We start from the raw sequence: 110,828 nt of genomic DNA, 5'->3' as shown, positions 1-110,828 counted from the left end.
GCGACGCAGGAGCAGCTTGCCCGCGTGGTGCACTGGACCTTTGGCAGCTTTAACGGTGTCGGCTGGAATGCGGTGGGCATTTCCGCGCTGGTTCTGGTCATTGCGCTGCCGTTCGCACAGCTGCATGCCTGGAAACTCAATGCCCTGACAAGCGCGGGTGATGATGTGGCGCGCTCCTTCGGCATCAATGTTCCGGTGCTGCGCGGGATCGCGATCGTGCTGTCCGTCGTCATGTCGGCCGTGGTCATCAGCTTTGCTGGCGTGATCGGTTTTGTCGGGCTGATCGGACCGCATCTTGCCCGGCTGCTGATCGGATCGGATCATCGCTACCTCATCCCGTTCTCGGCCGTCTGCGGCGCCATCCTGCTGCTTCTGGCCGATACGATCGGACGGCTCGCCTTCAGCCCGACCGTCATTCCCGTCGGCATCGTCGTCGCCTTTGTCGGCGTTCCTGCCTTTCTGCATCTGATCATTTCACGCCGCTCGGAGTATTTCGCATGAGTGCTGCCCCGCATCTCAGCCTCGCGCAGGTCTCGTTCTTTCACGGCGACCGGAAGGTTCTCAGCGATATCTCTGCAGATATCGAGAAAGGTGAAATCCTGGGACTGGTCGGCCCGAATGGCGCCGGAAAATCGACGCTTATCCGGCTTGTCCTCGGGCTATCGGCCTGTGCCAGCGGTCGGATCCTCCTCAATGGTGCCGATATGAGTGGTCTTTCGAGCCGTGCGCGTGCACGCAAACTTGCCTATGTCCCGCAATCGGCCCAGCTCGCCTTTCCCGTCAGCGTTTTCGAAACATGCCTGCTCGGGCGTACCCCGCATATGGGCGCAAAACCGAAGAAGGCCGATCTTGCCATTGTCTCGGAAATGCTGGAGCGACTGAACCTCGGAGACTTCGCCTTCCGCCAGATGTCAGAGCTCAGCGGTGGCGAACGCCAGCGGGTCATGCTGGCACGCGCCCTTGCCCAGGAAACCGGCCTTCTGGTTCTGGATGAACCGACAAGCGCGCTCGATATCGGCAATCAGCTCTTCACATTGCGGGTCGTTGCCGAAATCGCCCGTGAGCGCGGCGTGACTGCGATCATCGCCATCCACGACCTGTCGCTGGCAGCGCGTTTCTGCGATCGTCTGCTGCTCATCGACAAGGGGCGGGTCGAAGCAGAAGGTCGGTGGCAGGAGACGCTCACCCCGGAGGCCATTCGCCGCACCTACGGCGTCGACGTCGACATCGCCCTTCTTCGGGATGTGCCTGTGTTCGCGCCGCATGAGAAATCTGAACGTGGTATGGTCGACTGTTGAGTTAGGACAATTATCCAATGAAAGTGGCATGCTGCCCGGCTTGCAGGGATCTTTCTGGCTTTGGCGTGATCGCATTGGTCGATGCGCTTGAGCGGGAAAAGGCCAAGGGCAGGGCGGGCCATGTTGCCGAGAACCTTGTCCGCCTTGAGCTGGTCATCCTCGACGAACCCGGATATCTGCCAATCGGCGCCTCAGGCGGCGCGCTGCTTTTTCCATGCATAGATCGAATGCTGGCTCAGGCCGAGCCGCTGACGGACTTGCGACACCACTGTCACTTATCGCCCCTGGTACGCGCAAGAGACGGATTCGGATGGTAGTTGGCGAGGCGTTCGAGGATCGAGCCGCCGGCGATGAGCACCGATTCCTCCTCTTCCGTAAGCAGGTCGTGAATGGCGCGGGTGAGCCAATCGTCACGCGCGGCGCGATCCTCGGCAACCAGTCGCTCCCCGGCTGGGGTGAGCGTGATGTTGACGCGGCGCGTGTCCACCTTATCGGCCATCCGCTCCACAAGGCCCCGCTTGGTCAACTCGGAGAGCGCACTGGCCACATTGGATGAGGTCATGACCAGTTCACGGCCGATCTGGGTTGGCTGAATTGCGCTCTCGCTTCGTGCCACCACACCCAACACGCTCACAGCAGACTGCGAGAGCCCTTCGACCGGAGGACGTTCACGGCGCTGCCGGCGTTGCAGGGCGCGCAACTGCCCGAGCAGCCGATGCAAATCTTCTTCCTTCATTTTACCTATTTTACATAACTATGTTGTCGAAGGCAATCGGGGCGCAACGCATTGCTCAGCTATTTCCGCTACTGGCCGGGGCGCCGACCCGGGCCAGCGAGCGGTCGGTCAGGGTGATGAGCAAGGCGAGTGCCGAGACGGCGATCATGAACAATGCGAGTTCATGCATGCCGGCAGAGTCGGCGCGCTGCCCGAAAGCCATGCCGGTTGCCGCCGACGCGATGATCGCGCCGAAATACTGAAAGGTGCGCAACAGGCCTGAAGAGGCGCCGAGGCTGGCGGGATGCGCCTGGTGATAGAGTGCATTCTGGTTGCACAGGCTCAGCAGCCCCTGCGGAATGCCCAAGAGGGCGGTGGCGGCGGCAAGGAACCAGATGGGCGAGCCGGGCGAGGTCAACAGCAAGATGACGCTGACGACGACCTGCAAGATCCCGCCAACGATGAGTTTAGTCTGCACCTGCGGCGTTCGTCCCCACAGGGCGGAAACGAGGATGCCGATGCCGAAGGTCGGCAGCAGCAGAAGCCCGGCATTCGATGCGGAAAGGCCACGACCATCCTCCATCCACTGGCTGAAGCCGTAAATGAAGGCATAGGACGAGGTCGAAGCGGAAAGGGCGCGGGCAAATGTCGCAAGCAGCGGCAGGTTGCCGCGCAAGAGCCTCAGGTCGATGAAAGGGGCCTTCGTGCGGAGTTCACGGAAGGCGAAGGCAGCGCCGGCGGCTGCAGCCACGGCCAGGCCCCACAAGGTAGAGGCGCCGGGTGCCATGAGGAACAGCAGCAGGCCCATTAGCGCGACTGCGAACAATGCGGTACCGGCCCAGTCGAAGCCGCGAAGGGCGTCGCGTTCTTCTTGCCGTGTGCCGCCGCCATAGGATGGAAGCGCCATCCAGCCGAGCACGAGCGCGAACGCGCCGAGAGGAATGTTGATGACCATGGTGAGGCGCCAGCCGCCAAGGTCGATCAGGAGCCCGCCCAGGGTCGGACCGATGGCCGCGATCGTCTGCACGGTGACGGACAGGGCGGTCAGGACGCCAGCAGGGCTGTCGAGATGGTCGTGATCCGCCACTTTGCGGATGAGCGACATGGCTGCGGGATAGCCGGCGCAGGTTCCAAGCCCGAGGATGACACGCGCGAGGACGAGCACCCACAGATTGGGCGCCACGGTGCCAAGGATGCCCGCCACAGCGGTCAGGATGGCGCCCAGCAGGAAGAGGCGCTTGGGACCGAAAACGTCGACGAACCGGCCGACGAGCGGTTGGCCAATCGCGGTGGCCATATAGAGCGCCGAGACGAGCCAGGCGGTTTGGGCCGCGGGTGCGCCGAACGCCACACCGATGGGCACGAGTGCGACCGCGATGATGGAAGAATTGATGGGATTGAGGATCGCCCCCAGCATCAGGGGCATGAGCAACTTGAACGGAAACCGGCCGTGCGCTGCTATTGGGTGCGAGTTCGTGATCATAGATGTGCAGGCTCGTGCGCTCTGTTGCTTCCTGGTGTTGGTGTGCCGTGGTCAGTCGAGGTACTGCAACTCCAGCACGTCTCGCTCGATGACCTTGCGGGCCGTCGCTGCGGTGTCTGCGCTGGCGGTCATCGCCTCGTCGCGCGGGATCGCGCTTCGTCAGGAGCGCGCATCGAGTTTGGCGAGGATTTCACCGGTGGTGGCAGTCTCACCGAGGCGCGGGAAAATCCGGCTGGTGCTGTGTCCGTGGGCAGTGAGATCGACGTCGGTCATGGCGTCCGTGGCGAGAACGACGTGGAAGCCGTGCTCGTGTGCCGAGCGGGCGGTTGATTCGACACCGATGCTTGTGGCGACGCCGGTGATGACGACCTGGGTGACGTGGTGCGCGGACAGTGTCTCGGCAAGGCCGGTGCCGTGGAAGGCGCCCCAGGTGTTCTTGGTAACGAGGATATCGTCGGGCTGCTGGCCGAGTTCTTCCAGCAGCTCGGCCCAATCGACCGGCCGTGCCGACGACGCGTCAGCGGGGCTCGTCTGGTGGACGTCGGCCCGACCGGGAGCGCCGCCAGCCACGTTCACCAGGACGACGGGCAGCCCCCTTTGGCGGAACGCCTCCGCAAGGCGTCGTGAATTGCTGACAACACCGTCGAACGGATGAGCCGTCGAGAGGCCGGCGAGCCCTTTCTGAAGATCGACGATGATGAGGGCTGGCGTTTCGTCGAGGGTGGTCAACGGCATGGGGAACTCCTTTCGCGTCGAGCGATCTGGTTAATTTAATGCTATTTAGCATAACTATGTGAAATAGCAATATAGGCGATTGCGATCGGGCATATGCGGCGTTGGTGGTCTGGCTGGCGCGACTGCGGCCTGGATTTTTCGACAGCCTGAGGTGGCGAATTCGTTTTCACACTCACGGGGGAAGACGTTTCGGGAGCATTGCCGATAGCGCGGCAGAGGCCTTCGACCACTGCACCCGGAATTGCGGGTGTCCCAAATATCCAGCCGCCAAGCCAGGAGGAGATTTGGGCGCGCCTCTTACGGTTCAACGGACACTGGAGCATCTTTGGCTTCGGGCCATTCATTGCCGTCGATAAAGCCACCGATGCAGCGGTGGGTGAAGTGGGGGGGGCACACTTCTATCGTGGTACGGCAGCGAGCACTTCTATGACCGGGATGTTGATCCGTTCCAGACCATTCGTCTCGCCGACGATGCCGCCCATACCGACGAAAAGCGCCATCATCGGACACAGGGCACAGCGTCTGGAGTGGCCATTCAGGCGTGACTCGCTGATGGTCATTTTCTGCCCGACGTTACGGTACGAGGGCGTCGGCAATGCGTCGAACGGATCGGTGAATTTCTGAAATTCGCATTTCGAATCAGATAAATAAGGCCAAAAACGGGCGATCTCACCGGACTATTTCTGGTGGTTTGTATGTTTGTCGTCATTTACATTTATGCCGCAGTTGACTCGTCAGCCTCCCCGGCGTTCATCTCAGCAGCATCATCTCTGGGAGGCGATAGATGCTTGACGCTCGTTTTGACTGCCCGTGCTGCAGCCTTGTTCTTTCCAACCTTTTTTCCATGACGCGCGGTAACGCGCCCGGTTCTGCCGGCGGACTGTTCTGTGCAGCCGAGACGACGGGCACGACCGTGGCCGGCAGCCCGGATCGGATCAGATTATTTCACGGCGGGACGATCCTGACGGTGGATGCCGCGTTCTCGGACGCTGAGGCTATCGCAATCAAGGGCGATCGGATTATTGCGATCGGCGCGCTTGATGATGTTCGCGCGGCCGCTGGCCCGCAGGCAGAGCTCGTTGATCTCGAAGGCCATGTGATGCTGCCGGGCTTCGTCGAGCCGCATACCCACATGATGACGGGATCGCTGATTGCCGACCTCACGACCTATGTCGGTGCCTCGAAATTCGCCAGGACGTCAGAGGTTCTCGATCACCTGAAACAGATTGCAAGCCAGACCGCGCCGGGTGAGTGGATTGTCGCGCGCAATTTCGATCCCTCTCTTCAGGAAGGCCCTGATGCCCTGACCTTTGCCGAGCTTGATGCGGTTTCGACCCGGCACCCGGTCTTCATTCTCAATTCGTCCCTGCATCTGGCCTATGCCAACCGCGCCGCCTTTGCCGCGGCAGGTCTTGACGAGGATGTCCCGAACCCGGAAGGGGCCGAATTTGTCCGCGATGGCAATGGCAGGCTGACCGGCACGATCAAGAATAATGTCGCCTTTCTGAAGATACTGAGCCATTATCCCGCGCTGAGAGCGGCAGACCCTGCCGAAGCCCTGATGCGGCAGACCGATGCCTTTTCGAAGCTGGGGCTGACAACGCTCAGTGATCTCGGCATGGGTGGTCTTGCCGGCATCGAAGACTGGAATGCCTATCTGCGGGCCGCAGCCTCGGGCAAGCTCCATGCCCGCATGCGGGTCTATCCATTCTATACGCAGGACAAGGCCTGGGACGATGCCGGACTGCTTCCGGGCGACGGCAATTCTCATGTCCGTGTTGCCGGTTTCAAGCTGATCGCTGACGGCTCCAACCAGGGCTTCACCGGCCTGCAGCGCGACCCCTATCTGCATACCGAGACCCGGGGTCTTGCCTATATGTCGCCAGAGGAAATGACGGCACTGATGGTCAAGCGCGGCAGCCAGGGCTTCCAGATCTCCATCCACGGCAATGGCGACCGGGCGATCGACAATATTCTCGATTCGCTTGATGCCGCACGCAAGGCTGGCGTCGATGTTGCGGCGCTGCGCCCGCGCATTGAACATTGCTCGATTCTGCATGACGACCAGATTGCCCGGCTGAAGGCGCTGGGCGTCTCCCCGAGCTTTCTCATCGGCCATGTCTATTACTGGGGCGTTGCCATGCGTGACCTTCTGTTCGGGGCGGAAAAGGTTCAGCTTCTCGATCGCTGCAAGAGTGTGGCGGATGCTGGCATCGGCTTCACCATCCATTCCGATTTCCTGGTCACCGACCCTGATCCGCTGCTGATGATTCAGACCGCCGTGACACGCAAGACCTGGAAGGAGCCGGATTTCGTCGTCAATCCTCACGAGCGCGTCAGTGTCGAGACGGCGATCCGGGCAATGACATCGGAGGCCGCCTGGCAGCTGAGTTCCGAACATGAAATCGGCAGTCTGGAAACCGGCAAGTTCGCCGACATGGTCATTCTCGAGCAGGATCCGCGCAAGGTCGACCCAGACAGGATCAAGGACATCAAGGTCCTTGAGACATGGATGGGTGGCCAGAGGGTCTATGCGGCCTGATCGCCGGGGCTGAACAGGCAATGCCGTTACGGGCTTGTCTGTTCTGCCCTTTGTCCTGAAGATTTTCTCATCCGCACTCGGGGGCCTCCATGTCGCTCAAGTCCACTCTGAAATGGCAGGGGCTGATCATCCTGCTGCTGGCGCAGTTTGGCACCATGGCCGATAATGCCGGCGTTTCGGTATCCGCAACGTCGCTGGCGCTGGCGCTTCACGCGCAAATGTCGCAAATTGCCGTGGCGAATGCCATGTATCCGCTGATCGCCGGTTCTTTCATGGTCAGCATCGGCACGCTGGGTCTGTTCCTGGGATGGACGCGCACCTTCCAGATCGGTGTTGCCCTGCTGATCCTGGCCGAACTGATTGCGGCAACCACCCATGAGATCGCAATCTTCAATTTCGGTGCCCGAAGCCTTGCCGGTTTTGGTGCCAGTTTCCTCATCCCGTCAGTGCTCGGCCTTGTCTCGGTGCTTTATTCCGGCCGCGACCGTGTGGTCGCCTTTGGTGCCATTGGCGCTGTTGTCGGTATTGCCAATATCATCGCGCCGATGATCTTCGGTTTCATTATCGATGCATTCAGCTACCGGGTGGCCTTCCTCAGCCTCTGCGGCTTTTTCGTCCTGCTTCTGGCCGCAAGCCTGCTGCTGCCGGCGGAAACCCACAAAGAGGATCTGAAAACCTATGATCGCGGCGGTGCCGTTCTGGTCTCGCTGGGACTGCTGCTCTTTTCCGGCGGGCTGATGCAGACCAGCAGCTGGGGCCTCATCCATCCGATCAATGCCCCGATCACACTGTTCGGCATCAGCCCTTGCCTGCCGCTGATCCTGGCCGGCCTTCTGGTCCTGATTGGCTTCTGGCGGTTTGAAGTCAGCCGTGCGGCAAACGGCCGGGCCTGCCTTGTTCCCGTCTCCTTCTTTGCCACGCCGCAAATCCGGGCCGGCGTATACATGTGTGCCTTCATGTTCTTCGTGCTCGGTGCTTTCACCATTCTCGGAATCCCCTATCTGCAGATGGTCGCTGGCTATTCCGCTTTCGAGACGTCGCTGATCCTGGTGTTTTTCCCGGTCGGCATGGTTCTCTCCTCGCTCGGCACGCCAGTGCTCTTTTCGCATCTGTCATCACAGATGATCTGCCGCCTTGGCATGGTGCTGTCGGCGCTTGCCTGCCTGATCGGTGCCTTCGGCATTACCCGCGACGGCATTGGCCTGCTCTATTTTCCGTCGACCTTCCTGATCGGCCTCGGGACCGGTCTGATCGCCTCACAGGCATCGATCATCGTCACGGAAGCGGTGGATCAGAAGCTGGCGAGCCAGTCCGGTGCGGTTCAGGCCGCCGCGCGCAATATCGGCCAGGCCATCGGCGTTGCCCTGATCGCCTGGCTGTTGATGTTCTCTCTCACCGACGATTTCAAAAGCGATGCGCGGCTGAACCAGAACATCAGTGCTTCGGTCCTGAATGATGTTTCGGAAGTCGCCGCCATTCCGTTGATGTCGAATGAGGATTTCGGCAATGCCATGACCCGCCTGAAGGTTCCGGACAATGACCGGCAGACCTTCTTCTCCATCAATCGCGACGCCCGTTATGACGCTGCCCATATGTCCTGGCTGGTTCTCGCGCTGTTGATACTGATCTCAATTCCGCTGCTGACCCGCTCTGTTCCGAAGCATTCCCTGATGCAGGATAAGCAGACGTCAGAGGGCGGGACCTCCGCCATATGAAGCCCACGATCGATCCAAACACCGGGAGATAAGAATGTCAGACAAGAAAATCATCGTCACCGTAATCGGTTCGGGGACCATCGGCATGTCTTGGGCAGCGCTGTTTGCCACAAACGGCTATCATGTCCGGCTCAATGATGTTCGCCCGGATTTTGCCACGGCCATTGCCGGCCGGCTGAAGGAGATGATTGCCCAGATCAGTGATGACCCGGACACGGCTTTCGGACGGATCAGCTTCCATACCGATCTGGCCGAAGCGCTCGAAGGCACCATGCTGGTTCAGGAAAACGGGCCGGAAAATCCCGCCTTCAAGCAGAAGATGTTCGCGGATCTCGAGGCGATGACCGGTGCCGATACGATGCTGGTTTCGTCATCATCGGGCATCACGCCTGATGTCATCGGTGCGCAGATGAAAGATCCGGCCCGGGTGATGATCGGCCATCCGCTGAACCCGCCGCATATGGTGCGGCTGGTGGAGATTTGTGGTGCGACCGGCGCCGACGATGCGGTTGTCGAGCGGCTGATGGCCTTTTACGAAGATTGCGGCCGTGTTTCGGTCCGTCTCAACAAGCCAATTCCCGGTTTTGTCGTCAATCGCCTGCAGGTGGCGCTGGTCCGCGAAGCGATCCACATCATTTCCGAAGGTGTGGTCGATGTTGAGGGGCTGGACAAGATCGTCGTCAATTCGCTCGGCGTCCGCTATGCCTCGATCGGACCAATGCTGACAGCGCAGCTTGGCGGTGGCCAGGGCGGGCTCAGGGAAATGGTCGAGAAGATCCTCGCCGGACTGGTGGCCGCGCTCAATCTGCCGCCGGTTGATGCCGAAACCGTTGCGCTGCTTGATGCGCAGGCGAGTGCGACCTATCCGCTCGATCGGATTGCTGAATTCGGCGCAGTGCGCGACGTCCGCCAGTCAAAGGTCATTGCCATGCAGGACGAAACGCCCCTGCCTAAGGCCGGTTGAGGGGAGAGACTGATGCCCATGCAAGATCAGAAGGCCCCAAGCCGGCTGTTCCAGTTGTGCTCCTGTGCCAGAGAGCCGGCGGCAGGTTTTGTCGAGGTTTTCGATGAACCCCGGCATTATCATCGGTTTCAGAACGACTATGTTCGTGTTTATGACGTTCGTTTCGGTCCCGGTGAGACGTCGCTCTATCACCGCCACAACATTGATACGATGTATGTGACCGTGAATGATGCCGAAGTCTATGATCACACATTCCAGTCGGATGCTTCGACGGGCAAGACCCATCACCTGACGGCCGGTCTGTCCATGTGCCGCCCGCACGGCGGTGATCCGCTGATCCACAAGGTGCGCAATGATGGCGACGGGCTGATGCACATGATCGGTGCCGAAGTGCTGAAACTGCCGGAGCTTGTCTCCGACAAACCGCTTTCAGCACCCTGCCACACCCAGCTCGACAACCTCTCCGGTGCCGAGCGGCTGCGGTTCTACCGGATCGCGCTGGAGCCGGGCGAAACAACCGGTGAAATCACCTACGGCTTTTCCGGGCTCACGGTCTCGATTTCTGATGCCAATATCGCCGTGGCAGAGCCTGGCGGCACCAGCCGCGTTGTGTCCTTTTCTCCCGGAAGTCATATCTGGCACGATGGCCCGGTGACGCAGATGCTGACCAATGTCGGGGAAACCGCCTTCGTCGCCATCCTTGGCGAATGGTGCTGAGCCTGATGCTGCTGCGATCGCTTGAGCGGTCGCAGCAGCATCAGATCAAGTGGCCCTCAAAACAGGCGTCAGGAAGAAGCGCTCATAGCTGATGAAAGGGGGATCGCCCGAAAAGCGGGCGTTCGCCGCTATGCCATCCGGATCCGTCGCAACCCGCTCACGATACCGTTGATAGGTGTTCTCGTCTGGAAAGGTGAACAGGGCGATCGCGATATTATCAGCGCCGTCCTTGCCTATGCCGGAGAAGCTTAGCCCGGCCGTTTCGGGCCTGTCGCGCGGTAGGAAGTAACCGTGATGGGTTCCGCCATGACGCTCTATCAGCTCGATCCAGATTTGCGCGTAGGCCTCGAACTCGGCGATCCGGCCTAAATCGACATGGTAGCGAACTTCGCATGTAACGGGTTTATCGGGCATGGCGGCCATCATGATTGAGCACGGACAGCCCTGCGAAACCTGAATTTCCGGGGCCGGGATCTGTTATCGCATGGCAGATCGTTCTGGAACAGAGCCTGTGCTGATCCGTCCCGGAGCGGAAGCAGCCGACGATGAAGCGGGCTGGTTTGCCGCGCCCATCATCGGCCGCCTGTCAGGGACGGGCTGCCATGGCATGGCCGGGTCAGGCAGCCGTGATGTTTAGCTTGGGATGTTTGGCTTGGAATGGCCGGCGTCTTCGCCGGGCAGGCAGCCTTTAGTGCTGCTGGTCCGGTGGCGCCATGCGTGAGCGGATCTGGTCCTCACGGCGGGCGATGTTCATGTAGCCACGAACACCGGAATAGACGACGGTTCCTGCAACGATAGACAAAACGAAGGTCATTTTCTGCTCCTTTTCGCTTGCTGTCATTTCACTGACGTAATGCTGATGGGTCGGCCGAAACTTAACTTCTGAACGCCGTGGTAATTTTCAAATGTGGCGAAAATTAAACCTGCATTTTCCAGCTAATTAATTGAAATTATTGGCTATAAATACGTTCATACCAGTGCGGAATTAAATTCCGATCACGCCGTCCGTTTTGAAATTTTTGAGACGAATTCGCACAAGATGGCGATAAACCGGCATGACAGCCGAATTCAGGGAAATGGCTTTGCGCTTTCCCGCCAGCTTGTGCGAGGGGTGCGTTCTTGACGCGGGTTTCCCCGTTTCCTGTATCCAGATCCCACGATATGAGACCATATTCGCGCGCGCTCAGAGACGTCATTGACAGCCACTGCGCCGCATCGCAAGACCGGGCGAGGCGTGCTGTTCGGCGGGAGGTCGACGTGGCGGTAAATGATGCGAGTGGGGAGCGCCTGCATGCGCTCGAAACACCGGTGGTGCCCGGGTGCGAGATGCCGGGGCCTCTGCCCGGGAGCCTGCGCATTGCCGAGGTTCGCACGCATCTGCTCGAGCACCGGCTCGGGGTCGCCTTCGAGAGTGCGACCATGCGGTTTGACCGGCGTCAGCATCTGCTTGTCGAGATCGTCTGTGAGGATGGCACCACGGGCTGGGGAGAGTGCCTCGGTCCGGTTCTGCCGAACAGGGCAATGGTGCTGAGCTATGCCGGCTGCCTCAAGGGCATGAATGCGCTCGAGACCGAGAAGATCTGGGCGATCCTCTACAATCTTCTGCGCGATCAGGGGCAGCGCGGCATCGCCGTGACGGCGCTTTCCGGTCTTGATGTTGCGCTTTGGGACATCAAGGGTCGGCATTTCGGTGTTCCTGTCTCGACACTGCTCGGCGGGCGGTTCCGCGACAGCGTGCGCGCCTATGCGACGGGAAGCTTCAGGCGTGATGGTGTTGACCGGGTTGCCGACAATGCCGCCGAAATGGCTGCCCATGCGGCTGCCGGCTTTCATGCGGTCAAGATCAAGATCGGGTTTGATCCGCAAGAGGATCTGCAGGTGATTGCGGCGGTGCGTGCGGCAATCGGCACGGACACCCGGCTGATGATCGACGGCAATCACGGTTACAGCCCGGGCGAGGCGGTGGCGGTTGGCCGGGCGGCGGCGGAATACCGGATCGACTGGTTTGAGGAGCCGGTGGTGCCGGAGCAGATCTCTGCCTATCGCGCCGTCAGGGAGGGCCAGCCCATTCCAGTCGCTGGCGGTGAAACCTGGCACACGCGCTTCGGCATGCATGAACCGATCGCCAGCCGTGCCGTCGATATCATACAGCCGGACCTTTGCGGCTGTGGCGGCTTCACCGAGGCCAAGCGGATCGCCGACCTTGCTTCGCTTCACGGCGTGCGCGTCGTGCCGCATGTCTGGGGCACGGCGGTGCAGATCGCGGCCGCTCTGCAGTTCATGGCGGCGCAGGTGCCTGATCCTGTCCGAAATCGTCCGCTCGAGCCGATCCTCGAATTCGACCGTACCGATAATCCATTCCGTCAGGCAGTGGTGACAAGGCCACTGGAGCACAGGAACGGCATTGTCACCATTCCCGACGGCCCGGGGCTTGGCATCGAGATCGATCGGGCAGCGCTTGAAGAATTCAAAATGAGGGCTGACTGAGATGATCGAGAGAAAGCTTTCCGGTGCGTCGCCAAAAACGGCGCTGCCGCCCGGTACGATCGATACCCAGATGCATATGTATCTGCCCGGATTTGCCGCGGTGCCCGGCGGTCCCGGCCTGCCGCAGGAGCCGCTGCCGGATGCCGAGGCCTATCGCAGCGTCATGCGCTGGCTTGGAATTGACCGGGTGGTGATCACTCAGGGGAATGCCCATCAGCACGACAACGGCAATCTCATCGCCGCGCTCGCCGTCATGGGAGATCTCGCCCGCGGTGTTGCGGTGGTGAGCGACAGGACAAGCCGGGGTGAGCTGAAGGCGCTGGCCGATGCCGGTGTGACCGGCGCGCGGATCATGGATCTGCCGGGCGGCGCCATCGGGCTGGAAGGGCTTGCTACCGTCGATGCCATCGCCAACGACATGGGCTGGACGACAGCCGTGCAGTTTGACGGCAGCGATATCCTTGATCACGAGGCGGCGCTGATGAAGATCCGTTCGCGCTGGGTCCTTGATCATCATGGCAAGTTTTTCCGCGGGATTTCGCCTGAGGGGCCGGAGCTTTCTCTGGTGAAGCGGCTCATCGATCGCGGCAATTGCTATTTCAAATTCGCCGGCTGTTACGAATCATCGCGTTCCGGCGGGCCGGACTATGAGGATATCGCCTGCATTGCCCGCGCCATTGCCGCCTACGCGCCCGAACGCATCATCTGGGGCACCAACTGGCCGCACAATTACGCCAAGACCAGCATTGACTATCCCGATGATGCCGCGCTTGCCGACACCGTCCTGTCCTGGTTTCCGGACGCCGATAGCCGGCACCTGGCGCTTGTTGAAAATCCCGGTTCGCTCTTTGGCTTCAATCCCTGGCCGGTCTCCTGACGATGTTCTCAAGGTCCGGTCTTACCCGGTGAGGCGGCACGCGAGACGGGTCCCGGCCGGGAAAGCCCTGTCTCTTGCGGTGATCGGCTCTTCTCTCTCGGGGGGGGCTCCCTCAACGCCCATCCATGATGATCTCGACAGACTGGCCGCCGGACACCGTGACCGCTTCGCGGATGGCACCGCCTTCGGCGTTGTGCTTGCCCCATTTTATCTTGGTGACGATATAGTAGGAGCCATCCGCGACATGGTCGAATTCAAAGCGGCCCCTGCCATTTGCCTTCGTCTGTCTCATCGCCGCTTCATAGTCGGGCGGCGGCGGCGATGCCGATATGATGGTATTGATCTTGCCGCCACGATAGAGCGCATCGAGCCTTTCGGCCGCATAGGCGGTTTTCGGGATCAGTCTGACGCTCGATCCGGCAGCATAGACGACACCGCCGCTTTCCTTTCTGAGAAAGGCTTCACCGCGGATGGTGTTTTCACCGTCCTCATGAATGAATGCAGCCTCTTGCGGATCAAATGGCGAAGCGGGCTCCGGCGCCATGATGCAACTGCTCAGTAATCCCAGTGACATGGCCGAAAAAAGCAGTTTGGCTCTCATGGAAATCCCCCGATTTGCATCTATAGGTTGCCATGAATTGAGGGTTTCGCCAAGACGCTTTTGTCCGGCTTTCGGGGGAGGGGCTGTCCCGGGGCATTCATCGGATGGCCGGGGGGCAGATCGGTGTGCGTCAGCGCTTGAATGTGCAGGACGCTAAAAAAAGGCCCTGCATTGCTGCAGGGCCGCAAAGGACCGGAAGGCGGCACCCGTCCGGCAAAGCTGGTGTTTTTGGCCAGAGCGCCATCTGTCGATACGGGCGCTCTCGCTTATTGCTGCGACGCATTGTGGTTTCCGAAAATCGGCAACGACTTTCGGGCCTTGGCGTCAGTTGAACGGCACTTCCGATGCGGCCCAGATCTCGTCGAAAAGCTGGGCATTTTCAGCTGAGGACAGCGAGATCAGCGGGTCGATGGCGAAGCCTTCGTAGATCTTGGCCTTGTCCTTCGACATGATGCCGTCGAGGACGATCTTCTGGATCGTGAGGTTGCGGTCTTCCAGCGACTGGACGGCCGCGGGCAGAACGCCGCAGGCGATCGGCTCGATCTTGTTGTAGGAGACACGGCCATAGCTTTCGACGATGGCGCCGATGGCGGCATCGCGGTTCTGGCCCATGTTGGGCAGGTTGCACTGGGTGCGGCATACGGCACCTTCGGCTCCGGCCAGCGCTTCGATCATCAGAACGCCTTCTTCACCGGAAGGCTTGAGGTCGGCTTCGAGGAATGCCTGACGTGCCTTGTCCTGCTCCTTGGTGCGGCGGACGCGCCATTCATAAGGCGTCATGGCAACGCCCCAGCTGTTCAGCTCTTCCTTGGAGGTCAGGTAGAAGGGCACGAATTCGGCGAGATGCCGGTCGCCGGCCGCGCCAAGAACGCCAAATCGGTTGAGGAAGTCGGTGGCGATGCGGAAGTCGCAATCGAACCAGTTTTCCTCAGCTTCGCGGGTCAGCGCGTTCTTCAGCAGCTGCTCGCGGTCATTTTCGGGCTGCGAGGCCTTGAATTCGGCCAGAATGCTCTTGCCGTTCCACATCGCTTCGGTGGCGAAGGTGAAGTGGTTGACGCCGGAAATATCAAGCACGATGTCGTGGCGCTTCGGCATGTCGACCTTATAGGTGTCGCGAACCCAGCGGCCCAGCATTTCCTGGGTGTGGAACACTTCGTGGCAGCAGCCGACGGCCTTGATGTCGGGTTCTGCGGCAAACAATGCGCCGGTGCACCATGCCATCGGATTGGTGTAGTTGATCACCCAGGCATCGGGGCAGACAGCCATGATGTGATGGGCGAAATCGGCCGTTACGGGAACCGAACGGAGGGCGCGGGCAATGCCGCCGGGGCCGGTCGTGTCACCAACGCTCTGATAGATGCCGTATTTTTCCGGGATCTTGAGGTCGATGAAGCGCTTTTCGATGGCGCCGGGCTCGATGGAGATGACGACGAAGTCTGAGCCCTTCAGAGCGGTATCGAGATCGGCCTCGACTTCGACGGTGAACTTACCGGTGGCTTCGGGGCGGCCGAAGATATTCTTGCTGATTTCCTGGTTCTTCAGGGCGGCGGCATTGTCGATGTCATAGAGCGTCAGAACACCCGACAGCGACTTCGAAAGCGCGAGATCGGCCATCAGATGCAGGGCCCATTGCTGGCTTCCGCCGCCGATATACGTGATCTTGATGTCCTTCATCAGATCAATTCCTTTGTTTTTCTTGCCAGAATTTACGGATGGCCGGGGTGAGTAGGCCCGGCCATCCGTGCCTTGCGGTCGCAGGTTGGGAGATCCCGTATGGAGAAAGACGGGAACACTGCGGCCTTTTTCTCGGCCCCGGGAGGGCGGGGCCGAGCGAATTTCATCTCAAAGCCCGAACAGGCGCGGCAGGAACAGGCTGACTGCGGGGATATAGGTGACCAGCATCAGCACGCCGACCAGCGCGAAGAAGACGGGAACCAGGTAGGGAACGACCTTTTCGATCTTGACCTCGCCAACGGCAGCGCCAACGAAGAGCACGCAACCGACCGGCGGGGTGATGTTGCCGATACCGAGGTTGAAGATCATCATGACGCCGAACTGAATCGGGTCCATGCCGAACATCTGGGTGCAGATCGGCATCAGGATCGGGGTGAAGATCAGGATTGCCGGTGTCGCATCCATGAAGGTGCCGAGGATCAGCAGCGCGACATTGATGATCAGCAGCAGAACGATCTTGTTGTCGGTCACGTTCAGCAGGAAATCGCCGACCATCTGCGGGATCTGGGCATAGGCCATGATCCAGCTCATCAGGCTCGAGACTGCAACCAGGAACAGGATGACACCGGTGGTGACAGCCGTATCCATCAGCGTCGAGATCAGCATCTTGCGGTTGATGTTGCCGTAGTAGAACGACAGGCCGAGGCTGTAGACAACGGCGACGGCCGCGCCTTCCGTTGCGGTGAACACACCGCCGACAATGCCGCCCATGACGATGACGATCAGCATCAGTGCCGGGATCGAGTCGAGGACCAGACGGAACTTCTGACCAGCCGTCAGCGTCGATCTTTCGGTCGGAAGATTGTACTTCTTGGCCATGACATAGGCGACAGCCATGACAGCCAGGCCCCACAGGATGCCGGGGATCCAGCCGCCCATGAACAGGCCGGCAACCGAAACACCGCCCGAGACGATCGAGAACAGGATCAGAAGGCCGCTCGGCGGGATCAGCATGCCGACCGGGCCGGATGCGACATTGATGGCAGCCGAGAAGGCGGGGTCATAGCCCTTTTCGCGCTGGATCGGTGCCATGGTGCCGCCGATGGCAGCCGCACAGGCCATGCCCGAACCGGACAGCGTGCCGAACAGCATGTTGCCCATGACATTGGCGTGCGCCAGTGCACCCGGCATGCGTCCGCCGACCATCAGCGCGAGGTTGATGAGCTTTCGGGCGATGCCGCCATGGTTCATGATATTGCCGGCGAGCATGAAGAATGGCACAGCCAGCATGGAGAAGCTGTCGATGCCGCCGAACATCTTCTGCGCACCCTGGAAGAAGATCTGGTCGACCGGCAGGATGACCGCGATCGCGGCAAGGGAGGAAAGGCCGATGCCAATGGCGATCGGCATGCCGCAGAGCAGGAAGATCAGGAACAGGGGTATGAGAATGGCGGCGACGATTTCAGTATCCATTTTCTTCGCTCCTGATTTCCCTCACGACGTCGCGGAAATTGAGCGTCTTGAAGAAGAGGGACAGAAAACCCGCAATCGGAATGATCGAGTAGACGAGGTTCATTGGCAGATCGAGGCTGTCGGAATGCTGGCCGACGCCCATCGATACGAGATTGAAGCCGCCCTTGATCAGCACCAGCACGATGAACAGCATCACGGCGATGTAATTGAAGGCCTCAAGCACAAGGCGCTTCTTGCCCTTGAACATTTCCTTGATCAGACCGAGCGACATGTGGCGGTCCGTCAGGCCAAAGGCATAGGAGGCGCCGAGATAGACGGACCAGATCATGGTGTAGCGCAGGGCTTCATCGGTGAATTGCGAGGGTGAGTTGAGCAGGTAGCGGGCAATAACCTGCCATGTCGCCATGATCACCAGCAGGGCCAGAAAGACGGTGATGAGAGTGAGGACCGTCCTTTCCAGTATGGTTCTTATATTATTCATGAGGAAACCTCAGTGATAGTGGAAGGCTGGAGAAGGCCTGGCTTCTCAACACCGCCCCGTTGCCGGGGCGATGTCGCTTGTCTGCGCCATCGGGCGGGAGCCTTTTACTGCTGGGCCGCGATGATCTTGTCGACGATCGCTGCAGCTTCCGGGTTGGAGGCGGCGATTTCGTCATAGAGCGGCTGAACGCGTGCCTTGAACGGGGTCATGTCGACTTCCGTGAAGATCACGCCGGCATCTTCGCATTCCTTGAGCGACTTTGCGTTCTTGGCGGCTTCCAGCTCGTCAACACGCTTGGTGTAGATCGCGGCTTCATCTTCGAAGATGGCCTTCTGCTCATCCGTCAGCTTGTCCCAGCTCTTGGTCGAGATGATCATCACATCCGGGATCAGGAAGTGGCGGTCGTAGCTGAAATATTTGACGATCTCGACCTGTTTGGAATCGATCAGGGCAGCGGGGCTGCCTTCCGCGCCATCGACAATACCCTGCTGCAGGGCGGTATAGACGTCACCGAACGGAATCGGCGTCGGGGTTGCGCCCAGAAGCTGCACGGCATCGGCCATGGAACGGCTGTTGGGAACGCGGATCTTCAGGCCAGCGAGATCTTCGGGTGTGTTGATCTGCTTGTTGACCGTGTAGAAGCTGCGCGACGGTGCAATATTCCAGGCAATGCCCATGAAGCCGGTGTCGAGGTGGGTCTGGAAGACCTCGTCCTTGACTGCATTCATAGCGACGGTTGCGCTTGCATCGTCGTTAAACAGGTAGGGAAGCAGGAAGGCGCTATAGACCGGATTGAACTTTTCCAGGTCGGCCGGGTTGGTGCGCACGATGTCGAGAATGCCGGTGCGCAGCTGATTGATCATTTCCGCTTCGGTGCCGAGAACGCCGTTCGGGAACACCTTGAACTTGACTTCACCATTGGTGCGTTCATCGAGATGCTGGCCCATTTCCTCAAGGGCAATCACGGTCGAGTGGTCGGCATTGTGCGAGTCCGAAACGCGCAGGGTGAGGGCCGAAGCCGAGCTGGCGAGTGCGCCAAATGCGAGGGCCGTTGCGATGCCAAGGCCGAACTTGCTGTATCTGTACATAAAACCTCCCAGAGAACTGGTTGCCGGTGTTTCAATCGAAACCGGGATATTTCGTCGGGCACCAGCGGTGCCCTTGGCTGTGTGCACTTGCGAAGAAACTGTGATTTCAGCGTGTGATCGATGATTCGTAATGTGCGCGATCCGACGTGAAATTGTTTCAGCGCAGCGCTCTCCCCAGACCGAAATGCCCCCCGATTTTCTACCGAGCCCAATGCGAGGTCCGTTTGATTTACGTACCTCACTAGCTCGTGGCCTATGGATACGCTGATCGGGAAAAAGCCGCAACAAATGTATGCTAGCATATTAGTTTGGAAGGCTTGCCCAGGGTTGCTGCTTTAGGAGTGGGACATTTGCTGAACGAGGTTGATAGGGTAAGTTACTGAAATGTATTTATTTTATAAAGGATATCCGCGGTTATGCTGCTGCCGTGGATTGTAGACTTGAATAGTCAGTACTTTTTAATTGCGATCTTATGGTTGCAGAAATGATGAGTGTCAATTTTAGCGAAAGTTGTGTGCTAACACGTCACAGCAACACATTTTCACGTTTCCGTGAAAATGTTCACTGATGCCGGAATGTGGTGGGTCAATTCTGCAACGGTTCAGGTTTGTGGAAGAGATAGCTCTGTCCGAAACCGACTCCGAGATCGGCCAGCCTTATCGCCGTTTTCGTGTCTGGGATGAATTTTGCAATGCACCTCAAACTGAGAATCGCGGTGACTTCGACGAAGGAGCGGATCGTTGCGGCATTGAGGGGATCTTCCTCCAGCCCCTGCGCGAATCGCCCCTCGAATTTGAGGAAGTCGACCGGCAGCCGCTTGAGATAGCCGAAGGACGAGCCACCGGCGCCAAAATCATCGAGCGCGATCGCGACGCCCAATGCCCGTGCCGCTTCTGCAAAGGCTGCGACGTCCGTCATGTTCGAAATCGCTGCCTGTTCGGTGATTTCGAAGCAGAGCCGTTCCCGCACGGTTTGGTCCGTGTGTTCGAGCCGCTCGATGACAAAGCGGTGAAACGAGCGATCGCCGATCGCGCGGGCTGAAATATTGACGAAATAGCGCTCAATTGCCGCGTTTTCAGCAGAACCATGCTGCTCAAGATAGCTGATGACATGGGCGACGACCCAGTGATCGATGCGGGTGATCAGGTTGAAGCGCTCGGCCGATGACAGGAAGGCATTGGGGCGGATGATTTCGCCATTTTCGCCTTTCAGCCGCAGCAGAACCTCGGCATATTTCGGCGTGTTGTCTTCTGGCAGGCCGAAGATATTCTGCACATGCAGTTCGAAGCCCTCCTGTTCGAGGGCCTGTTCAAGCCGGGCAGACCAGCGGGTCTCACCCCGTTCGCTATCCTTGCTGGCATTATCCGGGCTCCAGATCTGGACCCGGTTGCGCCCAGCTTCCTTGGCGGCGTAACACGCGGTATCGGCGGCCTGCAGGATGGCCGGTACGCTCAGGGAGGCCGAGGTGATCGGAACAAGTCCGATACTGGTGCCGACCCGGAAAGCCCTGCCGTCATGGACAAAGCGAAAGTCGTTCATCTTGTCACAGATGGCCTGGGCAATCGCCGTGGCGACGTCGGGCGTGCAATATTCGAGCAGAATGGCAAATTCGTCGCCGCCAAGCCGCGCCACCGTATCTTCCGCGCGAACGGTTTCGACCATCAGGGCGCTGACCTTGCGCAGGAGATCATCGCCGACAGAATGGCCGCAGCTGTCATTGACGATCTTGAACTGGTCGAGATCGATGAACAGCAGCACATGTTCGCCGCGACCATCCATGGTCTTGTCGAACAGGCGGGTGAGTCGGCGGTCAAACTCCGACCGGTTGATCAGGCCGGTGAGCTGATCATGGCTTGCCCGATAGGACATTTCGCGCGACAGGCGTCTTTGCTCGCTGACGTCGTGGAACACGAGAACGGCTCCCAGCACCTCACCATCCTTGCTGCGGATCGGCGCGGCAGAATCCTCGATGCCATATTCGATGCCATCGCGCGCCAGCAGCAACGTGTCTTCCTGAAGGCCGACGACAGAGGCCAGCTCAAGGCAGGCGCGGATCGGATCCGGCGCCTGTTGCCTGGTTTCCTCGTGAACGATGTTGAACACGCGGCTTGAGGCCATGTCACGGGCTTCGGCCAGTGACCAGCCGGTCATCCGTTCGGCAACGGGGTTCAGCCATTGCACGACGCCGTCGGCATTGGTGGTGATCACGGCATCGCCGATGGAATGCAGCGTCACCCGCATCAGCTCATGCTGTTCGGCAAGCTCCAGCGCCAGTTGCCGCTCGTCCGTCACATCCCACGCCGCGCCGATCATCCGGCGAGGCCTTTGCTGCTCCTCCGCCACCACCCGCGCGGCGATGTGCAGATGATGAACCGATCCATCCGGCCAGACGACGCGGTATTCCTCGTCCAGAAGTGATTCTTCGGCAATGGCGGTGGCCACCGCTTCGCGGACCCTTTCGCGATCTTCCAGGTGGACCTGGCGCTGCCAGATCACGGCGACGCTTTCGTCAGCGACACCGGAATGGCCGTAAAGCTCGTACATGATCGGGTCCCAGCCGGGTTCGCCCGTCTCGATATTGAGCTCCCATATGCCGATGCCGCCACTGGTTGTGGCAATCGCCATGCGTTCGCCGAGCAGGAAGCGTTCTTCCTCCTGCTGCTTCTGGCGGGTGATGTCGGTATGGGTGCCGATCATCCGGGTGGGGTTGCCATCTTCGTCGCGTGCTGTCACGCGTCCGCGATCAAGGATCCAGACCCAGTGGCCATCCTTGTGGCGCATGCGGAACTGTTCTTCGAAATAGGGGGCCTCGCCCCTGATATGGGCGGCATCGGAATTCTTGGCCCGCTCCATGTCGTCGGGGTGGATGAAATTCAGCCATTCAAACCCGTTGTCCGGAACTTCATCCTGCCGGTAGCCGATCAGCGAACACCAGATCTCCGAATAGAGGGTTTTGCCCGTTACCAGATTGGCATCCCAGATGCCGATCCGGCCGTTCTCGGTGGCAACGGCAATCCGTTCATTGACCTCTTCCAGAGCCTTGCGCTGGGAAACCCGCTCGGTGATATCCTGAAAGGCGCCGGCCACGCGGATCGGTTTGCCATTTTCAAACTGCGTCGAGCCAACCGAGCGAACGAAGATTTGGTCGCCTTTGGCGTTGATCAGCGGCAGTTCGATATCAAAGCTTTCGCCGGTCGCGATGCTGCGCGTGACCGCAGCATCAACCGCTTCGCGCGCCTCAGGGGCATAATAGCTGATCGCTTCGGCCAGATCGGGTTTGTGACCGAGGGCAACGCCGTGGATGCGGCAGGTTTCATCCGACCAGAACAGATCCTGTGTCTCAAGGTTCAGCTCCCAGCCACCGACACCGGCCAGCCGGCCGGTGCGGTCGAGAAATTCGCGGCTCTTGCGCAATTCCTGCTCTTCGGCCTTGCGCTGGCTGATGTCCTGATGGGTGCCGAACATCCATTCCGGCTTGCCGTCATGGGTCCTGCTGATGACCTGGCCGCGGCCGAGAACCCAGACCCAGTGACCGTCGTTATGCCTGAGGCGCACCTCGCACTGATAGTTTTCCGTCTTGCCCGCGAAATGCTCTGCCAGCCGGTCACGGCTCAGCTGATCATCATCGGGGTGAAGCCGCTCGAGCCAGGTCTGGATGGTCACCTTGCCGAGGCTGTCCGGCTGTTCGCCGATGATGGACGCCCATTGGCGGTTGAGCCGCAGTTCCCCGGTTTCGACATTCCATTCCCAGGTGCCCGCCTGGGTGGCCTGGATGATCTGGGCCAGGCGCCGTCTTTCGGTGCGCAGGGCCTTTTCCGCTTTGCGCCGCGCTGTGATGTTTTCGATGATGGCCATGCTGCGCATCGGCTTGCCATCGGCATCACGTTCCAGAATGGCCGACAGGAGAACGTCAATCACGTCGCCAGCGCGGGTGACCATCTGATATTCGATATCTTCGCAATGACCGCTCTTGAGGAAGGCCGGCAGCATTTCGGTCGTCGACTTGATGTGCGATTCCTCGGTCATGAAGGACGAGGAAAGGCGGCCGATAACCTCATCGCGGCTGTAGCCCATCACCTCCAGCCAACGGTCTGAGACGCTGAGGAGCCGACCTTCTGCATCAATCGAATGCAGCATGGCAGGCGTCGACTGATAGAGCCGGCGTACCCGGCGCTCGGCATCCGCAAGCTCGCGGTTGGTCTTCTCGATATCGGATATGTCGCGGATGATTTCAGTGGCACCGACCATCACACCGTCAGAATCGAGAACGGGGCCGATGGAGATCGAGACCGGCAGGCGGTCTCCGTTCTTGTGCTGCCGTTCTGTCCTGAAGGAGCGACTTGTCAGGTTCTTGTCCAGCCGCTTGAGCAGCGCGCCTTCGCTCTCCCGTTTTTCCGGGGGCAGGATGAGATCGAGTGGCTGCCCTTCAGCCTGCTCTGCGGAAAAGCCGAACATGCGTTCGGCCGCACGGTTCCAATGCTGAATGCGGCCCCTGCAATCCATGCTGAGAACGGCGTCAAAGCTGTTTTCGAGGATCGACTGGGCCCGCCATTCAAGCGAGACCAGTTCTTTCTCATGCAGCGCTGCCATGCGGATTTCAAGCGCGCGCACCGCTGCGGTGGCCAGATGGCTGAGGATCGCTTTCTGCTCTTCGCTGAGCGCCTTGGCTTTCGTATCGATGACACAGAGCGTGCCGACTTTCTCTCCGCTTGAAAGGGTGAGCGGCACGCCGGCATAAAAACGGATATCCGGTGATCCGGTTACCAGAGGATTGTCGCTGAAGCGCGGATCGCGCGTCGCGTCCTGCACCTCCATAAGGCTGTCATTCTTGATGGCGTGGGCGCAGAAGGAGACAGAACGTGGCGTTTCCGTCACATCCTCAAGACCGACATTGGCCTTGAACCATTGCCTGTCGCGCTCAAGCAGGCTGATCAGCGATATCGGCGTGCCGCACACAATGGCTGCGGCCTGAACCAGCGCTTCAAATTCCGGTTCCGGCGCTGAATCCAAGACGTTCAGCTCATAGAGCGCCTTGAGGCGCTTTTCTTCCAGCTGTTCGGATTCTTCCACGTTTCAGTCCTGTGCCGTTCAAATTCATTCTGCCGCAATACGGATCTTATATTAGCACTATATGTGCCGAGCCGGGACGGTGGGTAGGGTGAGAATGTGCTTTTGACAAATAATTTTTCAGGGCGATGCCATGTCGGATGCCTGTTTCAGGGCTGAGTGTCGGGGATAAGATCCCTTGATGCTGGATTGGCGCTCCCGATCGCGCCACTATGGTTTCGCTGCTGCGCTGAAGACGGGGTGGCGGCAGGACAAGGGGATATGATCTATGCTGCGCATATTGCCGGCGGGTGACCAGGCATTGAGCGTTGAATTCGGCGATCAGGTGAGCGAGGCGGTGAGCCGGCGCGTGATCGCCTTTGCCAGGCGGCTGGCGCGCGAGCCGGTGCCAGGCATCATCGAGACGGTGCCGACCTATCGCGCACTTCTGGTGATGTATGATCCGGCAAAAAGGCGCGGGACGCAGCTGGCGCAAGATCTGCTGGCGCTTCTTTCTTCGATCGAAGAAGAGGCTACCGGCACGCGCCGTTTCAAGGTGCCGGTCTGCTATGAAGGCGATGCGGCTCTTGATGTCGCCTATCTGGCGGCGGCAAAAAAGCTGACACCGGAGGCGGTGATCGCGCTGCACAGCGGAGCTGAATATCGCGTCTACATGATCGGTTTCATGCCGGGCTTTGCCTATCTCGGCGGCCTGCCGGAGGCACTTTTCACGCCGCGGCTCGATGTGCCGCGGGCGCTGGTTGCCACCGGATCCATTGGCATTGGCGGGCAGCAGGCCTGCATCACCTCCTTTGCCGGACCGAGCGGCTGGCGCTATCTCGGCCGCACGCCGGTTCGCCTGTTTGATATCCGTCGCCGTGAAGCGAGCCTTCTGGCGCCGGGCGACAGTGTCGCATTTCATCGGATCGGCCCCGATGAGGCCGCCGCACTCGATCGCCGCGCCGCCGCGGGTGAAGCGCTTGTGGAGCCTGAAAGCCTATGAACCGTCTGATCGTTATCAGGGCCGGATTGCTGAGCACCGTCCAGGCCAGACCGAGATCCGGTCATATGCATCAAGGCATATCGCCTGCCGGGCCGATGGACCCGGATGCCTTTGCCATCGCCTCTCATCTTGTCGGCAACGATATCGATGTGGCCGGGCTTGAATTTGCCCAGTCCGGCGGGCGCTACCGGGTGGAAAAGCCGTTGCGTTTCGCCATCACGGGCGGTGCCGTCGATATCCGCATTGATGAACGCCGCGTCGATGCCTGGGAGAGCCATGTCTTGCTGCCGGGAGAAGTTCTGACCGTCGGTCATCTTAAGGATGCCGTCTGGGGTTATATCGCCCTGTCCGGCGGGATCGAAGTGCCGGAGGTGCTCGGCTCGCGTGCGACCCATCTGCGCAGCGCGCTTGGCGGCTTTCAGGGCAGGGCATTGCGGGACGGCGACCTCCTGCCGCTCGGAGCGGCTGAAGATGGTCCGTGTCTGAGGCTCTCTCTGCCTGTCTTGCGCCGGCCGGGGCCGGTTCGGGTGGTCGCGGGGCCGCAGGATGACTATTTCGATGCAGACACATGGGCGGTTTTTCTGGGGCGCGACTTTGCCGTATCCAACAGTCGCGACCGCATGGCGAGCCGCCTTGACGGTCCGTTGCTGCATGCGTTTCGCGGCCATGACATCGTCTCCGACGCGACGCCGCTTGGCTCGATCCAGGTGCCTGGCTCCGGCCAGCCCTATGTTCTGACTGCAGAACGGCAGACAACCGGCGGCTATCCCAAGATTGCGACCGTGGCGAGCGTGGATCTGCCGCGTCTGGCGCAATTGCCCTCTTCAAAGCTGTTCCGTTTTGCGCTGATGTCGCAGCAGCTTGCCGAAGATGCCCTGCTTGCCGCGCGCCAGCACCTTGAAGACGTCATTGCAGGGCTGGTGGAGAAACCGCCGGGCTGAGGCGCGCGAAAGCGGAGCGGCGCCAAGGGGGGCGGCGGTTTGCTGGAAAGGGCTGCTTTTGGGTTGCCGATTGGCAAAAATCGCGGCATAAGCAGGTATGCGCCGGTGACCGGCGTCAAGACAGTTTTCTTAAGCCTCGGGAGCAGATGCGCGATGCCGGCAAAGATTTACCGTCCCGCCAGAACGGCGATGCAGCAGGGACAGGCCAAGACCCACGAATGGGTTCTCGAATTCGAACAGGCGGCACCGCGCAAGATTGATCCCGTTTTCGGCTACACCTCGTCCACGGATACGCTTCAGCAGGTGAAGCTGAAATTCGAAACCCAGGAAGAGGCTGAGGATTATGCGCGTCGTCACGGGATTGCCTACCGGGTCATGCAGCCGAAGGAATCGACCCGCAAGGCGGTGTCCTATTCGGACAATTTCCGCTCCGACCGCGCGCAGCCCTGGACCCACTGAACGTCAGCGGTACCGCTTTGCGTGCAGCCCTGCCGCCAAATGAACGAAATCTGCGGGCATAGCGCTTCGCTGTTGTATTTCGTGCCTGAATAAGGCATTGACGTCTCGCTTCTTGCAGACGTGGCCCCTTAGCTCAGCTGGATAGAGCACCGGCCTTCTAAGCCGACGGTCGCAGGTTCGAATCCTGCAGGGGTCGCCATTCTTTTCAATGACTTAGCCTATGGCCGATGAGTCAAAAACGGGCCGGTTTACGGTTTTCGTTTCCGCCGCGTTCTTTCCATCCCCGCAATCACCGCATCGCTGGCCTGCTGATCGTCTGCCAGATCGTGCTTTCCAGCACCGACTCGTTTCCGGCGATTGGTTGCTGGTTCGAATTCGCCACATCCGAGCGTCTTGAGAAGACCGGACAATATACCGGCAGGATCATGGCAGCCCGTTCTTCTATCCGACATGGCGCAGCTACGAGCGGCGGGTGAAATCGCGGCTGTCGCGGGCCATGGGCAAGGCGATCAGAAGCCTCTGACGGTTGCTTACTTGGCAGTCGCCATGCGGCGGTTGGCTGCGGCTTCGGCGCGGTGAACGCTCATCAGGCTGCGGATCATTTTGAAGACGACGATCGCGACGGCAATGTTTGCGACGATGACGAAGAATTCCTGAGACATTGTTTCCCACCCCTTGAGAGACTGCGCTTGATTGCGTGGTCTCGTGATAGCAAATCGCCTGCTGCCGGTGCGTGCGCAGAAGGCTCGGAGTTGCGCTCGAAAGTATAGGTCGTGCCATCGCACGGCCTCTTTCTGCCTGCCGGACGTCGCCCGGTCACGCGAATGGTGGGATGAGGACGAGACCCTGCCGGCCGATCACTTCACTGAAGCTGCCCTGTCATTCCGGCGTGATCCTGGAAAACGGACTTTGCCTGCATCACCTCGACGGCCGTCTCTCCCGCCGCGAACCGCTCGGCCCATGGCTGAAGCGGGTGACGCATTGGCTGCGGTATAATGGATAGAGCTGCGCTTATTGGTAAGTGTGGTACACAGAACCGCCCCAAATCCAAACATCGGGATATGCCGACTGTGCTTTCTTGATTGTTGCGTTTAGTTGTTCCAGCTTCGCTTCGTCAGCGACTGCTTCAAGCGGCCTTAACGGCTTCCTTCACGCACGTTGATGTCGGGTCAGGGTTATCATCGTTTAGCTGGTTGCATTTTTCGAGCAACGCAGCGGCCGCAGGTGGAAAAATCTCTTTGAATGCCGCCAATGTCTGGATTGCCACGTCCATCGTGGGAAAACATTCTGGCAATTGGGTAAATGACTTCATGGTCTTTTGGCATGCCGCCAAAACATCGGGCGACACCTTCTTCTGGTCGGCAGACACGTTGGGGGCCAAAGCTAGCGCCACTGCAATAGGTCCAAATAGCCAACGCATCGAATTCTCCCCTGGTCTTTCATATCACCTCGATACGCTCGCGCGCTCATATGGATGAGACAAGTTCGACTTCTTTTCATTGTAAAGGGCATTTTCATGCGTATCATCCACCGCCATGGCGATCTCGGCCGCCGGTTCGGGCCGGTGTTCCGCTTCGATGTCGCAAGCGCGGGTGAGGCGGGGCAGGCTTTGTCGGCGGTGGTTCCGGGGTTTCGGGCCAATGCGATGGAACGGAACTTTCGTGTGATCCGGGGGCCCGTCGAGGGCGGTATTCCTCTGGGGCAGGGTGATCTTGATTTCCGGCTCGGATCGGCTGATCTGCATATCGTTCCGGAGCTGGCAATCGCGGCCGCGGCAAGAACGTCGCCGGCGCCATCAAAGGCCCCGGCGTGGCGCTGGCCCTGTCGGGGCAGATGCTGTCGCCGCTTGCCACGACCAGCGGTTCCAGCACTGAGGATCAATCCTCCTACCTCTTCAATGGCGGTCCCGTGCCGTTCGTCCATGGCACGGGCTTTCGTGTTGCCGCGGTACTGATTGCCGCCGGACTTTCCACCGAAGACGCCGCACTCTGACGGTCGGGTTAACCTCGCAAGGCGGGCCCGTTTGGGGGGGGCGGCTATACGGCTTCGAGCTCTTGCCGGACGATTGCCGCACCGGCGCTCAGCGCTTCGAGCTTGCCGCGGGCGACATTGCGCGCAAGCGGCGTCATGCCGCAATTGGTGCAGGGGTAAAGCTTGTCGGCATCGACATACCGGAGCGCCTTTCGCAGCGTATCGGCGACGTCTTCAGGCGTCTCGATGGTGCTGGTTGCAACGTCAATGGCGCCGACCATCACCTTCTTGCCCCGGATGAGCTCGATCAATTCGAGTGGAACATGTGAGTTGTGGCATTCCAGCGAAACCATGTCGATATTGGATGCCTGAAGCTTGGGAAAGGTTTCTTCATATTGCCGCCATTCCGAACCCAGCGTCTTCTTCCAGTCGGTATTGGCCTTGATGCCGTAGCCGTAGCATATATGGACGGCGGTTTCGCATTTGAGGCCGTCGATTGCCCTTTCGAGCGCCGCAATGCCCCAGTCCTGAACGTCCTCGAAGAAGACATTGAAGGCGGGCTCGTCGAACTGAATGATGTCGATTCCCGCGGCCTCAAGTTCCTTCGCTTCCTGATTGAGGATTTTGGCGAATTCCCAGGCGAGCTTTTCGCGGCTTTTGTAATGCGCGTCGTATAGCGTATCGATCATCGTCATGGGACCGGGGAGTGCCCATTTGATCGGCCCATCCGTGAGCTTGCGGAAAAATCTGGCGTCCTCGACGAAGACCGGTCTTTCGCGTGATACCGCCCCGACGACGGTCGGGACGCTGGCGTCATAGCGCTTCCTGATCTGGACGGTTTCGCGTTTCTCGAAATCGACGCCTTCAAGATGTTCGATGAATGTCGTGACAAAATGCTGGCGCGTCTGCTCGCCGTCACTGACGATATCAATGCCGGCGCGCTGTTGTTCGGCCAGCGTCAGGCGCAGTGCATCCTGTTTGCCCTCGGCAAGCGCCGCGCCTTCCAGCTTCCAGGGTGACCAGAGCTTTTCAGGTTCTGCGATCCATGCGGGTTTGGGGAGGCTGCCAGCTGTGGAGGTGGGGAGCAGTTTTGTCATGTATGGCAATCCTGTCATTGTTCAAATTGCGTATTGAGCCGACCACGCCTTGAGAGCGGTCTGGTGGGGCTTGATGAACTTCTCTTCGGCGAAGCGGCCTTGCTCGGTGGCCAGCTGAGTCCGCTCTTCGCGGTCGTAGACAATCCGGGTCAGCGAATGATCGCCCTGGCTCAGGCTCGGCTGGAAGCGTTCGCCTGCTGCGGAGTTGGCGTTATAGATCTCGGGCCGATAGATCTTCTGGAATGTCTCCATCGTCGCGATGGTGCCGATCAATTCGAGATCGGTATAATCCTGAAGCAGATCACCGAAGAAATAGAATGCAAGCGGCGCGACGCTGGCCGATGGCATAAAGTAGCGAACATCGAGGCCCATTTTCCTGAAATACTGCTCGGTGAGCGATGTTCCATTCGGACGATATTCAAAGCCTAAAACCGGATGCCGGTTGGCTGTGCGATGATAGACTTTTCTGTCCGACACGCTGAGGCAGATGACCGGCAGTTTTCGGAAGTGTTGCTTATATGTTTCCGAGTTGACAAAGGCCTTGAACAGCTTGCCATGCAGATCGCCGAAATCATCGGGTAGGCTGAAGCCGACACGTCCCCTGTTGTGCTCGGGAAGCACGACGCTGAAATCATAGTCTCGCAGATAGGAGGAGAAATTGTTGCCGACAATGCCCTCGAGCCGCACGCCTGACTTGTGGTCGATGATTGTCGTGTTGAGCACCTCGATGGCCGGGAAGCTGTTGCCATTGCCTTCGATATCGAGCGCGACGGAAACGATGTCGAGCTCAATTTCAAATCGATCACTTTCGGGATTGTCCCACTGTGCCAGGCTATTGCAGCGGTTGTTGATCATGCGCAAAGCGTTGCGCAGGTTCTCCCGACGGCTCTCGCCTCTGGCCAGATTGGCGAAGTTGGTGGTGATCCGCGTGCCGTCGGATGGCGTGTAATCTTCGTCGAAACGGAGGCTCGTGATCGTGAAGGCAAAGTCTCTGGTCATCGTGATCTGCTGTCCTGGCTTTGAGGGCAGTGCCCTAGCGCATCTTTCTTTTCGAAAATCGGAATCGATTTTCGAAAAGAAAGATGCGTTGATTCAATAAGATCGAGCGTCCTGGTGCGTCCAAAAGGACGCACGGCGCTCCAGGCCGTTTCTCGCCTGTTCATGGTCTCTTGATTCTCAATTCATGCTCACCTGAGCTGCACATTCCTGGTTCGCCAGGCCGTGCAATGCCTTTTCTATGCCCGAGCAGATGCATGAATAAAAATGATTTTATTTCAGGAAAACATGACAAATTTTCATTCTGCGCTCAAGCAGACCTGATAAACGGCAAGAATGGCGCGCTATTGCCGCTGAGACGGAGCAACTGAATGCAGAGGCGGGCTCAGATTTTTGCCGTTCTGGCCAGCGCCATGAACCCGTCCAGATAGTCTGGACGCGCGCCCTTGCGGTAGCCGAGATGGATGGACTTTGCGATCCCTTTGCCGAGCCTGACACCCTTGACGTCCTTTGTCTCACGCAGCAGCCAGTCAGGGGTTGCGCTGACGGCGCGGCCGGAGGCCACCAGTCGCAACATCAGGTCGGTCGTTTCCACCGTCCGGTGTTTGCGCGGTTCGGTATGGGCGGGTACGAGAAAGCCGGTATAGATATCCAGCCTCTCACGGGGAACCGGATAAGTGATCAGGATCTCGTCCGCCAGATCAGCGGGTTCGACCCATTGTTTCTGTGCCAGAGAGTGTCCCTCCGATACGGCCAGAACCAGTTCGTAATCGAAGACGGGTTTGTATTCGACTTCCGGACGCTCGAGCGGGTCGGGAGTGACAAGAATGTCGATCTCGTGGCTCAGAAGTGCTGACAGTCCACCGAACTGAAAGGCCGTCGTCACATCCAGCTCGACATCGGGCCATGCCACGAGAAACGGGTCGACCACACGCATCAGCCAGTCCTGGCAGGGATGGCATTCCATCCCCACCCGGATCGCGCCGCGCCGCCCGCGTGCAAAGTCCTCGATAACCGAGGCCCCATGTTCGAGCTGCGGGAGAACCCGCATCGCAAGGCCGAGAAGATAGCTCCCGGCAAGCGTCAGACGCAGCTTGTGCCCCTCGCGCTCCCAAAGCTTCACGCCGTGACGTTCCTCGAAGCGGCGGATTGCATGGCTGACCGCCGATTGCGTGAGGTTCAGCTGCTCGGCGGCCTGGGTCAGGCTACCGGTCCGGTCAATCTCGCGCAGGATGGCAAGCGGCTGGATATCGATCATCAATATGAGTCCTCGTCATGAACTTCGAATATCAGTCAGTTTGGCGTCATGATATACAGTGACATCGTTTTTTCGGCATAGCGAAGTGTTGATTGCCCCTGATGGGTTGGATGCCCCTGCCGCCGGCATCGCCATGTGACAAGATGGCGATGCGTAAAGTCACCAACAAAGGAGGAGGCAGCTCTATTGCGGGTGATCTGCGCCGACTGACGCGAGGATGTCGTCAGGAGCGTGCGGCTCAGTTCTCAATCGGTCGAGGCAGGCTCGTCCGCCAGAGGCGGGCTGGAAAATCGTAGCGCCCTGACGTGGCGGACAGGCGGCGCACCAAACAGACGTCGATATTCGCGGTTGAACTGAGTCGCGCTTTCGTAACCGACCCGAAAGGCCGCGCTGCCAGCATCCAGCTCGTCGCTTAACATAAGGCGCCGCGCTTCATGCAGCCTTAGATGTTTTTGGAACTGAAGCGGACTCATTGCCGTCATCATCCGGAAGTGGTGATACAGCGTGGAAACACCCATGGCCGATATCTCTGCCAACTGCTCGACCCGTAAGGGACTGGCATAGTTCTCGTTCAGCCAGCCGATCGCGCGTGCGACCCGGTTTCCGTGCGTTCCCAAGCGCACAATCTGGCGCAGACGGAAACCGACCGGGCTGGTGAGCAGGCGATAAAGGATCTCGCGCTGGATGAGATCCGCTAGGACCGGAATATCCTCAGGCGCGTCGAGAAGTTCGACGAGCCGACGGACCGCCGCAAACAGGGGTTCTGTTGCGGGACCCGTGGCCATGCCTGGGTCTGCGGCATGAGTGCGCGGCTCGGCAACGTCAATATTGGCAATCATCTGCTTTGCTGCACCAAGATCGAGCTTCAGCAAGATGGCGAGGTAGGGCTGCTCCGGCTTGGCCTTGAGGACTTGCGCGATGGTCGGAAGATTGAGCGCCGTCAGCAAGAAGCGGGTCTCATCATAGCGATAGGTCGTGTCGCCCAGCATCACACGTTTCTCGCCCTGAACGACCAAGGATAGGCTCGGCTCGTAGAGAAAGGACTCTGGCGGTCCGACGTGGAACCTCCGGGTCAAAATCAAACCCGGGATTGACGTCACTAGATCGTTCTTGTCGCCGAGCGATCGGGCAATCGCATCCGCCAAAACTGCGCGAGCCGGCGCAGTCTCCCTTCTCAAGCCGAAATCAGTTCCAAGGTGTTCTGTCATGCTCTCTCAACACATCCTGACGTTCACGATAGGGGGAAGCCCAAGATCTGCCAATCCGAAAACCCGCGTTTCAAGACGATTGGGCAATAATCGAGAACGATCAGGCTAACCGTCCTAACGCCGTCCACCTACAGTCAGGTGCCTTTTGGTGTGCTGCCAGATCGGATCACTCGCACCTAAACTGCAATCAAGGAGAAAAACACATGACGGATATAGCGGGCAAAGTTGCCCTCATCACCGGTGCGTCGAGCGGCATCGGCGCAGCTACAGCGCGCAAGCTGGCGGCGGCAGGCGTCAAGGTCGGCATCGCCGCGCGGCGTGTCGATCGACTGGAGGCGCTTAGGACCGAAATCACCGGAGACGGCGGATCCGCGCTGGTACTGGAAATGGATGTAGCTGACGCGAATTCGGTCAATGCAGGCGTGGCGGCGCTGCTGAAGAGCTTCGGCTCGGTCGACATCCTCGTCAATAATGCGGGCGTCATGCCGCAGGCCAATGGCGAGCTCCTGCAGTCCGATGACTGGAACCGGATGGTCGATACCAACTTCAAGGGCGTACTAAACGCGACCGCAGTCGTTATGCCGCATATGATCGCGCAGAAGGCTGGACATATCTTCAACATCTCATCGGTGGCCGGTCGCAAGGCAGCACCGGGCCTTGCGGTATATTCGGCCACCAAATTCGCTGTCGCCTCCTTTAGCGAAGGGCTACGCATGGAGGTCGGGCCAGCGCACAATATACGTGTTACCTGCATACAGCCTGGTCTCGTCGACACCGAGCTTGGAGACCATATAGCCGATCCTGTGGCACGTCAGCAGCTTGCCTCCTACCGCAGCATGATCAAGTTTTTGGACAGCGCAGATATCGCCAACGCGGTAATGTTCGCTGCGCAGGCTCCCACTCATGTTGATGTCGCCGAACTCTACATCATGCCGACGCAGCAGCCCTGACGCGCACCGCCGAAAACGATGCGTTCAGCAGCGACAACATGTGAATAGATAGAACGCCGCTTTCCTAAGTCTTTCGTGTTATTGAAGAAAACTGGAAAAGTAAGATGAATGGCCGAGGATTTGCAGCGTTTATCTTGATCAGCAGGCGTCAATAGATGGAGTGATCGCCGTTTTTCCAACCGACGCATTCTGCCGGCGTAACGCACAGGTGATCATGGGTTTCCGTCATCATCCATCTACCGGGCCACGGCAGTAGATGCTCTTCGAAACATTGATGTTGGAAAGAGGATGCGTTGCGGGGTGTGATCCTTGTTCTCAATCGTTGAGATGACAAGCTCGATCGCTTTCCGGGCCATCTGATCCAGCGGTCGCGTGATTGAGTGCAGGGGAGGGGTCAAGAGGCTGGCGACGGAATCATCGAAGCCGATCAGTGACATGTCTTCCGGAACGCTGAGGCCATGAGCGCCCAATGTTTGCAGAACGCCAGCGGCCAGAACGTCGCTTGATGCCAGAATGGCCGTTGGCCGGTTCGGCAAGGCAAGCAGGCGTTCCATCATTGCGCGTCCCTCGCTGGCTGGGTCCTGCCGGTTTGCACCGAAATAGCGCCCCAATACGACCAGATCAGGATCGGGATCGGCGCCATTGCGGGCGATTGCATCGTGAAAGGCCAGCAGCCTGTCGCGTTCCATGGTCGAACCATGAACCGGCGGACGGGTATAAAGCACCGGATCTCCGCCAATAAAGGCAATCCTGTGATGGCCTAGCGCGCAGAGATGGGCGATGGCCTCGTCTATCCCTGGCTTCGGATCCGTCAGCACGGCATCGGTCCGATCGACAACCTCCTGCTCGATCTGAATGACGGGGATCTTCTTGTCCAGCAATGGCTGAATGTCATCGGTTCTGAGGGCATAGGAAAACACGACGGCATCGACCTGCCGCTGGATCATCTCGGCAACGGCGGCCGATGCCGTTTCGGGGCTGGTGCCATGTTGAAAGGTCAGGGTCGTGTAGCCCCGCGCCAGCGCTTCAACCCGAATGGCGTGACTGAGATGGACAAAGAACGGATTGAGACTGCCGTCAACGATGATCAGCCCGATCGTCCAGCTGCGCTGGGTGCGAAGGCCGCGTGCAACAACATTGGGACGGTAGCCGGTCTCGTCGATCGCGGCCTGAACCCGGGCGCATTTGTCCGGGCCGACCTTGCCCGGCTCATAAATGACCCTGGCCACTGTTGCAGGCGAAACACCTGCAATCCTTGCCACGTCCCCCATGGTTGGCTGTCGCCGCTTGTTCATGCCAATCCTCAAATTTATCGTTGATGATGACGTCATCATTGATTATGATGACGTCATCATGAAGATTTCATCTTCGTTCTACCACACTGAATGGCTGCGCTCCAAAGATTTCGCCCAGCCCGGAGCCCGTTTTGATGGCAGCACCGCGCCGGCTATCCCACGCAGCCTTTCTGTGTCTTGTCCTCGTGACATATATTTTCATATTGGCGCCGGTCATAGCCGTCGTCGTCATCAGTTTCTTTAGCGATCCCATTGTCAGTTTTCCACCGAGCGGCCTCACTTTGAAGTGGTTTGCCAATGCCTGGGCCCGTGATGAGTTTCGCTCGGGGCTGATTGAAACGGTCAAGCTGGCATTGATTGCCACCGCCATCGGCGTTCCATGCGGCGGCGCTGCCGCCTATGCAATCTTCCGCGGACATTTTACCGGAAAAAAGTTGGTGTCTGGTCTGCTTCTCGGGCCGCTGGCCGTGCCGTCGATCATTATGGGGACGGCGCTCTATATTTTTTACATCCGGCTGGAAAACAGTTTTGACACCACCATCGTCGGCACGAGTGCCGGGCTGATCGCTGCCCATGTTCTGCTGACCATCCCCTGGACGGTCCGGCTGGTGCTCGCCAGCATGGAAGGGCTTGATCCAACGGTCGAGGAGGCTGCTGTCAATCTCGGTGCGCCGCCATGGACGGTGATCTGGCGCATCACACTTCCAATGATGCGCTCGGGCATCATCGCCGGAGCGATGTTCTCCTTCATCCAGAGCTTTGAGAATCTGGAACTGTCACTGCTCCTGATCGGCCCCGGCAAAATCACCCTGCCGGTCGCAATGCTGAACTATCTCGAATTCCGTGTCGATCCGACCCTCGCTGCCGTTGGAACGCTGCAAATCCTCCTGATCGCGATCCTGATGCTGATCACCGATCGCTACGTCAAACTCGCGCGTGCTTTCTGACGCCATTCATTCCGGGAGTGTCCCCTTGGCCAGCCTGAAAATCGAAAACCTGTTCAAACGCTATCATGATACGGATGTCGTGCGCGGGCTCCATCTCGATATTGCGGACGGAGAACTTGTTGCTCTGCTCGGACCCTCCGGCTGCGGAAAATCGACGACATTGCGCATGGTCGCTGGCTTCGTCGAACCGACATCCGGTTCAATTCTGCTGGACGGACGCGATATCACCCGGCTTGCACCCTACAGGCGTGATACCGGCATGGTGTTTCAGTCCTACGCGCTGTTTCCGCATATGAGTGTTGCGGCCAATGTCGGTTTCGGCCTCGAAATGCGCAAGGTCGGACGTGCGGAGCGGGACGAGCGGATCAAGACGGCGCTTGATATGGTGCAGCTTGGCCATCTCGCCGAGCGGATGCCCAAACAATTGTCAGGTGGACAGCAGCAGCGCGTCGCGCTGGCGCGTGCTCTGGCGGTGAACCCCGCTCTGCTGCTGCTTGATGAACCGCTTTCCAATCTCGATGCGAAACTGCGGGCCGAAGTGCAGCATGAAATCCGCGACCTTCAGCAGCGTCTCGGATTGACGACGCTGATCGTCACGCATGATCAGGAAGAAGCGCTGGTCATGGCGGATCGCATGGTGGTGATGCAGGGCGGCGTTGTCCGGCAGGCCGGAACGCCGAAGGAACTCTATGAAACGCCATCGGATGTCTTCGTTGCCGGCTTTATCGGCCGGTGCAACCTGATTGCCGGAGAGCAGCTAGGCCCGGGCACCTTCCGCGCCGAAAGCGGGGCGGTGTTCCCCAGCCTTGCCCAGGAGGCGTCCGGCGTTGGCGAACAGGTGCTGGCGCTGAGGCCCGAACATATCGCCATGACGACCGCAGGCGAGGGCGGCAGCAGGATCTGCCGGATCACCTATCTCGGCGCAAGCACTGAATATGAAATCGACTTTGCCGGAACCCGACTGCTCGTCGTGGCTGCTACCGACAACCGCTATCCCCAATGGCAGGTCGGCGATCATGTCACCCTCGACTGGGCAAGACAGAATGCCCGGCTTCTGCCGGCGGACCAATGAGTGAACACAACAAACAGGGAACTTTGAAATGTCAGATACATTCAGCCTGAACCGGCGCTCCTTTCTCCTTTCGAGCGCCATGACCTCGGCATTTGTCGCCGCCGGTCTGCCCTTTTCCGCCAGCGCGGACGAGCAGAAACAGGTTATCGCCTCCATTTTCGGCGGCGACTATGCAGACCTGATGCGCAAGATCGTCGATGACCGGGTCATGGTCCCTGAGGGCTATGAGGTCCTGCAGGACATTTCAACGACCGAAGCGCGCCAGACCAAGCTCCGCACCGAGAAGATGCGCCGGCAGTCGAGCTTCGATGTCGCCGTTCTTGCTGATCTGGATATGTATCCGATGTCGCAGATCGGCGTTCTCGAGACGCTTGACGAGACCAGTATTCCGCGTCTCTCCAAGATCATTCCGGCGCTGCGAAAATCCTATTCGGCACCACAGCTCTATTCCTACATCGCCATTCTCTACAATCCCGAGAAGATCACCACGCCGCCGACCAGCTATGCCGATCTCTGGAACCCGGCCTACAAGGGCAAGGTCGGCATTTCCGACGTTCTCTATACGGCCACGTCGGCGGTCGCCGCTCTGGTTGGCGGCGGCTCGATGACCGATTTCACGCCCGGTCAGGCAAAGCTTCTGGAGCTGAAGAACGAGCAGCAGGCTCAGATCCTGCCGACCAATGAATCGATCGCAACGGCCTTCAAGTCCGAAGATATCTGGATCACGCTCAACTATGTGGCCCGCGGCTATGCCTGGCAGAAGGCCGGACTGAACATCGCCTCGGCCGTGCCGGTCGAGGGATCGATCCCGATTGCCTTCGAGCTTTGCGTGCCAAAGAACGCGCCGCACAAGGATGCCGCCTTCGCCTATATCAATGCTGCCCTCGAGCCGGAGTCCCAGACCGGTTTCTCCGAGGCGATCGGCTATCTTCCTTCAGTGACCGATGCAAAGCTCGATCCGGAGCTTCAGGCCAGGATCGGTCTTTCGGAGGCTGATCAGGCAAAGCTTCGGCCCATGGATAACGCCTATCTCATGGAAAATCAGAGCGCCATCTTCGATTTCTGGAACCGCGAGTTCAAAGGCTGATCAATGCCCCTGCTGATTCTCCCCGCAACCGCACTGGTGATCATGCTGCTGGTCGTGCCGATGGCAGGCCTGCTCCGCATATCGCTGAACCACTACAGCCCCACCGAACTCATGGTCGAGGCGGTTACCGGGGAGAATTACCTGAACGCGATCACCGATCCCTTTTACCAGAAGATCCTTCTGGTCACGGTGGCGGTCGCGGTGAGCTGCACGGCGCTCAGCCTGCTGCTGTCGATCGCGCCGGCCTACTGGCTGGCGCGGATGCAGAGCCGGTGGAAATCGGCGCTGATCATCCTCACGCTTTTTCCGCTGCTCGTCGGCAATGTCGTACGCGCCGCCGGCTGGATGGCCATTCTCAGCACCGACGGGGCCTTGAACGCCTTTCTCGGCCTGTTTGGCTTCGGTCCTTACAAACTGCTTTATCAGCCCGCCGCAGTCGTCTTCGGCACGGCCGCGGTGGTGATGCCCTACATGATCCTGACGCTTTCCGCCGTGATCGAAGCCATTCCGCGACAGACGGAAGAGGCGGCCACCAATCTCGGGGCTCCGCCTCTGACGGTGCTCCGGCGGATCCTGCTGCCGCAGGCTGCCCCCGGCGTGGTGGCAGGCTGTGTCCTCGTCTTCATCATGTCAATGAATGCCTATGCAACGCCGGTGCTGCTCGGTGGTCCCAACTTCACCATGCTGGCGCCGGCTGTTTACGACCAGTTTGTGCGGGTCGGAAACTGGCCCTTCGGCGCCGCCTTGGCCTTTCTCCTGCTTCTCAGCACCCTTGTGCTGACCGTTCTGGTGAATTTCGCGCTCGTCCGCGCATTGAAGCGCAAAAGCCTGTAATCCGAAAGAATTCTGAAATGCAAAATGAAGTCGATGCCCTTGTCGACGCCATGACCCTCGAAGAGCAGGTCAGCCTGCTGGCCGGTGCGAGTTTCTGGTACACGGCGGAAATCGCAAGGCTCGGTGTTGCTCCGATCAAGGTGACGGATGGACCGAATGGTGCTCGGGGTGAGAACTTCTCCGGTGGCGCAAAATCTGCGGCATTTCCGGCGGAGATCGCCCTTGCTGCCAGCTGGAATACGGATCTCGTCGAAGAGATCGGTGCCGATCTCGGTCGTGAGGCACGGACCAAGAATGCCCATGTGCTGCTCGCGCCCACGGTCAACATGCATCGCAACCCGCAAAATGGCCGCAACTTCGAATGTTTTTCGGAAGATCCGCACCTGGCTGCCCGCATGGCCGTTGCCTATATCCGCGGCGTGCAGTCCCAGGGAGTCGGCGCGACAGTCAAGCATTTCGTCGGCAATGAATGCGAGCATGAACGGCGAACCAGCAATTCCGCCATTGACGAAAAGGCGTTGCGGGAAATCTACCTGCCACCGTTTGAAGCTGCTGTGAAAGAGGCTGATGTCGCCTGCGTCATGACTTCCTACAATGCCCTGAACGGCATTCACATGTCGCAGAACCGCCGGCTGATCGAAGGCATCCTGCGCGCTGAATGGGGTTTTGAAGGCGTGGTGATGTCCGACTGGCTCGGCAATCACACCACAGTTGAATCAATCGGGGCCGGTCTTGATCTGGAAATGCCCGGTCCCGGCCGGCATCGTGGTGAAAAGCTCATCGCCGCCGTTCGCGCGGGCCATGTATCCGTCGAGAGCGTGCGCCGTTCGGCCCGGCGGATCGTCGCACTGGGGCACAGGCTTGGCGCAGACGGGAGAGACAATCTCGCACGCGAGCGCAGCGAGGACCGTGCGGAAACACGGCGACTGATCCGCAGGGCTGCCGCGGAAGGTACGGTTCTGCTGACAAATCGCAACAAGCTGCTGCCGCTTGCGCCCGAAAGGTTGAAGCGGCTGGCGGTGATCGGCCCCAATGCTGCGCGCGCCGTCATCCACGGTGGTGGCTCGGCGCAGATCAATGCACATTATGCGGTAAGCCCGCTGGAAGGCCTCCGCGCTGCCTTGCCGGATGTCGAGGTGGTCCATGCGCTTGGATGCCATGGCGATCGTTTCCTGCCTGTCATCGACGCCGCGGTTTCCATCGACTTCTATGCCGGCCTCACTTTTGAAGGTGCGCCAGTTCTGTCGCAGGTCGGCAGCAGCAGTGCCTTTGGCTGGTTTGGCGCCGTTGCGCCCGAGGTGGATCACAGCTCATTTTCGGCCAGACTCACCTGCAACTATACGGCTCCCGAAACGGGAACCTACGATATCGGCCTGATGAGCGCCGGCCTGAGCCGGCTGTTCATCGACGGAGAACCGGTTCTGGAAGCCTGGGAAAGCTGGGCGAAGGGCGAAAGCTATTTCGGTCATGGCTGCGATGAACGGCGCGGGACGATCGCGCTTCAGGCGGGACAGGTCTACACATTTTCCGTGGAATACGCCTGCGGCGACGGCATCGCCACAACGCTGAAGGCGATCCGTTTCGGCCTGCGTCCGCCCGCCCGGCTTGGTTCGCTTGCCGAAGCCTGCCGGATCGCTGAAGCGGCCGATGCCGTGGTCATCGTCACTGGCCTCAACGAGGAATGGGAAACGGAATCCGAGGACCGGCGCGGATTGAGCCTGCCGCAGGGGCAGGACGAACTGATCGCAGCGGTCAGTGCCGTCAACGCCAACACGATTGTCGTCGTCCAGTCTGGCAGTCCGGTGACCATGCCCTGGGTCGATGACGCCGGGGCAGTGCTGCAGCAATGGTATGCCGGCCAGGAGAGCGGCAATGCCCTGGCCGACGTCGTCCTGGGGCGGCAGGAACCGTCGGGACGCCTGCCCGAGGCCTTTCCGCGAACGCAGGAAGACATCGATGCGTTGACCTTCAGGCCGGAAGCTGGCGGCACGGTCGCCTATACGGAAGGGAATATGATCGGTCAGCGCCGCCTGGAAAGTCAGGGGACGCCGCCATTGTTCCCCTTCGGCCACGGGCTTGGCTACGGCGATGTGCGATATCTTCATGTCGCGGGCGCGGTTCTGGACAATCATGACGTTTCTCTTCGCATCAGCGTTGAGAACTGCGGGCACCACGACACCAGCGAAGTCGTTCAGATCTATTGGTCGCGCCCCGACGGAAGCGGAAATGCGCTTGTTGGCTTTGCCAAGCTTCCGATTGCTGCAGGCAAAATGACAGAAGCGAACGTGGTCCTGCCTGCGGCCGGTTTCCGGGAATGGGTGAGTGCAGAAGCACGGTGGCGCTATATCCACGATGGAAGGAAGCTGCTGATCGCGCGGTCGGCCGAAGACATATGCCTTGCGCTGACGGTCTGACGCGGCTCAGCGAGAATGCTTCGCTTGCCAAGATGCCGGAGCCTGCAAAGATGGGTTTTACCCATCTCGGCATTGCCTCGAGCTCGGCCTTATCCTGGCGGCCATTTCATTCGTCGGTGACCATGTTTGGTGTTAGAGCGCCGTGCGTCCTCTTGGACGCGTCAGGACGCTCTATCTTGTTGAATCTACGTATCGTTCTTTTCGAAAAGAACGATACGCTAGAGCGGATCGCTACCGCCGCCGGTGAGACACTGAGGCGGAACGGGTTGATCGCACGTTCCGGCCGGCACGGAAGGCAGGGCATGACCGGCGCCGCTGACCGCGGTCGCGCTTGGCTGACAATGCCGCGGGCATCGTCCCGCAAGAAAGACGTCAGGGGAACCTCGATTTCGCTGCCTTGATTTCAAACTCAAAGCCCTTGCCGGTCGGTCTGCCGCTCGCCAAAAGCTCGACGTCATCAAATCCGGCCTCGATCAGCAGGTCGCGCATGATCTGCGGTGAGAGCAGGTTCAGGGGCCCATCTTCCCCCTGGTCCCGGTCGCCAAGCAATGCGTCTCTGAAATCCTCGAAGCCGTAGCGCTCAACGGTGGCGGCGGCGATTGTCGCTGAAGCATCGACGGCGACGACATGCAGGATACCGTCCTTGCGCAAAAGCCTGTGCCAATAGGGCAGCATGCGGCGGCGCAGGGCTTCCTGCGGATAGTGTTCGACAAGATGCGACGAGAAGATCTCCGCGACGGATCCGAGTTCTGCGGGAAGCGCATCAAATTCGGCAACAACATCAACATGTGGCCGATTGTGCCTGTCGACATTGACGTAGTCATCGAAGGCAGGCGAGGCGCTGCCGAGATTGAAGCGCAGATCACCCCGCGCTTTCGCGCCGTCATACTTGGCGCGATCGACGATATAGGGCTGCCTTATCTCTTCGGCCTCGTTCGGATCGAGCATCAGCTCTGGCAGGATGTCCTGGCGTGTGCGGTTGATCCGTTCCCATATCTGGCGGATGCGTGCTTCCGTGCCTGTCTCGTACCGCTTGCCATCCTGAGGCGAATCAGCCGTGCGATACCGGGAATAGGGCCGGTTCATCGCCTCGATGCGTTCTGAGACCATCTGCAGCTCGTGGCCAAAGGCGGAGATGTCGCCGGTGGAATTGGAAAAATGCGCCCAGTGTCGTTCGGACGTTTCAATGAAATTCTTCGAATCCGCCTCGTTCTGTTCAAGCGCTGCCGTGAAGGCACTGAGTTCGATCTCGAAACGCTTCAGAGCATTGTCAATTTTACTGACGCGTTGACTAAGGCCGCGCACGTCATTGCGCAGCTTCGCGACACGATAGTCGTTGCGGGGCAGTTTTATGAGCGCATCGGCAAGATGCACCAGATATCCGAAGACGGGAATTTCAAAGATCGATCGCCTGTTATCCATCACTAACCTGCGGAAGTTGAATGTAGTCTACATGTTTTCTTGCAGCGAACTGCGATCACCTGGATTTTCGATCCGATATTTCTTGCGCTCCGGAAAAGCGGAGTACAAAATACATGTAATCGAAATTCCGCAATAAGTGATTGTTATTTAAGTGATTCTCAATGTGGACGAGGCGTTCCGAAAGGTCCATCCCTTCGCCGATCTTTTTCGCATTTTTGCAAATCGGCTGCAGGCGACGATGGCGGCGCATTGATGAAACGGCGCTGTTGCCTTGTCGTTTCTGGCCGGGTCGGCGCCACCTTCATGAGCAATGATGACTGGTCGACCACCGCCCAGTTTACGGCCGCACCTGGATCAGTCGGACGGTTCACGACTTCGCTCGGCGACAACAAGAGCTTCTTGACCGTCAGTGCCAGCGTTCAGCTTAGCTCGCTCAAGGGGGGCGACCTTCGGATCGATTATGAGGGCCATTTCGCCGGCGAGTCCGTTTCCAACAATGGCAAGCTGAGTCTCATCGTTCCCTTCTGACGAGACCGGCCGGGGCGATGAGGCGGCAAAAAGGGCGCGTCGAGACGCGCCCTTTTCGACGTGGCGGTCCTTGGGGATCTCAGGCCGCCTGTGATGCGATGAAGGCCCGCCACGACCCGAGCGCCGTGATGTCCTGCGCATTGCCGACCGCGCGGCTTTCACACAGGAAGCCTTTCACGCTCGCGCCGTCTTCAAGCGCGATCGTGCCGATGCAGAGCGGTGCCGGTATGCCGGCCATGAAGCTGCCGAATGCCTCAACCGGCATGGCCCAGACCTCAACCGCGATTGAAGCGCCATCGGCACCGTCCTGACGCACAAGGCCGGGGCGGGCAGGCGGGCCGCCGGCAAGGGCGTAGAAGCGATATTCCGGCGCCGTGGCCGTGGCCTTGAGGAAGCGTGCGCCGCGCGAGGTCAGTTCGTGATTGAGCGGCAGGCCGGACATGTGCGCACCGCAGACGGCAACGGCAATTTCGCCCGGCAATGGCGTGGCCGCCGCAAGGCCGGCGGGGCTGAGCGTCCAGCCTGTCGCCCCCATGCGGCCGCTCTGCAGCGTGGCGGCGACAGATGCGGCGAGCGCATCCTGACCGGCCGGGGCGAGGATCGTCAGGCTGCCGGGGCGACCATCGGAACGATCGCCCGTTGGCACGGCAATGCCGCACATGTCGAGCAGATTGACGAAATTGGTATAGGTGCCAAGCCGGGAATTGGGGCCGATCGGGTCTGCGGCAATCTCGTTCACGGTCACGAAACCCGGGATTGTCGGCACCAAGAGAAGGTCGAAGCCCTTCATCGCTGTGGCGCAGATCCGGCTCAGTTCCTTCAGGCGGTACATGCCGCGAAAGGTCTCGACCGCCGTCATCGCCGTACCGGCACCGACGATGGCCCTGGTGGTCGGGTGAAGCGTATCGGGGGCATCTTTCAGGCGATTGCCGATGGCGGCCGTCCGTTCGGCGACCCAGGGGCCCTCATAGAGCAGCTTTGCAACATCATAGAAGGCGGTCAGGTCGATTGCCTTCACCGTCGCGCCTGCCGCCGTCAGGCGTTCGACCGTCGCGTGGAAATGTGTTTCCTGCGCCTCGTCGCCGAAGGTCTTCAGGCTTGCCGCATCTGGAATGGCAATGCTGAGCTTTGCAGGCGGCAGGCCGAGCGGCGCTATCTTCAGCGGCCGGGCATAGGCATCGGCGGCATCATAGACGGCTGTCGCAGACAGCACCTCCCAGGCGTCCGAAACGGTCTGGGCGAAGATCGAGATCGTGTCGAGCGTGCGGCAGGCGGGCACGACCCCGGTTGCCGAAAGTGCGCCGAGCGTCGGCTTCAGCCCGACAATGCTGTTGAGCGCGGCCGGCACCCGGCCGGAACCCGCGGTGTCGGTGCCAAGCGAGAAGGCGGCAATGCCATGGGCAACCGCCACGGCCGATCCGGAGGAGGAGCCGCCGGGCACGATTTCGGGATCAATGGCATTCAGCGGCACCGGATAGGGCGTGCGCACGCCGACAAGCCCGGTGGCGAACTGATCGAGATTGGTCTTGCCGAGGCAGATGGCACCCGCCGCCCGCAGCGTTCTGACGACAAAGGCGTCTTGCGTGGCGTCATAGGAAAAATCGGGGCAGGCGGCCGTGGTCGGCATGCCGGCAACGTCGATATTGTCCTTGGCGGCAAAGGGAATGCCAAACAGCGGGCGGCCGTCCGGTGCGCCGAGCGCGCGCGCCTCTGCCAGTGCAGCCTCGCGCGCCTGATGGATGAAGATGCCCGTGTCACCCGTCGCATCGAGGCGTCGGAAGGCCTCTTCAACGATAGCCTCGGGCGTGACACCTTCGGCATAAGCAGCGCGGAGCGCCTCAAGCGTGAACGGAATATCCGAGATCATGCAGGAACCTTTCATACTTGGCACAAGAGCGTACTTGCGTAACCTTCGTCTGAGAAGAACGCTCTATCTATCTGTTTCATAAGTTTTTGTTTTTCATTTGGCAGGCTTGCGAGGTCTATTCCGCCGCCTGCCGGCTCGGCGCCTGGGGCGCTGCCGAAAGCAGCTGACGGGTATAGTCCGCCGATGGATTGTCCATCACCTTTTCAGCGGCGCCCGCTTCGATCACCTCGCCGCCTTTCATCACCACGACGGTGTCGCAGAGCAGCCGGACGACGTTGAGATCATGGCTGACAAACAGGTAGCTCATGTTCAGCTTGGCCCTCAGATCCGCCATCAGGTTCAGCACCACCGCCTGGATCGAGACGTCGAGCGCTGCCGTCGGCTCGTCGAGGATCAGCAGGTCGGGATCAGGGGCAATCGCGCGGGCGATACCGACACGCGCCTTCTGGCCACCGGAAAGCTGGTGCGGAAAGCGATCCAGCAGATGGCCCGGAAGGCCGGTCAGCGCTGCCAGTTCCTCGACCCGTGCGGCAAGCTTTGCGCCGCTCATGCCCTTCAGCCGTTTCAGTGGCTCGGCAATCGACTGGCGGGCGCTGTGGCGCGGATTGAGGCTGTCGGTCGCATCCTGAAACACCATCTGGATCTTCGGCCTGAGCGGATTTCGGGCAAAGGCCAGCGATGGCATCGTGCCGATATCCTGGCCACGATAGAGAATGGCGCCGCTGGTCGGATCGAGCAGACGGACGACCATCGAGGACGTGGTCGACTTGCCGCAGCCGGATTCTCCGACAAGCCCGAGGCTTTCACCCTGCCTGATGGTGAAGCTTACCCCCTTGACGGCGTGAACGGGGCCGGACTTGCCCTGATAGGTCTTGCGGAGATTGATCACTTCCAAAAGCGGCGCGTCGCTCATCTGCCGGGGGCTGAGCGGGGTGCGCTGATCTTCCGGAAGAAGCGAGCGGATCGTCGCGCCACGTCGCGGCGTCGCATCCACCAGCTTGTTGGTATAGGGATGTTTCGGATTGGTGAAGAGTTCGGTCGGGTCGCCCTGTTCGACGATCTGACCGTCCTTCATCACCACGATCCGGTCACAATATTCGCTGGCCAGACCAAGATCATGGGTGATCAGAATCGATGACATGTCGCGGGCGCGGACCAGCTCGTCGACCAGATCCATCACCGCCTTCTGCGTGGTGATGTCGAGCCCGGTGGTCGGCTCGTCGGCGATCAGCAGTTTCGGGTCGCAGGCTAGCGCGATGGCGATGACGATACGCTGGCACATGCCGCCGGAAAGCTCGAAGGGATAGGCCTCGTAACGCTCAGCGGCATTGTTGATCTTGACCGCTTCCAGCGCCTCGATCGCTTTCTTCTTCGCATTGCCATGGGTGGCGCGGTTGTGCTGGCGCAGCACGTCCTCGATCTGGTGTCCGACCTTGCGGATCGGATTGAGTGCGGCGCGCGGATTCTGGAAAATCATCGAGATTTCCCGGCCGCGAATGTCGCGCATGGCGGATTCGCTTGCCCGGCGCAGATCGACGCCGGAATAGATGGCCTCACCGGCCTTGATGGTGCCGCCGGCATCGAGAATGCGCATCAGCGCATAGGAGGTGACTGATTTGCCGGAGCCGCTCTCGCCGACGATGCCGAGGCGTTCGCCTTTGGCCAGTTCGAAGCTGATGCCCTTGACCGCATTGACTTCGCCGCGGCGGGTCTTGAAGGCAACCTGAAGATCCTTGATAGACAGCATGAGTGAGCCTTCCTTCCTAGGTGCGGCGGCGGGGATCGACAATGTCGCGCAGACCGTCGCCCATGAGGTTGAAGGTGAAGACCGCGAGCATCAGCCAGATGCCGGGGAAGATCGCCACCCACCATTCGCCGGAGATGATGTAGTTCGCACCCTCGGCGACCATGATGCCCCATTCGGCCGCTGGCGGACGCACGCCGAGGCCGATGAAGGAGAGCCCGGCGGCGTTGAGGATGGCCCAGCCAAGATTGAGCGAAACCTGCACCATCATCGGCGGCAGGGCATTGGGGAAGATGTGGAAGGCGAGCACCCGGCTATCGGAGTTGCCGGCCAGCTTGGCGGCAAGGGTGAAGCCTGCCTCGCGGCGGATATTGACCTCGGCGCGCACCAGGCGGGCATAGAAGGGAATGTTGATGATCGCCGTGGCGATGATGATGTTCGAGACCGAATTGCCGAGTGCGGCAACAATGCCCATGGCCAGCACGAACAGCGGGAAAGCCATGATCGTGTCGAGGATCCGGTTCAGCACCGTATCGATCATGCCGCCGCGATAGCCGGCAATGGCGCCGAGCACCGAGCCGATGACGAAGGAAAGCGCAACGGCGGTCACCGAGATCATGAGATCAAGCCGCGTTGCCACGATCACGCGGCTGAAGATGTCGCGGCCGAGATTATCCGTGCCGAACCAGTGGCTGAGCGACGGCGGCTGCAGCGCCGCGGCGGCATCGGTTGAAAGCGGGCTGTAGGGGACCAGGGCGGGCCCGAAGACTGCCGACAGAATGAAGAAGGCGAACAGGCCGAAGGAAAGGGCGGTGACCGGATTTTCCTTTAGGACATAGAGAAAATGGCCAAATGTTCCGTTGGGTGCCTTGCGGGCAGCCTTTGCGGGATCGTCGGCCTTGATGGTTTCGACATTGGTCATTTCGCAGCCGTCCCGAAGCGCGGATCGATCATCGAATAAGCGAGATCAATCACAAGGTTGAGGGTAACGAAGAGAAGTGCCATGGCGAGCACGAAGCCCTGCACCGCCGCATAGTCCGAGACCACCAGCGCTTCGACGGCATAAGAGCCGATTCCAGGCCAGGCGAAGACCTTTTCGACCAGCACATTGGCGCCGAGCACGAAGGAGAACACCATGCCAAGCGTGGTGATCACCGGCAGCAGCGCATTGCGGAAGGCGTAGCCGTAAAGCACTTTGCGGCGGTTGAGACCGGCCGCCCGCGCCGTGCGGATATAGTCGGCGCTGAGTGCCGAGAGCATGGCGGCACGGGTCATGCGGGCAATCGGGGCAAGCGTGAACAGCCCAAGCGTGATGGCGGGCAGAATCAGCTGCTTCAGCGCACCAAGCCAGGTTTCCCAGTCTCCGGCGAGGGCCGAATCGATCAGGAAGAAGCCGGTGACATGCGGCGGATCGAGATAGGCAAAATCGAGACGTCCCAGGGGCGATGGCGCAATGCCGAGAAGATAGTAGAACACATAGATCAGCACGATGCCGGTGAAGAAGGTCGGCAGCGACACGCCGGCGGTGACCAGCACGCGGCAGAGCTGGTCAACAAGGCTTCCGGGCCTTGTCGCCGCCAGCACACCGAGCGGAATGGCCACCAGGCAGGAGAGGATGAGCGCCGTCAGCGTCAGTTCCAGCGAAGCCGGCATCCGGTCTGCCAGATCCTCGGCCACCGGCCGTCCGGTCGAGACCGACTGGCCGAGATCGCCATGGGCAAGTTCCTCAAGATAGATCAGAAATTGCTGCGGCAGCGGCTTGTCGAGACCCAGACTGACCCGGGTCTGCTCGATCGATTCCGGCGTCGCCATGACACCGGCGAACTGGACGGCAGGGTCCCCGGGCAAGGCCCGGGTCAGCACAAAGCTGATGATGACCACACCGAAGAGGACAGGCACGGCCTGGCCGATACGGATGAGAACTGCGCGGCTGCGTGTACCCATGTCAGCTACCGACGATGGTCAGCGAACGGATATCGAGCATGCGATGGAACCAGAATTCGTAACCCGCAGCGCCGTTGACGGCAACGTTGAGCGCCGGCTGATAGAGCGGAATGCGCGGCAGATCATTGAGCACAATCTCGTACATGCGCTCGATCTTCTTGGCATATTCCGGATCATCCATGGCCATCGGCAGGGTTTCGGCCGTCAGCGTCTCGATTTCGTCATTGTGATAGTTCGAGGAGTTGAACAGGTGGCCGTCCTGATAGGCCCAGAAGAAGTAATAATCGGGCGTGTTGAGCCAGCCGCCGAAATTCTCGAAATGGAAGGGCAGACGCTTTTCGACCAGGCTTGCAGTGCGCCAGTTGGCGCCGGGGATCTTGTCGATCGTCACCTTGATGCCAAGCTGGGCAACGGCTTCCTGAACCAGAATGGCCGCCGGTTCCATCCAGCCAAGATCGCTGGAAATGGACAGGGTGGTCTCGAAACCATCGGGATATTTGGACTTGGCCATCAGCTCCTTGGCCTTGGCCATGTCGGTGTCATAGGGCGTCTTGCGCGGCCATGCGGTGTCGTTGATTTCGGCTGAGCCACCCCAAAGCGGCGCACCGCGACCGTAAGCGGCGGTCTTGAAGATCGCCTCATAGGGCACGGCATAGGCGACAGCCTTGCGCACGTCCGGGTCCTGGAAGGGCACGAAGTTGAAGTTCAAGCACAGGCAGTTGATGCAATTGTCGACCGGCGTTGAATAGACGGTCAGCTTGTCGGCCAGTTCCGAGGCGTCCTTGTCCGGGATATCATAGGCGATCTGCACGTCGCCGCGCTCGATCAGCGCGCGCGATGTCGCGGGCGAGGGGACTTCGCGGACGATCACCCGGCGCACAGCCGGCTTCGGACCGCCAACCCAGCCATCGAAACGCTCATAGACGACCTGCTGGCCCTGATCCCAGCGCGTCACCTTGTAGGCGCCTGAGCCGATGGTGTTCTTGTGCAGATATTCCATCGCCCACGGATCTTCGGCGGTCGCATGCGCTTTGGCGAGCGTCGAATTGATGACGAAGGGCACCGGCACGGCAAGGTCGGGCAGGGACAGCTTTGACGGCTTGTCGAGCTTGACGACGAAGGTCAGATCGTCGACCGCCTCGAACTGGTCGGGGCGCACCAGACCGCCAGCCTGCATCTGCGTCGTCGGGAAGCCGCCGACGGTGACGGCGCGGTCGAAGGACCATTTGACGTCGGCGGCAGTCACCTTGCTGCCATCCTGGAAGGTCGCATCCGCTTTCAGCTTGAAGGTGATCGTCAGGCCGTCATCAGAGATCGTCCAGCTTTCGGCAAGCTCGGGCTCGATCTTGGAATAGTCGTAGGAAAGGCTGCCATCCGGCCCGGATTTTGAACCGAAGGTGATCAGCCGATCATAGCAGTTGACCGCAATCTGGTAGCTGGCGCGGTTGGTGCCGGTGCGGTGCAGATCCAGCGAATTGATGCTCTGGCCGTAAACCGCGACAAGCGTGTCAGCCGGGGCGGCATTGGCGGAGAGAACCCGCGCGAAAGGCATGCTTCCGGCAATGATTGCACCTGCTGTCAGAAAATTCCGTCTTGTGATGGTCATCTTGTGCCCCTCGTTCGCAAGCCGCGTTATCCGGCTCTGTCGAAAATCAAGTTGCGTCTTTTTTGCGTTCGAGAAAATTGCTATGATTTCACCATTGCGGTGAAAAAAATGCACCACCGCCGGAGGGGGTTCCGTGAAGCACTTGCTGACTTTTCGTCTGATCGAGGCGGTGGCGCGCGCCGGTTCCATGCGCAAGGCGGCCGAGGACATGAACATCACGCCTTCGGCACTGGTCCGGCGGATCAACCGGTTTGAGGCTGAATTCGGGGCCGAGCTGTTCGAGCGGCTGCCGGGCGGCGTGCGGCTCAATCCCGCTGGCGAACTGGTTCTGCACCACTACCGTGCCACGGCGTCGGACCTTTCGCGGGTACAGGGCCAGGTGGCCGACCTGTCGGGTGAGCGGCGCGGCCATGTCTCGATTGCCTGTTCGCAGGCGATGCTGCCCTATTTCCTGCCCCAGCAGATCGCCAGCTACCGGCAGGAGCATCCGGGCGTAACCTTCACCGTCAATATCCGCGACCGCGCCCAGGCCGAGCAGGAGCTTGCCTCCTATTCGTCGGATCTGGCTCTGGTCTTCGAGCCGATCTATCTGGTCGATTTTCAGGTCATTCATGCGATCCCGCAACATGTCTATGCGATCCTGCGTGCTGATCATCCGCTTGCCGTCCAGAAGGAAGTGCGCCTGCGCGAATGCCTCGACTGGCCACATGTCGCACCGGCCGCCAAATATGGCGTCCGCCATCTGCTTGATTTCGCGGCACGGCTGACCTCACGCCGGGTGTCACCGCTGATCGAGACCGAGAGCTTCGAGCTGATCCGCCACTATGTGCTGCATGAAAATGTGATTGGCTTTCAGATTCCGATCGGACTTTCCGCTCCAGCCGATGGTTCGCTGGTGTTCCGCCCGATATCCGAGCGTGACGTCCCGGCGGGAAGTCTGATCCTCGGGCAGATGCGTGGTCGCGCACTGCCGGTTGCCTCGGCGCGTTTCGCCATGCGGGTGGCGGCGGCGTTGAAGGACTACAGGCCTGATTTCTGAGCGGGACGAGGTCCGGCTGCAGGCCGCAAAAGGGCGGATGCAATTCATTCGGGCGAGCATGTGATGCCTACACGTGACGCAGGGTTGTCGTCGGTCTCTCCGAAATGTTGACACCTGAACAACTTGTTGCCCAAGCCGTTGTTTCGGTTTTGGTAATGTGTTTAAGCTCAGGCTTTCCAGCGGCCTTGAGGGCCCATTGCATGCGGTGCAGTCGAGCGCCGCCCATCAGACAGGATTGGGATCATGACCTTAACGCGCACTGCGCGCTCGCGCTTCAAACGCACCGTGTTCTTCATGTCGTTTCTGGCCGTTGCCGGTATCGGTGCCACTGCAACCGGCCCGGCGGTCTTTGCCGCCGACTATGATGCGGACGCCACCATCAACATCGGTTCGCTTTATGAGCCGCAGAGCCTCGATAATGTCGGTGGCGGCGTTCAGGGCATTCATGAGGCCTTTTACGGCAATGTCTACGAATCGCTGTTCAAGCTTACCGATGGCGGTTCGGTCGAAAAGCTGCTCGTCGATGACTACTCGATGAGCGATGACGGCCTGACCTACACGTTCAAGCTCAAGCCCGGCATCGTATTCCATTCCGGCGATCCGCTGACCTCAGCCGACGTCAAGTTCAGCATCGAGCGCATCATGGCGCCCGATTCGAAGAGCTCGCGCAAGAGCAGCCTCAAGACCATTGCCTCGATCGATACGCCGGATGATCTCACCGTGGTGATCCATCTGTCTTCGCGTTCGATCTCGCTGCCCTATTATCTGAGCTACATCTGGATCGTGAATGACACGGCCGGTGATATCTCTGCCAAGGAAGATGGTACTGGCCCTTATGAGCTCGACAGCTGGCGCCGCGGTTCCTATCTCGCCATGAAGCGGTTCGACAAATATTGGGGCACGCCGGCCACCAACGCCAATGTCGTGTTCAAATATTTCAGTGACGCGACGGCGCTGAACAATGCGCTTCTGACCAACGCCATCGATATCATCACCAGCGTTCAGAGCCCGGATTCGCTCGGCCAGTTCACCAACAACCCGCAATTCACCGTCGAGGAAGGCAAGTCCACCACCAAGGAAGTGCTGGCCTTCAACGACCGCGTTGCGCCCTTCGATAATGTCGAGGTCCGCAAGGCCGTCAGCCGGGCGATTGACAAGAAGAAGCTCCTGAATGCGATCTGGGGCGGTTACGGCACGCTGATCGGTTCCTTCGTGCCGCCAACCGATCCCTGGTATGTCGATCTCAACGGGGTTGACCCTTATGATCCGGCAAGCGCAAAGGACATGCTGGCCAAGGCCGGCTATGCTGATGGCTTCTCCTTCACGCTGGATACGCCGAATTACGATCCGCATCCGCTGGTCGCCCAGGTGGTCAAGACCGATCTCGCCAAGGTCGGCATCGATGTGAAGATCAACATCATCACCGCCAATGAATGGTTCAACAAGATCTACAAGCAGCACGACTTCGAAGCGACGCTGCAGGAACATGTGAACCATCGCGATATCCTGTTTTATGGCAATCCCGATTTCTACTGGGGCTACAACAACCCCAAGGTCGTCGATCTGATCGCCTCGTCGGAAACGGCGGGCTCGGAAGCCGAACAGGTTGAGAAGCTGACCGAAGCCAACAAGCAGATCGCCGAAGATGCAGCCAGTGTCTGGCTCTATCTGAACCCGCAGATCGTGGTTTCCCGCTCGAATGTCAGCGGCTATCCGCTCAATGGCCTGAACTCGCAGTTCTTCGCCTATGACATCAAGAAAGACGACTAACAATTTGTTTTAAAAGGCATGGAGCGTCGGGTTATAGCGCGGCGCTCCTGCAGAACTGGTTTTGAGACCGAGAGGGCCTGTCCATTCTTACCTATCTCATCCGCCGTGGCCTGATCCTTCTGCTGTCGCTCCTGGTCGCTGCCATGGTGCTGTTTGTGCTCCTGCGGCTTCTGCCGGGCGATCCCGCCAATGCACTTGTGTCCGTCGGTGCAGATCCGGCGCAGATCGAGGCGGCGCGCGAGCAGGTTGGCTCGAACCTTCCGCTCTGGCAGCAGTTTCTGCGCTTTCTCGGCTCTCTGGCCCGCTTCGATCTTGGCACCTCGTTCGTCTCCAATGCGCCGGTCGCGGCTGAAATCGCGGCACGGCTTTCGATCACGCTGCCGCTCACCGTGCTTGCCTTCCTGCTGGCGATCCTCATTGCCGTGCCGCTCGGGGTTATGTCTGCCGTCAAGAGCGAGCGCTGGTATGCTGGGGTGATTTCGGCCGTCTCGCAGCTTGGCATTGCTGTTCCGGCCTTCTGGATGGGTATCCTTCTGGTGATTGTCTTTGCCATTCAGATCAGGCTATTCCCGTCCGGCGGCTTTCCGCCCAAGGGGTGGGATGCGCCACTTGAAGCACTGCATGCGCTGGTGCTGCCCGTGGTCACCATCGCGCTGGTCATGTCCGCATCGCTGCTGCGCTATGTACGGGCGGCGACCTTTGATGTTCTTGGCAGCGACTATCTGCGCACGGCGCGCGCACTGGGGGCCAGTTTCGGCACTGCCTTCTGGCGCCACGGCATTCGCAACGGCTCCATTCCGGTCATTTCGATCCTCGGCATCGAGCTTGGCACCGCCTTTCTCGGCGCCGTCGTCATTGAACAGGTCTTCTCGCTGCCTGGCCTCGGTTCGATGCTGCTGATGGGGATTGAACAGCGCGATTATCCCAATGTTCAGGGCGTGCTGTTTGTCTCCACGCTGCTGGTGCTGCTCGTCGGCTTTCTCGCCGACATCTCCCAGCGCGTCATTGATCCGCGGCTCAGGCAGGCATCGGGAGCACGGCCATGAGCATGACCCAGAATGAAACAGTTCCGGGCGTGGTGCCGGCGAAACGCCGGCGTTCGCTCTCCTTCGAAATCGGCCTGTTCCTCGTTGGCCTGCATGTTGTCATCGCGCTCATGACGTTCTTCTGGACGCCCTATGATCCGATGGGCATGAGCGGCGGCCGGCTGGAGGCGCCGTCACTGGCGCACTGGCTGGGCACGGACCGTCTGGGCCGCGACTATCTGACCCTGGTGCTGATCGGCTCACGCATTGCGTTGATTGTGGGCGTCGGCGCGGTCGCCATCGGCGCGGTGATCGGGGTGACGATCGGCCTTGCCGCCGCTTTTGCAACGCGATGGCTGGACGACATCCTGGCGGCAGCCCTTGATATCATGATCGCCTTTCCGGTGCTGCTGATCGCCATGCTGGTGGTTGCCGCCAGCAGCGAGGCCAGCCTGTGGACGGCAACGCTGGCGCTCGGCATTGCCATGTCGGCGGTGATTTCGCGGCTCACCCGCATTCTGGTCAAGCAGGTGCTTGGCCGTGACTACATCACCGCCGCACGCATTTCCGGCACGTCATGGGCGGGCATCATCTTCCAGCACATCCTGCCGAATATCTGGCCGACCATGGCGGTGAATTTCGCATTGCAGTTCAGCGTGGCGATCATTGCCGAGGCGTCGCTGTCCTATCTCGGTCTTGGCGCGCCGCTTCCCAACACATCCTGGGGGCGGCTGCTGCAGGAGGCGCAGGGCACGGTCTATACCGCGCCGCTCGGCGCGATTGCACCCGGCGTGGCGCTTCTCAGCCTGGTGGTCGGCGTCAATCTTCTGGCCGATGGTTTGCGTGATATTGCCGATCCGGCGCGGAGGGCATCGCGATGAGTGTTTTGCTTGAGGTGAAGAGCCTCGACATTTTCACCGGCGCGCGCAGGCTCGTTTCTGACCTTTCTTTCTCGATCTCTGCGGGAGAGCGTTTCGGCCTGATCGGCGAATCGGGCTCGGGTAAATCGCTGACGGCCATGGCCGTGACCGGATTGCTGCCGCGGGCGATCCGCGCCGAGGGTTCGATCACCGTCAACGGCCAGCAGATCGTCAATACGCCCGAGCGCGTGCTGAACAGCATGCGCGGGCGCGATATTGCCGTCGTCTTTCAGGAGCCGCTGACAGCGCTCGACCCGTTGATGAAAATCGGCCGGCAGGTCGCCATTCCGCTGGCGCGGCGGCTGAAGCGCGAGGGCGCTTCCGCCGATCGGGCGGCGATCCGCCGTGGGGTGCTCGAGCTTCTCGATCACGTTGCCCTGCCGCAACCCGAGCGGATCATGAAGGCCTATCCGCACGAGATTTCCGGCGGTCAGCGTCAGCGTGTGGCGATTGCACTGGCGCTTGCCTGTCGGCCAAAGCTTCTGATTGCCGACGAGCCGACAACGGCGCTGGACGTGACGACACAGGCGGAAATCCTGAAGCTGCTCGACCGGCTGGTGGGCGAATACAATATGGCGCTGATGTTCATCAGCCATGATCTGCCGGTGGTTGCCTCCGTCGTCAACCGCGTTGCCGTGATGCAGCAGGGAAGGCTGGTTGAGACAGGCGAGGTGAATGACGTCTTCGCCGCGCCAGCACATGAATATACGCGATCGCTGGTGGCCGCCGCCCATGCCTTCGACGCCTATTTCGGGGAGGCATTATGAGCCTGCTGGACCTCAGCGATATCCGCTTTTCCTATGATCGCCGCCGCACGACACTGGATCACGTTTCCCTTTCGGTGACGGCCGGTCACAGTGTCGGTCTCGTCGGCGAAAGCGGCTCGGGAAAATCGACCATCCTCAGGCTGATGCTGGGGCTTGCCCGGCAACAGGCGGGCGAAATCCGCTTCGAGGGCGCAACGCTGAACCCGTCAGACCGTGCCTTCATGCGTCAGTATCGCCGCTCGGTTCAGGCCGTGTTTCAGGATCCCTATTCCTCGCTCGACCCGCGCCAGAAAATACGCTCGATCATCGCAGAGCCGTTGCGTTCACTTGCCATTCCCGGCGATCATGATGCCATCCTTGCCGAAGCGCTGGAGGATGTCGGCCTGCCGGCGGATGCGGGCGGGCGCTATCCGCATGAATTTTCGGGCGGCCAACGTCAGCGCATCGCCATTGCGCGGGCGATCGCGGCCCGGCCGAAGCTGCTGCTGGCGGATGAGGCGGTCAGCGCCCTCGATCTGTCAACACGCATTCTGATTGTCGAATTGTTCCGCAAGCTTGCCGAGCGCATGACATTGGTTTTTGTCTCGCATGATCTGGGGGTCGTGGCAGCACTTTGCGAAGAGATGGTGATTCTGGAGAAAGGCCGCGTCGTCGAGGCGGGGCTGACCAAGGAAATCATTCGCAATCCGCAGCACGCCTATACGCGCAGGCTTCTCGACAGTATTCCTCGCATGCCGCAATAACGATGCGGATTGAAAGGCCTTTCCATGACTGAAATCGAAAACTATCCGGCATCCGTTGAAACCTGGCGGCGTGACCGGCATGCGGTGCTGATGTCGGCCGGTGGCTGGCTGTCGCTGATCGGCCGCTGGTGGCTTGAGCCCGGCACCGTGACCGTCGGGTCGTCACCCGATTGCGATATCGTGCTGTCCGTTGGTCCGGCGCTTGCCGGCAGTCTGGCGCTTTCGGCGGGCGAGGGGCTGATCTTCCGCAATGCCCGAGGCGCTGTCGAACAGAGCATCGGGCTCGACAGCCATTTTCCGGTGATGTTTCGCGTTGACCGCTTCACCTTCGAAATCACCTCGATGGACGGATCGCTGGCGCTGCGCGTCCGCGACATGGAATCCGAGGAACCGGCAAAGCTTCAGCCCATTCCGCATTACCCGACCGATCCGGCATGGCGGATCCGCGCCGAATGGATCGCACTTGAAAGCCCTGATGAGATCATGCTCGATACGGTTGTCGGTGTGAAGACAAAGGTCGGCGTCACCCACATGGCCCGGTTCGACCATGACGGACAGACGGTTGAGCTGCTTTCGACCTATGGCACGGCCGAGCGGCCGCAATTCGTGTTCCGCGATAGCACGGCAAGAGACGAGACCTATCCGCCGGCCCGTTTTGTCTTCGGTGAAGATGTCAGCGAAACCGAGATCACGCTTGATTTCAACAAGGCGATCAATCCGCCCTGTGCCTTCACCGAATTTGCCGCCTGCCCGCTGCCGCCCGCGCAGAATATTCTGCCCTTTGCCATTCGGGCGGGTGAGAAGCGGGTGCATGAATAGGGGGCTCGGCCAGGCCGGCGATCGGCTCAGCCGGCCTTCCGGTTCATCCGTTGCAGTTTGACCCTGAGTGAGCCGGCCTGAACCAGACTGGCCCGGACTTGGGCCGTCAGCTCGGCTGCGGGCAGGTCGAACAGCTCTTCCTCAAAGGTCACGCCGCGCTTTTTCGCGCTTGCGATCACGGCGCTTCTGAAGGCGCCGGGCCTTATCAGCAATTTGCGGAAACTGTGCTCGTCGAGGGCAAGCAGGATACAGTCCGCGACCGCGGAGACCTGGATCGGCTTGCGTCGCCGCGCCAGGACCGCGAACTGGCCGAACATGTCACCGCGCGACAGTCTGATTTTCACGCCGTCGGTCAGGACATTGACCGTGCCGGAGGCGATGAACCAGACCTCGCGCGAAGAGCTCTCGCGCTGAAGAATATGCTGGCCGGGCGCGGCATAGGCGATCCGAATCCGCCGGCGCAACAGTTTCAACTCGCGCTCGTCAAAATCGGCAAAGGCCGGGAAGCTGTTGATCTGGTCCTTCTTCTGCTGCTTCAGGTTCAGCATCGGCCGGTTGTTGAGTTCGGCACGGCGTTTGTCGACACCGGTGCCCAGCGTGGCACGCAGCTCGGGGCCGATCAGCCCGTCTTCGGTCAGCGCGTCATATTCACGCTCTTCAAGCTGCAGCGTCGTGCGGCGGATCAGGCGGCGCTCGAGATCCTCTGCATAGCCCGGAAATTGCAGCCGCAGCTGTTCAAGTTCCTGACGCACTTCCTCCAGACGTCGGTTCAGGAGGTCGTGCAGCAGATCGGCAACCCGGCGCCCATGGATGCGGCGGATCCGCTCGTCGAGAAATTCCTCAAGACGCGGCAGGATCATGCTGTAGGAGACCAGGATCTCGAACCTGTCTTCGATCCGGCGCGCAAGCAGCCGGCGAATGCCGAAATAATTATGGGCGAATGTGGCGAAGCGGTAGAACCGGCCGGTGCCATAGGCGCGCCGCCCGGCTTCCCGATAGCTGGCGCGGCCGCCGGTGCGGGTTGCTTCAATGATGCGATCGGCTGCGATGACGAGGCGTTCGGCCAGATCGGGCGAGATCACCTGCTTGCGATATTCCTCCAGCACCGTGTCGCGTTCATGGGCGGCAAGGGCCAGAAGCCCGAGCGTCACGCGGTCGCGATCCTGCAGCTGTTCGCTGGCGCCGGTCTGTTCCACGGCATCGTCGACGCGTTCGGCAAAGCGTTTGGCCTCGTCGCGGACAATGTCACGGGTCAGGGCATAGTCGCGGGTCGTCTCCGAAACCTGCTCGCGCACGCTTTGCAGCGCCACGGCGATCACCTGCTTGCCCAGCGCGATATCCAGAGGGCTCAGCTGATCAAGCCTGAGCTTGGCGATCGCCCATCTGAGCGTCGTACCCTGGACGATCAGGGTGAAGAGCGTGAAGCCGGTGGCAAGAATGCCAACCTGATGCTTGATCTCCGGCGGAACGAAGCGGTTTTCGGTCACAGCCAGCGCCAGCGCCAGCGTGACGGCGCCGCGCAGGCCGCCCCACAGAATGGCGACGCAATAGGGCGCCTCGATTTTCGGCGACAGCTTCAGGAATGTCAGCACCGGCAGAACGCCGAACAGGATGACCGCGCGGGCGACGAGGGCTGCAACAACCACAAGACCGACCAGAAACAGGTCATAGGGCACGAATTGCGACAGCAGTTTCGGTATCAGGATCGCGGCGAGCAGAAAAATGAGCGAGCCGGCCATATGGGCGATGAGATCCCAGCTTTCGCGCAAAAGCACGTTCATCGCCGGCGTGAAGCGTGCGGTCATATGCAGGTTGATCGTCAGCCCCGTTGCGACCACGGCGATTACGCCCGACGCCGAGGCCTCCTCGGCCAGAAGATAGGTGAGCGGCGGAATGGCCAGCGACACGGCGATCTGACCACGCGGGAAATCCGGCATCCGTGCCATGATTTCGACGGCAAGCCGCCCGGCAGCAATGCCGATCACACTGCCCGCACCAACGATCCAGGGGAAGGTCAGCAGGGCGGATGAGATCTTCGGATTGTCGGCATTGGTCATGACAAAGCCGAGGAAGAGCGAGAAGAACGCGATCGCCGCGGCATCATTCAAGAGGCTCTCACCCTCGACAATGCGGGCAAGACGCTGCGGCGACGGCGTGGCACGGAAGATCGAGACCACCGCGGACGGGTCGGTGGTCGAGACGATGGCGCCAACCAGAAGGCAGCCGGCCAGCGGCAAGCCTGCCACCGGATAGAGCGTGAATCCGATGGCAAGCATGGCCACTGCAACAGCCAGAACGGCCAGAACCAGGATCGGAACCCAGTCGTCGAGCATGCGCCGGATATCGATATTGAGCGCAACCTGAAACACCAGCAGCGGCAGAAAGACGTTCAGGAAGAAGCTTGCACGGATCGGCAGATTGAGAATCACGAGCGCCAGCGGGTTGAGCGCATTCGTCAGGTCCGTCTGCCAGAAAAAGGCCGCGCCGACGCCGATGGCGATACCCATGGCTGCCAGGATCACCGAAAATGGAAGCTTAAGCCTTGCTGCAAGCGGTTCACTTAATCCGATAACGATAAAGATACCGGCAGCAACGGCGATCAGGATTGTCAGTGTCATTTATCGGGATTGCCACATGTGATTTTTGCGGGTTTCATTGATCAGTCCGGAAGCAGTTTACAAAAGCCCAACCGGTCGCGGAAGCTCCTATCGGAAATTGATTAAGGATAGCTGCGCGATCACGCTGTTGTGATGGTCCTGCCTGTTGTGAGATCGGCGGAAGCCGATGCGCCTTAAGGCATTCTCATGATCGTCTGGCGGCTTTGCGGCAGGGACGATCCACAGGACAGGATCGCCGCAGGAACGGCCTGGCGAAGAAAAACGCCTTACCATTCCATAACCCCCTTGCGCTCGGATAAGAATCTGTCTAAATCCGCGCCAACGCTTCGGTTTTGCCGAAGTAGGGGCCTCGTGGCGGAGTGGTTACGCAGAGGACTGCAAAGCCACACATAATCCAATAAAATCAATGAATGTTCGAAAAACATCGCATTTTTGCGGTGATTTTGCGATTTTTCAGCCTTTGTTTTTTAACGCTTTTTTCGAGTTTTCGAATATTTCCATGCGCTTTTTTGTGGCCGAAAGCATGCGTGCTTCCGTCTCTTTGGCGTAGCCGCGATAGGCAGTTCCCGTCTTGTGCTTTGACAGCGCCCGGCCTTCACCCTCGGTCAGTCCGCGCTCTTCCAGCTCGGTCATGCCGCCGTGGCGGGCGGCATCAAGAGTGAAGCCAGGCATGCCGATCTTGTCAGCAATAGCCCGCACATCCTGCGAAAGGCGTGTGCCATCGCCGAACAGAGTTCCGTTGCGCTGGCAGACAATTGCCATGCCACGGCGCGGTGTGGTGGCAAGCACGGCTTCTGCATCCGGATAGAGCAGGACCGGTTGACCATTCTCGTCGAGATATTCGAGCGGATGCTCGGCCCGCTGTCCCGTTTTACGATGGCCGATGACCAGCTTATCGGGCGCGCTTTCGCTCCTGTAGCCACTCCATGCGGCAAATCCGGCGCCGATCGATGACGGGCGCATGAGAAATTCAAATGCCAGAACGGCCGCTGCGGCGAGTTCCGGGCGATCCTGCGCGATCGCGCCGGCGGTGAAGGCATAGACCTGCTGCCGCGTCACATGCGCTTTCACCTTCTTTTGCCGCCGGCGCAGCGTTACGCCCTCCCATGGATTGGGTGTGTCTTTTCGAAACAGATCCGGATGATGCGGCCACATGCGTTTCCAGCATGCCTTTGCATAGGTCACCAGCTTTTCAGATGTTCGGGCGGCGCCTGTCTCAACGAACTGCGCATAGATCTTCTCGGCAGTCGAGACGGCGAGCGTATTCAGCTTCATGTCTCCGACGCGCACCGGCTTGCCCGTGGCTGCTGACTTGATTTCGGTGTCACACAGGCGGTCGAGGATGCGGCGATAGTCCGGCCGCGAATATTCGGACACATGCTGAAGAAAGCTGTCATGCCGCAGGTAGCTGTTGACCAGCCATTCAACGGTGGCATAGCGATCAAGCGCGGGGCGGGCAAGCGGATTGCGTTCCTCGCGCCAGGCATCAAGGCGGGCATTCCAGATCCCGGCTGATTCGGAAAGTTCCCTTTGGGTCAGGTCGTGGCCCAGCGAGACGCACCCAAATGGTGCACCCTGCTTCTTGAAGGCTGATGGACAGGCCCAGAAAAACGAAAGTCCTGATTTCCGCTCTCTGAAAAAAGTGTAGCGCGGCATCTTCATCGGAACCATCAATGTGCCTCCGGGTCTGCGCCGACGCCCCCGCTTGTCGGGTCTATCACCTTGTCCAGATCGCTCTTGCGCCACGCCCGAAACCTTCCCTTGCCGCGTCCTTCGTCGATATAGGGCTGAGGTCATATTGTTCCGACGCGCGACAGAAATGTGTCAACTGATTTCTCACCGACATAGCCGGCCGCAAGTTCGTCGCGAAGCACGGCCGGCCAGACACCATTTGGAATAAGTGAAAGGCGGGTCATCCGTGTTTCCTCCATCCGACGGGAATAAATGCCGCTTCGCGAAGCTTTCGGCGGTTCCTTCGGGTGTTGCTGACAACCGGACTGGCATCACCATCGATCGTGCCTGGCTCTGGTGGTTCGGCCAGCGCATCGGCAATGTGGCATGGCACCGCAAAGCGGATCAGTGACCGGCCGTTTGAGACGGTATAGTAGAGCAATCCATCCTCGATCTGCCCGGCGGTGTATTTCCCGGCCCATGAGAGCGGATAGGCATAGTTTGAGTTGTTCGGCCTCCAGAAGGTCAGATAGCGCCCGCCAAGGAAATCAGGGCGCATGTCGACGATGTAGAAATGATTATCATCTCTGCACATCGAGTTTCTCCATGATCCTGTCTGTCTCGGCTGCTGATTTGTCGAGAAACACACCGGCACGCATCAATGCTTCCGAATAACTTCCGCCATGGAATGTGATCGGAAAGCCGTGAAGTTTTATTCGGACTCTTCCGTTCTCGCGGGTTAGTGAAAGGCCTTCGCGCTGTTTCATGATCGCATCCACCTTTGAAAATCTTTGACCAGTTCGCGCCAGCGGGCGGCGGCGTCGGGGTCCGTGTTCAAGAGCTTCAGGCTTGCAATCGCCAGAATGAACTTCACGCGGGTCATCGCCTTGTTCTTGTCGGTCGGGTAGGGCATGCCACGGCGCTCAATGAGGTAGCGCTGGAAGGGCGGCTCTGCGCATTTCATCGCGCATTCGGCGGCATAGTCCTTTGCCGGTTTACCGCCAGCGTCTTCCTGCTGCTGGCGCAGTGCGCGGATCTCGGCCTTAAGCGCCTTGATCCGGTCGGCCATCTTGTCGACAAGGTCCAGCAGATAACGAACGATCTTCGGGGCACTGAGATAAAATTGCTGATCATCGATCGGGCTGGATGCCGGAACGATCAGGATATCTTCAAGCTCGTCCATGATGCGCGTCTGCAGCCGCATGCCATCCGCATCGGTAAACACTTCCGTTTCACCGCTGATCGCGTTCAGCTGGGCGCGAAATTGGGCAATCCTCTGCGACGGGGTGGCTTGTGGCTGGTTCATGCAGCCGCCTCCAGACCAAACAGTTCAGCGATCAGGTGGCCGCAGTTCGCGCCGATGATTGCGGCGGCCACTGGCGGCGAGACGGAATTGCCGACAGCGGAAACCTGCGCGGATTTGGTGAACAGCGTTCCGTCCGGAGCGCGGTCAATCTGGTAGTCTTCGGGAAAGCCCTGGGCGCGGAACAGCTCGCGCGGGGTGAGCATGCGCATGCCTATATCGACAATGACATAGGTGTTGCCGTTGATTTCCAACGTGACGAATTCGCGTTCATCCCAGAAGCCATATTTGCGCAGAAAGGCGGCAACCTGCCGGGCACGCTCGGCCTGTGCTTCGGTGAAGGGCGGAACGTCCAATGCCGCCTGAATATGTCCGAAGCGGTCTTTCGTTGTGACCGTGTGGCATGGTTCGCTGTAGCGGGCACCGTCGCCAGTGCCGAAATATTTGGCACAATAGGCGGCAACGGTACCCTGCTGCGAGCCGCTGGCTGTGACTGTTGAAAGCGGTAGTGCCATGCTGCGTCCCGGATTGACGCCACCAATGCGCCGGCTGTCGTTATTGTGCTGGGCAACGAATGCAGCGAAATCGAGCGAACGCGGGGCTTGCCCCTGACGTTCGCCATAGCCCGTCTGAATGAGGGTCGGGGTGATGAGCGAGGAATGATTGCCCTCGGCGCAGATGGTCGGGTGCGGCGCGCATACGGTGCTTGCCCGGCGTGTCTCGCCCTTCAGGCTCATAAGCAGCGGTGAAATGACTGCGTTCTGATCTTTCTTGCTGGCGGTGATGGTATGAAACGGTGCATCGGCCGGGCGCACTGCGCCGCCATGCTGGGCAAAGGTGACGACGGGGGTGATCAGTGCCGACTTATTGACGCCAGCCGTCACGGTGGCGGCAGGAGCATCAAGCCCATGGCCGATGGACTTGCCAAACTGGCGGGACACGAATGCTGACATGATGCCAAGCGGCGCAGCACCGCCCGGGCGCTTGATGAAGCTGTTCGCGGTGATGGTGGGCAATGGTTCATCAATCGCGCTGCCGGTCGCGCCGGTATTGAAACGCATGACCGATGGAACGATGGCAGCCTTTTCGCCGCGGTGCGCTGCTGTCAGCGTCTTGAAGGGCTCGCCCGCGCTTTCCACGCGACCGCCATGGGTGAGGTTGACCATGAACGGTGTTTCCGCTTCGATCACATAGCGCTGCATGCCTCTGGCAATGCGGGCTTCCGTGTTGTCTGCGAGCGGGCGGACTGCGCGGAGGCCGTGCTTATCCATGATCTCTTCGGCCGTGTCGAAGATCGAAGGGCAGGGCAGCGACCAATCGATGATTTCGGCTGCGGTGCGCCATGGTTTCCTGTGGCCGAAATAGACATCGGCATCATCCGGTGCGCCGTGGGTCGGTTGCGGCCAGACGATGGGCCTGCCATCAAAGCGGATGATGACGAACAGGCGCTTGCGGATCGTCGGCGCACCATAGTCGCAGGCCCGAAGCTCGCGCGTTTCCAGCTTTCCGCCGAGCCGTCGCAGCGTCTTGCACCATTTCTGGAATGTCTCGCCCTTGCGGTCCGGGTCCGGAACGTCGCCCTTTTCAGTCTTGATGAGCGGGCCCCAGGTCGAAAACTCTTCGACGTTCTCCATCACGATCACATCGATCCGGCCGCCGGACTTCTGGATCCGCTCGACCCATGCCGGAATGATGTGGGCGAGGTCGCGGATATTGCGTTCAACCGGCTTGCCGCCCTTGGCCTTGGAGAAGTGCTTGCAATCCGGTGAGAACCACGCCAGGCCGATATGCTGCCCGGCGACATAGTCGAGTGGGTCGACCTTATAGATGTTCTCTGACAGATGCAGCGTATCCGGGTGGTTTGCCTCATGCATGGCAAGGGCAACCGGATTGTGGTTGATGGCGATATCCGGCGAGCGGCCAAGCGCCATCTCGATGCCCGTGGAAGCTCCGCCGCCACCGGCAAAGCTGTCGATGATCAGCGGGCCGTTGCCGCCGAAACCGGCCATGCGGGTGGAGCGCTGCGAAACAAAGCCTTCAAAGAGCGAGTCCATCATTTTCATGGGCTCAGTCCTCCCGCCGCCTGTTTGAATTGAGTTCGTCACCGCCCTGGCGAAAGCCGCGCAGCATCAGGCGCAGGCCCCAATAGCTGAAGCCGGTTGCCAGAATGGCGATGAGCGGGTGAGCTGCTGCGGCAGCGAACAGGGCTTCAACGGGGTTCATGAAGGTGGTCCTTCTGCCGAATGGCGGCATAGACAAAGCAGCCGCCGGCGAGTGCGACGAAAACGGTGACAGCGGCGAGGATCTGCAGCAGCATCGCGGCCATGGTTCAAACCCCACTGGCAGCCGCAAGGGCTGCTTCCATCACGAAAAGCTGGTGGATGGTGAGGGAGAGCGCGAATGCCGCCAGCGGCCAAAGCAGGGCGTGCGATGCGCGGCGCAGAAAGCGGCAATCGGCAAGGGTGAGGGGGTGACGGTGGGTCATGGCGCGACCTCAACCGTTGCTTCCCTCACGAATTCGCCAAACTTCAAAGATGGAAAAGCGTCGCGGGCATCGCGCCAAGCGGCTGCTTTTGCCTTTCGCCCTGTCGTGGTCGCGTACTCGGCCGGCATGCCGCGCCATGTGACGACGAAAAGCCTGTTCCGGTCCTTGATTGACAGAAGGTGTTCGGCCAGTGCTTTTCGGCCAGACTCTGTGACGTAAAAGAACGTCAGGCCATTGACGGTCTGGCCGCGTTCCCAGTGGGGCGATGACGCCAGCTCTGTAAAGCGCTGGTCGACTTCCTGAATGGCATAGTGGCTTCGATATGTTTCAGCCAGCGGATCAACCGGGCGGCCAAGAGCGTGGTCTATGCGGTTGAAATGCGGGTCTGAAAGGTGGCGGTTGACGGTGGTGCTCATGCCACACCGCCTTCCAGCGGCTGCCACTTGAACAGGCCGAGCGCGCCCCGGGCGGGGATGAACGGAACTGGCTGCGGATCGCGAAGGACAAAGCCATACTTCCCGAAAAACCACGGGCTATCAGAATCCGAAACGCAATCGACAATCTCGACCGTGCCGATGATGCCGCCGCGCTGCAGGTTTGCCCGTGTCGGGACGGTCATCACCCTGTCGGGGAAGAGACGGTTGATTGCAGCGACGGTTGCGAGACAGTCGGCATGTTCGTCGCGTGTCATGCCGAGCGCGGCATGAATGCAGATCCGGCCACGGAAGTTTGTCTTCCAGTTCCGGTTTTCGATATCCTTGCCAAGCTCCATGATGCAGTGCGTCCATGGTTGACGGATCGAAATGGCGAGTTCTGGAAGGGGGGTCATGCCAGGCCTCCCGCTGCGGCGATGGCGGCGTGGTAGGCCTCAAGGTGGCGGCTGTAGATCCATGCGTTCAGGCGCGGATCATCCGAGATATCGAGTCCAGCCGAACAATCCGGCTGATCGATGACAGCCTGAAGGGGAAAGCCTTCCTTGCGGTGGAGGCCGTTTGCGATCTCGAGCAGAAGGCTGCAGAGCGCTTCGCGGCTGTTCGCTTCAATTCTGATGGTGCCGGAGAACCGCCGGCGCGGCGGGGAAATATTGGCAATGTCCATGGCTTTCGCCTCCCGGTTCCGTTGCGGATGCCGGTCCACAAAGGGGCCGGACACCGCAGCGGATGCCGGGGCCTATGCCGCTGCCGCAGCCTTGTTGCCATCATCATCGGCGACAATGGCATTGCCGGAAATCCATTCTTCAACCTGGCGGCCATCGCCGGCGACATACCGGACATAATAGAGCGGGTCCCGCTCGAGATATTCAGCGCGACCGATGACCTCGCCCTTTTCCTTGGACATGGACAGCATCACACGCTGGCCGATCGCAAACTTGAAAACATTCATCTTCCATCCTTCCCGGTTGTTCGCCCGCCGCCGCCTCTTGCCTGGGGGTGAGGGTCGCGGCGGCGGGCTGTTGGGGACATCAGGCCACGCGGGGGAACGTGAGCTGATGAGGGGAAGATAAGTTGTATTTATCCCATGTGTCAATTGGAAAGTGGGAAATATACAATAGCACCGTCGCGCAGCTACAAATTGGCGCAGAGGTTGGGCCAATATCTTATGGGTTGAGAAAGCTTAATATAGAAGACGAATCAGTTGTTTATCGCGGCTCGTCTGCTTTTCATGGCGTTCAGTGGGCGGGCGTTAAGGGGATGGAACAACCATATTCTTCAATTGGGTTCCGTCTTTGCCATAGAAGAGATCAGCCAATGTGCATGCGGCTAGTGCCACATCATCGGTACCTGCCTTGTTGAGGGAGTCCTGAACAGAGGCGATCTGATCGCGTTCATCATTGGCAATGGTCTGCTGGTCCTGGCTGCCTTCGGAAAGGTCGATTTTCCACATCGATGCGACGGCGGAAATGAGCACATCGTTGGGCCTTCTCGACGGGCAAAGTGAAGCAATGGCCTGAATAGAAGCGATGTTGTGCAAGGCGTTTGCTCTTTTGGTTTCGTCGATCGGAGGCGCTGCATCACCATCGGTGCTTGAGGCTGCTTCCTTGCTCCAGTCGATGGCTGGCTTCTGCTTTGAGGCATCAGTGAGGCAGAATGGAATGGCCTGTTTTGCAGCGGCAGTGGAGCCCGTCAGCGGGATTGAAACAGTATCCGCATCGCCGATTTTGAGGTAGAGCGACTTGATGCCATCGCGAAGATTTTCAAGGGCTTGCCATGCTTCATATCCATAGATGGGGGCATCAATACCAGCATTGCCGTTTTGGAGAGTGACGGCAGTTGCGGTTGCCGTGATCTCGTCAAAATTGTCGATTTTGATGCGAACCTTGGCGCCGTCGTATGCGGTGCCCAGCTGGTCGCTATCGAAAGGGAAGGCAACCCGCAGGCTGATTTCGTCGCTGCCCTTTTGGCAAATGAACATGACACCGCTTTTGAGGCTGTCAAAATAGGCTGCCGTCAACCGGCCTTTGCCGTCAAACGGATCTTCCTGGATGGATGTGCTCCACCGCATCAGTCTGAAGTCGGCATGTGCCGGCACGGCCAACATAGCGGAACAGGCAAGGGCGGCAGCAAATTTGCGATACATGATATCCCCCGACGTCAGAAGTGCTGAATCAGCCTATTTCTGATTGTGCTCGCGGGCAAGCATTTCAGCCGCCGAACATCTCGTTTACGGTGAGGACCTTGTGCTTTGCTGTGACGAACTGTTTGGGGATTGTGATGTCTGCGCCCTTTCCGGGGTCGCTGTCGCTCACACGTTTGAACAGGGTGATAGTTTCTGCTGCCTCGGATTTGAATATGCCGAGCGTCCTCTGTGGTCCTTGTCCGTGATCTGTGACGACGACGGCGCAATCGCCAAAACGGGGCTGGCGCATAGAGTGAACGAATATCAGGTCGCCCGGAAAGAACTGCGGCTCCATGCTGCGGCCATCAACGTAAAGCGCATAGATCCCGGAAATATGCGCCATCGCTGGCGGTGAAGGCAGGTATCCAAGCCGCTTTCCGGGTTCAAACGATGTGCCTTGCGTGTAGGACGCGGCAACGGTGCCAGCTATATGAACGGTGCGTGCTTCTGTCGATGGAAGCGCGGCGGCGGGGGCTTGAGCGGGCGGGGCTGTGTCCGTGCGGACAATACGGCTATCAGCAAGGGCAGACGGATCGAGGTGGAGCGCTTCGGCGAGCTTGGCGAGGTTGCGTGACTGGATGCTGCTTTTGCGTCCGGAAATGATATCGGCAATAAAATTAGTCTTAAGGCCGCTACGGTTAGCGGCCTCAACGGGGCCCAGTCCAAGTTCGGCCAGGCGGGTCGTGACGATATCTTTCAAATCCATATCAAGATTGTAGGTCATTTCCCACTTTTTCCCGAGTTCTAGATTTCCCATTGCTAAGTGGGAAAAATACAATTACAAATTTGAAGCATGGAAACTTTGCTTCGATCTCACATGCTGGCGCTCGTCGGGCGCTACACGGCCGAAACCGGACGCGCAGAAAGCACGACTGGTCGCCTTACTGTTGGCGATGGCAGGTTCTTCCGCCGCGTTCGAGATGGGCACACCTCGTTCACCGTCGCGACCTATGACCGTGTCGTGACGTGGTTCTCAGAGAACTGGCCCGAAGATGCGCCCTGGCCGGATGATGTGCCGCGCCCGGTGCTGCTGCAGCCTGAAGGGGCGGTGCAGTGATGGCGGGTTTGTTCTTCCCCACGCTGGCCTATCGAGCCGGGTCAGCCAACTGGCGGCGCGCGCAGCCTGTCTTGCGTCGTGCGCGCCGCCTTTTTTCTCTTCCGCCTGCGTATACAGGGACGTTGCGCAGGCAGACAGCGGGTGCGCCGGTTTCACGCTGGGCCGGCGCGCCCGTTAGCTTTTCACACGAAGATTATGAGGATCAATTCCATGGACGTGGCAACTACGCTGCCGGTACTCGCCGAGCAACTCACTTTTCTGAAATGGATGGCGGGTCTTCAGTCGTTCATTTTGCTTTGTCTCGCGGTGACCGAAATCTTGCGGTTGTGGCGCGGCTGATCGGCCCACTGCCAAGTCACGCAGATATCCAGCAGGGGGGGCAGAGAGTTCCTGAATGCCTGATGGTAAAACAGGGATTCGAACCTGAAAAGCTCCTCGTATCCGAAAGCATAGGAGACCGGTTCGAGCGGGGTGTCGCCGCGCTGCGCCTGTTTCAGCGATGGAGCGATGGCGGGAATGTGGTGGTTTACAGATTGCGGTTCGCCCTGAGTGGCGGAAAGCCGCAAGCCCTGAGATCCCCTCGGCTTCATGAGCCTTGCAGAGGCAAGCGAAAAGGGAAGCTGCTTTTCGCCAGATTTCCATATTCTGACATGCACCCAGCCTGGGTGTCCGTCGAATGGGCGGAAATCGGCCAGCAAAGAGGGCCTTTGCCTTTGGGCGCTTCGGTGTGTGGTGATTGCCTGCCAGATTGTCCCAGTTGCGGCAATGGCCGAGCATATGGCGGTAACGGACAGGGCAATTGTTTCGAAGCTCAGTTGCATGAGCTAACGATAGCAATGGTTGCATGCGGTTTCTATCAAATTGTTCATACGGTTCGTTTTCTCGCCCACAGGGTTTCGCCGACCGCAGCGTGCTTTGAAGGTTTTGTGCGGGGGCGGCTGTCTGTGCCCGTTTGCTTTTCACGTCTTCGCTCGCCGGGGCGTATCTCCCGCTTCGGCTTGAGCAATCGCCGGATGGTGATGTGGCTGGGACGGGATTTCCTGTCCGCATCGGGAGCCATCCGGCGCGCCATTTCTCTTGTTCTCTTCCTGCCGCTTCAACCTTGCGGACCGGCAGGGCCGCGCCGCGGCTGGTTCCTCCTCCCGTCAGCCCGGCGCGGCGCTTTTCCTTTGTCGCGGGTAACGCGCGTTCTGCCTGACACACTGCTCTGGTCACCACGATCACTTTACCCTCCGTAGCTGCGAAAGCGGGGCGCGTTACCCCGTTGAACTGACCTGGAACTTAAGCGCTTGAGCGCCTTCCCACATCGGGAAACGCCGCCGGTTTTTCCCGGCGCGGGAATTTTTTTACGCTTTGCGGAGGCAATAATGGCTGTTTCTGATGCCTTTCATCACCGGATCAAGGCCGCCCAGCGGGATCTGATCACCCGATGCGGCGGTATTATGCGGGCGGTGGAAATCACCAACTTTTCAAAATCGCAGGTGGGGCGGTGGAACAGCCCGACCGATGCCGAGCTGATGCCGGTCAACGCGATTGTAGCGCTTGAAGAGGATGCCGGTGTGGCGCTGGTGACGGCCGTTCTGGCCGAAGCCAATGGCCGGCGGCTGACGGACCCGGATGAAGAGCGGGCGGCGGAAGCCGGGCTGCTGCGTTCCGTCTCTGAAATGATGCGCCATTGGGGCGAGTTCGGGAATGCCTTCGGCAATTCGATTGCTGACGGGAATGTGACGCCGACTGAGGCGACAACCTGCGAACGCCCGCTGGCGAAACTGGAAGCGGCCATTTCGGAAGTGCATCGCAGTCTCGCGGCCATCAAGGCCAATGGCGGCGGCGCGGCAAAGCTGCGGGTTGTGGCGGATGATCAGCCATGAATGCGCCCTGCAAAATCATCAGTGGCGGCGGTGTGACTGCCTGTAACACCTGCAAGGGCAGCGACTGGCCGGGTGACAGGCTGATGGTCTGCGATCTCACCGACGATGCGATCCGCGAACAGATCGAAGGGGCGCGCGACTGGCGCCCGAAATCCAGCTTTTTGAACGGCGGGCCGGGAATGAAGCCCGTGAAGGGAGGTCAGCGATATGGCTGATGATTTCAACCCCATGGCCGTGAATGGCAAACCTGCGGCGAAGACGGCGAAGAGCAAGAAGACCAAAACGACCGTTGTATCCGAGTCCGGAAACAGCCTTATCGGCAAAGAAATCCTTGAGTTTTGTGACCGGCTCGATCGGTTGGATGAGGAAGGGAAGGAAATCCGTGAGCTCAAGACGCAAGTTGGCCATGAAATCAAGGCGCGTGGGCTGAACCCGAAAATGATTAACCGCCTACGGAAGCTGCGGGAAGACGGCGGTGCATCGTGGCGTGAAGGCGAGATGGAATTTGACAGCTATCTTGCCGCTGCTGGCATGCAGTCCTGCTTCGACTTTGAGGGGGTGGGGCATGATGATCTGGACTGATGAGAAAATCGACCTGGTCGGCGGGATGATCCGGCTCGGCAAAAGCCAGGCGGAAATCGGGGCATTTTTCGGTGTGCCGAAAAACGCCATTGCCGGGCTCGTATCCCGAAATCGTAGCAGGATGGGTATTGGCGATGCCGGTATTGAACCGGCTGTGCCCACGGCGCGGATGGATGAGGCGCGGGCCATGTGGGCCGATGGCGCCAGCATCAGCGCCATGGCTGCGCATTTCGGTGTTGGCTATGCGCGGATGGCGAATTTCATGGATGGCAACCGCGATGCCTTTCCGCTGCGCCCGCCGGAAGATCAGACCGCGCTGGTCGAAGCTGCGGCAAAGCTTTGGGATGATGGGCTGACCATCAACGCCATTGCGCATCAGCTCGGCATTTCGCGGGGGAAGGTCTGCGGCTTCACCGAACGCCATCGCGAACGCTTTCTGCCGCGCGGTGGCAAGAATGCACGCGTTGAATTGCTGAAGGCGCAGGCCGGAAGCGATGCGCAGGACAATGGCGCGGACGTGATGAAGCTGGATCGCACCGGCTGCCATAAGGGCAGGGCGATCAATGGTGCTGAGCCGGTGCTGTTCCGCGATCTCGACCATGACCAGTGCCATTTTCCGCTGACGGATATCGATGAGCCGAACGGGCCGGATATGCCTTGTTGCGGACTGTGTGTTGCTGAAGGAAGGTCATATTGCACGGCCCACATGAAGCTTGCCTATCGCCCGCGCGGTGAAATGGCGGTGGCGGCATGAGCGCGACTTCAGCACGCGGATTGTTCCGCGCCATGGGAAAGACTGCCAAGCCAGTCCTTGACCTGATCGATGGCGAGATAGCCGAAACGGAAGCCCGAGCCCGCGAAAAGGATGATTTCTACCCGACACCACCGGAACCGACGCGGGCATTTCTGCATGCTGAACAACGGCGGCTGCGAGACTTTGCCACGATATGGGAACCGGCAGCCGGTGACGGGGCAATGGCGCGAGAAATGGAAACGGTCGGGCTAAACGTGTTCCGGTCAGATCTCGTTGACCGTGGCTGCGATGCGGTGATCCGCGATTTCTACGACTTTACGCCGCATGACCGGCTGTGCCGTGCGATCGTCACTAATCCACCTTTTCAGGAATGCAACTGGCGTGATGGCCGTGCGCGGTGGATCTATCACGCATTGGAAGTGCTCGAGATTGAGTACATGGCGCTTCTGTTGCCGTGGAGCTGGCCGGGGGCTGCGGGCATGGCGACCTTGTGGGAAAAGTATCCACCCGCATGCGCTTATCTGATGCGCTGGAAGATTGATTTCACAGGGCAGGGATCGCCGCCGACAAACCACGGTTGGTTTGTGTGGGACAAAGCATGGGTCGGCGAAACAGCTATTCGCATGCTCGATCGGAAAGATGCCCGGCAATCTGAGCTCTTCGGGGGCGGGCATGATGAATGAAGGCATGAACCGGCAGGAAACGGCACGGTCTGCCCGCGCCAGCCAGCGTGTGATTGAGCTTTGGCGGCGCGGCGACATGTCGACTGATCGGATTGCTGCGGTCGTTGACCTGTCTGAAGAGGAAGTCTGCCGGATTATCGACAGGAGGGACGTGCCGCTATGAGCCATCAGGCGACCAACTGGGCGATCCTTCAGCGCGGCTTGAAACCGGCCACGAAAATCGTGCTCTGGTATCTGTGTGACCGCTATAACAGCGATTTCGGGTGCTTCCCTTCACAGGACACCCTTGCTGAAGACTGCGAAATGTCGCGGTCATCGCTTAACAATCATCTGGCTGACCTGGAAGCGCGCGGACTGATTGCGCGCGAGGTTCGCCGGCGTGGCAACGGGCAGCAAGAGCGCACGCGATATCGTCTTGCTTTTGAAGCCGATTTTGCCCGTTCACCATGTGCAAATTCTGGACACGGCGAAGGGGCGGAAACCGTGTCCAAAAATGAGGCCTCGCCGTGTCCAAAAAACGAGGCTGGCCGTGTCCAAAATTTGGACAGTAACCCTGTAAGGGAACCAGTAAATGAACCAGTAACTGAGAGAGAGGGTGCGCGCGAGGATTTTGAAGATGATCCGAACGAAACACCGAAAGCGCTCGAAAAGCGGTTCAAGCGGCTTGAGATGGGCGACACCGCGATCGGCTGGAAGCCGTGGCCGGGTGCTTTCAGTTCGTCCAGTGGTTGGGGCTTGAAACAGTTCAAGGCGCTGACAGCGGAAGAGCGCCGGCAGGCAGAAGACTGCCGGGAACCCTATCTCAGGATCTGCCCAAAGGTCGAACGTGGCCCGAACAAGGGCGAGCCGAAGCCCGTGGCGATCGGCGTTTATCTTCGGGAAAAGAAGTTCCTCGATGTGATGGCATCGGCGCCAAGGCTGGTTGAACGATCATCGCAAGCGGCCACCACGGTGGAGACGGCACGGCAGGCACCATTCGGCCCGATCTGGGCGGCACGGCGCATGCTGGCGTTGCTCGATGGCCCTGTCGAAGTCGAACTGGGGGATGACATTCACCGGTCCATGCAGGGTCGCTATGCGATCGCCAAGCGCATGGGCGAGCGAAAGGCGCTGGCATTCCTTCAAGAGCGAAACCTGTCTGTCGGGGCTGATGGCACGCTGATTTTCCCCGATGATTTCGAGGCGCAGGAACGGGCGCGGCGGATACCGACTGAAGGCTATCCGCTCGTCCACAAGCTCGATGCGGATGCGCGCGGGCGTCAGTCAATCGCCGTTCCGACAGAGCTGCAGGCGCTCAAGCCGCTGATGGAGCCTGTGCCGGTGCATTCCGACATGTGGGCGCGGTGGGAAGCCTGGCATGCGGAGAACGGGTTTGCCTTTGTGCCGGATCCGGGAAGCATGAGCGTGGTCTATTTCCCGGCGGGCGGGCCGGATGATCTGGACGATTTCGCGCGGGCAGCGCGGTCAATCATCAACGATGGAGAGGCGGATGCTGATGCGACAGTTTGACGGCAAGGTGAGCGGTGCGGGGCTTCTGAAGCTCGAAAAGATTGCGCATATGCGGCGCATGGAAGCGCATTTCATCGATGCAGCCGCGCGCCGTCACTGGCAGGACAAGCCGGAGCTGGCGCGCTGGATCGTGCTGTCGGTGGATGGTCGCAAAGCTGCTTCTGTTGTCCAGTCTCTCGCCGATTCGGACGTTGAAAGCTTCATGCCGATGATGAAAACAACCGTTATCCACAGTCTCACCCATAAAAAGATCGTCCGGATGAAACCGCTCATGCCCGGCTATGTGATGGTGAAATGTGTCATCGGAGCAGCTTCCTTTGCAGGACTGAAGCTGGTCAGCGGTGTGATCGATGTTCTTCACACTGCAGCTGAAGCGCCATATGTCGTTTCTGAAGAAACGGTCAGTAGGTTCATGGTGTTACGGGACATTGATGAACAATTAGGTCATGAAACATGCTCGATCGTTGCGGGTGACTTTGTCGAGATCATACAGGGGCCATTCGCTGGAATTCGGGCATTCGTTCGGACGGTAAACAAGCGAAAAATGGTTGCGTCGATCAAGGCCACGATGTTCGCCGGAAAGGTCGACATTCCAATTCCACTTGCTTTCATTGAGAAGGTGTGAGTTATTTTCCAGCGGATGAAGCGTCGTACCATACGCTACCGTGCCGACCTGGTCGGCTGACCCCGGAGGGGTGATCACGGCAAGCCCTTCGCTCCCCGCCCTCACGGTCAGCCAATCGGCGCACACTGAGTGAGGGTCAGTGCGTAAGCTATGAGATTTCCAGACTTTTAACGTGGGGTGGAGCAGCCCGGTAGCTCGTCAGGCTCATAACCTGAAGGCCGCAGGTTCGAATCCTGCCCCCGCAACCACATGCTCGAAAGGGCGCGTTAACAGCGAAGTAGCTCAATGGGAGAGCGTGCCGGTGACCCCGGCAGACATAGCGGCGCTGCGCTAGACTGGCGTAGTAGACTGCAAAGCAGTCGGGTTAGTCGCCGACTGTGTGTGGTGGTTCAAATCCATCCTTCGTTGGCAATTCCAAGCGAAAGCAAGCGGTGAAGATATCGGGGTGATACATTCCGAACCGATATTGGAGCGAGTGAGTAGGCGGCCCGGCGCGGAACCGGGAGGACGCCCGAGAACAGAACGGGCCGGAAGGCGGATCGCGAAAGCGGTTCGCCTTTCGCGTTATAGGGAAGAGGGGATTTTCATGGTCGCTGAAGTCCATTTCGACGCGTCGGAAATCGAAGCGCTGTCGCGGGCAATCGCCAAGCTTCCGGGCGAGATCAAGACAAAGGCCATGGCCCGTGCCATGCGCCGCATGACCACGATGGCCCGAACGCGTGTCGTCAAGCGAAATGCCGAACATACCAAACTGCCGCAGCGTATCATTCGTGAGCAGACGACTGCCTACTTCAACGCTGGCGGCAACACGATTGAGCTGGTCGAGAAGTCCGGATGGATACCGCTCTTCAAGCTCGGTGCAAGGCAGACCCGGCGCGGCGTTCGCGTCAGGACGCGCGGATCGTACAAGGGCATGTTCATTGCAAAGATGGAAAGCGGGCATTCCGGTGTCTTCCGCAGGGTTGGCAAGGAAAGAACGCCAATCAGGGAGATGTTCGGACCGAACCCGGCGCATGCGATCACGAACAACCCCGATGTCTACATGCAGGCCCTGGCAGAGATCATTCAGGAAAACCTCGCACCGCGTTTCCTTCACGAACTCGACCGGATTTTGCCCGGTCGGCCGATGTGACCGGTCTGCAACACCCCCTCCGGGTTTAGGGACCGTAGAAATCGAGGCCCGACGACGGGCCGAGGCGACCCCGGGGCGCCGTCCGAAAATGGGGTCCGATTTTTGGGTTTACGGGGTTTATACGGTTTACACAGAGGGTTTACACCGTGAACGACACACCGCTGATCATGTGGACGATCGCCGCGATCGCTGAACGTGATGGCGTGTCGAAGATGGCGGTTTCAAAGGCCGTCAAAAAGTTGGCTGAGGCCAAGCCTGACACACCGATCGAGCGCGACGGGCAGGGACGGGTGATGCGGGTGTCGCTCGCCCACTACGACGAATTCCGTTCGCGTCATTCGAACCCGGCAAAGACCAAAGCCCCGATCCGCACCCTTGCGGAAGAACCCGTTGCGGACAGTGGTGCCGCTGAAGGCGGGCTTCGCGTCAAAGACAGTTTCGAGGAAGCACGGCGCCAGTCCGAATGGCTGAAGGTCGGGCGCGAGAAGATCCGCCATCAGGAAGCAATCGGCCAGCTTGTTCGGGCTGACCTGATGGGCGAGGCGATCCGGCAGGCCGGTAGCGACATTCAGCAGATACTGCGGAAGCTGCAGAACCGGGCGGATGATGTTGCGATCGCGGTTTCCAAGGAAGGGGCACATGGTGCGCGTATCGCGTTGCGCAAGATCGCCGATGAATTCGGCAACAGTATCGCTGATCGCCTTGGAAAACTGGCAGAGGCAGCGCCGGCCGAAGATCCGATGTTTGAGGAAGATGAGGGATGAATGCGCATCCGAGCGCGTTTCGGCTGGTCTATTCGAACCTCGCCGAAGCGATCAGGCCCATTCCGCCTGTCTCGTTTCATGAGTGGATCGGGAAAAACATCGTCCTGGTGGATGGCAACAAAAAGGGAGATATGTGGTCCGCAGCAGATGCGCCCTATCTGGTTGAGATTGCCGAATGCCTTAGTCAGGAACACCCGTGCAATCTGGTAACTGTGCGCAAGGGGCAGCAGACGGGCGTTTCCATCCTTGCCATGTCATGGATGCTGTATCTCGCTGAGATGTGCCCTGACAACGCGCTTTATGCAGCGCCAGGCATAGACCTCCTGCAGGATCTGAACACCGGCAAGTTCAACCCGATGATTGAGGCCTGGCAGCGCAAGACAGAAAAACGCATTGTCGATCTGGCGAACTCTTCGACCTACACCAAAAAGATTGGCACAGAGACCTATATCTATCTCGGGAATGCCAACACCAAAAAGGATCTTTCCGGCAAGACATGCCGTTATGGTGTCAAGGATGAGCTCTCAAAATGGGAGCTTTACCCGGATGGTTCAGACCCGGAAACGCTGTTCTTCGGCCGCTTCACCGCTTTCCGGCGGATGAAGAACTACAAGATCCTTGAGCTATCAACGCCAGAACTTGACAGCGGCGATGAGCTTGGAGACGGACCGGGGCACTGCCGTATTGACCGCTCGTTCCGGCGATCAGATCAACGGTTCTGGTATATCCGCTGTCCTGAGTGCGGAACGGAGCAGGTTCAACAGGATGTCAACCTGATCATTGACCGGGAGCATCCGCATAAATCGCGCATGCGCTGCATCAGCTGCACGCATGAGATTTCAGAATCAGAACGCGTCATCGCGGTAAAGCAGGGGCGCTATATTCCGACTTTCACGGAACCGGACCGGCATCCGGGCTTTCATGTCGATGCTTTCATGTCGCTGATGATGTCATACGGTGCCATCGCTGAGGACAAGCTGAGTTCTGAAGGCAAGGGCGAGACTGGCGCGAAGGACTACAGCAATCTGGTGCTGGCGCTGCCTTACCTGATGAAGGGAAATGCGCCCGACCACGTGCGGCTCATGGAGCGCCGCGAGGGGTATCCGAAAGCGACCATCCCGGCCGGTGGGCTTGTCTTTACTGGTGCTGCCGACGTGCAGGGGCACGGCATCTATGCCGAGGCCGTTGCCTTTTCAGAAGATCGGCAGAGCTGGTGTGTCGAGGCTCTCTACTTCAAGGGGGCAACAGATAATCCGAGTGCCGGCGCATGGCTTGAACTTGAGAAGTTCCTGTACATGGAATTTCCCGATGCGAACGGGGTTCTTCGCCGCTTCGATGCCTTCGCCGTCGACTCCGGTTTCAACACCAATGCAGTTCTGGAATGGTGTCGCAGACATGCCGATACCTATGCGGTGAAGGGTGTTGGCGGCCGTGGCATTCCGGCGATATCGCAGCCGCAACGCAAATCCGTCACAAGGCGGGGCAAACGCAAGCGCTTTGGCTCGACCATGTCGTGGCCGGTTGGAACATGGTCACTGAAGGGCGAGTTCTACGGAAACCTTCACAAGCCCGGACTATCTGCCGGTGAGCCATGCGACCCGCCTGGTTACTGCCATTTCCACACGGAACTCGGCGAAGAATATTTCCAGCAGATCACGGGCGAATATTTCGTCCATGAGATCAGACGCGGCAAGCTCTACGAGGAATGGAAGCCACGGCGTGCGGACAATCACTGGCTTGATTGCCGGATCTACGCAATGGCCATGGCAGAACATATGGGCCTGTCGTCCAACTCTCCGGCTGACTGGGCTGCCTTGAGGCGTAAGCTTGAAGGTGCGCCCGTTGCCGATCTTTTTTCACCGGCGCCTGTACAGGTTGCCGCTGCACCGAAAATAGAAAACAAGGCGCAGCCAGAACCGGCCGCCGCCGCAAAGCCGAAAAAAGAAAACCGATGGCGCAAACGGAAAGTCTGAGCATTGCACCGGCAAAGCCGCGCATCCGCGTGAAGGCCGGAAGTGCGCAGGGTAGCTATATGCGGGACACGCAATCCGGCGTGATTGCCTCCCGTCCCGCCTCGTTGCGGGAACACCGCGATGAGGTCCGCCGCGTCTGGACCCGGGCGGCTGGCCTTGCGATGGACATGCTGCAAAATTCCGGCCGCCTGCGTGGTGCGGCTGATCAGATCATTGCCGATACGGTTGGCGTTGAATTGTCGCTCAATCCGAAACCCGATCTTCGGGCGTTTGGCTATGACGACAAGGAAGCGATGGACCTGATCAAGCTGATCAAGGATCGCTTCAAGGTCTGGGCATGGAACCCGCTTGAGTGTGATTACCGGGCGAAGTTCACCTTGCCACAGCTCACCGACGCGGGCATTCGCAACTGGCTTGCCTTCGGCGAAAGCCTCGGCGTGATCCAGTACCTTCCGCGAAGCCAGCGGCTGGCGGGGACGAGAACGGGAACCAAGTTTCTGCTGTTCTCACCGCACAGGCTGGTGCAGGACACATCGAAATTTGAGGGGCTGTATCAGGGCATCATTCACGATGCGTTCGGCCGGCCGATTGCCTATCGTGTTCAGGAAGAGCGCGATGGCATGACCGTAAAGGTCGACTATCCGGCGCGTGACAGCGAGGGCAGGCAGCTTGTCATGCATGCCTTTGACCCCTTCAGTGCAGAGGATGTGCGCGGCGTCTCGCCGCTGACGCCGACATTTCGCAAGTATCTTCTCGCCGAAAATGTCGATGATGCCACCGCACAGCTGTTCTTTCTGCAGACGATCTATTCGATCATCCTGACCAGCGACAAGCCATCGGCTGAAGCCTTTGAGGCCCTGGAAGCGTTGAAGGATACGGGCGCCGAGAACGCCGCCGATATTGCCGCGGATTTTGCAAACTACTTCGGCGCCCAGCTTGAACGGGCGGCTGAAAGCGAAATCAAGCTTGGGGCCGGGGCCGGTGTATCGCAGCTTGCGCCGGGCGAAAGCCTGGACTTCAAGCAGCTCTCCGCGCCCGGTGCTCAATACTCCGACTTCATGGCCGCGATGCATCGGGAAACAGCCCGGGCACTCGGCATGTCATATGGCGGCTATACGCTCGACTATACCAGAGCAACCTATGCCTCGACGATGATGGAAAATTCGGCGCTCTGGCCGATTTCGCAGCGGCGCACCGATCGGATAGCAGCACCTCATATGCTGGTGCCCTATGGTGCCTGGCTGGATGAGGAAATTGGGGAAGAGCGCATTCCCTTCAAGGGCGGATATGAGGCCTATCGGGCGAATCGGGACGCAGTGCAGTGGGCGCTTTGTTTTGGACCATCCAAGCCAACAGCAGACGACAAGAAGCGGGCAGATGCCGCGACTGAGCGCCTGCAGAACGGCACATCTACGGTAGAGGCAGAATGCGCCGAGATTGGCTACGACCCTGAAGAGGTCTTCGAAAGCCGCAAGCGCTGGCACGAACGCTACAAGGCTGCTGGCATGACATCACCCTTTGACCGCAATACCGGCACGCCAAAGGCTGATGCCACCAGTGGTTCCGATAGCGGGAGCGCCACCAATGGCAACAGTTAAAATCAACGGCACTGCTGTCGACATTGATGATCCGTGCGCGATGGCAAGCGCGCTGCGCGCTGTCCGGTTGAAGCGGATTGCCGGTGAGGCGGTCGAAGAAAGCGAAATTCAGTCACCGGTTGGCAAGCGTCGCATTAAGCTTGCGACCACATCGATTTCCGATCTCGAACAGGAAATCGCCCGCCTCGAGACCGCATGTGCGGTGAAGAACGGCACACGCCGCGTCGGTCGACGCTGGTCGTTGCGGTTCTGATCAGGAGCTAAAATATGTCGATTGCCATGGGGCACATCGCGCAGCGGCTGTTCAATACACCGCTCGCCTATGATGAGCGGAAGGCTGAAGACTTTGTTCTCGGCCTCGGAGGAAGGATTTCCGGGAGCGATGTTGTCATCGTGAATGGTGGCAATGCCGTTCATCACACGGCCTTTGAAAACGGCAGGCCTTCCGCCGGCAGGCTTGGCGATTCCTTTGCCCAGCGAGAGTCCATCTGGGCTGGCGCCAAACTCTTCGTTCAGAATGGTGTCGCCGTTATCCCGATCGAGGGAACCCTCGTACACAAGGGGACATTCATTGGTCAGTCTTCCGGGGTAACCTCTTATGAGGGGCTGCAGACACAGATCGCTCTGGCGACACGGGACGACCGCGTGAAGGGTGTTGTTTTCGAGGTCGACAGTTTTGGCGGCGAAGTTGCCGGTTGCTTTGAGACTGCGCGGATGATCGCAGCGCTTTCGAAGGTCAAACCGACGATCGGCATTCTGACGGATTTTGCATTCTCTGCAGCCTTTGCCCAGGTCAGCCAGTGCCGGGAAGTTGTGGCGCCGGAATTCGGCGGTGCGGGTTCGGTTGGCGTGATCATGCTGCATGCCGACTACAGCGGTTACCTGGAGAAGGAAGGCGTTGCGGTCACGATCATTCGTTCCGGCACCAAGAAGGCCAATGGAAATCCTTATGAGCCTCTTCCGCAAGATGTGCAGGACAAGTGGCAGGCTGAAGCTGATCTCATGCGCGACCGTTTCGCAGAGATCGTCGGGCAGGGCCGTCGCGGTCGCACCACAAAGGCCAAGGTTCTGGCGACTGAAGCTGAGGCATTCACCGCCCGCGAAGCACTTGAGCGCGGGCTGATCGATGCGATCGGGGATCCGACGCAGGCCTTCGACGCCTTCGTCAAGGCAATCAACAAGGGCTGATCATGGCAGGTTTTCTGGAAGTCATCCACCGGGCGGTCACGTCCGGTGCGATCAACGATTCCCTTTTGCAGGGAGAGCCGGGCGCGGGAGCGTCCAATGTTGAACCGGCGGCTGATCCGGCCGCCAATGAAAAGGACCGTCATATGTCTGACGACAAGACACCGCCCGGCGCAGCAAAACCCGCCGCCGATGCGGATATGGCCGCGATGCGGAAGGAAGCGGCCGATGCTGCCAAAGCCCGTATCAAGGCCATCACCACCAGTGCTGAGGCCGATGGCCGCAGCGCGATGGCAAGTCACCTGGCTTTCGACACCGACATGTCGGCTGATGCAGCCATTGCGCTGATGGCGACGGCGCCGAAGGGCGACAAGGTGGGCGCCCCGAAAAGCTATGAACAGCAACGGGCGGCTGATCCGTCCGGGCTGGCAAAGCCGGTTGCAGGCGGCAAGCCCGCTGAGGCCAACGATGATCTCAACCCGGCAACGGTCTATAGCCGTCGCGCCGCAGTCAACAAGGGGGCCTGATCATGGCGCCAGTCACCGAAAAGGCCCGTGCCCTGGGCTTTGTCCTGTCCGAAGCGAACGGCAGGCGTTCGCGCGAAGTGCTGACGATTGCCGCGGGCAGCGGCATCGTCGAAGCCGGAACCGCGATCGGCAAGATCACGGCTTCGGGGAAATATGCACCGGCGCCGGATGCCGAGACTACCGGCATTGAAGGTGCGGAAACGGCAACTGCGATCTGCGGCTATACGGTCGATGCGACCGACGCGGATGTCGATGTTGCCTGCATCACCAATGACGCAGAGGTCAAAGATCCGATGCTGATCTTTGATGACAGCGTCGATGACACCACCAAGCGCACGGCGAAGCTGACACAGCTTGCCGCTGTCCGCATCAAGGCACGGTAAGGAGAACACACCATGTCGAACCCGAATCCCTATACCGGCGACCCCTTCAGCCTTGAAACGCGCACAGCGTCGATCAATCGCCAGCCCTATCGCCCGGGGCAGATCTCGGCTCTCGGTCTCTTCGAGGAAGATGGTGTCACCACCACTATGATTTCGATCGAACGGCAGGACGGAAAGCTTGGTCTGGTCGACCCGACCGAACGTGGTGGTCCTGGCGAGACGACGGATCAGGAAGACCGCGACGGCGTTCCGATCAAGATTCCGCATTATCAGCGGGACGATGCTATCAAGGCCGATGAGGTGCAGAATGTTCGCGCCTTCGGGACCGATAACACACCGGAAACGATCGAAGGCCGCCTTGCCGCCCGTGACCGGCGCCATGGTCAGGATCTGACGATGACGCTTGAGCATCAGCGTGTCGGCGCCATCAAGGGTATCGTGACCTCGAAATCCGGCGGCACGCTGCTGGATCTCTATTCGGCATTCGGCATTGCGCTTCCTGCAGCGGTTTCGCTTGAACTGGATGTCGACACCACCATCGTGTCGGACCTCTTCCAGGATGTCCGCTACGCAATCGAGGATGCGCTCGATCAGCCCTATGACGGCATTCATGTCTTCACCGGCCGGGATTTCCATAAGGCGCTCTGGACGCACAAGTCCGTTCGCGAAACTTTCATGTACAATGCCGGTGCTGCCGTCCTGCGCAATGATGTTCCGGATGTCTTCGAATTCTGCGGGGCGACATGGGAGCGCTACAAAACCGGCACCAAGGCGACGGCCAATCTCGGATCGGCCTATATCGCTGCTAATGAGGCCCGCGTTTGCATGACTGGCGTTCCCGGTCTCTACATCACGCGGTTCGCGCCGGCAGACTACAACGAAACGGTCAACACAATGGGCCTGCCGTTTTACTCGAAGGCAATCGAGATGTTGAACGGCAAGGGCTATGACTATGAAGCCCAGATGAATGCGATTTCGATTTGCACCATGCCGGAAACGCTGCGCAAGTTGACGCTGACCTGATTTTAATATCGTCGTTTATTATCAGTCTAATAGCGGAACCGGTTAACAGACCGGTTCCGGTTTTCGAGATCAATGGCTGATTGGTTTCGGCAACCGGAAAGGACATTCCAATGGCAGACAAGAACATGCGGATCGCCTTCAAGCATGGCGGCAAAATCCCCGCAAGCGTGATCGGCGAAAGCAAAGATAAAAGCGTTGCGCCCCATGAGGCTGTGACCGTACCGGCGGCTTATGGTCAGCATCTGGTCGAAGACAAGTTCGCCTATAAGGTCGACACCGTCACTGAAACGGATGCCGCCAAGGCCGAAAAGAAAGCTACAGCCGAAAAGGCCAAGGCCGAAAAGAAGGCCGCTGCCGAAAAGGCGAAGGCTGAGAAGGCGCTTGAAGATGCCAAGGCCGCGCTCGAGCTCGCAACTGACGATGACAGCAAGGCTGCTGCTAAGACCGCCCTTGAAGCGGCTGAAGCCGCTCTCGCCGCGCTTTCTGCCTGAGGCCGGCCAATATGGTTGACTGGGTGACTGTCGAAGCTCTGACGGAAGAAAGCTGCGCGGGCATTTTCGATACCGTCGATCTGACGCTTCAACCGCGTGCCAAGGTCCTGACGGTAAACCATCCTCCGCAGGATGATCCTGACCGGGCAACCTTTTCGTTCGTCGGCAGTATCGAACTTGAGCCGCCGATGGAGGTCATCGCGAGGCATAAGCCTGCCGATCCGAAGGCAGGGCCATCCGTCGCTTATGATGCCGTCCTGACGGCGCTCATTTCCGATTGGCCTTACCAGCCGAAGCGCAATGACCGGGTGATCGTTGATGCCACCGGCGAGGTCTACAAGATTGCCGCAAAGATCGCGGATGGCGGCTCTCGTCCTGCCTGGTTTCTGATGAAGGAAGTTGAACGTGCTGGCAGCTGAAGCAATGCGACTGGCGGCTATGGAGGCTTTGAACCCGACGGCGGCGAATGCCGGGACGATTGCTTTCCCGACGCTTGCGGGGAAGTTTGTCTATGACAGCCGCTCTATCGCGCTCGAAGATCTCGACCGGACGCGGGATTATACGCCGACGCTGGCGCTCTTCACCTCGGAAAGCCATGCATCCTCCATGGGCGAGGCGGCAGCGATGGGGGACACTTCGGCGCGTGCAACGCTTGAAATCGTTGCAGAGCTCGCTGTGGTGGCGCAGGACGGGGACGGCGAATTTGCCGATGCGGCCGATATGGCGCAGACGGATACCGACGCCCGGCTTGTGCTTGCCGCACTCTGTTCGCAGGTGCGCTGCCTGCTGCAATATGGCAATGCCGGGCTTGCCTGGCGGCGGGTGGTCAAGCAGGTGGCAGAGGTTCGGGAACAGGCTTTTGCCTCGCCGGAACTCGGGCTGCGCTATCACCGCACATTGCTGACATTCGTCTGCGATATCGCGGATGATGAATTCGATCTTGAGAATGGCGGTCTGCCGGAACCGCTGCTTTCCGTCTTCAATGCGCTGCCGGAAAACTCCTATGCCAAGGAAAAGCTTGCAGCGCTCGCCTCACATTTCACAGTCGATGCGCGGACACCGCTTGAGGTGATCCACGGCGATATCGGCAGTGGTCTGGCTTTCGAGGCCAGCCTTACAACCGATCCCTGATCCAAACATCTGATGGAGGGCCTGATGGCCGATCTCTATGTGCCGCGTGACGGCATGCGCATTCCCATGCCCTATCGTCAGCCCGACTGGCCGCAGGCGGGACGCGCGGTGAACTTTGCCAACCCCTATGAAAGCCGGCTCGTCAAGGACGGCGATCTCGTCAAGGCCACCGTGAAGACGGCCAAGGCCTCCACCTCGAAAGGATCCACGGAATGACGATCCCGACCAATCTTGTCGCGCCGCTCTTCACCTTTGATGTGCAGTCCGGCGGCGCCTTCAGTTCTGAAACCAAGGCCATTATCCTGGCACACGGGCTTGCGGCCGGTTCGCTCGGCGAAGGCGAAATCGCGCTCTGCACGTCGAAGACGGAAGCGCGCAATCTTGCCGGTCGCGGTTCGATGCTGGAAACGATGTTCATCGGCCTTCTGCGGAATGCTCCGACGCAACAGATCTATCTTGCCCGGGTTGCCGATAGCGGCACGGCCGAGATCCGCACGATCACGATCGGAACACCGCCTGCGGCTGGCGGGCAGGGCGTGCTGCAGATTGCTGGCAACAATGTCAGTGTCGAGCTTTCGGCCGGCATGACGGCCAATGATCTGGCGACGGCGCTTGCCGCCGCGACCAATGATTTCTACGATGAATATAAGGGCTATTCGCTGCCTTTCACCGCGACGGCGGCAACCAATGTCGTGACGCTGACGGCGCGCCACAAGGGCACCTATGCCACGGACATCGATGTCTATGTTCCGGTTCTCGACCGGGTGAATGCCTTCTCCGGGCTCTTCACCTTTGCCACGACCACGGCGGGCGCCGGGGCACCTGATCTCTCCGACATCATCGCCGCGATGAATGATGACATGTTCGAAATCATCATTTCGGCCTTTGGCGATGCAGCCAATGTCGCGCTGCTGAAGGACTTTCTGAATGAAGATACGGGCCGCTGGTCCTATGCCCAGCAGCTCTATGGACATGCCTTCTATCCCTTCACCGGCACCTCGGCTGAACTGGTGGCAAAGGCCGCGCTGCAGGACAACTGGCATGTGACGAATATTTCCATGCTTGCCAATGGCGGCAATGCCACGCCGGAATATCTGCGGGTGGCCTGCGTCGTCGGCACGATTGCCGAATGGCTTGGCGGCGGTTCCTCCGGTGATGTGTCGCGCAACCAGACCGGCCTTGTGGTGCAGGATGTGGCGGCCCCGCGTGACCGCGCCTACTGGATGGACTATGCGACCCGCAACGTGCTGCTGAAGAATGGTGTCTCGACGCTGACGGTCGATGGTTCAGGCGATGTGACGATCGACAAGATCATCACGCAGGGCATGACGACGGATGATGTTCCGGATACGACCTTCCGCGACATTCAGGTGCCCTATCAGCTCACTTATGCGCTGAAGAAATTCCGTGCTGACCTTGCGTCCGAACACGGAAACAAAGCCATCGCTGACGATAACCCGGGCAACCTCGATGCGATTTCGACGGTCAAGGACATCAAGGCCACGCTCTACCATTCAGCCGCCGGCATGCCGGGCGTGATCGAGAACCCGGCGACGTTCCTGTCAAACCTGGTTGTCACGCGTGACAGCGAGAATGCGAACCGGGTGAATGCATCGCTGAAGATCGATGTCGTGAACCCGCTCGATATCTTCGCCGGTGTCGCGAAGATCTACAGCCAGATCAACTGAGCCTTTCCCTTATCGTCTGACGGTGGCCGCTAAGGCGGCGCCGCCTTTTCAAGGAATTATGAGATGAGCAAATTTGCCGGGCGTATGAGCGTCAGGTTGTCCAGCGGTGTGCTGATGACCATGCGCGGGACCTTCAACCTGAAGGCCTCGCGGATCTCGTCTGAAACGCAGACCAACCAGGATGGCAGCACCGATCGCATTCTGACACCGAAGCCGAATACGGCTGAAGTGACCTTCAAGGATGACGGGCAGGACTTTGAAGCTCTGCTGCTCGCCGATGCAGAGTCCGTCACCATCATCGAAGAACATACCTCAGTCGCGCATTATTTCACCGGGGCATTCTTCACGGGCGATCCGCAGGCGAACCGGATGACCGGCGAGGTGACCGGCCTCACGCTGAATGCGGATAATTACAAGCGGGATAACAGCTGATGGGGGAGATTACAGTCCCACTCTCCAAGAGCTACCCGGCCGGTGACAAGACCTTTGCCAAGGTGGTGCTCCGCGAACCGACCTATGCCGATATCTATATGAGCGGCCTCGGTGAGCCGGTTGAATGGCAGCCGGCAAAGGGTGGCGGTGTTGTCCAGCTTGTCTATTGGGAAACGATCGACCAATACCTTCAGCGCCTGATTGTCGAGCCAGGATACGAGCATATCGCAAAGCTATCTGCGCAGGATTCGAAGAAACTGAAGCGGGGTGTCATCGGTTTTTTTTCGGATGTTCCGACCTCGACAGGGTCGGAGACTTCTTCGCCTTCAGGCTCGGATGGGACACAGGCCGCATCGAGCGAATGACGATTTCCCAAATGCTTTTCTGGGTGCAGCGCTGGTCTGAATTTCAACGGAATATGAGCCATGGCGAACAAGGAAGTTGAAGCACGGCTGAAGATCACGGCCTATGATCGCACCTCTGGTGTCTTCTCACGCATTGCGGAGAGGCTGGGTATGGTCAGCAGCCGGGCAAATCAGGTTAACGCAGCCTATAGCCGTGCAGGCCAGGCCGCGCAGAGCGCCGGGGTGATGTTTACGCGAGGGCTCTTGCCGGCTCTGGCAGCTGTCGGCACTGCGAAGGTCATCAAGGATGCGGCAGAAGTTGAGCGGCAGATGAACCGTATCGGCATCACTGCAGGTGCGACTGCTGAAGAAACAAAAGCCGCAGGTGACGCCATCAGGTCAATGACCAAGGGGGTTGCACTCAGTTTTCAGGATGGCGTGGAAGCTATCGACACGTTAACCGCCTCTGGTATGGATCTGAAGGAAGCTATGAACTTTCTGCCGGCTGTTCTGGCAACGACGCAGGCAACTGGTGCTGAAGCTGTAGATATTTCGAACACAGCCCTGAAAACATCTTCTGCTTTAAAGATCTCTGCGGGGCAGATGGCCGACGCCTTTGATCTCATGGCTGCGATGGGCAAGGCTGGTCAATTTGAGCTGAAGGACATGGCTTCGTTTATTCCGAACCTCGCGCCAGCATTTGCCAATCTTGGCTATGAAGGAACGCAGGGGCTCGGCAATTTGCTGTCTGTTCTCCAAACTCTTCGAGAAGCAACGGGGGATGCATCAAGCGCGGCCACGCAGGCTTCGGATATCTTCGGCAAGATGTATTCCGAAACGACGGTGACGGCGTTCAAGAAGTTCGGCATTGATCTGCGCAAGCAAATGGATGCAGCTGTGAAGGCGGGCGCTGATCCGATCGAAGCCTTTATCAAGCTTTCTGAAACGGCACTTGATGACAACATGACCAAAATGCCTGTGCTCTTCACAGATAAGCAGTTCCGTGACGGCATGACATCGCTGCTGCAAAAGAAGGACAGCTATCAGACCTATCTCGATGTTGCTAACTCGCCCGATGTTGCCGGGACTGTCGATCGCGACCTTCAACGGGTGCTTGGGGATTCACAGGCTTCTATCGACAAGATGGAAAGCGAATGGGATCGGTTCATCAATAAGGTCGGGACTGGCCTCGCAGAGGCCGTAACGCCGGTTCTGAATGGTGCAAGCGATCAGCTGGATTTCAAGAGGGCGCAGGACAAATATATTGCGACTCTTGGGCTGACTGGGGATGACCTATTTGCCGCACAGGAAGCCGCGAAAGTACCGCCTCCAGGATGGGGAGAACCATCCCAAAGAGCCATCGCAATGGCGATCCTGGGGGGATATCAAGGGCAGTATCGTGGCCGGGACATTAACGAGTGGCTGAAGGTTCCGAATGGTACTGACATTCTCAGTTGGGTTGCCGGATATGTTCAAAATTCCCTAACGGAACAGGAACATGCTGCCTTTGGCGATACCAAAGACTGGCAAGAGCAGATGCAGCGCTATTGGAATGAGGGCAGACCACTGCCTGTTCAAACCATGCCTATGCCCCCCGAAATTGTCGTTCCGCCAATGTCGCCAGAACAAAGGTCATCGGCCCGGCATGGCCCGGACAACGGTGAATCGCCATCGAGTAATGGTGTCTGGGGGCAATGGGAAGACTGGATCGGGGTCACGCCGGCCGATCAGAAAATGTCGCCGCAACAGCGAAAAGCAGCCCGGCATGCCACGCCGGATGATACCCTGCAGCTCGGCGCCGAGAAGATCCGCGAAGCGGGAACCGATGCCGGGCGATCTGTCAGCGACAGCGCCGATGCAATCCGCCGGGCGGGCGCTGATGCTGCTAGCGCCATTGATGGCGCAGCGCAGCGCTTCAGCCGGACCGTCGAAGGCGCGATGAGCGCCGCAGAGCGCAAGGCGGCGCGTCATGGTGGCAGGGCCAATGTCAACACCGGGCAATCGATGAAGCCACGGGATAACGCACCAGAAGGGGCCTATTGATGCGATACTGGCCGGATAGCCTGCGGCGCGCCAGCTTCAATGGCGTGCCGTTCTGGGTCGATTATGAAAGCCTCTCCGGTGGCAAGCGGCTGGCAAAACATGAGGTTGCCGGGGGCTATGTTTCCGAGACGGAAGAACTCGGCCTGACAACGCCCGGCCACGATATCACCGCCTATGTGATCGGGGATGATTCCAGCACATATGCGATCGCGCTTCGCGCCGTCTTTGATTTGCCGGGGAAGGGGGCGCTGATCCTTCCTGTCGATGGCCTGATGATGGCGACGGTTGAGCGCTACTATCGTTCACGGGCGAAGGATCGCATGGGCTATATCGCCTTCGATATCAGCTATGTGCCGCAACCTGTTTCGGCCACGCTCGGGCTTTCGCTCGGCAATCTTGATTCTGTCGTAGCCGCCGGGTTCTCGGCGGCACAATCCGCCCTCTCGGGACTGTTCTGATGGCTGCCGATATCGAAACCTTAATTGACTGGCTCTCGGGGTTGGCCTCGGCCATCGTCAGCGACAGCGACGATCTTGGCGATCTCACCGCGCGCCTTGAAGAAATGGCGGCACTGGGTTCAGACGATGCGGCTGCAGAGGCGCTTTCGATCATGCAGGTGATTGGTGAAAGCGTTTCGACCGAAGTGCAGTTTGCCGCTCTCAAGCTCGATCCGGATGCAACAGACGATACGCTTTCGGTGATGCAGGTTCTGCTATCCTTCGGACTTGCGATCGGCGGTCCGCGTGTTGACTGGCGTTCGCGGCCTTCGGCGCGGGCGGCGCGGCAGCGCATTTCCGATGCGGGTGTTACCGGTGTTGCGGTTGCTGCTGCCATGGGGGTGGATGGCAATGACCTCTATGCCTGGCTCGCTTCTGTCATCGCCATGTCGGTACGCATTGTTTCCGAACTGGCGGCGACGGCCACGCCGATGGTGACCGTCAGGACATCGCTTTCGCTGCCATCTTCCGTGCTGGCGCATAAGCTCTATGGCGATCCGACCCGGGCACAAGAGCTTGTGGACGGCGCCGGCAGTGGCACGCCGCTGGTGATGCCGACAACCTTCAACGCACTGGCAAGCTGACATGTTTGAGACTGTAAGGCTCGAAGGGCTCGATCTTGATATCAAGACATTCGAGTTCGAAAGCTCGGCCGAAGAGGCCGTCAGCCAGGTGCGGATATCCTGCAAGCCGCCGGGCGATGGGCTCGACCTTGAGCCTGGCACGGCGGTCAAGGTCTATGCCGGTTCGGATCTGTTGCTGACAGGGTATCTGCGCGACATCGTTCCCGGGCATGACAAGGATAATCGAACACTCGATATCACCATCGTGTCGCGGACTGTCGATGCGACCGAATGTTCGGTTGAGCATGAAAGCGGCGAGGTTATCGGCAAGACGATCGACGCCGTTGCCCGTGAATTTGATACGCTTGATATCGGCATTGTTGCCGATGAGGAATTTCCGACCGAAGCAAAGGTGAAGCTCGAAATCGGTGAAACGATGTTCGCGGCCATCGAGCGCGTGGCACGCGGTCGCGGTATCCTGATCTATGACACGCCAGAGGGAAAGCTGAAGCTGACAACCAAACAGGAAGGCACGCTTTCCGGTGGGTGCTTATGGGGTGTCAACATTGAAAGAGCTGATGCAACGCTGACGGAACAGGGCCGCTACAGTCCGGTGATTGTTCGCGGGCAGACAACGGAAGCGGGTGACATTACCGCCGAGCGAAAGCAGGCGACGGCGACAGATGACACGGTGAACCGCCGCCGGCCGCTGATCCTGAAATTTGATGGTAATGCCGGGACGGAAAGCGCCAAGGAACGCGCCGTCTGGACCGTGCAACGCAATGCCGCCAAAGCGCTTGAAGTGCACCTGACAGTCACTGGCTGGCGCGACAATGCAGGCCAGCTCTTCCGCCGCAACTGGATGATCCTGGTGCAGGACAAGTGGCTTGGCGTTGATGGCAAGCTGGTGATCAAGCGGGCGATCCTGCGGCAGGACGGGGCAAGCGATGGCACCGTGGCATTGCTGACGCTTTGCGATCCGCGCGCGCTCGGCGGGGAAAATCCCCGCGGTAAAACCAGCAAGGCCTACAAGGCGAAGGCAAAAGGAAAATCGAAGTCTGTCGACTGGGCGGAATTCGTTGAAAAGCGTTCGCAGGGTGAATGGTGATGAACCTTCGGCAGATCACACTAAACGGCGATGTTTCCGTGCAGTCCGGCCGCCAGTTCATGAGCGGGCAGGGCCACTATAATGACGGCTTCACCAATCTGTTGCGGATAGAGCCGCATGGCTTTGCATCGGTTCCGGTGAAGGGAGCGCGGGCCATTGTCGTCTATCCCAGAGGCAATCCCGAACAGGCCTTCATCATCGGTGGTGAAAGCGGCCAGCATCGCCCGTCACTGCCATCCGGCGGGGCTGCGCTTTATGACAGCACCGGCAATATCGTCAAGGTGATTGGTTCCGGCATCGTTGTCGATGTCGCAGGGCGAACGATCACGATCACGGCCGGTCAGTGGACGCTGACAGGCGATGCCGAAATCACCGGCAATCTGACGCTGAATGGTGACCTGACCGTCAACGGCAATATTGGCGCCAGCGGCAACGGAACCTTTGGCGGATCGGTGACCGATGGTGATGGCGACGGGGGTGCATGATGCTGAGGATTGTGCCTGTCGGTGACGATGGCGAAACCTACCGCGCGCCGGATCTGGTCTTTGATGGTGTGATTGCCGACCTGGTGGTCAATGGCCTGGACCATGCGGAAGCGCCGGGCGATTTTCAGGCAGAGCAGGGGCTTGCGACACAGGTGCTTATCTGTCTGATGACTGATGCCCGCGTGCATGAAAGCGAGCTTCGCGACGGTGATGAAAATCGCGGCTGGTTTGGCGATGGCTTCGACCTTGCCAAGGATGAAACCGCGATCGGCTCGCGGCTCTGGCTGCTGCGCCGGTCGGCGCTTGTCGACGGTATCGAGCAAACGGCAGAAGACTATGCACGGGCTGCCCTGCAGCCGCTGCTTGATCAAAAGGCGGTCAGCAGGATCGATGTGAGCGCCACCGCTACGCGGGAAAAAAGGCGGCTCGACCTTTCCGTTTCGCTTTATGGGCGCGCGGGTTCCGTCATCTATTCGCAGCGTTTCGCGCTGCTCTGGGATCAGGCCTCCGGTTTGGAGTGATTTTTCATGGCATGGACAACAAGAACGCTGGCCGAAATTTCGGCACGCGTGCGCGGCGCTTTCCGGCAATATCTGCCCGGGACCGATTCCGCACTCGCCAATAATTTCGTCACCATCACCGGAAAGGTGATTGCCGGGCTGGCGCATGAATTTGAATTGCGCATGGCCTGGCTTGCAAGGCAGATGTTTCTGTCCACGGCAACAGCTGTCAGCTGGATTGAGGCGCATTGCTATGAAGTTGGCATCTATCGCAACCAGCCAACCCGTGCGAGCGGCAATATCACCGGCACGGGAACGGCCTCAACCACCTATCCGGCCGGTATCCGGTTCTATTCCGGCAATGTCACCTATGTGACGACGGCAGCGGCGACGGCTGCAGGCGATGGAACGCTTGTTCTTGCCGTGCGTGCCGAAGTGAAGGGAAGCACCGGCAACCGTGACAGTGGCGGCATATTGGCGCTTTCCGATGGCGGCATCTATTCCGATCTGTCATCGACCTTCACCGTTGATGACGATGGGCTCGGCGGCGGCGCTGACCTTGAGGATAAGGAAAGCCTGCGCGCGCGCGGTCTGCAGCGAAAGCAGAACCCGCCCGGCGGCGGAACGCTGACCGACTATGAGCGCATCGTGCTTGCTGTTTCCGGCGTAAAGGCCGCATGGGCCTATCAGATGACCGGCGGGACGGCGAGCGTTGTGGTGCTGTTCCTGTTCGAAGGCCGGGACGATTACATTCCGCTCGCTTCCGACGTGGCCGTCGTGCAGGCGGCAATAGATGATAGCAGGCTGATCCGGGCTGATGACAGTGTTGCATCGGCCCCCGTTGCCTATTCTGTCGATATCGAAATCGACGGGCTTGAAAATGATACCGATGATGTGCGGGCCGCAATCTCGACCGCGATAAGCGCCATGTTCATTGCCAAGTGCAAACCCGGCACGGATGCTGAGCCGTTCTCGCTGTCTCGCTCCTGGATCTCGGAAGCGATTTCGGGGGTAACCGGTGAGACCCGGCATGAGCTGGTGACGCCTGCCGCCGATATCCTGCTTTCCGGCGGCAATTTTCCGGTACTCGGAGATGTGACCTATGGCGCGTGACAGTGGTTTTAACACCGTCACCACGATCGCCAGCGAGCGGATTGGCGGTTCGCCAACCGGCTTTGCTGTCGACATGGAGGCGGTCACCGACTGGCCGGAAGGCGACGACGGGCTCTATCTCGGTCTGGTGGTGCCGACTGGTTATGACGGTTCGGAGAACCGGGAAACACGCGTGGTCGCCCCATGGGACAGCCTGACGGCCCCGGAAAATGATGAGCTGATCACGCCGGCGCTTTCCTTCTGGCCGCAGGGCGCAGCCTGGGGCACACCGGATGGCGAGGCCATGCCGCTTTCGACAACGCTCGCCAAATTCACGCGCGTGCTTTTGTCGCCGTTCATCGATCTCTATGCCCGGGCCTACGCGCTTGTTTCGGAAAGCACGGTGCAGGGCATCTCTGTCACGCTGGACCAATGGGAAGCCGATTACGGATTGCCGGGCCCCTGCGGCGTTGGGAATGGCACCACGGCCGAACGGCTGCGCGAACTGGAAACCAAGCTGCTTTCTGCTGCCGTGATTACACCGGGCGATTTCATCGCGCTCGCCAAGACCTATGGCTTTGAGATCACCATCGAAGAGCCAGCGGTGTTTGAGTGCGGATTTTCCGAATGCGGCGGCGAGCATGAGCTCGGGCCATTGTCAGAAGAACGCTACTGGTTCGTGACGGTGCGCAATCTGGCGGTCGACTATTTCCGCGTCGGCGAAAGCCAGCTTGGCAGCGATCCGCTGTTCTCGCTCGGCGCCGCCGAACGTCTTCTATGCATGCTGAAACAATTCGCTCCGGCCTGGAGCATTCCGGTGCTTGCCACCGAAAGCGAGGAATAATGGAATACAAGCCGCCATATGGCTCGACTGATCCCGATGCCAGCTATGTCGACCGCAACACGCCCGGGGCCCAAAAGGGGTCTGTTCCACCGGCTGCGGCGATTGAAGATCCGCAACGCGAAATCGTCGCTGCGATTGAAGCCGCCGGGCTGACGCCGGATGGCGATGACCTGACGCAGCTTGCCCAGGTCTTTGCCCTGTCCGGTCTGGCGCATGGCTATCAGGGCTATGGCACCGCCGGAAGCTACAGTTTCGTTGTTCCGGCAACGCGCTGGTATTTCGTTGAATGTTATGGCGGCGGCGGTGGTGGCGCGATGAATAGCGGCGGGGCGCAGGGAGAAGGCGGCGGCGGTGGCGGCTATGCCTGCGAATGGCTGTTGCTAACGGCAGGCAGCAGCGTTTCCGTCACGGTCGGCGCCGGTGGCTCAAGCGCAACAAGTGGCTCGGCCGGTGGAAGTTCTGGCGGCACCAGCAGCTTTGGCGCCTACCTTTCCGCGACCGGCGGGACCGGAGGCACAAGCGGCGGCTATTGCGGCGCAGGTGGATCAGGCGCGGGCGGCACAATCAACCTTGTTGGCCAGTCCGGCGTTGATGGTGTTGCAGGCTATGCCGCTGCCGGAATCGGCGGCGATTGCGCCGGGCCTATCGGCGGCAAGGGAGCACAGAGCGCCGGCAGCGTAACATGGCCCGGCGGTGGCGGATCGGTCATTGCCAATGGGTCATCTTCGGCATGGGCATCAAGCGGTGCACCCGGTGCTGTTCTTATCAGGTGGTGAAATCATGACACGATATGCACGGATTTATGACGGTAAGGTTGTCGAGATTATCGAAACGGATGAGCTTATTTCTTCGCTGTATCATCCGGATGTGGCCGCTACGTTTGCTGAGGTTGATGGGACGGTTGTCGAGGGCATGATTGCAGCCAGTGACGGGACATTCACGGCCGCAGCGACGGTGGATCTTCCGACTGTCAAAACGCAGCTCACTGCATTGATTGATCGGCTGGCAGAAACCGAACGCGCAAACTTCATCACACCCGGCGCCGGGCAGGCCATGGCCTATTCCGAGAAGGCCGCCCAGGCAAAGGCCTGGCTTGCGGCCTCAGATCCGGTAACAGCTGATTATCCCATGCTCGCAGCGGAAGTGGGCATTACCGGCGAAACGATCGGTGATGTGGCCGCGGCCGTCAATGCAGCCTATCTGGCATGGGTCACCACGGGTGCAGCTATCGAAGCGATCAGGCTTCAGGCCAAGGCCGATATTGCCTCGGCCGAAACGCTGGCGGCGGCACAGGCAATTATCGCCGGCATCATCTGGCCGTCAGCTGCAGAAGGGGCAAGCGCATGACAACCTTTGTTCAGAAAGATATCGGCAGCACATGGGTCAAGATCGCCGATGGCGCAACCTGGTCTGATGTGCTGTTGCAGATCCGTGGCGGGCGCACGGTGCATGTCTATGTCGGCGCAGATGATCCGCCGGCAGCTAATGAGGATGGCTATTTCACGCTGTCCGAACAAGCCTATCCGGGTGCTTCCTTCTCGCCACTGGAAACGGAAAACATTTTCGTGCGTGCCGGAACCAGCCTTGGTGCCATCATCGAAGGCGACAGGGCAGCGCGATGACGGCGAAGTTTCCGCCGCGCTGGTCTGAGCGCTGGCCATTTCCCTCTGTTCTGCGCGCAGGGCGGGGGCTGATCGGCTATCGCCTTTCCCCGAACACGGCCACCGACTGGCCGGAAGATGATGCGGCAACCATTGTCGGTTATCCGGCAGCTGCCTTCAGCGCCACAAGCTATGCGCTCGATGCTGCAAGCGGAATGGACTGGCCGGAAGCAGACAGCGACCGGTTGGTCGGTGTTGTCGTTCCCTATTTTTCGTGAGGTTTTCCCTTGGCAAAGGTTCTTGAAATCACCGACGATCCGTCTGGCTTTTTCTATGTCGACGGCATGGCGATCCGCCGCCGGCCGGAAACTGAGCCCGGAAGCTACCCGATCAGCTTTCGCGTGACCGATGGCAGCCATGTCTATGGCGGCTCGGACACGATCGAAATTGCCGATGGTGGCTATGGCGTGGATACGGCTGACAGCGGATATGTCTGGCCGGGTGTGCTGGCAAACGATAACGACAGCCTCTACCGGCTGACCTCGCTTGACGCAGCAGACATTCTGACAGCGGACACCAAGGACATCTATTTCCCGGCGCCGCAGGTGGCACAGGAATCGATCACACCGGTCACGCGGCTTGGCTCGAAGCTTTATTTCGATGCTTCGAAGGTGCCCTATATCGCTGCGGCTGGCGAGGCAGCATTTACACGGCTCTATGATGATCGCAAGCTGTCAATCGAGGGTCCTGCAAGCGGCCTCGCTGGCGCAGAGACTAACCCAAGGCTGTGGCAAATATCCGGCGCAACCACCACCGACGAAGCAGCAGCGTATGGTGATCTTGTTAATGGTTTGCGTGTTGCGTCATCAGGGCAAAACTACCAACGAATATTCAGGACTTACACAGCATCCGCAGTCTCTGGAACAACATATTTTGCACACGCGCTCGTAAGAAAAGGGACCAGCGCCACAGCAAGCATTCGTTTCAGGAATGGCACTACATCCACAGAGAGCACCGCTATTGTTACTTTTGCGACCGGTGTTATGTCGTCAACTGCGGCAAATGCTGGCTCTGTGTCGAACATGTTTGCGCTGGACCTTGGCAACGACTACTGGTGGTTTGGAGGGGCATTTACACTTATAGCAGATGCTTCATCCATAACTATTGGAGTTGGACCGGAGTCGGTAACCTCTGGCGAAGATGTTGTCGTGTATGCCGGACAGCTAGAGCCCGGCAGCCGCCAATCGTCCATTATTCCGAACATCACCTCAAGCGCTGGCGTCCGCGCTGAAGACCAGTGCCTGCTCGCAGATAAGGCCATCGCGCTGTTCAATCGCACCAAGTGGACCATGGTTCTGGACTTCGTGCCGTATAAGCGGACAAGTACTGAAAATAGTCGTGTGTTTGGAGTTGAGGGAACTAGCACTGGGGATCGAGCCCTCTTGTATGCGCGATCTACGGATGGGGTATATCAGTTCAGTATTTTCAAGGATACTAATAGCATTGCTTCCATCGCCACCGCATTAACCGCAACCTTTGCAAGTCGGATACGTTTTGCAGTGTCTTGTGATGGCGCAACGCTGCGGACCTCCGTAAACGGCGCCGCCGTTCAAACGGCTACACTAACAGATACGGTACCTGCGTTCGTTGCTGGCCGCATTGGCGCCACTCCCTCTGGTGCCAACTATTATAACCTCCTCCGCAATGAATTCTCCATCTACGATGGGGCCGCGACCGACGCGGCGCTCCAAGCTTTGAGTGCAATCTCATGAACGATGTTTTCCTGAAATTCACTGATGAAGCAACCGCGCTCGCTGCTCTCGCTGCCGAAGGCATCGTTCCGGATACCGAAAACGAAAAGCTCCCGACCATGGGCGCGCTTTCTGATGGCACCGACTTTGTGCTGCACGTCTGTGGCCAGGGATCGGGCACAGTGTACGAGCCCACGGGCAACACCATCACAGACGTCAATGCGGAAACTGGCGAAGATAATAGCCGGCCAGAGATGGCGGCTGTGATCGGTTATCACATCAACATGCGTTTTGACGGTGATGTGCCGGCAAGTCTCGCGGCCTTCGATATCGCACCGGCCACACCGGCCGAGCGCTTCGCCTGAGGCGAGAACATGCGTTCCTATATCTGATCTGGCGCATGTAAACGTGACCAATCCGGCAACGGAACACGAACAGACCCTGAAGGTCTTTTCCTGACCATTTTACTACTCCTTGAGGACCATCAAAATGCGCCTTGGCGGCGATGTGCCCGCCAGCCTTGCGGCCTTCGATATCGCACCGGCCACACCCGCCGAGCGCTTCGCCTGATCTGATCCCTTCCTGAAACTTTTGATGACCGTTCCGGCTGGCTGCGCGCCAGTGGGGCGGTGGAGCTATGACCATGTCTGATGATAAATCCTTTGTTCTCTGGCTTGAGGGGCGTCTGACGGCGCACGGCTTTACACCTGGCGCGATCGATGGCGTCTTTGATGAGGCTGCCCGTTCATCGCTCGTCGCCTTCCAGCGGTCAAAATCCATCAAGCCCAGTGGCGTTGCCGATAAGGAAACCGTGGCTGCATTGCGGCTGTCTTCCTCTCGCGTTGCTTCGAAGCTGCTGGCGGAAATTCCCAACCGCGATATTGTGACCACCTCGGCGGGCCGGGGACCGTGGCCGATTCAGCGTGACTGCATCTCATTCTATGGCGACCCCGCCAATGATGTGCCCGGGCGACTGGTCACGGTTCCCGTGCCATGGGATTGCCGGGCATCATGGAACCTTAATCTTCGCATCACGCGGCTTCGGCTGCATGAAAAGGTCGCTGACAGCGCGGCACGCTGCCTTGAAAAGGCCGGGCGTCGCTTTGGCAGCGAGGCACGCCACACGCTCGGGCTTGATCTCTGTGGTGGCTCCTATGCCAAGCGTCGGATGCGCGGCGGCTCAAGCTGGTCCATGCATGCCTTCGGCTGCGCGATTGACTGGGACCCGGACCGCAACGGCCTTCACACGCATGCGCCGGCCGCGCGCCTTTCCCATGATGATGCGCTGCCCTGGTGGCGTGAGATCTGGGAGGCGGAAGGCTGGGTCTCACTCGGCCGCCATGCTGATTACGACTGGATGCACGTCCAGGCCGCGAGGCTCTGAACAGCAACAGACCGCACCGGGCGGCTCCCGGTATTTTTCCTGAACATCTGAGGTTTGATATGCGCAGATTCATTTTTGCTGCGGTAGCGCTTGGCGTTGCCCTGTTCCTTCCCTTTGCGGCGTCAGCGGCCGATGGTTCGTTCTCGATCAGTTGGGGTGATCTTGTCGCCTCCAATATCGACACGATTGCAATGGTCGTTGTCGCGGTCATCCTCTGGCTGGCGGGCAAGACCGGGCTGAAACAGTATCTCTACACAAAGTCGGCCGAACAGCTGCTGGCAAAAGCCATTACTTATGGCTTCAATTCGGTCGCCGGCGCCGCCAAGGGCAAGGCCCTGACGATCGATACGGGCAATGCGGTGGTCAACACTATCCTCAATTATGTGCTGTCCAAGGGGCCTGGCTGGCTGATCACGTGGATGGGCGGTGAAGCGGCGATCATGGAAATGATTATCGCCCGGCTGGATCTCGGCGCCGAGATCTCATGGGATGCTGAAAGCCGCACGCTGGTTTTCGCCGATGACAATGCGGAGGCGGCAGGCAGCGCCGCTTCTGCCTGATGGCTGCAATCCTCGCGGCAGCCTGGTCAAAGCTGCTTGAGGCGTTGGCAATGATCGTTGCCACCGTCGCAAGCAATCTGATCGCTGACTATCAAAAGAAGGTCAGCGATCAGCAGGACGCCATCGATGAGACTGTCGACAAGGCAGAGGCGAAAATCAATGACAAGATCGACAAGGCGACTGCTGCCCGTGACGCTGCTGCTGCTGAGTGGCTGCGCGACCACGGCAACGGTGACGGATGACGGCGCTGACCGGATCGTGGCGCTTGCCACGCGGCTGGCCTGCGAAAGCTTCACCGCGATCGACGACACCGATTCGGCAGACGTTGCGGGACACAATGCAGCCTATGCCTCGCTTTGCGGTGATGGCGGCGACTGACAGGCTCTGGCGCCATGCGCCGGGGTGAGATGGGGACGGCGGCGCGCCCGCCACGATGAAATCCTGCATTGGGCGAGGTGCGCGAAACATGACCATACTTGACCTGATCGCTTCCGACAAAGTCGTGATAGCGATTGCAGGCTTCTGCGGTGCGCTCGTTTCCGGGCTTGCCTCGCTGACCACTTTCCGGCGGTTCATCATTCATGTCATCGGCGGCACGCTGACAGCCTTCTGGCTGGCGCCGATAGGCATGCCGCTTTTCGGCCTTGGCGGTGAAACCGTGCCGGCCGATAGCATCGCCTCGATCGGGGCGTTTCTGATCGGCTCTGGCGGATCGACCATCGCACAATATCTCTTCAGCGTCTGGGAACTGCGCGTGCGCAAGGGAGACAGAAATGGGAATAAGTCTTGAGACATTCCGGGCCGCTTGGCAGCGGGACCGGGGCATTCTCTGGCAGATGATGCGATTGCCGCTGGTGATCGCCATCATTCTGGCCGCCGTCTTCGCGACCGATCTAATGCCCAAGGCTGAAGGCTATGCCTTTCCGGTGGTCGAAGATACGGACATCACCCGCACGGTCACCTATGAGCGGCCATCAGAATGGCAGGCCACAATGCGGCTGGAAACGATTTTCTACGGCATCGCCGAGAAGCGCCGCGCCTGCAGCTATGACCATGTCGACTGGTATCTGAAGACGGGCAGGGGGGACGTGAAAGTGAATATTACCTTCTATGAGCCGGACAAGATCCGCGAAGCAGGTGACTTCGCCTTCGGCCCCTGGGGCACCATGCTGACACCGGACCAACTCAAGCACCAATCCTATGCGATCGTCTGGCACCGATGTCATTTCGGCTGGCTGACCGCGACCCATTTCTATCCATGAAAAAGCCCGCCGGCGGAAACGCTCGGCGGGCTTTTTTCGATTCAAACTATATGCCGATGGAGGATGGTTTGAGAGGGTTGGATTAATTGTAATCTTGAATAAGATGAATTCAAAATTATAGTTTGTCTGCATCTGCGCTTTGATTTTTAGTTTACAGCGAAATGCAAAGTAAAAGATATCATTTCCATCGGAGAAGGAAATTGAAAACCTATTACAATAGAGCCGTTGCGGTCGTAAGTGAGCAACTTAGGGCGAGCAGAGAAAAGGGAATTGGGGGAAGAATACTCATTGGTGCCGGCTGTTCGATGTCAGGGGGCATCCCATCAGCTGCTCAGTTGGTAGACATAATCGCCAAACGGTTTCCAGCGGCAGTGAAGTCAATAGATACTAGTCGCTTTGATGCATACCCTGATGTGATGGAATCCATTCCCGAGAATACGCGGCGGGATCTGATTTTGGAATCCGTCTCGAACAAGCCGATTGGTTGGGGATATGTAGCCTTGGCCCGGCTAATGGAAGAGGGCTACATTGAATGTGCGTTATCTCTGAATTTTGATACTCAGCTTCAGAAAGCATGCTCTCTGGTTGATTTCCATCCCAGCATTTACGATTTTTCAACGTCACCGCACGCTGATCTCTCACGAATAGTCTTACCATCCATTATTCACCTGCACGGCCAGAGTTATGGATATATACATCGGCATACCAAGAGTGAAACGGCTCCTCACCTAAAGCGGCTAGATCCGCTCATCAAGGATTCGCTGAATAGAAGTCCATTATTAATTATCGGATATAGCGGAGTTGCAGATGAGCTTTTGAAACTCTTTGAAAAAAATCAAAAAGGTCGAAACTCATTGTTTTGGCTATCTACAGAATTATCGGTGCCCCAACATTTAAGAAATCTATTTAAGCGTAAACAGACACACTTTTTGGCAAGCCTCAAATTTGATGCGTTTATGGTAGAGCTTTGCAAAGAGCTAGGTTGTTGGCCTCCGATAATGTTGGCGGACCCACCTAAATTCTCGATGCGGTTGGTCAACAATTTGGCAAGCTTTCGATCTTCCGGTGTTCAAACAGAGGTTGATTTGAAGGATTTCGTGAAGGAGAGGCTCAACGGCAGCTTTGGGGGCGGTGCTACTTTTAATGAGGAGCTCCAGGTATTCGAGAATCATATCATAAATTTAGACTTCAAAGGCGCAATAAAATTAGCCGCCACTCCCAAATGCAATGCAGCTATTACAAACTCAAATCTGCACAAAAAATTGTATTCTTGGGCTCTGGCTGAGGAAAGTCATAATCTTTGGTGTAATATATTGGAAAATCGGGAAACACTTTCAATTCGAGAGAAGGTGAATATACTCGATAAAATGGATTTCTACATTGAGGAATCTGTAAGGATTCGGCCAATTTCAGAAAATATAAAAAACAAAATAATATGTCTATCGTTACGTTACAATATTGAAGGTGATTTTTCATTACTAATGGAAGCGATTTCTTTTTATGAAGATAACGGGATCCAATCAGAAAACGCACTGATACATTATAATGTTTTGGCTGTTTATTCAGCGATTGCTGCGAAGGTTGGTGCGGACAAAAAGACAGTTAGCGATGTGGAGGAAATCTGGGAGCGTCTAAGAAAGCTAGATGACAAGCTCGTTTATAACTACCTTTGCTTTCTCAGCGCGTCGCAGCAGATTGCGCGTGCAAAGGAATTATTTGAGAATTCGCTGCCGAAAGGTCTTCTTCCATCTCCAGAATATATGAAGAACGACACAGAGCTTTCAAATATCTCTCGAGAGAAGTGGTTTGTTGACGGCGTAGCCGCGCTTTAGCGCGTTTCCCTGACTGACTGACTGAAACCGTGTCTTTGCAAAACAGGCGCAGTCTGATTCAAACTATCTGCCGACGTCATTCCGTTGAAACAGTCTCGGCGGGCATTGTTAGGAAGTTGCGCATAATGTAAGTTCCCGTTATGTTCCGCGCTGAATTCCGACAAAAGTCATGTAGGGCGAAAGATGGCAAATTCCCGATCACGACTGAAACAGAATGCAGAAATGAAATTTCCCGTTCGTATCAGGATTGCGATTCCTGAGCTTGGGCTCGGCCTCCGATTTGATGAAATCCACCGATGGTTACGCGCGAGGCTTGGGCATACTGGCTTCGCGATGACCGGCGGCACCATGCCTGGTTTCGATGCGACATTCATCTATTTTCCAGATGTCTTATCGGCCTATGATTTCATGGCGACATTCCCAGATCTTGAGTATGCAGCCGAAGCCGATTTGCCGCTCAATTAGTGGTGCGGAAAGCGCAACGAAATGTGCCCACGCAGAGGCCGGCGCAGAATGTTATTCGTCTGGTGTTCCGATAAGCGCCCCCATTTCGGCCGTTCCATGCCGCAAACCAGAAAGACAAAAGCAGTCATTGCATAGTAAATATCTTGCTCTAGAATTTATCCAGCTATTACGAACTATAATTTTGGCTGGAGCTAAAAGATAGAACCCGTTGCTGATCAGATTGACGAAATGGCCGCAGCACTCGATGCTTTAGTGACATCGAATGTTGATGTCTTCTCGGAACTCCGAGGCCATCGAGCCACCGTTATTGGCTGGCAGTCGAGCCCCGAGGGTGAAAGAGCGATGGCGGCACTGCGATCACTTTGGCGCATGATCGACAGTAACGATTTGATTTATATCGGAGACCGATGGGAAAGCCGTAGCATATCCGACGTGATAGAGTGGGCGGTTGAACAATGTGAGATGCAGGCGTCTTCAGAAGTCGTGAAGCAGCTAGCCGAGTTTCGCAGGGTCGCCGCGCTTGAGCGTTATCACTATGCCTTCATTCCAAACCTATGGATGGGGACGGGGCTGGATAGCTTCCAGTTTCATGATGGGACTACCCTAGCAAAAGTGGGTTCGCACCCCGATCAGAATTTGCTCGCCCAGATTGCAGAATCCAGTTTCACTAGCTTGCCATACGAGAGGTTGAATTTGTATCTTGGGTTCAGCGCCGTCGAGAAGTGTCACTTTGGCGTGCGGCCGGCGATGCATGATAACAGCGATAGTCTGCGCCTCAGTGATATCGCGATGTGCATCAATCTCTCAAGGCCGGTAGATGGCGCAATTGTCCTTTCGGCTTTTTCAAATTTCTACCCCGGCAACACTCCGCTGACATTGCGCGGCTATTCTTGGTCAATCCCATTCAGCGGAAAGCCTGCAATGCAGAATGGAATCATAGAAATTTTCCTGCGGTCCGCCGATAAACTCTACAAAGATTTTTCCTCATGTAATGAGGAGGTGAAGGCAAGAGCCCGTGTCGCGGCGCGCTATCTTAGTAGGATGGGCATGGTCTCTCATTTGGACGACCAACTGATAAGCCTTCGTGTCGCCTTGGAGGCGCTGTTTTGCCACCCTCCAGCCAAGAGTGTTGCGGACGCATGCAGTGCGAGCGGAGGTCGAAAAAGGCGCGGCCCCACCTGGATGGTAAAACATCGTCCAGCAATGCTTCTAGGGAAGTCTAAGAACGAACAAGCCGAGCTAAAGAAGCTCTTTGGTGACGTTTACGATGTGCTCTCGACTGCGGCCCATGAAGGACGTGTGGACAAAAAACACGACCGCACGAAGATCGAGCGAGTGGCCGGACTTTTGCGCGACACGATCCGGCAGATGATCGAGAACAGAACGAACTTCGATTGGAGCAAGCTAGATGACCAGATATAAGTGGTCGCTTCAGAAGAGCAGCCAAAGGTAGCTAAAATTCTATTGAGCTACGGCTGACGGGTGAAGCAGCGCCAATTCTTTCCACAACCTAAAGTCCGCCATTTCGGTCGTTCGTCGATGATGATCAGCTTCTGCAAAGCCGCCGCTCTTTGTGCCGAAGGTGACGTCGCATAAGGGTGGAGAGTGTACCTTCACCAATTCGTTGGTTGGGCGTTCTGGGCATTGGCGCCACGCCGCTTTTTCAATATACGATGGGATGGTCCTCAAGAAGGCAATTAAGCGATGGTCGCTGACACCCTTTGCGTTACACGTTTGGCAACATCAATGTGAAGCTGCCTATTCCGTCTGACTCTGACTAGTCCTATCTGTTCAAATGATCGTCGGGGGCACGCGCCACTCAGGAGACTGAGATCAAGCCAAGCTATCGTTTGACCTCCCAATCCTTGAAGTCGGTTTCCTCTTCGGTGAAGAATCCTTCTGGCAGCGGATGGGCTGCCTCGGGATTTGGAAGAAAGCGGAATTGCGCCCGCACGCCCTGGCCCGCCAGATCATAGAAACCAAGAAGCGCGACGCCGCTAAACTCCGGGTACTCCTTCGTCAGCCAGCTCCCTTTCAAATAGCGGTAGTGATCGGCAGGATCACCAAGAATGTCGTCGTCGTGGATAAAGGTGATGAACGGAAAACCCGGCGCCGATTGCCTGCGACTGCGACTGCGGTTCCTTTCGAAGATCTTCCGGTAGCTCGGGGACGGCCCGTAGATGGCAATCGATCGGCCGCCGCGCATGAACGTGTAACCCGGCGTCCGCACGCCGGTTTCGACATCTTCCTGCCAGCCTCTGATCGTCATTGTCGGGAAATTCTCTTCACCGCCTATAATCGGCGGCCTCTGGATGACCGTTACATTGAACTCACCCTCGGCCGTAACGACAGTCTCGTTCCCCTTCATCCCGGCGGTGGAAATTAGGGTCGCGAAGTTCTTGTCGGACACCAACTGCCGGACCTTGTGTGCCGCGTTCTCGTGCAGCAAGTCGAAATTCAACTGGTCGCAGGTCGGCAGTTTTTTGTAAATCAAATCCGCTAGTTCCTGCTTCTGTTCGAGATCGAAGAACTTGTCGGTCATCACACGCTTGCATTCGACAAAAACGATCGCACCTGATGCTGTCGTGCATTTTAGGTCCGGTTTTGATAATTGATCTTCAATCTTCGGCTCGAATTCGATTTCTAGGCCTTGCTTAGCAAGCCACAAAGCCGTTTTGGCAGTGAATAGATGATTGCCGAACGACTCCTTGCTGTACTCGAGGATGTGTTGTTTGAAGCCGGCGAAGCTTTCAACTGGCTCCAAGATAGCGGCGGCATTCAGCATCCGATTAATGTCGGGCGTCTTTATATCGACAGGAAAGAAACGAGGGTACTTAAGCCCAAAGATTCGAGCGAGGGTCAGCGTCACCCTCTTGATATCATCCAAGCTTAGGCCCCGGCGATCCATAAACTCTTGGGTCGTGTTGAAGGTAAACTGGACATGCTTTCCTTCTGATCTATAGCTCAAATCGAATCCACCTCAACATCTTTGGCAAAGTCCACGCACTGCAAGCTGACGCAAATGGCCGTTTCGAGGAAGCTGCACCGCGGCGATGGCTTTCCTTTCGAATGTCCGGATAGGGCCGAAAGCGACTATACGCCTCTAAAGCCCGAACGTCAGCTTCGCTAATTGGTGAAACCAAACCTGCCAGTCAGCAGTCGGCCCCTGTGCTGCCAGTCCGCAATGTGCCTCATTGAGCGATACGATATTTTCTTGTAGGTTCCCCTATTGAATACACTATGAAGCCTTTCTTGTATTTCCAGCAATTTTGAAATCGGTCTTAGACCCGGAAAGAGGCGCATGTCCAAGATTTACGTATCCTATACGATGCGGGACGACCTGTTCGCGCAATCACTGATAGGCAGTCTGCGCGCCGCCGGGCACGAAATTACCATCGAGGGCGCGCGGCTCACACCGGGTATTAATTGGCGACTAGAACTCAACCAGGGCCTAAAGGCCGCGGAAGTCTTCATAATACTGATTTCAGAGAATGCAATGCACTCGCAATTTCCTATGATGGAGCTAGGGACCGCTCGCGCTTACGCTGAGACGTCGGGCAAAATGCTCATTCTTCCTATAGTATTGGGCGATCTCTCTCTACCTACAATCGTTCAGGATATTCAGGTCATCTTCGCGCGAGACCGATCAGCCAGCGATTTGGTGGCCGATATAGATATCGCAATTTCAGCGTTTGAAGGTCGACGGACGGCACAGGAGAAGCAGCAGGAAGAACTCGCCCAGGCAGTCCGGGGCAACCTTGCTGAGTTTGTTGATGAAGCGATTAAGACACAGCAGCAGTACGAGACACAGCATAAAGTGTCAGCCCGGCGCTGGTATATGATTGGATACGCAAGCCTTCTCCTTGGCCTGCTTACCACCGCTTTCCTTGCGTATTCCGTAATCATAGGAGTACCGGCGACCTCCGACTATGCTCGCACAATCTCGATATCGCTGCTGAACGTGATTGCCATCGCGATTTTAGCTGCCCTCGCGCGATATGCTTACTCGCTAGGCAAATCCTATATGAGCGAATCCCTTAAGTCTTCGGATCGTATCCATGCGATTCAGTTCGGGAAATTCTTCCTAAGGGCGTACGGTAGCAAGGCCAACAGCATCGAAATCCGTGAAGTATTCCAACATTGGAACATAGATCGCACATCGACCTTTTCATCGCTGGATGCATCCCAGATCGACCCGCAGATTGTAAATATGGTCGTCCAGATAGTCTCCGCGATCACCGGAAAGAAAGACAAGTAGCCTGCCAACGGAGTACTTAACGAAAGTTTTTGGCCGGTATGGGCTCGCGCGCAGAACAGCAGGTTTCTGAGCTTTTCGTCCAGAACCGGTCAGTCAGCAGTCGGCCCCCAACCGGTCACGAAAGAACCGTCCACTTCGATATTAGGTCTCAGCATGGGAAGTTCTAACAGCGCCCGTCCAATCTGCCGGCGCCCAACGACGAGGTATCGGTGTTCGCGATGGCTTCAAAAACGTTTGGTAATGCAACGGGGCAATAGACCGAGAGCTCATATATAACATGCTCTATTACTGCCTTGACGAGTTCACCCCGACCTCTTTTCTTCCATTTATTCAGTGCTTGAAAATTTTCGGCAAGAAGATCTTCAAGTGCATGGTCGTCAGCTTCGAGATATGCGCGGAAAACCTTGCTCTTTGCGCCACCAAGATAGGCGACTTCTACACGCTCCGTCGCTTCAGGAAATACGACAGTCTGGATCCCATCAATCAGCCTCTGAAGTTTGTGAGGTGCAAGGTGTTGTGCTTCCGTGAAGCGATCAATGTCATGAAGTTCTTTCGGCAAACGTTGCTCTTTCATCAAGAGCAGCGCTACAAGAAGAGGATCGAGGAGTATGTTCTCGATGCCATTGCGCTCGCCTTCAGCCACCACCTTGATTCGACCAGTGGAGAAGGCTTCTCCGTCCCAATCGACGATGCCAAAGACCGACGAGTTACCTAATTCTGCTAGACGTTCGACGGTTTGTTTGACAATCGTGCAGCCAGCGTTGATTTCTACGTTATCCTTATCGCGCAGGCCAGTGGAGAGGAAGTTCAATTCCCTTTCGCAGCTAATCTGCGACTTGATGATCGAATAGACTCTCTCATAGATCGCGGCGTCTGTATCGCTTTCAGCAAAAACCTGTCGACGACCTGTGTAGTCGATCGAAAGTGTCGGTACGCCAAATGTGAGCTTGTTCAGCGCTTCCTGCTTGGAAATTTTTTCCAGTCCTGCGCGCCCATCCTGCATCTCGAATAGAGATTCTTCGGGAGCGAGTGCGACCGTGGTGGGCGAGTGTGTCGTTATTATGCAGTGAATATGTTGCTCCTTCACCAAGCCACGCTGAAGAGCTCCAAGCCACCTGTTGACCATTTCAGGGTGAAGCGAAGCGTCCATCTCGTCTAGAAGGAGAAGCTGCGGTCGCGTCACGGATATGAGATCTTCATCATAATTGAATAAAGATAGTGCCAATTGCAGCAGTACCTTCTCACCCGAAGAGAGATTTTCTGGGCTTACAATATGATCCGTGCCCACCTTTTTGAGATTTACGAATACCACATCGAAACCGGAAACGCTCGGCCGTGTAACTTCATAGGGCAAGCCGAATGCATCGAGAGTTTTGTTGATCTCGTCCCATGGAGGGTTGCCAAAGCTCGTGAGAAAATCTTCATCGCTCAACGCGGTTGCCGAGCCCTCGGCATCGTCGTTGATTCGGAGAAGCCGGTTCCTCACTAGGGCATCGCGATACCTGCCAAACAAGAGTGGTAGACTTGTGGAGAACTGATCAGTCTTTCCCCATGATGCGAACAATTTCATTTGCTCGGTATCTACGAGCAGTGGTGAGATTCCGGTCTTCCTAGTGACTGTTCGCACGTCAGCCACCATCTGAGCTTCCTGCTGCGCGCCCGGTCGCGGGCCTCTGCGAAGAGTGCTCTCGGCGGACATGAGCGCTTTCTCAGCTTCGGAAAAAATACGTTCGAACCGGCTAGCGTCCGCTTCACCTAACCTATTTGCGACCTCTTGCGGTCCAAGTCGCCAGACGTCTTCTCCAGGCCGCAGGATCTCCTGAAGCTTACGGTTCGCTGCATGCTCAAGCGCCGTGCGGTGGTTTTCCAGGAGCCTAAGCCGAATTGTTTCAAACGATGCTGATGCTACAGCTTTGGGATCTCTCCTGCCATCAGAACTGCTATAGGGTTGCCCGAGATCAATGGCGCGAGCATCCTGACCAAGCAGCTTTATTTTGAGGTTGGCTGGGTCAGTGCGGTGCGGCTGTATATTCTCCACAACCGAATTGGAAACACTGCCATTAGCTATAGCCTGCAACAAGTGGCTTTTCCCGCTGCCGTTCAGGCCAACGATAACAGAAAAGGGCGGAAGCTCGATATCGGGAAACGCAGAAATGGATAGGTGTGGTTGTTTGAACAAAAGTTGCACGCAACGAATCTCCCGGCTTGGACTTTCGCCGTAATTCTACCGAAAGCGCTGTGCAGAAAAAGCGTCTTTGGTAATTGTCGCACTGCTGTGGGAGCGAATATCAACTTTTCCGGGTTCGCTAGTGATGCTTTCGTGTGCGGCTGCGGGCCTTTCTTGTCATTCATGAAACCCAGAACGCAGCCTGAACGCTTTTTCGAAAATTCTGGGGAAACTTTTTCGAACAAAGCCCCTTGCGCTCGGATAAGAATCTGTCTAAATCCGCGCCAACGCTTCGGTTTTGCCGAAGTAGGGGCCTCGTGGCGGAGTGGTTACGCAGAGGACTGCAAAT

Annotated in this window: 122 protein-coding genes, 3 tRNA genes and 1 pseudogene (1 of these 126 only partly in view); 82 read left to right on the top strand and 44 right to left on the bottom strand. The window is 58.7% G+C overall.

The window, feature by feature from the left end; translation table 11 throughout:
- The 3 genes in view from HCK86_RS04080 to HCK86_RS24195 are tightly spaced (at most 17 nt apart) and all read left to right on the top strand, a layout consistent with a single transcriptional unit that may run on beyond the window.
- Positions 1–501 carry the end of an iron ABC transporter permease gene (locus HCK86_RS04080; protein WP_348641037.1) on the top strand. The gene continues 600 nt to the left of window position 1, outside the view, so the window shows 501 of its 1,101 coding nt (coding positions 601–1,101); its start codon lies beyond the left edge, outside the window; its stop codon occupies positions 499–501.
- Positions 498–1,298: an ABC transporter ATP-binding protein gene (locus tag HCK86_RS04075; RefSeq protein WP_176083203.1), complete on the top strand. Its 801-nt coding sequence runs from the start codon at positions 498–500 to the stop codon at positions 1,296–1,298. Before HCK86_RS04080 ends, HCK86_RS04075 begins: the two co-directional genes overlap by 4 nt.
- A gap of 17 nt (positions 1,299–1,315) precedes the next feature.
- A complete protein-coding gene (locus tag HCK86_RS24195) occupies positions 1,316–1,615 on the top strand; it encodes an ATP-binding protein (protein ID WP_176083202.1) in 300 nt (99 codons plus the stop codon).
- On the opposite strand, the gene HCK86_RS04065 is transcribed toward HCK86_RS24195, so the two are convergent.
- The 3 genes from HCK86_RS04065 to HCK86_RS04055 form a co-directional block, all read right to left on the bottom strand.
- The gene (locus HCK86_RS04065) at positions 1,570–2,034 is read right to left on the bottom strand and encodes a MarR family transcriptional regulator (protein WP_176083201.1); all 465 of its coding nucleotides are present in this window, start codon (positions 2,032–2,034) and stop codon (positions 1,570–1,572) included. The genes HCK86_RS24195 and HCK86_RS04065 overlap by 46 nt on opposite strands.
- 55 nt (positions 2,035–2,089) lie before the next feature.
- On the bottom strand, positions 2,090–3,439 hold the full coding sequence (locus HCK86_RS04060) for an MFS transporter (protein WP_210259808.1): 1,350 nt from the start codon (positions 3,437–3,439) through the stop codon (positions 2,090–2,092).
- 216 nt (positions 3,440–3,655) lie between these two features.
- Positions 3,656–4,231 carry an isochorismatase family protein gene (locus tag HCK86_RS04055; protein WP_176083199.1) on the bottom strand — a complete coding sequence of 192 codons (576 nt, stop codon included), beginning with the start codon at positions 4,229–4,231 and terminating at the stop codon, positions 3,656–3,658.
- Positions 4,232–4,516: 285 nt separating this feature from the next.
- Between HCK86_RS04055 and HCK86_RS24030 the strand changes: the two are divergent.
- Positions 4,517–4,639: pseudogene (locus HCK86_RS24030) on the top strand (N-acetyltransferase); the annotation flags it as partial.
- Here HCK86_RS24030 and HCK86_RS04050 read toward each other — a convergent pair.
- On the bottom strand, positions 4,630–4,791 hold the full coding sequence (locus HCK86_RS04050) for a hypothetical protein (protein WP_176083198.1): 162 nt from the start codon (positions 4,789–4,791) through the stop codon (positions 4,630–4,632). The pseudogene HCK86_RS24030 and the gene HCK86_RS04050 sit on opposite strands and share 10 nt — an antisense overlap.
- Before the next feature lie 224 nt (positions 4,792–5,015).
- Between HCK86_RS04050 and HCK86_RS04045 the strand changes: the two genes are divergently transcribed.
- From HCK86_RS04045 to HCK86_RS04030, 4 genes are all read left to right on the top strand, one after another.
- Entirely contained in the window at positions 5,016–6,773 is a 1,758-nt protein-coding gene (locus tag HCK86_RS04045) for an amidohydrolase (RefSeq protein WP_176083197.1), read from the top strand.
- A gap of 89 nt (positions 6,774–6,862) precedes the next feature.
- Positions 6,863–8,488 carry an MFS transporter gene (locus HCK86_RS04040; protein WP_176083196.1) on the top strand — a complete coding sequence of 542 codons (1,626 nt, stop codon included), beginning with the start codon at positions 6,863–6,865 and terminating at the stop codon, positions 8,486–8,488.
- 34 nt (positions 8,489–8,522) lie between these two features.
- Positions 8,523–9,452 (top strand): 3-hydroxyacyl-CoA dehydrogenase NAD-binding domain-containing protein, encoded by a 930-nt coding sequence (locus HCK86_RS04035; protein WP_176083195.1) that lies wholly within the window; start codon positions 8,523–8,525, stop codon positions 9,450–9,452.
- A 12-nt stretch (positions 9,453–9,464) separates the two neighbouring features.
- Positions 9,465–10,169, top strand: coding sequence for a hypothetical protein (locus HCK86_RS04030; protein WP_176083194.1), 705 nt, complete (start codon positions 9,465–9,467; stop codon positions 10,167–10,169).
- 45 nt (positions 10,170–10,214) lie between these two features.
- Here HCK86_RS04030 and HCK86_RS04025 read toward each other — a convergent pair whose 3' ends face one another.
- Entirely contained in the window at positions 10,215–10,583 is a 369-nt protein-coding gene (locus tag HCK86_RS04025) for an NIPSNAP family protein (RefSeq protein WP_176083193.1), read from the bottom strand.
- Between the two features lie 70 nt (positions 10,584–10,653).
- On the opposite strand from HCK86_RS04025, the gene HCK86_RS04020 reads away from it, so the two are divergent.
- Complete coding sequence (locus HCK86_RS04020) at positions 10,654–10,806, top strand: hypothetical protein (RefSeq protein WP_176083192.1); 153 nt, start codon at positions 10,654–10,656, stop codon at positions 10,804–10,806.
- Between the two features lie 51 nt (positions 10,807–10,857).
- Here the strand turns inward: HCK86_RS04020 and HCK86_RS24190 are convergent, their stop codons facing one another.
- On the bottom strand, positions 10,858–10,983 hold the full coding sequence (locus tag HCK86_RS24190) for a hypothetical protein (RefSeq protein WP_281409583.1): 126 nt from the start codon (positions 10,981–10,983) through the stop codon (positions 10,858–10,860).
- A 536-nt stretch (positions 10,984–11,519) separates the two neighbouring features.
- Between HCK86_RS24190 and HCK86_RS04015 the strand changes: the two genes are divergently transcribed.
- Together HCK86_RS04015 and HCK86_RS04010 are read left to right on the top strand one after the other, a co-directional pair.
- Positions 11,520–12,656: a mandelate racemase/muconate lactonizing enzyme family protein gene (locus HCK86_RS04015; RefSeq protein WP_176083491.1), complete on the top strand. Its 1,137-nt coding sequence runs from the start codon at positions 11,520–11,522 to the stop codon at positions 12,654–12,656.
- A gap of 1 nt (position 12,657) precedes the next feature.
- Positions 12,658–13,533 carry an amidohydrolase family protein gene (locus HCK86_RS04010; protein WP_176083191.1) on the top strand — a complete coding sequence of 292 codons (876 nt, stop codon included), beginning with the start codon at positions 12,658–12,660 and terminating at the stop codon, positions 13,531–13,533.
- A gap of 112 nt (positions 13,534–13,645) precedes the next feature.
- Here the strand turns inward: HCK86_RS04010 and HCK86_RS04005 are convergent, their stop codons facing one another.
- From HCK86_RS04005 to HCK86_RS03980, 6 genes are all read right to left on the bottom strand, one after another.
- Positions 13,646–14,134 carry a carboxypeptidase regulatory-like domain-containing protein gene (locus HCK86_RS04005; protein ID WP_176083190.1) on the bottom strand — a complete coding sequence of 163 codons (489 nt, stop codon included), beginning with the start codon at positions 14,132–14,134 and terminating at the stop codon, positions 13,646–13,648.
- 324 nt (positions 14,135–14,458) lie between these two features.
- The gene (locus HCK86_RS04000; RefSeq protein WP_176083189.1) at positions 14,459–15,808 is read right to left on the bottom strand and encodes an alpha-galactosidase; all 1,350 of its coding nucleotides are present in this window, start codon (positions 15,806–15,808) and stop codon (positions 14,459–14,461) included.
- A 168-nt stretch (positions 15,809–15,976) separates the two neighbouring features.
- Positions 15,977–17,281 (bottom strand): TRAP transporter large permease, encoded by a 1,305-nt coding sequence (locus HCK86_RS03995; protein ID WP_176083188.1) that lies wholly within the window; start codon positions 17,279–17,281, stop codon positions 15,977–15,979.
- Positions 17,271–17,762 (bottom strand): TRAP transporter small permease, encoded by a 492-nt coding sequence (locus tag HCK86_RS03990; protein WP_176083187.1) that lies wholly within the window; start codon positions 17,760–17,762, stop codon positions 17,271–17,273. Before HCK86_RS03990 ends, HCK86_RS03995 begins: the two co-directional genes overlap by 11 nt.
- A 104-nt stretch (positions 17,763–17,866) precedes the next feature.
- Positions 17,867–18,850, bottom strand: a complete 984-nt coding sequence (locus tag HCK86_RS03985; RefSeq protein WP_176083186.1) for a TRAP transporter substrate-binding protein — start codon at positions 18,848–18,850, stop codon at positions 17,867–17,869.
- 585 nt (positions 18,851–19,435) lie between these two features.
- Positions 19,436–23,920 carry a PAS domain S-box protein gene (locus tag HCK86_RS03980; RefSeq protein ID WP_176083185.1) on the bottom strand — a complete coding sequence of 1,495 codons (4,485 nt, stop codon included), beginning with the start codon at positions 23,918–23,920 and terminating at the stop codon, positions 19,436–19,438.
- 265 nt (positions 23,921–24,185) lie between these two features.
- Between HCK86_RS03980 and pxpB the strand changes: the two genes are divergently transcribed.
- From pxpB to HCK86_RS03960, 4 genes are all read left to right on the top strand, one after another.
- Positions 24,186–24,899 (top strand): 5-oxoprolinase subunit PxpB, encoded by a 714-nt coding sequence (gene pxpB / locus HCK86_RS03975; RefSeq protein WP_176083184.1) that lies wholly within the window; start codon positions 24,186–24,188, stop codon positions 24,897–24,899.
- Positions 24,896–25,840: a biotin-dependent carboxyltransferase family protein gene (locus HCK86_RS03970; RefSeq protein WP_176083183.1), complete on the top strand. Its 945-nt coding sequence runs from the start codon at positions 24,896–24,898 to the stop codon at positions 25,838–25,840. Before pxpB ends, HCK86_RS03970 begins: the two co-directional genes overlap by 4 nt.
- A gap of 153 nt (positions 25,841–25,993) precedes the next feature.
- Positions 25,994–26,299, top strand: coding sequence for an ETC complex I subunit (locus tag HCK86_RS03965; RefSeq protein ID WP_176083182.1), 306 nt, complete (start codon positions 25,994–25,996; stop codon positions 26,297–26,299).
- Positions 26,300–26,421: 122 nt separating this feature from the next.
- A tRNA-Arg gene (locus HCK86_RS03960) sits at positions 26,422–26,498 on the top strand.
- A 331-nt stretch (positions 26,499–26,829) separates the two neighbouring features.
- Here HCK86_RS03960 and HCK86_RS24185 read toward each other — a convergent pair.
- From HCK86_RS24185 to HCK86_RS03950, 3 genes are all read right to left on the bottom strand, one after another.
- Positions 26,830–26,961 carry a hypothetical protein gene (locus tag HCK86_RS24185; protein WP_281409582.1) on the bottom strand — a complete coding sequence of 44 codons (132 nt, stop codon included), beginning with the start codon at positions 26,959–26,961 and terminating at the stop codon, positions 26,830–26,832.
- Positions 26,962–27,425: 464 nt separating this feature from the next.
- Positions 27,426–27,719, bottom strand: a complete 294-nt coding sequence (locus HCK86_RS03955) for a hypothetical protein (protein WP_176083181.1) — start codon at positions 27,717–27,719, stop codon at positions 27,426–27,428.
- A 24-nt stretch (positions 27,720–27,743) separates the two neighbouring features.
- Complete coding sequence (locus HCK86_RS03950; protein ID WP_176083180.1) at positions 27,744–28,043, bottom strand: hypothetical protein; 300 nt, start codon at positions 28,041–28,043, stop codon at positions 27,744–27,746.
- A gap of 65 nt (positions 28,044–28,108) precedes the next feature.
- Between HCK86_RS03950 and HCK86_RS03945 the strand changes: the two genes are divergently transcribed.
- Positions 28,109–28,291, top strand: a complete 183-nt coding sequence (locus HCK86_RS03945; protein WP_176083179.1) for a hypothetical protein — start codon at positions 28,109–28,111, stop codon at positions 28,289–28,291.
- Positions 28,292–28,335: 44 nt separating this feature from the next.
- Here HCK86_RS03945 and HCK86_RS03940 read toward each other — a convergent pair whose 3' ends face one another.
- The 4 genes from HCK86_RS03940 to HCK86_RS03925 all read right to left on the bottom strand — a co-directional run bounded on the left by HCK86_RS03940 (position 28,336) and on the right by HCK86_RS03925 (position 32,829).
- Entirely contained in the window at positions 28,336–29,367 is a 1,032-nt protein-coding gene (locus tag HCK86_RS03940) for a methionine synthase (protein ID WP_176083178.1), read from the bottom strand.
- A gap of 21 nt (positions 29,368–29,388) precedes the next feature.
- On the bottom strand, positions 29,389–30,366 hold the full coding sequence (locus HCK86_RS03935; RefSeq protein WP_176083177.1) for a DUF1852 domain-containing protein: 978 nt from the start codon (positions 30,364–30,366) through the stop codon (positions 29,389–29,391).
- Between the two features lie 382 nt (positions 30,367–30,748).
- Positions 30,749–31,621: a LysR family transcriptional regulator gene (locus tag HCK86_RS03930; RefSeq protein WP_176083176.1), complete on the bottom strand. Its 873-nt coding sequence runs from the start codon at positions 31,619–31,621 to the stop codon at positions 30,749–30,751.
- A 245-nt stretch (positions 31,622–31,866) separates the two neighbouring features.
- Positions 31,867–32,829, bottom strand: a complete 963-nt coding sequence (locus HCK86_RS03925) for an AraC family transcriptional regulator (RefSeq protein ID WP_176083175.1) — start codon at positions 32,827–32,829, stop codon at positions 31,867–31,869.
- A gap of 203 nt (positions 32,830–33,032) precedes the next feature.
- Between HCK86_RS03925 and HCK86_RS03920 the strand changes: the two genes are divergently transcribed.
- A complete protein-coding gene (locus tag HCK86_RS03920; protein ID WP_176083174.1) occupies positions 33,033–33,779 on the top strand; it encodes an SDR family oxidoreductase in 747 nt (248 codons plus the stop codon).
- A gap of 236 nt (positions 33,780–34,015) precedes the next feature.
- On the opposite strand, the gene HCK86_RS03915 is transcribed toward HCK86_RS03920, so the two are convergent.
- On the bottom strand, positions 34,016–35,008 hold the full coding sequence (locus HCK86_RS03915) for a LacI family DNA-binding transcriptional regulator (protein ID WP_348641036.1): 993 nt from the start codon (positions 35,006–35,008) through the stop codon (positions 34,016–34,018).
- Between HCK86_RS03915 and HCK86_RS03910 the strand changes: the two genes are divergently transcribed.
- The 6 genes from HCK86_RS03910 to HCK86_RS03885 are packed head-to-tail and all read left to right on the top strand — an operon-like array spanning position 34,995 to position 41,428.
- Positions 34,995–35,318 carry a hypothetical protein gene (locus HCK86_RS03910; RefSeq protein WP_176082967.1) on the top strand — a complete coding sequence of 108 codons (324 nt, stop codon included), beginning with the start codon at positions 34,995–34,997 and terminating at the stop codon, positions 35,316–35,318. The genes HCK86_RS03915 and HCK86_RS03910 overlap by 14 nt on opposite strands.
- A 37-nt stretch (positions 35,319–35,355) precedes the next feature.
- Positions 35,356–36,021 carry an ABC transporter permease gene (locus HCK86_RS03905; RefSeq protein WP_246739463.1) on the top strand — a complete coding sequence of 222 codons (666 nt, stop codon included), beginning with the start codon at positions 35,356–35,358 and terminating at the stop codon, positions 36,019–36,021.
- A 25-nt stretch (positions 36,022–36,046) separates the two neighbouring features.
- Positions 36,047–37,093, top strand: a complete 1,047-nt coding sequence (locus HCK86_RS03900) for an ABC transporter ATP-binding protein (RefSeq protein WP_176083173.1) — start codon at positions 36,047–36,049, stop codon at positions 37,091–37,093.
- A gap of 28 nt (positions 37,094–37,121) precedes the next feature.
- On the top strand, positions 37,122–38,180 hold the full coding sequence (locus tag HCK86_RS03895; RefSeq protein ID WP_176083172.1) for an extracellular solute-binding protein: 1,059 nt from the start codon (positions 37,122–37,124) through the stop codon (positions 38,178–38,180).
- 3 nt (positions 38,181–38,183) lie between these two features.
- Positions 38,184–39,014, top strand: coding sequence for an ABC transporter permease (locus HCK86_RS03890; protein ID WP_176083171.1), 831 nt, complete (start codon positions 38,184–38,186; stop codon positions 39,012–39,014).
- 17 nt (positions 39,015–39,031) lie between these two features.
- Positions 39,032–41,428, top strand: coding sequence for a beta-glucosidase (locus HCK86_RS03885; protein ID WP_176083170.1), 2,397 nt, complete (start codon positions 39,032–39,034; stop codon positions 41,426–41,428).
- Positions 41,429–41,800: 372 nt separating this feature from the next.
- Here HCK86_RS03885 and HCK86_RS03880 read toward each other — a convergent pair whose 3' ends face one another.
- Entirely contained in the window at positions 41,801–42,850 is a 1,050-nt protein-coding gene (locus HCK86_RS03880; protein ID WP_176083169.1) for a hypothetical protein, read from the bottom strand.
- Between the two features lie 252 nt (positions 42,851–43,102).
- Between HCK86_RS03880 and HCK86_RS03875 the strand changes: the two genes are divergently transcribed.
- The gene (locus tag HCK86_RS03875) at positions 43,103–43,378 is read left to right on the top strand and encodes a hypothetical protein (protein WP_176083168.1); all 276 of its coding nucleotides are present in this window, start codon (positions 43,103–43,105) and stop codon (positions 43,376–43,378) included.
- A 79-nt stretch (positions 43,379–43,457) separates the two neighbouring features.
- Here HCK86_RS03875 and atzF read toward each other — a convergent pair whose 3' ends face one another.
- From atzF to HCK86_RS03850, 5 genes are all read right to left on the bottom strand, one after another.
- Complete coding sequence (atzF, locus tag HCK86_RS03870; RefSeq protein WP_176083167.1) at positions 43,458–45,245, bottom strand: allophanate hydrolase; 1,788 nt, start codon at positions 45,243–45,245, stop codon at positions 43,458–43,460.
- 115 nt (positions 45,246–45,360) lie between these two features.
- The gene (locus HCK86_RS03865) at positions 45,361–46,992 is read right to left on the bottom strand and encodes an ABC transporter ATP-binding protein (protein ID WP_176083166.1); all 1,632 of its coding nucleotides are present in this window, start codon (positions 46,990–46,992) and stop codon (positions 45,361–45,363) included.
- Positions 46,993–47,008: 16 nt separating this feature from the next.
- Entirely contained in the window at positions 47,009–47,911 is a 903-nt protein-coding gene (locus HCK86_RS03860; RefSeq protein ID WP_176083165.1) for an ABC transporter permease, read from the bottom strand.
- Positions 47,908–48,933 (bottom strand): ABC transporter permease, encoded by a 1,026-nt coding sequence (locus tag HCK86_RS03855; protein WP_176083164.1) that lies wholly within the window; start codon positions 48,931–48,933, stop codon positions 47,908–47,910. Before HCK86_RS03855 ends, HCK86_RS03860 begins: the two co-directional genes overlap by 4 nt.
- A gap of 1 nt (position 48,934) precedes the next feature.
- Positions 48,935–50,539 (bottom strand): ABC transporter substrate-binding protein, encoded by a 1,605-nt coding sequence (locus tag HCK86_RS03850; protein ID WP_176083163.1) that lies wholly within the window; start codon positions 50,537–50,539, stop codon positions 48,935–48,937.
- Positions 50,540–50,672: 133 nt separating this feature from the next.
- Between HCK86_RS03850 and HCK86_RS03845 the strand changes: the two genes are divergently transcribed.
- The 7 genes from HCK86_RS03845 (at position 50,673) to HCK86_RS03815 (ending at position 57,622) form a co-directional block, all read left to right on the top strand.
- Positions 50,673–51,578: a LysR family transcriptional regulator gene (locus tag HCK86_RS03845; protein ID WP_176083162.1), complete on the top strand. Its 906-nt coding sequence runs from the start codon at positions 50,673–50,675 to the stop codon at positions 51,576–51,578.
- Between the two features lie 294 nt (positions 51,579–51,872).
- A complete protein-coding gene (locus HCK86_RS03840) occupies positions 51,873–53,348 on the top strand; it encodes an ABC transporter substrate-binding protein (RefSeq protein ID WP_176083489.1) in 1,476 nt (491 codons plus the stop codon).
- Positions 53,349–53,446: 98 nt separating this feature from the next.
- Positions 53,447–54,394 (top strand): ABC transporter permease, encoded by a 948-nt coding sequence (locus tag HCK86_RS03835; RefSeq protein WP_348641041.1) that lies wholly within the window; start codon positions 53,447–53,449, stop codon positions 54,392–54,394.
- Positions 54,395–54,396: 2 nt separating this feature from the next.
- Positions 54,397–55,254: an ABC transporter permease gene (locus HCK86_RS03830; protein ID WP_176083488.1), complete on the top strand. Its 858-nt coding sequence runs from the start codon at positions 54,397–54,399 to the stop codon at positions 55,252–55,254.
- Positions 55,251–56,060, top strand: coding sequence for an ABC transporter ATP-binding protein (locus tag HCK86_RS03825; protein WP_176083160.1), 810 nt, complete (start codon positions 55,251–55,253; stop codon positions 56,058–56,060). The genes HCK86_RS03830 and HCK86_RS03825 overlap by 4 nt, the downstream gene beginning before the upstream one ends.
- Positions 56,057–56,803, top strand: coding sequence for an ATP-binding cassette domain-containing protein (locus HCK86_RS03820; protein WP_176083159.1), 747 nt, complete (start codon positions 56,057–56,059; stop codon positions 56,801–56,803). The genes HCK86_RS03825 and HCK86_RS03820 overlap by 4 nt, the downstream gene beginning before the upstream one ends.
- A gap of 24 nt (positions 56,804–56,827) precedes the next feature.
- Positions 56,828–57,622 carry a DUF1684 domain-containing protein gene (locus HCK86_RS03815; RefSeq protein ID WP_176083158.1) on the top strand — a complete coding sequence of 265 codons (795 nt, stop codon included), beginning with the start codon at positions 56,828–56,830 and terminating at the stop codon, positions 57,620–57,622.
- A gap of 26 nt (positions 57,623–57,648) precedes the next feature.
- Here HCK86_RS03815 and HCK86_RS03810 read toward each other — a convergent pair whose 3' ends face one another.
- From HCK86_RS03810 to HCK86_RS03745, 15 genes are all read right to left on the bottom strand, one after another.
- The gene (locus tag HCK86_RS03810) at positions 57,649–60,240 is read right to left on the bottom strand and encodes a cation:proton antiporter (protein ID WP_176083157.1); all 2,592 of its coding nucleotides are present in this window, start codon (positions 60,238–60,240) and stop codon (positions 57,649–57,651) included.
- A 453-nt stretch (positions 60,241–60,693) separates the two neighbouring features.
- Positions 60,694–61,911, bottom strand: coding sequence for a hypothetical protein (locus HCK86_RS03805; RefSeq protein WP_176083156.1), 1,218 nt, complete (start codon positions 61,909–61,911; stop codon positions 60,694–60,696).
- 122 nt (positions 61,912–62,033) lie between these two features.
- Entirely contained in the window at positions 62,034–62,156 is a 123-nt protein-coding gene (locus HCK86_RS24180) for a hypothetical protein (RefSeq protein ID WP_281409581.1), read from the bottom strand.
- A complete protein-coding gene (locus tag HCK86_RS03800) occupies positions 62,153–62,506 on the bottom strand; it encodes a hypothetical protein (protein ID WP_176083155.1) in 354 nt (117 codons plus the stop codon). The genes HCK86_RS24180 and HCK86_RS03800 overlap by 4 nt, the downstream gene beginning before the upstream one ends.
- Positions 62,493–62,678, bottom strand: coding sequence for a hypothetical protein (locus HCK86_RS03795; protein WP_176083154.1), 186 nt, complete (start codon positions 62,676–62,678; stop codon positions 62,493–62,495). The genes HCK86_RS03800 and HCK86_RS03795 overlap by 14 nt, the downstream gene beginning before the upstream one ends.
- Complete coding sequence (locus tag HCK86_RS03790; protein WP_176083153.1) at positions 62,675–63,217, bottom strand: hypothetical protein; 543 nt, start codon at positions 63,215–63,217, stop codon at positions 62,675–62,677. The genes HCK86_RS03795 and HCK86_RS03790 overlap by 4 nt, the downstream gene beginning before the upstream one ends.
- Complete coding sequence (locus HCK86_RS03785; protein WP_210259823.1) at positions 63,214–65,223, bottom strand: DNA cytosine methyltransferase; 2,010 nt, start codon at positions 65,221–65,223, stop codon at positions 63,214–63,216. Before HCK86_RS03785 ends, HCK86_RS03790 begins: the two co-directional genes overlap by 4 nt.
- Before the next feature lie 58 nt (positions 65,224–65,281).
- Positions 65,282–65,437, bottom strand: coding sequence for a hypothetical protein (locus HCK86_RS03780; RefSeq protein ID WP_176083152.1), 156 nt, complete (start codon positions 65,435–65,437; stop codon positions 65,282–65,284).
- Between the two features lie 106 nt (positions 65,438–65,543).
- Positions 65,544–65,699: a hypothetical protein gene (locus HCK86_RS03775; protein ID WP_176083151.1), complete on the bottom strand. Its 156-nt coding sequence runs from the start codon at positions 65,697–65,699 to the stop codon at positions 65,544–65,546.
- Entirely contained in the window at positions 65,696–66,115 is a 420-nt protein-coding gene (locus HCK86_RS03770; RefSeq protein ID WP_176083150.1) for a hypothetical protein, read from the bottom strand. Before HCK86_RS03770 ends, HCK86_RS03775 begins: the two co-directional genes overlap by 4 nt.
- Positions 66,112–66,528, bottom strand: coding sequence for an ASCH domain-containing protein (locus HCK86_RS03765; protein WP_176083149.1), 417 nt, complete (start codon positions 66,526–66,528; stop codon positions 66,112–66,114). The genes HCK86_RS03770 and HCK86_RS03765 overlap by 4 nt, the downstream gene beginning before the upstream one ends.
- Entirely contained in the window at positions 66,525–66,797 is a 273-nt protein-coding gene (locus HCK86_RS03760; RefSeq protein ID WP_176083148.1) for a hypothetical protein, read from the bottom strand. Before HCK86_RS03760 ends, HCK86_RS03765 begins: the two co-directional genes overlap by 4 nt.
- Positions 66,798–66,869: 72 nt before the next feature.
- On the bottom strand, positions 66,870–67,082 hold the full coding sequence (locus tag HCK86_RS03755; protein WP_176083147.1) for a hypothetical protein: 213 nt from the start codon (positions 67,080–67,082) through the stop codon (positions 66,870–66,872).
- 300 nt (positions 67,083–67,382) lie between these two features.
- Entirely contained in the window at positions 67,383–68,276 is an 894-nt protein-coding gene (locus tag HCK86_RS03750; RefSeq protein ID WP_176083146.1) for a hypothetical protein, read from the bottom strand.
- 64 nt (positions 68,277–68,340) lie between these two features.
- A complete protein-coding gene (locus HCK86_RS03745) occupies positions 68,341–69,039 on the bottom strand; it encodes a S24 family peptidase (RefSeq protein WP_176083145.1) in 699 nt (232 codons plus the stop codon).
- Between the two features lie 69 nt (positions 69,040–69,108).
- Here HCK86_RS03745 and HCK86_RS03740 point away from each other — a divergent pair, with 69 nt between their 5' ends.
- On the top strand, positions 69,109–69,372 hold the full coding sequence (locus tag HCK86_RS03740) for a hypothetical protein (protein ID WP_176083144.1): 264 nt from the start codon (positions 69,109–69,111) through the stop codon (positions 69,370–69,372).
- Positions 69,373–69,650: 278 nt separating this feature from the next.
- Here HCK86_RS03740 and HCK86_RS03735 read toward each other — a convergent pair whose 3' ends face one another.
- Entirely contained in the window at positions 69,651–70,193 is a 543-nt protein-coding gene (locus HCK86_RS03735) for a hypothetical protein (protein ID WP_176083143.1), read from the bottom strand.
- 546 nt (positions 70,194–70,739) lie between these two features.
- On the opposite strand from HCK86_RS03735, the gene HCK86_RS03730 reads away from it, so the two are divergent.
- From HCK86_RS03730 to HCK86_RS03490, 49 genes are all read left to right on the top strand, one after another.
- Positions 70,740–71,243, top strand: coding sequence for a hypothetical protein (locus tag HCK86_RS03730; RefSeq protein WP_176083142.1), 504 nt, complete (start codon positions 70,740–70,742; stop codon positions 71,241–71,243).
- A complete protein-coding gene (locus tag HCK86_RS03725) occupies positions 71,240–71,458 on the top strand; it encodes a hypothetical protein (protein ID WP_176083141.1) in 219 nt (72 codons plus the stop codon). The genes HCK86_RS03730 and HCK86_RS03725 overlap by 4 nt, the downstream gene beginning before the upstream one ends.
- Positions 71,451–71,825, top strand: coding sequence for a GapR family DNA-binding domain-containing protein (locus HCK86_RS03720; RefSeq protein WP_176083140.1), 375 nt, complete (start codon positions 71,451–71,453; stop codon positions 71,823–71,825). Before HCK86_RS03725 ends, HCK86_RS03720 begins: the two co-directional genes overlap by 8 nt.
- Entirely contained in the window at positions 71,809–72,579 is a 771-nt protein-coding gene (locus tag HCK86_RS03715) for a GcrA family cell cycle regulator (protein WP_176083139.1), read from the top strand. Before HCK86_RS03720 ends, HCK86_RS03715 begins: the two co-directional genes overlap by 17 nt.
- Positions 72,576–73,262 carry a hypothetical protein gene (locus HCK86_RS03710; RefSeq protein WP_176083138.1) on the top strand — a complete coding sequence of 229 codons (687 nt, stop codon included), beginning with the start codon at positions 72,576–72,578 and terminating at the stop codon, positions 73,260–73,262. Before HCK86_RS03715 ends, HCK86_RS03710 begins: the two co-directional genes overlap by 4 nt.
- Positions 73,252–73,425 (top strand): hypothetical protein, encoded by a 174-nt coding sequence (locus HCK86_RS03705; RefSeq protein WP_176083137.1) that lies wholly within the window; start codon positions 73,252–73,254, stop codon positions 73,423–73,425. Before HCK86_RS03710 ends, HCK86_RS03705 begins: the two co-directional genes overlap by 11 nt.
- A 506-nt stretch (positions 73,426–73,931) precedes the next feature.
- Entirely contained in the window at positions 73,932–74,771 is an 840-nt protein-coding gene (locus HCK86_RS24025) for a hypothetical protein (protein ID WP_246739445.1), read from the top strand.
- Complete coding sequence (locus tag HCK86_RS03695) at positions 74,752–75,396, top strand: transcription termination/antitermination NusG family protein (RefSeq protein ID WP_176083135.1); 645 nt, start codon at positions 74,752–74,754, stop codon at positions 75,394–75,396. The genes HCK86_RS24025 and HCK86_RS03695 overlap by 20 nt, the downstream gene beginning before the upstream one ends.
- Positions 75,397–75,567: 171 nt before the next feature.
- A tRNA-Met gene (locus HCK86_RS03690) sits at positions 75,568–75,644 on the top strand.
- A 23-nt stretch (positions 75,645–75,667) separates the two neighbouring features.
- Positions 75,668–75,804 (top strand) — tRNA-Val (locus tag HCK86_RS03685).
- 178 nt (positions 75,805–75,982) lie between these two features.
- On the top strand, positions 75,983–76,528 hold the full coding sequence (locus tag HCK86_RS03680) for a phage tail protein (protein WP_176083134.1): 546 nt from the start codon (positions 75,983–75,985) through the stop codon (positions 76,526–76,528).
- A gap of 146 nt (positions 76,529–76,674) precedes the next feature.
- Positions 76,675–77,292 carry a hypothetical protein gene (locus HCK86_RS03675; RefSeq protein ID WP_176083133.1) on the top strand — a complete coding sequence of 206 codons (618 nt, stop codon included), beginning with the start codon at positions 76,675–76,677 and terminating at the stop codon, positions 77,290–77,292.
- Entirely contained in the window at positions 77,289–79,265 is a 1,977-nt protein-coding gene (locus tag HCK86_RS03670; protein ID WP_176083132.1) for a terminase gpA endonuclease subunit, read from the top strand. The genes HCK86_RS03675 and HCK86_RS03670 overlap by 4 nt, the downstream gene beginning before the upstream one ends.
- Positions 79,244–80,863 (top strand): phage portal protein, encoded by a 1,620-nt coding sequence (locus HCK86_RS03665; protein ID WP_176083131.1) that lies wholly within the window; start codon positions 79,244–79,246, stop codon positions 80,861–80,863. The genes HCK86_RS03670 and HCK86_RS03665 overlap by 22 nt, the downstream gene beginning before the upstream one ends.
- Positions 80,850–81,116 carry a hypothetical protein gene (locus HCK86_RS03660; RefSeq protein ID WP_176083130.1) on the top strand — a complete coding sequence of 89 codons (267 nt, stop codon included), beginning with the start codon at positions 80,850–80,852 and terminating at the stop codon, positions 81,114–81,116. The genes HCK86_RS03665 and HCK86_RS03660 overlap by 14 nt, the downstream gene beginning before the upstream one ends.
- 14 nt (positions 81,117–81,130) lie before the next feature.
- The gene (locus HCK86_RS03655) at positions 81,131–82,051 is read left to right on the top strand and encodes a S49 family peptidase (RefSeq protein WP_176083129.1); all 921 of its coding nucleotides are present in this window, start codon (positions 81,131–81,133) and stop codon (positions 82,049–82,051) included.
- A 2-nt stretch (positions 82,052–82,053) separates the two neighbouring features.
- Positions 82,054–82,575, top strand: coding sequence for a hypothetical protein (locus HCK86_RS03650; protein ID WP_176083128.1), 522 nt, complete (start codon positions 82,054–82,056; stop codon positions 82,573–82,575).
- Between the two features lie 2 nt (positions 82,576–82,577).
- Positions 82,578–82,958 (top strand): head decoration protein, encoded by a 381-nt coding sequence (locus HCK86_RS03645; RefSeq protein ID WP_176083127.1) that lies wholly within the window; start codon positions 82,578–82,580, stop codon positions 82,956–82,958.
- Between the two features lie 12 nt (positions 82,959–82,970).
- Positions 82,971–83,981, top strand: coding sequence for a major capsid protein (locus HCK86_RS03640; RefSeq protein WP_176083126.1), 1,011 nt, complete (start codon positions 82,971–82,973; stop codon positions 83,979–83,981).
- A gap of 110 nt (positions 83,982–84,091) precedes the next feature.
- Positions 84,092–84,472, top strand: coding sequence for a hypothetical protein (locus HCK86_RS03635; protein WP_176083125.1), 381 nt, complete (start codon positions 84,092–84,094; stop codon positions 84,470–84,472).
- An 11-nt stretch (positions 84,473–84,483) separates the two neighbouring features.
- Positions 84,484–84,891 carry a hypothetical protein gene (locus HCK86_RS03630; protein ID WP_176083124.1) on the top strand — a complete coding sequence of 136 codons (408 nt, stop codon included), beginning with the start codon at positions 84,484–84,486 and terminating at the stop codon, positions 84,889–84,891.
- On the top strand, positions 84,878–85,603 hold the full coding sequence (locus HCK86_RS03625; protein WP_176083123.1) for a hypothetical protein: 726 nt from the start codon (positions 84,878–84,880) through the stop codon (positions 85,601–85,603). Before HCK86_RS03630 ends, HCK86_RS03625 begins: the two co-directional genes overlap by 14 nt.
- Before the next feature lie 24 nt (positions 85,604–85,627).
- Positions 85,628–85,819, top strand: a complete 192-nt coding sequence (locus HCK86_RS03620) for a hypothetical protein (RefSeq protein ID WP_176083122.1) — start codon at positions 85,628–85,630, stop codon at positions 85,817–85,819.
- Positions 85,816–87,291 (top strand): phage tail sheath subtilisin-like domain-containing protein, encoded by a 1,476-nt coding sequence (locus HCK86_RS03615; RefSeq protein ID WP_176083121.1) that lies wholly within the window; start codon positions 85,816–85,818, stop codon positions 87,289–87,291. The genes HCK86_RS03620 and HCK86_RS03615 overlap by 4 nt, the downstream gene beginning before the upstream one ends.
- Positions 87,292–87,354: 63 nt before the next feature.
- Positions 87,355–87,723, top strand: coding sequence for a phage tail tube protein (locus tag HCK86_RS03610; RefSeq protein WP_176083120.1), 369 nt, complete (start codon positions 87,355–87,357; stop codon positions 87,721–87,723).
- Positions 87,723–88,088, top strand: a complete 366-nt coding sequence (locus tag HCK86_RS03605) for a hypothetical protein (protein ID WP_176083119.1) — start codon at positions 87,723–87,725, stop codon at positions 88,086–88,088. The genes HCK86_RS03610 and HCK86_RS03605 overlap by 1 nt, the downstream gene beginning before the upstream one ends.
- Before the next feature lie 60 nt (positions 88,089–88,148).
- Entirely contained in the window at positions 88,149–90,110 is a 1,962-nt protein-coding gene (locus HCK86_RS03600) for a phage tail tape measure protein (protein ID WP_176083118.1), read from the top strand.
- Entirely contained in the window at positions 90,110–90,568 is a 459-nt protein-coding gene (locus tag HCK86_RS03595) for a DNA circularization N-terminal domain-containing protein (protein ID WP_176083117.1), read from the top strand. The genes HCK86_RS03600 and HCK86_RS03595 overlap by 1 nt, the downstream gene beginning before the upstream one ends.
- Entirely contained in the window at positions 90,568–91,191 is a 624-nt protein-coding gene (locus HCK86_RS03590; RefSeq protein WP_176083116.1) for a hypothetical protein, read from the top strand. Before HCK86_RS03595 ends, HCK86_RS03590 begins: the two co-directional genes overlap by 1 nt.
- A gap of 1 nt (position 91,192) precedes the next feature.
- Entirely contained in the window at positions 91,193–92,278 is a 1,086-nt protein-coding gene (locus HCK86_RS03585; RefSeq protein WP_176083115.1) for a hypothetical protein, read from the top strand.
- Complete coding sequence (locus HCK86_RS03580; protein WP_176083114.1) at positions 92,278–92,763, top strand: phage baseplate assembly protein; 486 nt, start codon at positions 92,278–92,280, stop codon at positions 92,761–92,763. Before HCK86_RS03585 ends, HCK86_RS03580 begins: the two co-directional genes overlap by 1 nt.
- A complete protein-coding gene (locus HCK86_RS03575; protein WP_246739444.1) occupies positions 92,760–93,284 on the top strand; it encodes a phage GP46 family protein in 525 nt (174 codons plus the stop codon). Before HCK86_RS03580 ends, HCK86_RS03575 begins: the two co-directional genes overlap by 4 nt.
- A 6-nt stretch (positions 93,285–93,290) precedes the next feature.
- Positions 93,291–94,376, top strand: coding sequence for a baseplate J/gp47 family protein (locus HCK86_RS03570; RefSeq protein ID WP_176083113.1), 1,086 nt, complete (start codon positions 93,291–93,293; stop codon positions 94,374–94,376).
- Positions 94,366–95,199: a DUF2313 domain-containing protein gene (locus tag HCK86_RS03565; protein WP_176083112.1), complete on the top strand. Its 834-nt coding sequence runs from the start codon at positions 94,366–94,368 to the stop codon at positions 95,197–95,199. Before HCK86_RS03570 ends, HCK86_RS03565 begins: the two co-directional genes overlap by 11 nt.
- Complete coding sequence (locus HCK86_RS24175; protein WP_176083111.1) at positions 95,199–95,975, top strand: hypothetical protein; 777 nt, start codon at positions 95,199–95,201, stop codon at positions 95,973–95,975. The genes HCK86_RS03565 and HCK86_RS24175 overlap by 1 nt, the downstream gene beginning before the upstream one ends.
- Positions 95,976–95,979: 4 nt before the next feature.
- Positions 95,980–96,546, top strand: a complete 567-nt coding sequence (locus HCK86_RS03555) for a hypothetical protein (RefSeq protein WP_176083110.1) — start codon at positions 95,980–95,982, stop codon at positions 96,544–96,546.
- Positions 96,543–96,821 (top strand): hypothetical protein, encoded by a 279-nt coding sequence (locus tag HCK86_RS03550; protein WP_176083109.1) that lies wholly within the window; start codon positions 96,543–96,545, stop codon positions 96,819–96,821. Before HCK86_RS03555 ends, HCK86_RS03550 begins: the two co-directional genes overlap by 4 nt.
- The gene (locus HCK86_RS03545) at positions 96,818–97,078 is read left to right on the top strand and encodes a hypothetical protein (protein WP_176083108.1); all 261 of its coding nucleotides are present in this window, start codon (positions 96,818–96,820) and stop codon (positions 97,076–97,078) included. The genes HCK86_RS03550 and HCK86_RS03545 overlap by 4 nt, the downstream gene beginning before the upstream one ends.
- A 9-nt stretch (positions 97,079–97,087) precedes the next feature.
- Positions 97,088–98,572, top strand: a complete 1,485-nt coding sequence (locus tag HCK86_RS03540) for a LamG-like jellyroll fold domain-containing protein (protein WP_176083107.1) — start codon at positions 97,088–97,090, stop codon at positions 98,570–98,572.
- Positions 98,569–98,916 (top strand): hypothetical protein, encoded by a 348-nt coding sequence (locus tag HCK86_RS03535; protein ID WP_176083106.1) that lies wholly within the window; start codon positions 98,569–98,571, stop codon positions 98,914–98,916. The genes HCK86_RS03540 and HCK86_RS03535 overlap by 4 nt, the downstream gene beginning before the upstream one ends.
- 278 nt (positions 98,917–99,194) lie before the next feature.
- Positions 99,195–99,935 (top strand): M15 family metallopeptidase, encoded by a 741-nt coding sequence (locus HCK86_RS03530; RefSeq protein ID WP_176083105.1) that lies wholly within the window; start codon positions 99,195–99,197, stop codon positions 99,933–99,935.
- Between the two features lie 59 nt (positions 99,936–99,994).
- Positions 99,995–100,495 carry a hypothetical protein gene (locus HCK86_RS03525; RefSeq protein ID WP_176083104.1) on the top strand — a complete coding sequence of 167 codons (501 nt, stop codon included), beginning with the start codon at positions 99,995–99,997 and terminating at the stop codon, positions 100,493–100,495.
- Positions 100,496–100,545: 50 nt separating this feature from the next.
- Positions 100,546–100,737 carry a hypothetical protein gene (locus tag HCK86_RS03520; RefSeq protein ID WP_176083103.1) on the top strand — a complete coding sequence of 64 codons (192 nt, stop codon included), beginning with the start codon at positions 100,546–100,548 and terminating at the stop codon, positions 100,735–100,737.
- Complete coding sequence (locus HCK86_RS03515) at positions 100,685–100,873, top strand: hypothetical protein (protein WP_176083102.1); 189 nt, start codon at positions 100,685–100,687, stop codon at positions 100,871–100,873. The genes HCK86_RS03520 and HCK86_RS03515 overlap by 53 nt, the downstream gene beginning before the upstream one ends.
- Positions 100,874–100,961: 88 nt before the next feature.
- On the top strand, positions 100,962–101,285 hold the full coding sequence (locus HCK86_RS03510) for a hypothetical protein (protein ID WP_176083101.1): 324 nt from the start codon (positions 100,962–100,964) through the stop codon (positions 101,283–101,285).
- Positions 101,269–101,757: a hypothetical protein gene (locus tag HCK86_RS03505; RefSeq protein ID WP_176083100.1), complete on the top strand. Its 489-nt coding sequence runs from the start codon at positions 101,269–101,271 to the stop codon at positions 101,755–101,757. The genes HCK86_RS03510 and HCK86_RS03505 overlap by 17 nt, the downstream gene beginning before the upstream one ends.
- Before the next feature lie 200 nt (positions 101,758–101,957).
- Positions 101,958–103,589 carry a hypothetical protein gene (locus tag HCK86_RS03500; protein ID WP_176083099.1) on the top strand — a complete coding sequence of 544 codons (1,632 nt, stop codon included), beginning with the start codon at positions 101,958–101,960 and terminating at the stop codon, positions 103,587–103,589.
- Positions 103,590–103,811: 222 nt separating this feature from the next.
- Positions 103,812–104,054 carry a hypothetical protein gene (locus tag HCK86_RS03495; protein WP_176083098.1) on the top strand — a complete coding sequence of 81 codons (243 nt, stop codon included), beginning with the start codon at positions 103,812–103,814 and terminating at the stop codon, positions 104,052–104,054.
- Positions 104,055–104,282: 228 nt separating this feature from the next.
- Positions 104,283–105,476, top strand: coding sequence for a hypothetical protein (locus HCK86_RS03490; RefSeq protein WP_176083097.1), 1,194 nt, complete (start codon positions 104,283–104,285; stop codon positions 105,474–105,476).
- A gap of 421 nt (positions 105,477–105,897) precedes the next feature.
- Here the strand turns inward: HCK86_RS03490 and HCK86_RS03485 are convergent, their stop codons facing one another.
- Positions 105,898–106,941: a hypothetical protein gene (locus HCK86_RS03485; protein ID WP_176083096.1), complete on the bottom strand. Its 1,044-nt coding sequence runs from the start codon at positions 106,939–106,941 to the stop codon at positions 105,898–105,900.
- Positions 106,942–107,355: 414 nt separating this feature from the next.
- On the opposite strand from HCK86_RS03485, the gene HCK86_RS03480 reads away from it, so the two are divergent.
- Positions 107,356–108,312: a toll/interleukin-1 receptor domain-containing protein gene (locus tag HCK86_RS03480; protein ID WP_176083095.1), complete on the top strand. Its 957-nt coding sequence runs from the start codon at positions 107,356–107,358 to the stop codon at positions 108,310–108,312.
- Between the two features lie 163 nt (positions 108,313–108,475).
- On the opposite strand, the gene HCK86_RS03475 is transcribed toward HCK86_RS03480, so the two are convergent.
- A complete protein-coding gene (locus tag HCK86_RS03475; RefSeq protein WP_176083094.1) occupies positions 108,476–110,500 on the bottom strand; it encodes an AAA family ATPase in 2,025 nt (674 codons plus the stop codon).
- Positions 110,501–110,828 lie beyond the last annotated feature (328 nt).

Origin of the sequence: Martelella sp. HB161492, assembly GCF_013184775.1 — a bacterium.
Lineage (GTDB): Bacteria > Pseudomonadota > Alphaproteobacteria > Rhizobiales > Rhizobiaceae > Martelella.
Note: the sequence above shows the minus strand (reverse complement) of the source record. Positions and strands in the feature narration are given on the sequence as shown.

What these genes read in the sequence shown, in the direction of transcription:
- HCK86_RS04075 (WP_176083203.1), top strand. Translation starts at nt 498, where the DNA reads ATGAGTGCTGCCCCGCATCTCAGCCTCGCGCAGGTCTCGTTCTTTCAC.
- HCK86_RS24195 (WP_176083202.1), top strand. Translation starts at nt 1,316, where the DNA reads ATGAAAGTGGCATGCTGCCCGGCTTGCAGGGATCTTTCTGGCTTTGGC.
- HCK86_RS04065 (WP_176083201.1), bottom strand. Translation starts at nt 2,034, where the DNA reads ATGAAGGAAGAAGATTTGCATCGGCTGCTCGGGCAGTTGCGCGCCCTG.
- HCK86_RS04060 (WP_210259808.1), bottom strand. Translation starts at nt 3,439, where the DNA reads ATGCCCCTGATGCTGGGGGCGATCCTCAATCCCATCAATTCTTCCATC.
- HCK86_RS04055 (WP_176083199.1), bottom strand. Translation starts at nt 4,231, where the DNA reads ATGCCGTTGACCACCCTCGACGAAACGCCAGCCCTCATCATCGTCGAT.
- HCK86_RS04050 (WP_176083198.1), bottom strand. Translation starts at nt 4,791, where the DNA reads ATGACCATCAGCGAGTCACGCCTGAATGGCCACTCCAGACGCTGTGCC.
- HCK86_RS04045 (WP_176083197.1), top strand. Translation starts at nt 5,016, where the DNA reads ATGCTTGACGCTCGTTTTGACTGCCCGTGCTGCAGCCTTGTTCTTTCC.
- HCK86_RS04040 (WP_176083196.1), top strand. Translation starts at nt 6,863, where the DNA reads ATGTCGCTCAAGTCCACTCTGAAATGGCAGGGGCTGATCATCCTGCTG.
- HCK86_RS04035 (WP_176083195.1), top strand. Translation starts at nt 8,523, where the DNA reads ATGTCAGACAAGAAAATCATCGTCACCGTAATCGGTTCGGGGACCATC.
- HCK86_RS04030 (WP_176083194.1), top strand. Translation starts at nt 9,465, where the DNA reads ATGCCCATGCAAGATCAGAAGGCCCCAAGCCGGCTGTTCCAGTTGTGC.
- HCK86_RS04025 (WP_176083193.1), bottom strand. Translation starts at nt 10,583, where the DNA reads ATGCCCGATAAACCCGTTACATGCGAAGTTCGCTACCATGTCGATTTA.
- HCK86_RS04020 (WP_176083192.1), top strand. Translation starts at nt 10,654, where the DNA reads ATGGCAGATCGTTCTGGAACAGAGCCTGTGCTGATCCGTCCCGGAGCG.
- HCK86_RS24190 (WP_281409583.1), bottom strand. Translation starts at nt 10,983, where the DNA reads ATGACCTTCGTTTTGTCTATCGTTGCAGGAACCGTCGTCTATTCCGGT.
- HCK86_RS04010 (WP_176083191.1), top strand. Translation starts at nt 12,658, where the DNA reads ATGATCGAGAGAAAGCTTTCCGGTGCGTCGCCAAAAACGGCGCTGCCG.
- HCK86_RS04005 (WP_176083190.1), bottom strand. Translation starts at nt 14,134, where the DNA reads ATGAGAGCCAAACTGCTTTTTTCGGCCATGTCACTGGGATTACTGAGC.
- HCK86_RS04000 (WP_176083189.1), bottom strand. Translation starts at nt 15,808, where the DNA reads ATGAAGGACATCAAGATCACGTATATCGGCGGCGGAAGCCAGCAATGG.
- HCK86_RS03995 (WP_176083188.1), bottom strand. Translation starts at nt 17,281, where the DNA reads ATGGATACTGAAATCGTCGCCGCCATTCTCATACCCCTGTTCCTGATC.
- HCK86_RS03990 (WP_176083187.1), bottom strand. Translation starts at nt 17,762, where the DNA reads ATGAATAATATAAGAACCATACTGGAAAGGACGGTCCTCACTCTCATC.
- HCK86_RS03985 (WP_176083186.1), bottom strand. Translation starts at nt 18,850, where the DNA reads ATGTACAGATACAGCAAGTTCGGCCTTGGCATCGCAACGGCCCTCGCA.
- pxpB (WP_176083184.1), top strand. Translation starts at nt 24,186, where the DNA reads ATGCTGCGCATATTGCCGGCGGGTGACCAGGCATTGAGCGTTGAATTC.
- HCK86_RS03970 (WP_176083183.1), top strand. Translation starts at nt 24,896, where the DNA reads ATGAACCGTCTGATCGTTATCAGGGCCGGATTGCTGAGCACCGTCCAG.
- HCK86_RS03965 (WP_176083182.1), top strand. Translation starts at nt 25,994, where the DNA reads ATGCCGGCAAAGATTTACCGTCCCGCCAGAACGGCGATGCAGCAGGGA.
- HCK86_RS24185 (WP_281409582.1), bottom strand. Translation starts at nt 26,961, where the DNA reads ATGTCTCAGGAATTCTTCGTCATCGTCGCAAACATTGCCGTCGCGATC.
- HCK86_RS03955 (WP_176083181.1), bottom strand. Translation starts at nt 27,719, where the DNA reads ATGCGTTGGCTATTTGGACCTATTGCAGTGGCGCTAGCTTTGGCCCCC.
- HCK86_RS03950 (WP_176083180.1), bottom strand. Translation starts at nt 28,043, where the DNA reads ATGCAGATCAGCCGATCCGAGCCGGAAATCAAGATCACCCTGCCCCAG.
- HCK86_RS03940 (WP_176083178.1), bottom strand. Translation starts at nt 29,367, where the DNA reads ATGACAAAACTGCTCCCCACCTCCACAGCTGGCAGCCTCCCCAAACCC.
- HCK86_RS03935 (WP_176083177.1), bottom strand. Translation starts at nt 30,366, where the DNA reads ATGACCAGAGACTTTGCCTTCACGATCACGAGCCTCCGTTTCGACGAA.
- HCK86_RS03930 (WP_176083176.1), bottom strand. Translation starts at nt 31,621, where the DNA reads ATGATCGATATCCAGCCGCTTGCCATCCTGCGCGAGATTGACCGGACC.
- HCK86_RS03925 (WP_176083175.1), bottom strand. Translation starts at nt 32,829, where the DNA reads ATGACAGAACACCTTGGAACTGATTTCGGCTTGAGAAGGGAGACTGCG.
- HCK86_RS03920 (WP_176083174.1), top strand. Translation starts at nt 33,033, where the DNA reads ATGACGGATATAGCGGGCAAAGTTGCCCTCATCACCGGTGCGTCGAGC.
- HCK86_RS03910 (WP_176082967.1), top strand. Translation starts at nt 34,995, where the DNA reads ATGACCCTGGCCACTGTTGCAGGCGAAACACCTGCAATCCTTGCCACG.
- HCK86_RS03895 (WP_176083172.1), top strand. Translation starts at nt 37,122, where the DNA reads ATGTCAGATACATTCAGCCTGAACCGGCGCTCCTTTCTCCTTTCGAGC.
- HCK86_RS03890 (WP_176083171.1), top strand. Translation starts at nt 38,184, where the DNA reads ATGCCCCTGCTGATTCTCCCCGCAACCGCACTGGTGATCATGCTGCTG.
- HCK86_RS03885 (WP_176083170.1), top strand. Translation starts at nt 39,032, where the DNA reads ATGCAAAATGAAGTCGATGCCCTTGTCGACGCCATGACCCTCGAAGAG.
- HCK86_RS03880 (WP_176083169.1), bottom strand. Translation starts at nt 42,850, where the DNA reads ATGGATAACAGGCGATCGATCTTTGAAATTCCCGTCTTCGGATATCTG.
- HCK86_RS03875 (WP_176083168.1), top strand. Translation starts at nt 43,103, where the DNA reads ATGAAACGGCGCTGTTGCCTTGTCGTTTCTGGCCGGGTCGGCGCCACC.
- atzF (WP_176083167.1), bottom strand. Translation starts at nt 45,245, where the DNA reads ATGATCTCGGATATTCCGTTCACGCTTGAGGCGCTCCGCGCTGCTTAT.
- HCK86_RS03865 (WP_176083166.1), bottom strand. Translation starts at nt 46,992, where the DNA reads ATGCTGTCTATCAAGGATCTTCAGGTTGCCTTCAAGACCCGCCGCGGC.
- HCK86_RS03860 (WP_176083165.1), bottom strand. Translation starts at nt 47,911, where the DNA reads ATGACCAATGTCGAAACCATCAAGGCCGACGATCCCGCAAAGGCTGCC.
- HCK86_RS03855 (WP_176083164.1), bottom strand. Translation starts at nt 48,933, where the DNA reads ATGGGTACACGCAGCCGCGCAGTTCTCATCCGTATCGGCCAGGCCGTG.
- HCK86_RS03850 (WP_176083163.1), bottom strand. Translation starts at nt 50,539, where the DNA reads ATGACCATCACAAGACGGAATTTTCTGACAGCAGGTGCAATCATTGCC.
- HCK86_RS03840 (WP_176083489.1), top strand. Translation starts at nt 51,873, where the DNA reads ATGTCGTTTCTGGCCGTTGCCGGTATCGGTGCCACTGCAACCGGCCCG.
- HCK86_RS03830 (WP_176083488.1), top strand. Translation starts at nt 54,397, where the DNA reads ATGACCCAGAATGAAACAGTTCCGGGCGTGGTGCCGGCGAAACGCCGG.
- HCK86_RS03825 (WP_176083160.1), top strand. Translation starts at nt 55,251, where the DNA reads ATGAGTGTTTTGCTTGAGGTGAAGAGCCTCGACATTTTCACCGGCGCG.
- HCK86_RS03820 (WP_176083159.1), top strand. Translation starts at nt 56,057, where the DNA reads ATGAGCCTGCTGGACCTCAGCGATATCCGCTTTTCCTATGATCGCCGC.
- HCK86_RS03815 (WP_176083158.1), top strand. Translation starts at nt 56,828, where the DNA reads ATGACTGAAATCGAAAACTATCCGGCATCCGTTGAAACCTGGCGGCGT.
- HCK86_RS03810 (WP_176083157.1), bottom strand. Translation starts at nt 60,240, where the DNA reads ATGACACTGACAATCCTGATCGCCGTTGCTGCCGGTATCTTTATCGTT.
- HCK86_RS03805 (WP_176083156.1), bottom strand. Translation starts at nt 61,911, where the DNA reads ATGGTTCCGATGAAGATGCCGCGCTACACTTTTTTCAGAGAGCGGAAA.
- HCK86_RS24180 (WP_281409581.1), bottom strand. Translation starts at nt 62,156, where the DNA reads ATGACCCGCCTTTCACTTATTCCAAATGGTGTCTGGCCGGCCGTGCTT.
- HCK86_RS03800 (WP_176083155.1), bottom strand. Translation starts at nt 62,506, where the DNA reads ATGTGCAGAGATGATAATCATTTCTACATCGTCGACATGCGCCCTGAT.
- HCK86_RS03795 (WP_176083154.1), bottom strand. Translation starts at nt 62,678, where the DNA reads ATGAAACAGCGCGAAGGCCTTTCACTAACCCGCGAGAACGGAAGAGTC.
- HCK86_RS03790 (WP_176083153.1), bottom strand. Translation starts at nt 63,217, where the DNA reads ATGAACCAGCCACAAGCCACCCCGTCGCAGAGGATTGCCCAATTTCGC.
- HCK86_RS03785 (WP_210259823.1), bottom strand. Translation starts at nt 65,223, where the DNA reads ATGGCCGGTTTCGGCGGCAACGGCCCGCTGATCATCGACAGCTTTGCC.
- HCK86_RS03780 (WP_176083152.1), bottom strand. Translation starts at nt 65,437, where the DNA reads ATGAACCCCGTTGAAGCCCTGTTCGCTGCCGCAGCAGCTCACCCGCTC.
- HCK86_RS03775 (WP_176083151.1), bottom strand. Translation starts at nt 65,699, where the DNA reads ATGACCCACCGTCACCCCCTCACCCTTGCCGATTGCCGCTTTCTGCGC.
- HCK86_RS03770 (WP_176083150.1), bottom strand. Translation starts at nt 66,115, where the DNA reads ATGAGCACCACCGTCAACCGCCACCTTTCAGACCCGCATTTCAACCGC.
- HCK86_RS03765 (WP_176083149.1), bottom strand. Translation starts at nt 66,528, where the DNA reads ATGACCCCCCTTCCAGAACTCGCCATTTCGATCCGTCAACCATGGACG.
- HCK86_RS03760 (WP_176083148.1), bottom strand. Translation starts at nt 66,797, where the DNA reads ATGGACATTGCCAATATTTCCCCGCCGCGCCGGCGGTTCTCCGGCACC.
- HCK86_RS03755 (WP_176083147.1), bottom strand. Translation starts at nt 67,082, where the DNA reads ATGAATGTTTTCAAGTTTGCGATCGGCCAGCGTGTGATGCTGTCCATG.
- HCK86_RS03750 (WP_176083146.1), bottom strand. Translation starts at nt 68,276, where the DNA reads ATGTATCGCAAATTTGCTGCCGCCCTTGCCTGTTCCGCTATGTTGGCC.
- HCK86_RS03745 (WP_176083145.1), bottom strand. Translation starts at nt 69,039, where the DNA reads ATGACCTACAATCTTGATATGGATTTGAAAGATATCGTCACGACCCGC.
- HCK86_RS03740 (WP_176083144.1), top strand. Translation starts at nt 69,109, where the DNA reads ATGGAAACTTTGCTTCGATCTCACATGCTGGCGCTCGTCGGGCGCTAC.
- HCK86_RS03735 (WP_176083143.1), bottom strand. Translation starts at nt 70,193, where the DNA reads ATGCAACTGAGCTTCGAAACAATTGCCCTGTCCGTTACCGCCATATGC.
- HCK86_RS03730 (WP_176083142.1), top strand. Translation starts at nt 70,740, where the DNA reads ATGGCTGTTTCTGATGCCTTTCATCACCGGATCAAGGCCGCCCAGCGG.
- HCK86_RS03725 (WP_176083141.1), top strand. Translation starts at nt 71,240, where the DNA reads ATGAATGCGCCCTGCAAAATCATCAGTGGCGGCGGTGTGACTGCCTGT.
- HCK86_RS03720 (WP_176083140.1), top strand. Translation starts at nt 71,451, where the DNA reads ATGGCTGATGATTTCAACCCCATGGCCGTGAATGGCAAACCTGCGGCG.
- HCK86_RS03715 (WP_176083139.1), top strand. Translation starts at nt 71,809, where the DNA reads ATGATGATCTGGACTGATGAGAAAATCGACCTGGTCGGCGGGATGATC.
- HCK86_RS03710 (WP_176083138.1), top strand. Translation starts at nt 72,576, where the DNA reads ATGAGCGCGACTTCAGCACGCGGATTGTTCCGCGCCATGGGAAAGACT.
- HCK86_RS03705 (WP_176083137.1), top strand. Translation starts at nt 73,252, where the DNA reads ATGATGAATGAAGGCATGAACCGGCAGGAAACGGCACGGTCTGCCCGC.
- HCK86_RS24025 (WP_246739445.1), top strand. Translation starts at nt 73,932, where the DNA reads ATGGGCGACACCGCGATCGGCTGGAAGCCGTGGCCGGGTGCTTTCAGT.
- HCK86_RS03695 (WP_176083135.1), top strand. Translation starts at nt 74,752, where the DNA reads ATGCTGATGCGACAGTTTGACGGCAAGGTGAGCGGTGCGGGGCTTCTG.
- HCK86_RS03680 (WP_176083134.1), top strand. Translation starts at nt 75,983, where the DNA reads ATGGTCGCTGAAGTCCATTTCGACGCGTCGGAAATCGAAGCGCTGTCG.
- HCK86_RS03670 (WP_176083132.1), top strand. Translation starts at nt 77,289, where the DNA reads ATGAATGCGCATCCGAGCGCGTTTCGGCTGGTCTATTCGAACCTCGCC.
- HCK86_RS03665 (WP_176083131.1), top strand. Translation starts at nt 79,244, where the DNA reads ATGGCGCAAACGGAAAGTCTGAGCATTGCACCGGCAAAGCCGCGCATC.
- HCK86_RS03660 (WP_176083130.1), top strand. Translation starts at nt 80,850, where the DNA reads ATGGCAACAGTTAAAATCAACGGCACTGCTGTCGACATTGATGATCCG.
- HCK86_RS03655 (WP_176083129.1), top strand. Translation starts at nt 81,131, where the DNA reads ATGTCGATTGCCATGGGGCACATCGCGCAGCGGCTGTTCAATACACCG.
- HCK86_RS03650 (WP_176083128.1), top strand. Translation starts at nt 82,054, where the DNA reads ATGGCAGGTTTTCTGGAAGTCATCCACCGGGCGGTCACGTCCGGTGCG.
- HCK86_RS03645 (WP_176083127.1), top strand. Translation starts at nt 82,578, where the DNA reads ATGGCGCCAGTCACCGAAAAGGCCCGTGCCCTGGGCTTTGTCCTGTCC.
- HCK86_RS03640 (WP_176083126.1), top strand. Translation starts at nt 82,971, where the DNA reads ATGTCGAACCCGAATCCCTATACCGGCGACCCCTTCAGCCTTGAAACG.
- HCK86_RS03635 (WP_176083125.1), top strand. Translation starts at nt 84,092, where the DNA reads ATGGCAGACAAGAACATGCGGATCGCCTTCAAGCATGGCGGCAAAATC.
- HCK86_RS03630 (WP_176083124.1), top strand. Translation starts at nt 84,484, where the DNA reads ATGGTTGACTGGGTGACTGTCGAAGCTCTGACGGAAGAAAGCTGCGCG.
- HCK86_RS03620 (WP_176083122.1), top strand. Translation starts at nt 85,628, where the DNA reads ATGGCCGATCTCTATGTGCCGCGTGACGGCATGCGCATTCCCATGCCC.
- HCK86_RS03615 (WP_176083121.1), top strand. Translation starts at nt 85,816, where the DNA reads ATGACGATCCCGACCAATCTTGTCGCGCCGCTCTTCACCTTTGATGTG.
- HCK86_RS03610 (WP_176083120.1), top strand. Translation starts at nt 87,355, where the DNA reads ATGAGCAAATTTGCCGGGCGTATGAGCGTCAGGTTGTCCAGCGGTGTG.
- HCK86_RS03605 (WP_176083119.1), top strand. Translation starts at nt 87,723, where the DNA reads ATGGGGGAGATTACAGTCCCACTCTCCAAGAGCTACCCGGCCGGTGAC.
- HCK86_RS03600 (WP_176083118.1), top strand. Translation starts at nt 88,149, where the DNA reads ATGGCGAACAAGGAAGTTGAAGCACGGCTGAAGATCACGGCCTATGAT.
- HCK86_RS03595 (WP_176083117.1), top strand. Translation starts at nt 90,110, where the DNA reads ATGCGATACTGGCCGGATAGCCTGCGGCGCGCCAGCTTCAATGGCGTG.
- HCK86_RS03590 (WP_176083116.1), top strand. Translation starts at nt 90,568, where the DNA reads ATGGCTGCCGATATCGAAACCTTAATTGACTGGCTCTCGGGGTTGGCC.
- HCK86_RS03585 (WP_176083115.1), top strand. Translation starts at nt 91,193, where the DNA reads ATGTTTGAGACTGTAAGGCTCGAAGGGCTCGATCTTGATATCAAGACA.
- HCK86_RS03580 (WP_176083114.1), top strand. Translation starts at nt 92,278, where the DNA reads ATGAACCTTCGGCAGATCACACTAAACGGCGATGTTTCCGTGCAGTCC.
- HCK86_RS03575 (WP_246739444.1), top strand. Translation starts at nt 92,760, where the DNA reads ATGATGCTGAGGATTGTGCCTGTCGGTGACGATGGCGAAACCTACCGC.
- HCK86_RS03570 (WP_176083113.1), top strand. Translation starts at nt 93,291, where the DNA reads ATGGCATGGACAACAAGAACGCTGGCCGAAATTTCGGCACGCGTGCGC.
- HCK86_RS03565 (WP_176083112.1), top strand. Translation starts at nt 94,366, where the DNA reads ATGGCGCGTGACAGTGGTTTTAACACCGTCACCACGATCGCCAGCGAG.
- HCK86_RS24175 (WP_176083111.1), top strand. Translation starts at nt 95,199, where the DNA reads ATGGAATACAAGCCGCCATATGGCTCGACTGATCCCGATGCCAGCTAT.
- HCK86_RS03555 (WP_176083110.1), top strand. Translation starts at nt 95,980, where the DNA reads ATGACACGATATGCACGGATTTATGACGGTAAGGTTGTCGAGATTATC.
- HCK86_RS03550 (WP_176083109.1), top strand. Translation starts at nt 96,543, where the DNA reads ATGACAACCTTTGTTCAGAAAGATATCGGCAGCACATGGGTCAAGATC.
- HCK86_RS03545 (WP_176083108.1), top strand. Translation starts at nt 96,818, where the DNA reads ATGACGGCGAAGTTTCCGCCGCGCTGGTCTGAGCGCTGGCCATTTCCC.
- HCK86_RS03535 (WP_176083106.1), top strand. Translation starts at nt 98,569, where the DNA reads ATGAACGATGTTTTCCTGAAATTCACTGATGAAGCAACCGCGCTCGCT.
- HCK86_RS03530 (WP_176083105.1), top strand. Translation starts at nt 99,195, where the DNA reads ATGTCTGATGATAAATCCTTTGTTCTCTGGCTTGAGGGGCGTCTGACG.
- HCK86_RS03525 (WP_176083104.1), top strand. Translation starts at nt 99,995, where the DNA reads ATGCGCAGATTCATTTTTGCTGCGGTAGCGCTTGGCGTTGCCCTGTTC.
- HCK86_RS03520 (WP_176083103.1), top strand. Translation starts at nt 100,546, where the DNA reads ATGATCGTTGCCACCGTCGCAAGCAATCTGATCGCTGACTATCAAAAG.
- HCK86_RS03510 (WP_176083101.1), top strand. Translation starts at nt 100,962, where the DNA reads ATGACCATACTTGACCTGATCGCTTCCGACAAAGTCGTGATAGCGATT.
- HCK86_RS03505 (WP_176083100.1), top strand. Translation starts at nt 101,269, where the DNA reads ATGGGAATAAGTCTTGAGACATTCCGGGCCGCTTGGCAGCGGGACCGG.
- HCK86_RS03495 (WP_176083098.1), top strand. Translation starts at nt 103,812, where the DNA reads ATGAAATTTCCCGTTCGTATCAGGATTGCGATTCCTGAGCTTGGGCTC.
- HCK86_RS03490 (WP_176083097.1), top strand. Translation starts at nt 104,283, where the DNA reads ATGGCCGCAGCACTCGATGCTTTAGTGACATCGAATGTTGATGTCTTC.
- HCK86_RS03480 (WP_176083095.1), top strand. Translation starts at nt 107,356, where the DNA reads ATGTCCAAGATTTACGTATCCTATACGATGCGGGACGACCTGTTCGCG.